This is a genomic window from Pseudomonas sp. KH_021 (assembly GCF_057838865.1).
Map to the genome: position 1 here is coordinate 3,306,799 of NZ_CM174477.1, position 115,094 is coordinate 3,421,892.

98 protein-coding genes and 10 pseudogenes (2 of these 108 only partly in view) are annotated in these 115,094 nt (G+C 59.1%); 58 read left to right on the forward strand and 50 right to left on the reverse strand.

Annotated elements, in window-relative coordinates:
* Positions 1-864, reverse strand: the 5' portion of a protein-coding gene (locus AC3IX4_RS15290; RefSeq protein WP_489256292.1) for a CynX/NimT family MFS transporter. 333 nt of this gene lie to the left of the window's left edge; the window shows 864 of its 1,197 coding nt (coding positions 1-864); it begins with the start codon at positions 862-864; its stop codon lies off the left edge, out of view.
* Between the two features lie 101 nt (positions 865-965).
* Here AC3IX4_RS15290 and AC3IX4_RS15295 point away from each other — a divergent pair, with 101 nt between their 5' ends.
* Positions 966-1,817 carry a LysR family transcriptional regulator gene (locus AC3IX4_RS15295; RefSeq protein WP_489256293.1) on the forward strand — a complete coding sequence of 284 codons (852 nt, stop codon included), beginning with the start codon at positions 966-968 and terminating at the stop codon, positions 1,815-1,817.
* Between the two features lie 17 nt (positions 1,818-1,834).
* Here the strand turns inward: AC3IX4_RS15295 and AC3IX4_RS15300 are convergent.
* Positions 1,835-2,695, reverse strand: a pseudogene (locus tag AC3IX4_RS15300) (DMT family transporter); the annotation flags it as partial.
* A 133-nt stretch (positions 2,696-2,828) separates the two neighbouring features.
* On the opposite strand from AC3IX4_RS15300, the gene AC3IX4_RS15305 reads away from it, so the two are divergent.
* The gene (locus tag AC3IX4_RS15305) at positions 2,829-3,266 is read left to right on the forward strand and encodes an Lrp/AsnC family transcriptional regulator (protein ID WP_489256294.1); all 438 of its coding nucleotides are present in this window, start codon (positions 2,829-2,831) and stop codon (positions 3,264-3,266) included.
* Between the two features lie 8 nt (positions 3,267-3,274).
* On the opposite strand, the gene AC3IX4_RS15310 is transcribed toward AC3IX4_RS15305, so the two are convergent.
* Entirely contained in the window at positions 3,275-3,469 is a 195-nt protein-coding gene (locus tag AC3IX4_RS15310) for a hypothetical protein (RefSeq protein ID WP_489256295.1), read from the reverse strand.
* Positions 3,470-3,622: 153 nt separating this feature from the next.
* Here AC3IX4_RS15310 and AC3IX4_RS15315 point away from each other — a divergent pair, with 153 nt between their 5' ends.
* Positions 3,623-4,258: a hypothetical protein gene (locus AC3IX4_RS15315; RefSeq protein ID WP_489256296.1), complete on the forward strand. Its 636-nt coding sequence runs from the start codon at positions 3,623-3,625 to the stop codon at positions 4,256-4,258.
* 27 nt (positions 4,259-4,285) lie between these two features.
* Complete coding sequence (locus AC3IX4_RS15320; protein WP_489256297.1) at positions 4,286-4,945, forward strand: helix-turn-helix transcriptional regulator; 660 nt, start codon at positions 4,286-4,288, stop codon at positions 4,943-4,945.
* On the opposite strand, the gene AC3IX4_RS15325 is transcribed toward AC3IX4_RS15320, so the two are convergent.
* The 4 genes from AC3IX4_RS15325 to AC3IX4_RS15340 form a co-directional block, all read right to left on the reverse strand.
* Positions 4,887-5,492: a LysE family translocator gene (locus AC3IX4_RS15325; protein WP_489256298.1), complete on the reverse strand. Its 606-nt coding sequence runs from the start codon at positions 5,490-5,492 to the stop codon at positions 4,887-4,889. The genes AC3IX4_RS15320 and AC3IX4_RS15325 overlap by 59 nt on opposite strands.
* A 105-nt stretch (positions 5,493-5,597) precedes the next feature.
* Positions 5,598-6,530, reverse strand: a complete 933-nt coding sequence (locus tag AC3IX4_RS15330; RefSeq protein ID WP_489261292.1) for a Ppx/GppA phosphatase family protein — start codon at positions 6,528-6,530, stop codon at positions 5,598-5,600.
* Positions 6,531-7,876: 1,346 nt separating this feature from the next.
* On the reverse strand, positions 7,877-8,827 hold the full coding sequence (locus tag AC3IX4_RS15335; RefSeq protein ID WP_489256299.1) for an alpha-E domain-containing protein: 951 nt from the start codon (positions 8,825-8,827) through the stop codon (positions 7,877-7,879).
* A gap of 3 nt (positions 8,828-8,830) precedes the next feature.
* The gene (locus AC3IX4_RS15340; RefSeq protein ID WP_489256300.1) at positions 8,831-10,240 is read right to left on the reverse strand and encodes a circularly permuted type 2 ATP-grasp protein; all 1,410 of its coding nucleotides are present in this window, start codon (positions 10,238-10,240) and stop codon (positions 8,831-8,833) included.
* Between the two features lie 384 nt (positions 10,241-10,624).
* Between AC3IX4_RS15340 and AC3IX4_RS15345 the strand changes: the two genes are divergently transcribed.
* From AC3IX4_RS15345 to AC3IX4_RS15355, 3 genes are all read left to right on the forward strand, one after another.
* Positions 10,625-12,247, forward strand: a complete 1,623-nt coding sequence (locus tag AC3IX4_RS15345; protein WP_489256301.1) for an NADP-dependent glyceraldehyde-3-phosphate dehydrogenase — start codon at positions 10,625-10,627, stop codon at positions 12,245-12,247.
* A gap of 145 nt (positions 12,248-12,392) precedes the next feature.
* Positions 12,393-12,860 (forward strand): VOC family protein, encoded by a 468-nt coding sequence (locus AC3IX4_RS15350; protein WP_489256302.1) that lies wholly within the window; start codon positions 12,393-12,395, stop codon positions 12,858-12,860.
* Between the two features lie 114 nt (positions 12,861-12,974).
* Complete coding sequence (locus AC3IX4_RS15355; protein WP_489256303.1) at positions 12,975-14,171, forward strand: DUF8534 domain-containing protein; 1,197 nt, start codon at positions 12,975-12,977, stop codon at positions 14,169-14,171.
* Positions 14,172-14,947: 776 nt separating this feature from the next.
* On the opposite strand, the gene AC3IX4_RS15360 is transcribed toward AC3IX4_RS15355, so the two are convergent.
* From AC3IX4_RS15360 to AC3IX4_RS15370, 3 genes are all read right to left on the reverse strand, one after another.
* Entirely contained in the window at positions 14,948-15,583 is a 636-nt protein-coding gene (locus AC3IX4_RS15360; RefSeq protein ID WP_489256304.1) for a hypothetical protein, read from the reverse strand.
* A 295-nt stretch (positions 15,584-15,878) separates the two neighbouring features.
* Positions 15,879-16,649: an AVAST type 3 anti-phage protein Avs3b gene (gene avs3b, locus AC3IX4_RS15365; protein ID WP_489256305.1), complete on the reverse strand. Its 771-nt coding sequence runs from the start codon at positions 16,647-16,649 to the stop codon at positions 15,879-15,881.
* Positions 16,576-18,291, reverse strand: a complete 1,716-nt coding sequence (locus AC3IX4_RS15370; RefSeq protein WP_489256306.1) for a hypothetical protein — start codon at positions 18,289-18,291, stop codon at positions 16,576-16,578. Before AC3IX4_RS15370 ends, avs3b begins: the two co-directional genes overlap by 74 nt.
* Before the next feature lie 165 nt (positions 18,292-18,456).
* On the opposite strand from AC3IX4_RS15370, the gene AC3IX4_RS15375 reads away from it, so the two are divergent.
* Positions 18,457-19,524 (forward strand): IS630 family transposase, encoded by a 1,068-nt coding sequence (locus AC3IX4_RS15375; protein ID WP_489256307.1) that lies wholly within the window; start codon positions 18,457-18,459, stop codon positions 19,522-19,524.
* On the opposite strand, the gene AC3IX4_RS15380 is transcribed toward AC3IX4_RS15375, so the two are convergent.
* The 3 genes and pseudogenes from AC3IX4_RS15380 to tnpC all read right to left on the reverse strand — a co-directional run.
* The gene (locus AC3IX4_RS15380) at positions 19,423-24,036 is read right to left on the reverse strand and encodes a P-loop NTPase family protein (RefSeq protein ID WP_489256308.1); all 4,614 of its coding nucleotides are present in this window, start codon (positions 24,034-24,036) and stop codon (positions 19,423-19,425) included. The two genes, AC3IX4_RS15375 and AC3IX4_RS15380, sit on opposite strands and share 102 nt — an antisense overlap.
* Positions 24,037-24,837: 801 nt before the next feature.
* Positions 24,838-25,041, reverse strand: a pseudogene (locus tag AC3IX4_RS15385) (transposase domain-containing protein); the annotation flags it as partial.
* A gap of 368 nt (positions 25,042-25,409) precedes the next feature.
* Positions 25,410-26,315, reverse strand: a pseudogene (tnpC, locus tag AC3IX4_RS15390) (IS66 family transposase); the annotation flags it as partial.
* A gap of 3 nt (positions 26,316-26,318) precedes the next feature.
* Here tnpC and AC3IX4_RS15395 point away from each other — a divergent pair.
* Both AC3IX4_RS15395 and AC3IX4_RS15400 read left to right on the forward strand, forming a co-directional pair.
* Positions 26,319-26,477, forward strand: a pseudogene (locus tag AC3IX4_RS15395) (MFS transporter); the annotation flags it as partial.
* A gap of 13 nt (positions 26,478-26,490) precedes the next feature.
* Positions 26,491-27,471, forward strand: coding sequence for a 2-hydroxyacid dehydrogenase (locus tag AC3IX4_RS15400; protein WP_489256309.1), 981 nt, complete (start codon positions 26,491-26,493; stop codon positions 27,469-27,471).
* Here AC3IX4_RS15400 and AC3IX4_RS15405 read toward each other — a convergent pair.
* Entirely contained in the window at positions 27,468-28,697 is a 1,230-nt protein-coding gene (locus AC3IX4_RS15405; RefSeq protein WP_489256310.1) for a pyridoxal phosphate-dependent aminotransferase, read from the reverse strand. The genes AC3IX4_RS15400 and AC3IX4_RS15405 overlap by 4 nt on opposite strands.
* Before the next feature lie 373 nt (positions 28,698-29,070).
* Between AC3IX4_RS15405 and AC3IX4_RS15410 the strand changes: the two genes are divergently transcribed.
* Entirely contained in the window at positions 29,071-29,325 is a 255-nt protein-coding gene (locus tag AC3IX4_RS15410) for a DUF1652 domain-containing protein (RefSeq protein WP_489256311.1), read from the forward strand.
* Between the two features lie 63 nt (positions 29,326-29,388).
* Here the strand turns inward: AC3IX4_RS15410 and AC3IX4_RS15415 are convergent, their stop codons facing one another.
* Positions 29,389-31,857 carry a UvrD-helicase domain-containing protein gene (locus AC3IX4_RS15415; protein ID WP_489256312.1) on the reverse strand — a complete coding sequence of 823 codons (2,469 nt, stop codon included), beginning with the start codon at positions 31,855-31,857 and terminating at the stop codon, positions 29,389-29,391.
* Positions 31,858-32,078: 221 nt separating this feature from the next.
* Between AC3IX4_RS15415 and AC3IX4_RS15420 the strand changes: the two genes are divergently transcribed.
* A complete protein-coding gene (locus tag AC3IX4_RS15420) occupies positions 32,079-32,777 on the forward strand; it encodes a pirin family protein (RefSeq protein WP_489256313.1) in 699 nt (232 codons plus the stop codon).
* Positions 32,778-32,798: 21 nt separating this feature from the next.
* Here AC3IX4_RS15420 and AC3IX4_RS15425 read toward each other — a convergent pair whose 3' ends face one another.
* The 3 genes from AC3IX4_RS15425 to selD form a co-directional block, all read right to left on the reverse strand.
* Positions 32,799-33,545, reverse strand: coding sequence for a phytanoyl-CoA dioxygenase family protein (locus AC3IX4_RS15425; protein WP_489261293.1), 747 nt, complete (start codon positions 33,543-33,545; stop codon positions 32,799-32,801).
* Positions 33,546-33,888: 343 nt separating this feature from the next.
* Entirely contained in the window at positions 33,889-34,992 is a 1,104-nt protein-coding gene (gene mnmH, locus AC3IX4_RS15430; protein ID WP_489256314.1) for a tRNA 2-selenouridine(34) synthase MnmH, read from the reverse strand.
* Complete coding sequence (selD, locus tag AC3IX4_RS15435; protein WP_489256315.1) at positions 34,992-36,026, reverse strand: selenide, water dikinase SelD; 1,035 nt, start codon at positions 36,024-36,026, stop codon at positions 34,992-34,994. Before selD ends, mnmH begins: the two co-directional genes overlap by 1 nt.
* Before the next feature lie 107 nt (positions 36,027-36,133).
* On the opposite strand from selD, the gene AC3IX4_RS15440 reads away from it, so the two are divergent.
* From AC3IX4_RS15440 to AC3IX4_RS15465, 6 genes are all read left to right on the forward strand, one after another.
* The gene (locus AC3IX4_RS15440; protein WP_489256316.1) at positions 36,134-36,985 is read left to right on the forward strand and encodes a putative selenate ABC transporter substrate-binding protein; all 852 of its coding nucleotides are present in this window, start codon (positions 36,134-36,136) and stop codon (positions 36,983-36,985) included.
* Positions 36,982-37,779 carry a phosphonate ABC transporter ATP-binding protein gene (locus AC3IX4_RS15445; protein WP_489256317.1) on the forward strand — a complete coding sequence of 266 codons (798 nt, stop codon included), beginning with the start codon at positions 36,982-36,984 and terminating at the stop codon, positions 37,777-37,779. Before AC3IX4_RS15440 ends, AC3IX4_RS15445 begins: the two co-directional genes overlap by 4 nt.
* Positions 37,773-38,600 (forward strand): PhnE/PtxC family ABC transporter permease, encoded by an 828-nt coding sequence (locus AC3IX4_RS15450; RefSeq protein ID WP_489256318.1) that lies wholly within the window; start codon positions 37,773-37,775, stop codon positions 38,598-38,600. Before AC3IX4_RS15445 ends, AC3IX4_RS15450 begins: the two co-directional genes overlap by 7 nt.
* On the forward strand, positions 38,597-39,364 hold the full coding sequence (gene phnE, locus AC3IX4_RS15455) for a phosphonate ABC transporter, permease protein PhnE (protein WP_489256319.1): 768 nt from the start codon (positions 38,597-38,599) through the stop codon (positions 39,362-39,364). Before AC3IX4_RS15450 ends, phnE begins: the two co-directional genes overlap by 4 nt.
* Positions 39,365-39,604: 240 nt before the next feature.
* On the forward strand, positions 39,605-41,926 hold the full coding sequence (locus AC3IX4_RS15460; RefSeq protein ID WP_489256320.1) for a heavy metal translocating P-type ATPase: 2,322 nt from the start codon (positions 39,605-39,607) through the stop codon (positions 41,924-41,926).
* Positions 41,927-42,125: 199 nt separating this feature from the next.
* Positions 42,126-42,572: a nuclear transport factor 2 family protein gene (locus tag AC3IX4_RS15465; RefSeq protein ID WP_489256321.1), complete on the forward strand. Its 447-nt coding sequence runs from the start codon at positions 42,126-42,128 to the stop codon at positions 42,570-42,572.
* On the opposite strand, the gene AC3IX4_RS15470 is transcribed toward AC3IX4_RS15465, so the two are convergent.
* Positions 42,569-44,407 carry a sigma 54-interacting transcriptional regulator gene (locus tag AC3IX4_RS15470; protein WP_489256322.1) on the reverse strand — a complete coding sequence of 613 codons (1,839 nt, stop codon included), beginning with the start codon at positions 44,405-44,407 and terminating at the stop codon, positions 42,569-42,571. The genes AC3IX4_RS15465 and AC3IX4_RS15470 overlap by 4 nt on opposite strands.
* Before the next feature lie 357 nt (positions 44,408-44,764).
* On the opposite strand from AC3IX4_RS15470, the gene pchA reads away from it, so the two are divergent.
* The 6 genes from pchA (at position 44,765) to AC3IX4_RS15500 (ending at position 50,945) form a co-directional block, all read left to right on the forward strand.
* Positions 44,765-46,240 (forward strand): 4-hydroxybenzaldehyde dehydrogenase, encoded by a 1,476-nt coding sequence (gene pchA / locus AC3IX4_RS15475; protein WP_489256323.1) that lies wholly within the window; start codon positions 44,765-44,767, stop codon positions 46,238-46,240.
* Between the two features lie 48 nt (positions 46,241-46,288).
* A complete protein-coding gene (locus AC3IX4_RS15480; protein WP_489256324.1) occupies positions 46,289-46,624 on the forward strand; it encodes a c-type cytochrome in 336 nt (111 codons plus the stop codon).
* A 10-nt stretch (positions 46,625-46,634) separates the two neighbouring features.
* Positions 46,635-47,327 carry a hypothetical protein gene (locus AC3IX4_RS15485; protein ID WP_489256325.1) on the forward strand — a complete coding sequence of 231 codons (693 nt, stop codon included), beginning with the start codon at positions 46,635-46,637 and terminating at the stop codon, positions 47,325-47,327.
* A 12-nt stretch (positions 47,328-47,339) separates the two neighbouring features.
* Positions 47,340-48,908 carry an FAD-binding oxidoreductase gene (locus AC3IX4_RS15490; protein WP_489256326.1) on the forward strand — a complete coding sequence of 523 codons (1,569 nt, stop codon included), beginning with the start codon at positions 47,340-47,342 and terminating at the stop codon, positions 48,906-48,908.
* Between the two features lie 60 nt (positions 48,909-48,968).
* Positions 48,969-49,337 (forward strand): c-type cytochrome, encoded by a 369-nt coding sequence (locus AC3IX4_RS15495; RefSeq protein ID WP_489256327.1) that lies wholly within the window; start codon positions 48,969-48,971, stop codon positions 49,335-49,337.
* Positions 49,338-50,045: 708 nt separating this feature from the next.
* Positions 50,046-50,945: a polysaccharide deacetylase family protein gene (locus tag AC3IX4_RS15500; RefSeq protein WP_489256328.1), complete on the forward strand. Its 900-nt coding sequence runs from the start codon at positions 50,046-50,048 to the stop codon at positions 50,943-50,945.
* 57 nt (positions 50,946-51,002) lie between these two features.
* Here the strand turns inward: AC3IX4_RS15500 and AC3IX4_RS15505 are convergent, their stop codons facing one another.
* Positions 51,003-51,488, reverse strand: a complete 486-nt coding sequence (locus tag AC3IX4_RS15505; protein WP_489256329.1) for a VOC family protein — start codon at positions 51,486-51,488, stop codon at positions 51,003-51,005.
* Positions 51,489-51,657: 169 nt separating this feature from the next.
* On the opposite strand from AC3IX4_RS15505, the gene AC3IX4_RS15510 reads away from it, so the two are divergent.
* From AC3IX4_RS15510 to AC3IX4_RS15555, 10 genes and pseudogenes are all read left to right on the forward strand, one after another.
* Positions 51,658-53,124, forward strand: coding sequence for an MBL fold metallo-hydrolase (locus AC3IX4_RS15510; protein WP_489256330.1), 1,467 nt, complete (start codon positions 51,658-51,660; stop codon positions 53,122-53,124).
* A gap of 23 nt (positions 53,125-53,147) precedes the next feature.
* Positions 53,148-54,527: a DUF1329 domain-containing protein gene (locus tag AC3IX4_RS15515; protein WP_489256331.1), complete on the forward strand. Its 1,380-nt coding sequence runs from the start codon at positions 53,148-53,150 to the stop codon at positions 54,525-54,527.
* Between the two features lie 116 nt (positions 54,528-54,643).
* Positions 54,644-56,227, forward strand: coding sequence for a hypothetical protein (locus tag AC3IX4_RS15520; protein WP_489256332.1), 1,584 nt, complete (start codon positions 54,644-54,646; stop codon positions 56,225-56,227).
* A gap of 105 nt (positions 56,228-56,332) precedes the next feature.
* A complete protein-coding gene (locus tag AC3IX4_RS15525; protein ID WP_489256333.1) occupies positions 56,333-57,709 on the forward strand; it encodes a pyridoxal-phosphate dependent enzyme in 1,377 nt (458 codons plus the stop codon).
* Positions 57,706-58,884 (forward strand): trans-sulfuration enzyme family protein, encoded by a 1,179-nt coding sequence (locus AC3IX4_RS15530; protein WP_489256334.1) that lies wholly within the window; start codon positions 57,706-57,708, stop codon positions 58,882-58,884. The genes AC3IX4_RS15525 and AC3IX4_RS15530 overlap by 4 nt, the downstream gene beginning before the upstream one ends.
* A 241-nt stretch (positions 58,885-59,125) precedes the next feature.
* The gene (locus tag AC3IX4_RS15535; RefSeq protein WP_489256335.1) at positions 59,126-59,611 is read left to right on the forward strand and encodes an Hcp family type VI secretion system effector; all 486 of its coding nucleotides are present in this window, start codon (positions 59,126-59,128) and stop codon (positions 59,609-59,611) included.
* A complete protein-coding gene (locus AC3IX4_RS15540; protein ID WP_489256336.1) occupies positions 59,608-61,077 on the forward strand; it encodes a hypothetical protein in 1,470 nt (489 codons plus the stop codon). Before AC3IX4_RS15535 ends, AC3IX4_RS15540 begins: the two co-directional genes overlap by 4 nt.
* A complete protein-coding gene (locus AC3IX4_RS15545; RefSeq protein WP_489256337.1) occupies positions 61,074-61,460 on the forward strand; it encodes a hypothetical protein in 387 nt (128 codons plus the stop codon). Before AC3IX4_RS15540 ends, AC3IX4_RS15545 begins: the two co-directional genes overlap by 4 nt.
* A gap of 25 nt (positions 61,461-61,485) precedes the next feature.
* Positions 61,486-61,872, forward strand: a complete 387-nt coding sequence (locus AC3IX4_RS15550) for a hypothetical protein (protein WP_489256338.1) — start codon at positions 61,486-61,488, stop codon at positions 61,870-61,872.
* Positions 61,873-61,927: 55 nt separating this feature from the next.
* A pseudogene (locus tag AC3IX4_RS15555) lies at positions 61,928-62,011 on the forward strand (PLP-dependent transferase); the annotation flags it as partial.
* Positions 62,012-62,284: 273 nt separating this feature from the next.
* Here the strand turns inward: AC3IX4_RS15555 and AC3IX4_RS15560 are convergent.
* Genes AC3IX4_RS15560 through AC3IX4_RS15615 form a run of 12 tightly spaced genes read right to left on the reverse strand, consistent with a single transcriptional unit; the run spans position 62,285 to position 73,002 of the window.
* Positions 62,285-62,959: a hypothetical protein gene (locus tag AC3IX4_RS15560; protein WP_489256339.1), complete on the reverse strand. Its 675-nt coding sequence runs from the start codon at positions 62,957-62,959 to the stop codon at positions 62,285-62,287.
* Positions 62,956-63,378, reverse strand: coding sequence for a type II secretion system protein GspM (gspM, locus tag AC3IX4_RS15565; protein WP_489256340.1), 423 nt, complete (start codon positions 63,376-63,378; stop codon positions 62,956-62,958). The genes AC3IX4_RS15560 and gspM overlap by 4 nt, the downstream gene beginning before the upstream one ends.
* Positions 63,378-64,478 carry a type II secretion system protein GspL gene (locus tag AC3IX4_RS15570; RefSeq protein WP_489256341.1) on the reverse strand — a complete coding sequence of 367 codons (1,101 nt, stop codon included), beginning with the start codon at positions 64,476-64,478 and terminating at the stop codon, positions 63,378-63,380. Before AC3IX4_RS15570 ends, gspM begins: the two co-directional genes overlap by 1 nt.
* Positions 64,475-65,065 (reverse strand): PulJ/GspJ family protein, encoded by a 591-nt coding sequence (locus AC3IX4_RS15575; protein WP_489256342.1) that lies wholly within the window; start codon positions 65,063-65,065, stop codon positions 64,475-64,477. Before AC3IX4_RS15575 ends, AC3IX4_RS15570 begins: the two co-directional genes overlap by 4 nt.
* The gene (locus AC3IX4_RS15580; RefSeq protein WP_489256343.1) at positions 65,062-65,427 is read right to left on the reverse strand and encodes a prepilin-type N-terminal cleavage/methylation domain-containing protein; all 366 of its coding nucleotides are present in this window, start codon (positions 65,425-65,427) and stop codon (positions 65,062-65,064) included. Before AC3IX4_RS15580 ends, AC3IX4_RS15575 begins: the two co-directional genes overlap by 4 nt.
* A complete protein-coding gene (gene gspH, locus AC3IX4_RS15585; RefSeq protein WP_489256344.1) occupies positions 65,424-65,876 on the reverse strand; it encodes a type II secretion system minor pseudopilin GspH in 453 nt (150 codons plus the stop codon). Before gspH ends, AC3IX4_RS15580 begins: the two co-directional genes overlap by 4 nt.
* A 2-nt stretch (positions 65,877-65,878) precedes the next feature.
* Complete coding sequence (gene gspG / locus AC3IX4_RS15590; RefSeq protein WP_489256345.1) at positions 65,879-66,310, reverse strand: type II secretion system major pseudopilin GspG; 432 nt, start codon at positions 66,308-66,310, stop codon at positions 65,879-65,881.
* Between the two features lie 13 nt (positions 66,311-66,323).
* Positions 66,324-67,526, reverse strand: coding sequence for a type II secretion system inner membrane protein GspF (gene gspF, locus AC3IX4_RS15595; RefSeq protein ID WP_489256346.1), 1,203 nt, complete (start codon positions 67,524-67,526; stop codon positions 66,324-66,326).
* Between the two features lie 6 nt (positions 67,527-67,532).
* Entirely contained in the window at positions 67,533-68,987 is a 1,455-nt protein-coding gene (locus AC3IX4_RS15600) for a GspE/PulE family protein (RefSeq protein WP_489261294.1), read from the reverse strand.
* Positions 68,987-70,903 (reverse strand): type II secretion system secretin GspD, encoded by a 1,917-nt coding sequence (gene gspD / locus AC3IX4_RS15605; protein WP_489261295.1) that lies wholly within the window; start codon positions 70,901-70,903, stop codon positions 68,987-68,989. Before gspD ends, AC3IX4_RS15600 begins: the two co-directional genes overlap by 1 nt.
* Before the next feature lie 45 nt (positions 70,904-70,948).
* The gene (locus AC3IX4_RS15610) at positions 70,949-71,365 is read right to left on the reverse strand and encodes a pilus assembly protein PilZ (protein ID WP_489256347.1); all 417 of its coding nucleotides are present in this window, start codon (positions 71,363-71,365) and stop codon (positions 70,949-70,951) included.
* Complete coding sequence (locus tag AC3IX4_RS15615; RefSeq protein ID WP_489256348.1) at positions 71,362-73,002, reverse strand: bifunctional UDP-sugar hydrolase/5'-nucleotidase; 1,641 nt, start codon at positions 73,000-73,002, stop codon at positions 71,362-71,364. The genes AC3IX4_RS15610 and AC3IX4_RS15615 overlap by 4 nt, the downstream gene beginning before the upstream one ends.
* A 203-nt stretch (positions 73,003-73,205) precedes the next feature.
* On the opposite strand from AC3IX4_RS15615, the gene AC3IX4_RS15620 reads away from it, so the two are divergent.
* From AC3IX4_RS15620 to AC3IX4_RS15635, 4 genes are all read left to right on the forward strand, one after another.
* Complete coding sequence (locus AC3IX4_RS15620; RefSeq protein WP_489256349.1) at positions 73,206-75,299, forward strand: PhoX family protein; 2,094 nt, start codon at positions 73,206-73,208, stop codon at positions 75,297-75,299.
* A 179-nt stretch (positions 75,300-75,478) separates the two neighbouring features.
* Positions 75,479-75,766, forward strand: coding sequence for a hypothetical protein (locus AC3IX4_RS15625; protein ID WP_489256350.1), 288 nt, complete (start codon positions 75,479-75,481; stop codon positions 75,764-75,766).
* Between the two features lie 105 nt (positions 75,767-75,871).
* Positions 75,872-76,927 carry a tetratricopeptide repeat protein gene (locus AC3IX4_RS15630; protein ID WP_489256351.1) on the forward strand — a complete coding sequence of 352 codons (1,056 nt, stop codon included), beginning with the start codon at positions 75,872-75,874 and terminating at the stop codon, positions 76,925-76,927.
* 131 nt (positions 76,928-77,058) lie between these two features.
* Positions 77,059-79,092 carry a hybrid sensor histidine kinase/response regulator gene (locus AC3IX4_RS15635; protein ID WP_489256352.1) on the forward strand — a complete coding sequence of 678 codons (2,034 nt, stop codon included), beginning with the start codon at positions 77,059-77,061 and terminating at the stop codon, positions 79,090-79,092.
* A gap of 5 nt (positions 79,093-79,097) precedes the next feature.
* On the opposite strand, the gene gspK is transcribed toward AC3IX4_RS15635, so the two are convergent.
* Positions 79,098-80,063: a type II secretion system minor pseudopilin GspK gene (gspK, locus tag AC3IX4_RS15640; RefSeq protein ID WP_489256353.1), complete on the reverse strand. Its 966-nt coding sequence runs from the start codon at positions 80,061-80,063 to the stop codon at positions 79,098-79,100.
* Positions 80,064-80,256: 193 nt separating this feature from the next.
* Between gspK and tatA the strand changes: the two genes are divergently transcribed.
* Entirely contained in the window at positions 80,257-80,496 is a 240-nt protein-coding gene (tatA, locus tag AC3IX4_RS15645; protein ID WP_489256354.1) for a twin-arginine translocase TatA/TatE family subunit, read from the forward strand.
* A 54-nt stretch (positions 80,497-80,550) separates the two neighbouring features.
* On the opposite strand, the gene AC3IX4_RS15650 is transcribed toward tatA, so the two are convergent.
* The gene (locus AC3IX4_RS15650) at positions 80,551-81,756 is read right to left on the reverse strand and encodes an NAD(P)/FAD-dependent oxidoreductase (protein ID WP_489256355.1); all 1,206 of its coding nucleotides are present in this window, start codon (positions 81,754-81,756) and stop codon (positions 80,551-80,553) included.
* A 319-nt stretch (positions 81,757-82,075) separates the two neighbouring features.
* On the opposite strand from AC3IX4_RS15650, the gene AC3IX4_RS15655 reads away from it, so the two are divergent.
* Entirely contained in the window at positions 82,076-82,591 is a 516-nt protein-coding gene (locus tag AC3IX4_RS15655) for an RrF2 family transcriptional regulator (protein WP_489256356.1), read from the forward strand.
* Positions 82,592-82,668: 77 nt separating this feature from the next.
* Positions 82,669-83,403, forward strand: a complete 735-nt coding sequence (locus tag AC3IX4_RS15660; protein WP_489256357.1) for a substrate-binding periplasmic protein — start codon at positions 82,669-82,671, stop codon at positions 83,401-83,403.
* Between the two features lie 5 nt (positions 83,404-83,408).
* Here the strand turns inward: AC3IX4_RS15660 and AC3IX4_RS15665 are convergent, their stop codons facing one another.
* Positions 83,409-84,764 carry an MATE family efflux transporter gene (locus AC3IX4_RS15665; RefSeq protein WP_489256358.1) on the reverse strand — a complete coding sequence of 452 codons (1,356 nt, stop codon included), beginning with the start codon at positions 84,762-84,764 and terminating at the stop codon, positions 83,409-83,411.
* A gap of 88 nt (positions 84,765-84,852) precedes the next feature.
* Here AC3IX4_RS15665 and AC3IX4_RS15670 point away from each other — a divergent pair, with 88 nt between their 5' ends.
* Together AC3IX4_RS15670 and AC3IX4_RS15675 are read left to right on the forward strand one after the other, a co-directional pair.
* On the forward strand, positions 84,853-85,224 hold the full coding sequence (locus AC3IX4_RS15670; RefSeq protein ID WP_489256359.1) for a hypothetical protein: 372 nt from the start codon (positions 84,853-84,855) through the stop codon (positions 85,222-85,224).
* Between the two features lie 3 nt (positions 85,225-85,227).
* Positions 85,228-85,413, forward strand: coding sequence for a DUF1289 domain-containing protein (locus tag AC3IX4_RS15675; protein WP_489256360.1), 186 nt, complete (start codon positions 85,228-85,230; stop codon positions 85,411-85,413).
* Between the two features lie 262 nt (positions 85,414-85,675).
* Here the strand turns inward: AC3IX4_RS15675 and AC3IX4_RS15680 are convergent.
* Positions 85,676-86,797 (reverse strand): annotated as a pseudogene (locus AC3IX4_RS15680) (polyamine ABC transporter substrate-binding protein).
* 55 nt (positions 86,798-86,852) lie between these two features.
* A complete protein-coding gene (locus AC3IX4_RS15685) occupies positions 86,853-88,157 on the reverse strand; it encodes an NAD(P)/FAD-dependent oxidoreductase (protein WP_489256361.1) in 1,305 nt (434 codons plus the stop codon).
* Positions 88,158-88,302: 145 nt separating this feature from the next.
* Here AC3IX4_RS15685 and AC3IX4_RS15690 point away from each other — a divergent pair, with 145 nt between their 5' ends.
* From AC3IX4_RS15690 to AC3IX4_RS15720, 7 genes and pseudogenes are all read left to right on the forward strand, one after another.
* Positions 88,303-89,199 carry a LysR substrate-binding domain-containing protein gene (locus tag AC3IX4_RS15690; RefSeq protein ID WP_489256362.1) on the forward strand — a complete coding sequence of 299 codons (897 nt, stop codon included), beginning with the start codon at positions 88,303-88,305 and terminating at the stop codon, positions 89,197-89,199.
* 364 nt (positions 89,200-89,563) lie between these two features.
* Positions 89,564-89,752 carry a hypothetical protein gene (locus tag AC3IX4_RS15695; protein WP_489256363.1) on the forward strand — a complete coding sequence of 63 codons (189 nt, stop codon included), beginning with the start codon at positions 89,564-89,566 and terminating at the stop codon, positions 89,750-89,752.
* Entirely contained in the window at positions 89,749-89,934 is a 186-nt protein-coding gene (locus AC3IX4_RS15700; RefSeq protein ID WP_489256364.1) for an AbrB/MazE/SpoVT family DNA-binding domain-containing protein, read from the forward strand. Before AC3IX4_RS15695 ends, AC3IX4_RS15700 begins: the two co-directional genes overlap by 4 nt.
* Before the next feature lie 17 nt (positions 89,935-89,951).
* Positions 89,952-90,173, forward strand: a pseudogene (locus tag AC3IX4_RS15705) (antitoxin Xre/MbcA/ParS toxin-binding domain-containing protein); the annotation flags it as partial.
* 14 nt (positions 90,174-90,187) lie between these two features.
* Positions 90,188-90,355: an RES family NAD+ phosphorylase gene (locus tag AC3IX4_RS15710; protein WP_489261296.1), complete on the forward strand. Its 168-nt coding sequence runs from the start codon at positions 90,188-90,190 to the stop codon at positions 90,353-90,355.
* A gap of 186 nt (positions 90,356-90,541) precedes the next feature.
* Positions 90,542-90,649, forward strand: a pseudogene (locus tag AC3IX4_RS15715) (hypothetical protein); the annotation flags it as partial.
* Between the two features lie 1,145 nt (positions 90,650-91,794).
* Positions 91,795-93,036: a cytidine/deoxycytidylate deaminase family protein gene (locus AC3IX4_RS15720; protein ID WP_489256365.1), complete on the forward strand. Its 1,242-nt coding sequence runs from the start codon at positions 91,795-91,797 to the stop codon at positions 93,034-93,036.
* Between the two features lie 223 nt (positions 93,037-93,259).
* Here the strand turns inward: AC3IX4_RS15720 and betI are convergent, their stop codons facing one another.
* The 5 genes from betI to AC3IX4_RS15745 form a co-directional block, all read right to left on the reverse strand.
* Positions 93,260-93,904: a transcriptional regulator BetI gene (gene betI / locus AC3IX4_RS15725; protein WP_489256366.1), complete on the reverse strand. Its 645-nt coding sequence runs from the start codon at positions 93,902-93,904 to the stop codon at positions 93,260-93,262.
* A gap of 28 nt (positions 93,905-93,932) precedes the next feature.
* The gene (locus AC3IX4_RS15730; RefSeq protein WP_489256367.1) at positions 93,933-94,910 is read right to left on the reverse strand and encodes a PAS domain S-box protein; all 978 of its coding nucleotides are present in this window, start codon (positions 94,908-94,910) and stop codon (positions 93,933-93,935) included.
* A 155-nt stretch (positions 94,911-95,065) separates the two neighbouring features.
* A complete protein-coding gene (locus AC3IX4_RS15735; protein WP_489256368.1) occupies positions 95,066-96,502 on the reverse strand; it encodes a purine-cytosine permease family protein in 1,437 nt (478 codons plus the stop codon).
* A gap of 64 nt (positions 96,503-96,566) precedes the next feature.
* Positions 96,567-97,751 carry an iron-containing alcohol dehydrogenase gene (locus AC3IX4_RS15740; RefSeq protein ID WP_489256369.1) on the reverse strand — a complete coding sequence of 395 codons (1,185 nt, stop codon included), beginning with the start codon at positions 97,749-97,751 and terminating at the stop codon, positions 96,567-96,569.
* A 10-nt stretch (positions 97,752-97,761) separates the two neighbouring features.
* Entirely contained in the window at positions 97,762-99,258 is a 1,497-nt protein-coding gene (locus AC3IX4_RS15745; RefSeq protein WP_489256370.1) for an aldehyde dehydrogenase, read from the reverse strand.
* Between the two features lie 423 nt (positions 99,259-99,681).
* Between AC3IX4_RS15745 and AC3IX4_RS15750 the strand changes: the two genes are divergently transcribed.
* From AC3IX4_RS15750 to AC3IX4_RS15775, 6 genes are all read left to right on the forward strand, one after another.
* Positions 99,682-100,812 carry a cupin domain-containing protein gene (locus AC3IX4_RS15750; protein ID WP_489256371.1) on the forward strand — a complete coding sequence of 377 codons (1,131 nt, stop codon included), beginning with the start codon at positions 99,682-99,684 and terminating at the stop codon, positions 100,810-100,812.
* A 21-nt stretch (positions 100,813-100,833) separates the two neighbouring features.
* Positions 100,834-101,745, forward strand: coding sequence for a fumarylacetoacetate hydrolase family protein (locus AC3IX4_RS15755; protein WP_489256372.1), 912 nt, complete (start codon positions 100,834-100,836; stop codon positions 101,743-101,745).
* Positions 101,746-101,756: 11 nt separating this feature from the next.
* The gene (locus tag AC3IX4_RS15760; RefSeq protein WP_489256373.1) at positions 101,757-102,791 is read left to right on the forward strand and encodes a carbon-nitrogen hydrolase family protein; all 1,035 of its coding nucleotides are present in this window, start codon (positions 101,757-101,759) and stop codon (positions 102,789-102,791) included.
* Positions 102,784-103,539, forward strand: a complete 756-nt coding sequence (locus AC3IX4_RS15765) for a maleate cis-trans isomerase family protein (protein WP_489256374.1) — start codon at positions 102,784-102,786, stop codon at positions 103,537-103,539. Before AC3IX4_RS15760 ends, AC3IX4_RS15765 begins: the two co-directional genes overlap by 8 nt.
* A gap of 70 nt (positions 103,540-103,609) precedes the next feature.
* Positions 103,610-104,374 (forward strand): GntR family transcriptional regulator, encoded by a 765-nt coding sequence (locus tag AC3IX4_RS15770; RefSeq protein WP_489256375.1) that lies wholly within the window; start codon positions 103,610-103,612, stop codon positions 104,372-104,374.
* Positions 104,371-104,988, forward strand: coding sequence for a flavin reductase family protein (locus AC3IX4_RS15775; RefSeq protein WP_489256376.1), 618 nt, complete (start codon positions 104,371-104,373; stop codon positions 104,986-104,988). Before AC3IX4_RS15770 ends, AC3IX4_RS15775 begins: the two co-directional genes overlap by 4 nt.
* 129 nt (positions 104,989-105,117) lie before the next feature.
* Here the strand turns inward: AC3IX4_RS15775 and AC3IX4_RS15780 are convergent.
* Together AC3IX4_RS15780 and AC3IX4_RS15785 are read right to left on the reverse strand one after the other, a co-directional pair.
* A pseudogene (locus tag AC3IX4_RS15780) lies at positions 105,118-105,294 on the reverse strand (salicylate 1-monooxygenase); the annotation flags it as partial.
* A 221-nt stretch (positions 105,295-105,515) separates the two neighbouring features.
* A pseudogene (locus AC3IX4_RS15785) lies at positions 105,516-105,740 on the reverse strand (salicylate 1-monooxygenase); the annotation flags it as partial.
* A 108-nt stretch (positions 105,741-105,848) separates the two neighbouring features.
* On the opposite strand from AC3IX4_RS15785, the gene AC3IX4_RS15790 reads away from it, so the two are divergent.
* The gene (locus AC3IX4_RS15790; RefSeq protein ID WP_489256377.1) at positions 105,849-106,751 is read left to right on the forward strand and encodes a LysR family transcriptional regulator; all 903 of its coding nucleotides are present in this window, start codon (positions 105,849-105,851) and stop codon (positions 106,749-106,751) included.
* Positions 106,752-106,804: 53 nt separating this feature from the next.
* Here AC3IX4_RS15790 and AC3IX4_RS15795 read toward each other — a convergent pair whose 3' ends face one another.
* From AC3IX4_RS15795 to AC3IX4_RS15815, 5 genes are all read right to left on the reverse strand, one after another.
* A complete protein-coding gene (locus AC3IX4_RS15795) occupies positions 106,805-108,085 on the reverse strand; it encodes an OprD family porin (RefSeq protein WP_489256378.1) in 1,281 nt (426 codons plus the stop codon).
* A gap of 126 nt (positions 108,086-108,211) precedes the next feature.
* Positions 108,212-109,549: an MFS transporter gene (locus tag AC3IX4_RS15800; protein WP_489256379.1), complete on the reverse strand. Its 1,338-nt coding sequence runs from the start codon at positions 109,547-109,549 to the stop codon at positions 108,212-108,214.
* Positions 109,550-109,621: 72 nt separating this feature from the next.
* Complete coding sequence (gene salA / locus AC3IX4_RS15805) at positions 109,622-110,908, reverse strand: salicylate 1-monooxygenase (protein ID WP_489256380.1); 1,287 nt, start codon at positions 110,906-110,908, stop codon at positions 109,622-109,624.
* Positions 110,909-111,124: 216 nt separating this feature from the next.
* Positions 111,125-112,336: an MFS transporter gene (locus AC3IX4_RS15810; RefSeq protein WP_489256381.1), complete on the reverse strand. Its 1,212-nt coding sequence runs from the start codon at positions 112,334-112,336 to the stop codon at positions 111,125-111,127.
* A 45-nt stretch (positions 112,337-112,381) separates the two neighbouring features.
* Positions 112,382-113,524 carry an alpha/beta hydrolase gene (locus tag AC3IX4_RS15815; RefSeq protein WP_489256382.1) on the reverse strand — a complete coding sequence of 381 codons (1,143 nt, stop codon included), beginning with the start codon at positions 113,522-113,524 and terminating at the stop codon, positions 112,382-112,384.
* Between the two features lie 96 nt (positions 113,525-113,620).
* Between AC3IX4_RS15815 and AC3IX4_RS15820 the strand changes: the two genes are divergently transcribed.
* Complete coding sequence (locus AC3IX4_RS15820; protein ID WP_489256383.1) at positions 113,621-114,514, forward strand: LysR family transcriptional regulator; 894 nt, start codon at positions 113,621-113,623, stop codon at positions 114,512-114,514.
* A gap of 142 nt (positions 114,515-114,656) precedes the next feature.
* On the opposite strand, the gene AC3IX4_RS15825 is transcribed toward AC3IX4_RS15820, so the two are convergent.
* Positions 114,657-115,094, reverse strand: partial view of a 2-hydroxyacid dehydrogenase gene (locus tag AC3IX4_RS15825; RefSeq protein ID WP_489256384.1) — the 3' end only. Its footprint extends 582 nt past the window's final position; 438 of the gene's 1,020 nt are visible here — the last part of the coding sequence; the start codon falls outside the window, past its right edge — the gene reads right to left on this strand; it ends in the stop codon at positions 114,657-114,659.

The following is a 115,094-nucleotide window of genomic DNA, read 5'->3' on the forward strand; positions in this document are numbered from 1 at the left end:
CAGACCACAATAGCCAATCACTTGGGCAAGCAGGCTCACCGTCAGCAGGCCTCGTCGGTCCACACAGCGCTGCGCCAGGGCCGGCATCGCCAACGCCGCCAGCACCTGGAAGATGGTCATGAAGGCCAACAACGAGCCGCTGCTCGTGACGCTCCAGCCCAACTGCACATAAAAGGCAGGTAACCAGGCCACCATGCTGGTGTAGCCGGCGTTGATCAGGCCGAAATACAGGGCCAGCAGCCAGGCCCTGCGCTGTCGATAAAAGCGCAGGCCCGCAACAGCTTGGCTATTGCCACTGCGTTTTTCGGCTATCACCATCCACAGCGGCAGTGCCAGAAGGGCCGGCACAAGCCAGATGCCCAGGCCAGGCTGCCAGTGCTGGAAATAATGGGCTGCCATTGGGCTCAACAAGGCTGCAAGGCCTCCGCCGCTCATCAAGGCCGCCGAATAGACGCCCATCGCCAAGGGTACGCGACTGGCGAAGCGACGCTTGATCACCGCCGGCAGCAGTGCCTGGATCAACGCCACACCGGCCCCTCCCAGCAGCGCCGTGCCCAGCAACACGCCGCTCTGACCAAAGCACCAGCGCAGCAGGCAAGCGGTAAAGATAAACACCAGCCCCAGCGCCACCCCACGCCTTTCCCCCAGGCAAGCTTCCACCCGCACGGCGGCCAAGGCCACGAGCCCCATGCACATCACCGGCAAGGTGGTCAGCAGTGCCGCACCCTGAAAGCCAAGGCCGGTGGCCTCGCGGATTTCGCCGAGCAACGGGCTGACGGAACTGAGGATCGGCCGCAGGTTAATACCAATCACCACCAGCAAAGCCCAGCCCAACCAGGCCGGAATAGGTTTGACGTTGTTCATGGGCTCCCGCCGATTGTGAAAATCGAATTATCGCCAGCCAGCAAAGTATTCAGAAATTAAATATAGTGATGCCTATCAGTGGCTCTGAGAATGATCCCGCCGTGTTCGACCACTCCCTGTTGCGAAGCTTTGTCACCGTCGTGGATTCCGGCGGTTTTACCCGCGCGGCCCAGCGGCTGCACCTGACTCAATCCACAGTCAGCCAGCAATTGCGTCGGCTGGAAGAAAGCCTGGGTTGCCAGCTACTGGACCGCAGCCAGCGCCAGGTCATGCCCACGGTCGAAGGCGAGCGGCTGCTGGGTTACGCCCGACGCATTCTGGCCCTGCACGAAGAAGCCGCCGAGAGCATCAGCCAGCAATCGGGTGTTGGTGTGTTGCGGTTGGGTTTGGCGGAAGATTTTGTCAGCGAGCGCGTGATGCCTCTGCTGGCCGAATTTGCTCGGGAGTATCCCTCGGTACGTCTGGAGGTCAGCAGCGGGCTCAGTACCCAACTGCACCGTCTTTACCAGGACGGTGAATTGGATCTGCTGCTGATCAAGCAGCGAGGCAGCAGCGATGACTGCGTCGCTTCCTGGCCCGAGCCGCTGGCCTGGGTGGACAGCCTCAAGCATCCAGCCATGGGCCGCACGCCCTTACCGCTGGTGGCTTTCCCGGCCGATGGGTTGTACCGCAACGAGATGCTCCACCATTTGGACGTGGGAGGCTGGCATTGGCGCATCGGCTATTCCAGCGCCAGTTTGGCCAGCGTGTGTGCAGCGGTGGCTGCGGGCCTGGGGGTCAGCTTGTTGCCATTGCGGGTATTGGGTGAAGGGCATCGGGTGCTGGGCCCAGAAAGCGGCTTGCCGGATATTCAAGGCATGCGCCTGGCCTTATACGCCCGCACTGGGCTGGGCGCTGCCGGGCATTTATTGCTGGGGCGCTTGCAGGCGTTGTGTGAACGCACCTCCAACTGATCAACGCTGCGCCACCACCAACCCTGCTGCATGCCGGCTGCCGCCACCAGAATCGCGGCCACCCCGAGCCACTGGAGCAGATCCAGCCGATGATCGAAGGCCAGCCAGTCAACGAAGATCGCTGCGATCGGGTAAATAAACGACAGCGCACCGGTCAAGGCGGTCGGCAACTTCTGGATGGCGCCATAGAGCAGCACATACATAAGGCCGGTATGCACCATCCCAAGCGTCAGCAGTGCCGCCCAACTCTGCGGCAGTTGTGGCAACGTCGAAAAATTCGCCCAGGGTGCCAGCAGCAAGACCCCGGTCGTGACCTGGATCAGCGCAATCAGATGCGGCGGCGTATCGCTCAGTCGCTTGATGATCAAGGCCGCGAAGGCATACAACAACGCCGCACCCAGCGCCAGGCTGATGCCCACCAGATAGTCATTGCCTGCAGCCCCTTGCTCACCATGGGCACTGACAATAGCGAGCATGCCGACAAAGGCCACGCTCAACCAGAACAGCTTCGGCGCAGTCAATTTTTCACCGAGAAACAGCGACGCCAATGCCACCAACAGAAAGGGCTGAACGTTGTAGACGGCCGTGCCGATCGCAATCGACGCACGGGAATAGGAGGCAAACAGCAATACCCAGTTGCCCACGATGGCCACGCCGCTGAGCACTGTCAGCCAAAAGCTTTTGCGGGTCAGAATGCCCGGTCGCAAGAAGCCCATCAGCGCGCAGATCACAAACAAAGTGATAGCCCCGAACAGGCAGCGCCAGAACACCACATCAAGTACGGCCTGCCCGGACACCAGCACAAACCAACCGATGGTTCCTGAAATCAACATGGCCGCGACCATTTCCAACGAACCGCGTTGCAATGAGGTCAGCATAATAAGCCTCCTTTTGTCAGGGCATCAGTATCCCAAGCCGAGTAGGCGCGGTTCCAGCGCTTGGCGCAGGCTAAACTGATCCTTGGCCTTTTTTATAAAGGCAGATTGGCAAAAGTACCGAGAGGGAATAAGGATGACCGATGAAATCGACCGAGTACTGATCAGCGCCTTGATGGAGGACGCCCGGCGTTCGCTCAAGGCGCTGGCGCAACTGAGCGGCCTGTCTTCTCCCAGTGTCGCCGAGCGCCTGCACAGGCTGGAGGAACGCGGTGTGTTGACCGGCTACACGGTAGAAGTCGATCCCAAATGTTTCGGTTATCAACTCCAGGCCATCGTCCGCATACGCCCCTTGCCGGGCAAGCTACAGGAAGTGGAGCGCCAGATCGTGGCCATTCCTGAGTTCACTGAGTGCGACAAGGTCACCGGCGACGATTGCTTTATTGCGCGCCTGCACGTGCGCTCAATGGAGCAGTTGGACGCCCTGCTCGACCGGCTCAACGGCTATGCCGAGACCAATACGGCGATCGTCAAGAAGAGCCCGGTCAAGCGCCGCTTGCCGCCGATGGCCTGATGTGGCGGTTATAGCGGATCGTCTCGATCAGGAAAATAGCGACAACTCTTGCGTTTGGCCATCTGCTCGGGCGACGGACGCTCATGGACAAATACCGGTGGGCGGTCGGAATAAATTTCCAGAAACCCCCACTTCAGGTCCGCTTCGGTCTGACCTGGCTTGGGCGGCTCGAACCACCAGACTTCTCGACTGATCAGTGCCATGGATTGACCTCTGGCCTCGGAATGACCGTTTCATCTGGGTAACTATAGCGACACGATGAACGGTGGGAGCAAAAACAGGCCAAGACCATTAATGGCATATTTTTATGCTTTAATTGTTCTTGTAAGCTCATCCACCTTATCGAGGAGACTTTCATGAACATCAAAACATTGGCACTGCTGGTGTTGGCACTGTCCTTCAGCCCCGCCTGGAGCCCTTCCCAGCAAGCCCTTGCCGCCACCCCCACGACCGACTCCGCAGCATTGACCACCCGCCTCGCTTTGCGCGACCTCTGGGTTGAGCATATCTTCTGGATCCGCACCTACGTCATTGCCAATCAGACCGGGCAACAGGCCCAGGCCGACAGCGCCGCCAAGCAAGTCGTGGCCAATGCCACCGCCATCGCCAACAGCCTTGCGCCGCTGTATGGCCAACCTGCGGCCGACCAATTGCTCACATTGCTTGCCGGGCATTGGGGTGCGGTCAAGCAATACAGCGATGCTACCGTTAGCCAGAACGCCAAGAACAAGGACGCCGCCGTCAAGGAGCTGACCAGCAACGCCAAGGCCATTGCAGCGTTCCTGTCCAAAGCCAACCCCAATTTGCCAGAGCAGGCGCTGGTCAACTTGCTGGCCGCCCATGGTGGGCATCACGTCGCGCAGATCGACGAGCTGGCGAAAAAAGACTACAACGCCGAAGCTCAGACATGGGCGGCCATGCGCACGCATATCCTGATGCTGGCCGATACCTTGACGGCGGCGCTGGTCAAACAGTTTCCCGACAAGTTCTAGAGTGTTTCCAAGGTAAGGAGTCATCCCATGCTTCAGGGTTTAGGTCGTACCCAACAAGACTTGTTGAGCGCACTGCTCTACCAGTCCGATGGCATGAGCATCGACGAACTGGCCAATCATCTGGCCGTCACCCGCACGGCCATCCGCCAGCACCTGGCAGCGCTGGAGCGCGACGGGCTGGTCGTGCGGGGCGAAACCCGGCCGACCGGCCGACGCCCGGAGCAGTTGTACCAACTGACCCCACAGGGCCGTGAGCTGTTTCCTCGGCAATATCAATTGCTGGCCAACCTGCTGATCGGGGAAGTGGCCGAACTGCTCGGCGAGCCTGGGTTGGTCGCGCTGATGCGCAGCCTGGGCAAAAAACTCGCGGCCGGGATGGCTAGCCAGGAATTGAACGAAACTCAGATTGCCGAACAGATGAACCAGGCAGGCTACGAAGCCGAGGTATTTTTTCGCTCAAGCGAACAAACCGAGATCGTCGCGCACAATTGCGTCTTCCACCATTTGGCCAAGGTGCACCCGCAAGTCTGTGAACTGGACCTGGCCCTGATAGGTGCCTTGGGGCATGGCGAGGTCGAGCACCTGGAATGCATGTTACGCGGCGGTCATGTGTGCCGATTCAAACTCATCAGGCAAAAAACAAGGGATACAGCGACAGCACCAGCAAGGTCGCCATCGACAGGTTGAACACCATCAACCAGCGGGGGTTCTGCAATACATTGCGCAGGGCACTGCCAAACCCGGCCCAGACGCACACCGCCGGCATGTTGATCACCGCGAAGACCACCGCAATGGTAATGACATTGAGCAAGTAACCTTGGGAGGGCGTGTAGGTCGTGATGGCACCCACGGCCATGACCCACGCCTTGGGGTTAACCCACTGAAACGCGGCAGCGCCCCAGAAACCCATTGGTTTGCGATTGCCAGCCATCTCTGTGGCCAGCGGGCCCGAGGTAGCAATCTTGTAGGCCAGGTAAAGCAGGTAAGCCGCGCCGATGTAGCGCAGCACTTCATAGGCCATTGGGAAGGTCTTGAACACCTCGCCCAAACCAAAGCCCACCGCCATCACCATCACCATGAATCCGACGCTGATACCCACCGCATGGGGGATGGTGCGACGAAAACCGAAGTTCACGCCCGACGCCAGCAACATGGTGTTGTTGGGCCCCGGTGTGATCGAAGACACGAACGCAAACAAGGCGAACGCCGAGAGCAGATTGATGGAGAGCGACATGATTTCATCCTGAACGAAGTGAATGCGACAGTCACGACATTATCGGAATAGAACCTGTTTGCTCCGGTACAGTTAAGAGAAATTGCAGGAGTACACCCAAACTGTTTAGTTATGTACCAATCCGTGCAACAGTCCTAGCCGCAACCCAGGCTCCGACGGCGTCATGCTGTCGATACCGAGGGTCTTGAAGGCGGCGAGCATGATTGCCAGTCCACCCGGCAACATGTTCAGCCGTTGGCTTTGCAAGCCCACCAGGCGCAAACGGTTGACGTTTTCCGCCGCCAACAGGCGCAGTACCAGGCGCAACAGCCCGGCATGGGTGATGCCGCTTTGCCCCGGATCGTTCAGACCATTGAGTTTGAGGATCTTGGCCAGCATGCGCACCGTTCCCGACGAACCCAGCGCTTGCTCCCAGCCTTGGGCACGGTAGCGCCCGGCGATTTGTTCGATATACCGGCACGCCACCCGCTCGGCCTCCTGCAGTGACAGGCTGCACACCCGTCCCCCGGCAAAGTAGCGTTTGCCAAAGGTGCCACTGCCAATGGGCAGGCTTTCGGTCAGCAGCGGATGATCGCCCTGCCCCACGATAAACTCAGTTGAGCCGCCACCAATGTCCACCACCAACCGCGTGGCTTGTTCGGATGGCATGGCATGGGCGATGCCTTTGTAGACCAGTTGAGCCTCTTGATGGCCGCTGATGACTTCAATAGGGAAACCCAGGCGCTGCTCCGCGCCGGCCAGAAACACACAGGCGTTATTAGCCTGGCGAACCGCACTGGTAGCCACCGCTCGGACCCTTCCTGCATGAAACCCGCGCAGGCGCTTGCCAAATCGCTCCAGCGCCTGCCAGCCACGCTCAAGCGCGAGGTGATCGAGTGCATCCCCTTCGAGCCCCTCGGCCAAGCGCACCGGCTCGCGCAACGTTTTGACCTCTTCGATGACCAGACGGCGATCTCGTTTGACCGGCTGGGCAATCATCATGCGAAAAGCGTTGGAGCCCAGATCAACGGCGGCAAACAGCGAGAGATCACCTTTCATGAATTTCATGAACAAGTCCTGTCGTGGGGGCCGGGGGCATTTCAGCGCGAGCCGCGAGGGAGAGTAGTCGAGAAAGGGTGCCATCATTTTGATGCCACTCGGATGTCAGCCCATGTGCAAGTCGACAAAAGCGTCGTTGATGGGGAATATCGGCGTTAATGACCGAGATGAAACGGTTCACCTATCGACATGTATTCCGTCGGAAGTCACGAAGCAGGCAACAGCGCAAAACCCCACGAGGTGTCCGCCTTGGTTGTTCCTTTGCTCTTGAGATCGAGCGCCGCCCGCGCGGCGCATCGCCGGCTAAAGCCGGCTCCCACATTGGTTGCAACGTGCCATGGCCTGTGAGAGTGGAGTTGTCAGCCACGTGCCCCCCACTCGAAACCAATAAAATCCAAAGCCGAACCACCAAGGCTAACAACCCCTACCCCACAGGCCATGGCACGTTGCAACAAATGTGGGAGCCGGCTTTAGCCGGCGAATGCGCCGCGCGGGCGGCGCTCGATCTAGGCAACAGCGCAAAACCCAAGCCAAGCGCCTGGAAGCCTTGATACGGCCTTCCTCCCTTCATTCTCAGGGTGAACCGCAGAGTGCCTGTCAACAGATCGCATGAGCCACACAAGGTGCCTGCCTTGGTTTTTTCTTTGTTCTTGAGATCGAGCGCCGCCCGCGCGGCGCATTCGCCGGCTAAAGCCGGCTCCCACATTGGTTGCAACGTGCCATGGCCTGTGAGAGTGGAGTTGTCAGCCACGTGCCCCCCACTCGAAACCAATAAAATCCAAAGCCGAACCACCAAGGCTAACAACCCCTACCCCACAGGCCATGGCACGTTGCAACAAATGTGGGAGCCGGCTTTAGCCGGCGAATGCGCCGCGCGGGCGGCGCTCGATCTAGGCAACAGCGCAAAACCCAAGCCAAGCGCCTGGAAGCCTTGACACGGCCTTCCTCCCTTCATTCTCAGGGTGAACCGCAGAGTGCCTGTCAACAGATCGCATGAGCCACACAAGGTGCCTGCCTTGGTTTTTTCTTTGCTCTTGACATCGAGCGCCGCCCGCGCGGCGCATCGCCGGCTAAAGCCGGCTCCCACATTGGTTGCAACGTGCCATGGCCTGTGAGAGTGGAGTTGTCAGCCACGCGCCCCACCCGAAACCACAAAAAATCCAAAGCCGAACCACCAAGGCTAACAACGCCGATCTCACAGAAAATGGCACGTTGCAACCAATGTGGGAGCCGGCTTTAGCCGGCGAATGCGCCGCGCGGGCGGCGCTCGATTTGGGCAACAGCGCAAAACCCAAGCCAAGCGCCTGGAAGCCTTGACACGGCCTTCCTCCCTTCATTCTCAGGCCTTACACCACCTCCAAATACGACTCATGCACCATCTGCCCCAACGCCCGCACCTGCTCAATCAGTTCGGTCAGCCACCCGTGCAGCCCCGCCCCCAGAATCTCGTCGATCCCGGTGTAGCGCAACCGGGCATTGAGTTCTGCCGCCAGCCGCTGGGCGCGGCGGCCAGTGGTGCTTGGCAGGTCGGCGAGGATTTGGTCCAGTTCCTCGACACAGGCATGCAGGGAGCGCGGTACATCGGCGCGCAGCAGCAGTAACTCGCACACCTGGCGAGCTGCCGGCGAATGCCGATACGTCTCGGTGTAAGCCTCGAACGACGACAAGGCCCGCAGCAAGGCACTCCACTGGTAGTAACCTCGGGCCGAATCGTCGCTGACTTCCTCGGACTCTTCACCGAACATTTCGTAGCGTGCATCCAACAAACGCAGCGTGTTGTCGGCGCGTTCGATAAAAGTGCCCAGGCGAATGAAGCTGTAGGCTTCGTTGCGCATGATGGTGCCGCTGGTGGCACCGCGGAACAAGTGCGAGCGCTCTTTCACCCACTCGCAGAAGCGGCTGATGCCATAGCGCCCCAGCCCTTGGCTTGCCAGGCTGCGCATCTCAAGCCAGGTGGCGTTGATGTTTTCCCACATGTCGGCGGTAATCCGCCCACGAACCGCGTGGGCGTTGGTTCGGGCAGCGCGCAGGCAGCTGTAGATGCTGCCAGGGTTGTGCTCATCCAGGACGAAAAAGTGCAGCATGCGCTCCACGTTCAACTCGCCGTGACGCTCGTGGTAGTCCTCCAGGGTGCCGGTAGACAACAGCGCCATGGCAAGCTCGGTGTGCCCTTCTCCGCGCCCGGCCTGGGGCATCAAGGACAACGAATAACTGACCTCCAACATCCGCGCCAGGTTCTCGGCGCGCTCAAGGTAACGGGACATCCAGTACAGATCGGCAGCAGTTCTAGAAAGCATGGTTCAGTCCTCTACCACCCAGGTGTCCTTGGTACCGCCGCCTTGCGACGAGTTCACCACCAGCGAGCCTTCACGCAGGGCAACGCGAGTCAGGCCACCGGGCACCAGGCGGGTTTCGCTGCCCGACAACACGAACGGGCGCAAGTCGATATGCCTGGGGGCAATCCCCTGCTCGACGAAGGTCGGGCACGTGGACAGGCACAGGGTCGGTTGGGCGATGTAGTCCTGCGGCCGGGCCTTGAGCCGGGCACGGAAGGTTTCAATCTCGGCGGCGCTGGCGGCAGGCCCTACCAGCATGCCGTAGCCACCGGAGCCCTGGGTTTCCTTGACCACCAGTTCTGGCAAGTGCGCCAGCACATGGGACAACTCTTCAGGTTTGCGGCATTGCCAGGTCGGCACGTTTTTCAGGATCGGCTCTTCATCGAGGTAGAAACGAATCATGTCGCCGACATAGGGATAGATCGACTTGTCGTCCGCCACACCCGTGCCGACGGCATTGGCCAGGATCACATGGCCTGCACGGTAGGCGCCCATCAGGTCGGGAACCCCGAGCATCGAATCAGGGTTGAAGAACTTCGGGTCGAGGTAGGCGTCGTCCAGGCGACGATAGATCACATCCACTGCCTGCGGGCCTGCGGTGGTGCGCATGTACACACGCTCATCGCGCACGAACAGGTCCGCGCCCTCGACCAGTTCCACGCCCATCTCGCGGGCCAGGAACGCGTGCTCGAAATAGGCACTGTTGAAGCGCCCCGGCGTGAGCACCACCACCGTTGGGTTATCCAGCACACAGGAACTTTTAAGCGTGTCGAGCAGTAAGTTGGGGTAGTGGTCGATAGGACGCACTCGCTGGGCGGCGAACAACTCCGGGAACAGGCGCATCATCATCTTGCGGTCTTCGAGCATGTAGCTCACGCCGCTGGGGGTGCGCAGGTTGTCTTCCAGGACGTAATAGCTGCCGTCCCCGTCGCGTACCAGGTCGACCCCGGCAATGTGCGAATAGATATTGCGATGCAGGCTCAGGCCCTGCATGACTTTCTGATAGCCCTCGTTGGCCAGCACCTGCTCGGCAGGCACGATACCTTCCTTGAGGATGCGCTGGTCATGGTAGATGTCCGCCAGAAACATGTTCAGCGCCTGCACCCGCTGGATGCAACCACGCTCCACGACTTCCCACTCGCTGGCCTTGATGCTGCGGGGAATGATGTCAAATGGAATCAACCGCTCGGTGCCCTGCGCATCACCGTAAAGCGTGAAGGTAATACCTGCCCGATGGAACAACAGGTCGGCCTCCCGCCGACGCTGTTCCAGCAATTCAACCGGCGTGCTCGCCAGCCAGCGTTCAAACGCCTGATAGTGCGCGCGACACTTACCGTTTGCCTCATACATCTCGTTGTAAAACGTACGGTCCATGCCGAATTCCCTGTTGCCCGAGACTTTGAACTGTCACAGCAAAGCCTGTGCCTGATCGGCTGGCAAGCGGAAAACAGCCGGCAACCAGAAAAAACCCTCTTCAACGCGCACCCTTATAGCGCCATCGGTCAAACCGAGGGCAAAAGCGCACTAAAAACAGGCGATTACGCCATTTGCGCGATCGCCGCTGATCGATCCCTTGGTGTAGGAGCCGGCTTTACCCGCGATGGGCTCACCGCGCATATCAGGCAAATCGCGTCGTGTTCATCGCGGCTAAAGCCTGCTCCTACCAGTCGCCTTGTCTTCCAGAGCGCTAGCCGAAATTGAAATTTTGCGTTACAAGAATACTAGCTGAAACGCTTCATCTAACTCCAAGAGGCCGTCATGTCCCAAGAAACGATTCTCAGCCAGCTGTTCCCTACCGCCGAACAAATCCCCGAGGCCTGGCGCCTGGAAGGCCCGATCGAACAACGCGAATACCTGGTCGATGGCCAACTGCTGAGTTGGCAAGGGCCGTTGCGATCGGTGCGCAGCCCTATTTGCCTGGCCAGCGCCGAGGGCGATCAAGCGGTGATTCTGGGCAGCACCCCGCAACTGGATGCGCAAACCGCCCTCACCGCCCTGGATGCCGCCGTACGCGCCTACGACAATGGCCAAGGCCTATGGCCGACCCTGCGAGTGGCCGAGCGGATTCGCCATGTGGAAACCTTCCTGGCCAAGATGCGCGAACAGCGCACCGCCGTGGTCAAGCTGCTGATGTGGGAAATCGGCAAGAATCTCAAGGATTCAGAAAAAGAGTTCGACCGCACCTGCGACTACATCGTCGATACCATCGAGGCACTCAAGACGCTGGACCGACGCTCCAGCCGCTTCGAACTGGAACAGGACACCCTCGGCCAGATTCGCCGCGTGCCGCTGGGTGTGACCCTGTGCATGGGCCCTTACAACTATCCGCTCAATGAAACCTTCACCACCTTGATCCCGGCGCTGATCATGGGCAATACCGTGGTGTTCAAGCCGGCCAAGTTCGGCGTGTTGTTGATTCGCCCGCTGCTGGAGGCCTTCCGAGACAGCTTCCCGGCCGGGGTGATCAACGTGATCTACGGCAGCGGCCGCGAAACCGTCAGCGCCCTGATGGCCAGCGGCAAGATCGACATCTTTGCCTTTATCGGTACCAACAAGGCCGCCAGCGACCTGAAAAAACTTCACCCGCGCCCTCACCGCCTGCGCGCGGCCCTGGGCCTGGATGCCAAGAACCCCGGCATCGTGCTACCTCAGGTAGACCTCGACAACGCCGTGAACGAGGCAGTCACCGGCGCCCTGTCGTTCAATGGTCAACGCTGCACGGCATTGAAGATCCTGTTTGTCCATGAAGACATTGCCGACAGCTTTATCAGCAAATTCAACGCGCGTCTGGCGACCCTCAAACCGGGCATGCCGTGGGACGGTGCCGCCCTGACGCCGCTACCGGAGCCTGGCAAGGTCGACTACCTCACCACGTTGGTGAGCGACGCCATTGCTCATGGCGCACAGGTGGTCAACCCCGGTGGTGGTCAGGTGCGCGAATCGTTTTTCTATCCGGCGGTGCTTTACCCGGTCAGCCCGGCGATGCGCGTCTACCATGAAGAGCAATTCGGCCCGGTGGTGCCGGTGGTGCCTTATCGCGACCTGCAGACGGTGATCGATTACGTGCTGGATTCGGATTTCGGCCAACAACTGAGTATTTTCGGCACCGACCCGACCGAAGTCGGGCGCCTGGTCGATACCTTCGCCAACCAGGTCGGGCGTATCAACCTCAACGCCCAGTGCCAGCGCGGCCCGGACACCTACCCCTTCAACGGTCGCAAAAACTCGGCCGAAGGCACCTTGTCGGTCCATGACGCCTTGCGGGTGTTCTCGATCCGCACCCTGGTCGCCACCAAATTCCAGGACAGCAACAAAACCCTGATCAGCGAAATCATTCGCAACCGAGCGTCGAGTTTCCTGACCACCGATTACATCTTTTGACGGGTACCGGAGTCTGATGTAGGAGTCGCTGGATCACCTGTGGGTCCGGCGAGCTTGCAATTGGCAAAATACTGTATAAACATACAGATTACTTGGCGAGTGTCTTCGCCAAGTGGCCAATCAACATCGAACGGAGGGAACTACCATGAGCGTCAAACCCATCCCGGAGGGCCAACACAGCATCACGGCCTACCTTGGCATCGCCAATGCCAGCGAAGCCATCGACTTCTACAAACGCGCCTTCAACGCCACCGAAATGTTTCGCCTCACCACCCCAGACGGCAAGATCGGCCACGCCGAGCTTCGTATCGGCGACTCTTCGATCATGCTCGGCGAGCCGTGTGATCAGAGCCCATTGCGCAGCTCGCAATCCCAGCAGCCGTCCATTGGCCTGCACCTGTACGTGACTGACGTCGATGCCCAGTTCAAGCAGGCCATTGATGCAGGGGGCATTCAGGTCAGCGAAGTCAAGGATCAGTTCTACGGCGACCGTAGCGGCACCTTGACAGACCCCTATGGCAACCTCTGGTTTGTCGCCACTCACAAAGAGGATCTGTCACCCGAGCAAATCAGGCAGCGTGCTGCCGAAATGTTCGGCGGCAAGGCTAGCTGACTGAATGCTGCTCACCGGCCTGTGCCGGTGAGCAGCCCGTGACGGCAGTCGATTTTTGCCTTACCTTGACCGCACTGCACACCTTTAGCGCAAGGGTCCCGGCCTGGATAGCCTATGAGAATCATCGAGAAAAATGGCACCCTGGTGCGCACCCTGACCCCTGCTGAAGAAGTACTGGCCCGCGGCTTTGCCAGCGGAACCCTGGAGGGTCACCGCCAACTGCAAGCCAACCAGTTGCTGATGAAGCTTCGCACCGAAGGCCACTGGCTGGCCTGCGATTGCCAGCCCCACGCGCTGCCGGTCATGAACGTCACGCTCAACAGCAACACCGGTACGGTGTTCCTCAAGAACAACCCAGACACCCCGGAGCATGCGCCAGACTGCCCGTTCATCAAGGACGAATATCACAGCGCGTCAGCGGCCGAACGTGAAGCACCGCCAGCCGCCTGGCTACCCCCGGACATGCCGTTGAAGTTGATCGGCGAGTTCCGCAAGACTGACAACCCCGAAGGCGAGCGCGGCCCCCTGACGCCCGCCCAGCGCCGCGACCAGCAACGCTTGTTGTCATTGCTGGTGACCTGGATCGAAGCCAGCGGCCTGAATGTCTATGCGACCCATTTGAAAAAGGATCTGACCCAGCAGTTCGCCGAACTGCGCAGCGTGGCCGCGCGCTACCCACTGGTCGACCGCGTGCCGGCCAGCAACTACCTTGAAACACGCATCGACATGAAGCACATGATGATGCTCAAGGCCCGCCTGCGCGAAACATCGCTGTTCGGCAACCATCGCCGCTATGGGCTATTGCTCGACTGCGTCAACGATGTCCGCGCGCGCAAGCTGTTCAATGATCGCAGCGAAGACGGCTTCGACTTCCAGGGCCATCACTTGCTCTGGGGAGGCGCCAGGGCGAGCGGCCCGCTGCTGGCCCTGGCGATCTACTCTCCGGCCACGGCGGGCAGCCACTTCTACGAAATGATCCATGTCGCCACCCTGCCCGTGCTGTCGCGAGGGCACCTGTTTCCGGTCTACCGCAACGAAGAGCGCGAACCGCTGAAGATGCTGGTGTCCCTGATCGACTGGATGGCCAGCAAAGGGGTCAAGGTCGTCATGCGCAGGCCCATGATCGGCGGCGATGAAATGGATGAGCTGGTGTTGAGCTCTGACTTGGACCGAGTTTTGTCGGTATCACTGGTGCAACAGCCACAAGGGCCAGAGCCGAGTTCTGACACCTTCAAACGTTTCGCAGACTTCAAGAGCCTGGAGACGTTCCGCAAATACGTGGCCGGGTTCTTCATGCGCGAGCGCGACTGACGGCTGCTAGCAACCGAAAGCTCAAGATAGATGCCATTGCCCACCGCGTACTTTTACTGGACAAAACTCTCCAACGTAGAGAAATCCTATCTGATCATGCAAATTTGATCGCTGAGTACAAAGTCACCATGGCGAACTGGAAGGCCGATGAGGAAGAACTCAAGATAAAACGTCAGAGCTTCCACAATCGGCTTGAGGAGCTCAGAAAATAAGCCCTAGCGGAAATCACCAAAGCTCGACAAGTGGAAACGGATGCGGCGACAGCTATGCCCAAGCGATCGCATGGGGTGATGTAAAGAGTGAAAGAGCAGCCAGTGCCGATGCGCAAAACGCTGGTAACAACCTCACAACAACTACGGAGCAGCATCGTCGTCAGCAATTGATTATCACCGCGCTGGAGTAAGAGCTCGTAACGGTCGATCAGCACATCACAGAGGCGCAAGAGGAATACAAGAAGATTGAAACGAAGACTTTGCATCTTGCACATGATACGCTCGAGGATAAATGGAACACCGCCGCAGAAGCGGCGCTAGACATTGGCGGCAAGTTGTATACTGCGACCAAACTGATCGGGCGAGATGCCGTAACTTTGATGAACCTCGACATCCCTGAGCACGGAGGAAATTCCGGCAGTTGGAACCAGCGTCACCTTGAAGATCGGTCCCACCAAACACAGCGCAGAGGATGTTCTCGCAAGCTAGCTACGTAGTACGATAAACGCTCCAAAAAAGCCGACCTCAGTCGGCTTTTTATGTATCCGGAGCAAGCTCGCCAGATTATTTGTCACAGACAAAAGTGAAATCCACCAACTTATAATTTGAAATCTGATTCAGCAACAGCTTGCAACCCTCATCCTTATAACTTACGCCTACAATATTCCCCGGGTACATTCTCCAACTTTTGTTATTAACAATAATCTCAGCATAATCATTCAATACAATATCGGTAACCGACACAACCACATCCAAACCAAAAATTTTCTTGGAGGTGCTTTTAGTCAGAGAGAACTCAGACGCCTCACTATAGAGGCTTGAGATAAAATCATTTTTCTGTTTAAGCTTTTCGCTTAGCTCAGAAAGCTGCTTTTTTAGCTCACCAACTTTTTTTTCATGAAACGACTTAATTGATTCGATTTCTGCTTCCTTTTGATGAAAATCGATTTTAACCTTTTCAAGATCTTCCTTGAGCTTCTTATTATCAAGAATAAAAATTATTTGACCATCCAAATGACTCGAAGCAGTTTCAATTCTTTTAATTGTTTCCGGCAACTTCCATTTCTCAGACCTTTCATATCCATCCACAACAGACGATAACTCTTCGATCCTATCATTGCGCACATTCCAAGTGGCTGCGACTACCGCCCCAACTAAGGCAAAGCCCCCGATGATTACTTGATTAAGACTGAACTGCACTGATTTTCCCTATAAACCTAACAGCTAAATACCAACCGTAGCAAAGCTCATTTTTTGTTCGGATCGACATGCTACGGCTCCCTCATTAAATTTTCTACCAGCAGCTTCTGGTATTTACCGCGCACCTCCAATCAACGAAAATTAGACGAGAGCAGCCTTTCATGATACGCATGACAATTACTTAGTGCACACATCAAAAAACAGGAAGCATTTGAGAACTTTCAAATTCAAAATACAATCCTGAGGTTATGTGTTAACTCTCAGCGATAGCCGTTAGTGAAATGTGCTAATAAATTCACGACTGCCCGCGGTCCACATCGGAATCGCCGATAGAGGGTGGCAACCCCTCCAGGCGGTCGTCTATATCGTTTACCAACATCGTCGCTTTAGCGAGAAACGACTCCAGCTTATTTTTTCGGTCAGTAAGGACGCTTCGCTGGTATGCGTTCGGGTCCGGCTCTTTCATCAGATCGCTCTGATCCTTGATGAAACGGATCACGCTGAATTCAAAGCTTTCGTCGATGCCCGCTTCCATGGCAAGCTCGACCCATTCCATTGACTTATCCAGCGCCGCGTCCGCCGCCAAGGTCAGGCAATAGTCGATGAGAACCTTCGAAATTTGATCGAAGGCGCTCGCCAACTCAACCCAATGCTGCGTTTCCTTGGCCTCACTGCACTCCATTTCCGGTGCGCGAGATGGTGAAAAGTATCGGGGGGACTGGCTTTCTGGATCGAGACTCGCTAAAGCCCTCAAAATCGGTTCGAATTCTTCGAATGGCCGCATGCCTCGTGGCAGTGCAAAGCGTTGAGCCCACAGAGCCAGAATCGCATCGCGAAGATGTGCTTGCTTAGCCACTCGATCTTCGCCCGTCGAGGCCTCTGCTTCCTGCATAAGCTCCGCAACATAATGCGCCATCCAGCGTCCGAGAGTATCTACGGAGTCGCCGAGCCCTAACTCGCCAACGAGCTTTTTCCCAAGGGCGATTACCGCTTCAGAGCGAGCGGATTGTTCCGTCACTTCTAACAATGAAGATTCTGGTGCTTGGTGGAATGTTTCGGAGCTCATCGTCGCCTCGTTTTTCATAATGTTGATGACGAGATCGTCGCTGAATTTCGACCTCGACAACCAAGTCCATGCCGATTGCCGTCAGGAAATTAACAACAAACTGGACGGAAGCTTCAAGCCTAAGCCCGTTCGACTGTTCGGTACTATCTTTTTCGGGAAAATACCCCCATGTTTCGGATTGAAGTATCGGCGTCGGACTTGAGGGAGATAGCCACATCCGGCGGTCGGAGTCTGTGAGTAAACGCATCATTTCGACAACGAAGGGAGCGGGCTCAGGTGCGGGGAAGCGTATATCACCAGCCCACCGATCACTTTCGTCGATGCCACCTTCGTTTGGCCGGTCGACGATCCACCCCTTCAACTGATAGGCCCCCTGATCAATCTGGAGATCGTCATCGAAATTGGGAATTCGAAAGTCGTGCGGATTATCTGTCGTCTGAAGTGCTCGAAGCAGCGATGCAGAGCGTTCGCGTGACACCAAAGCGGTGTGAACTAGAATCGACTCTTTTCTACTTGTGTCCAAGTCTGACCACCGCCCCCAAACGGTCATAAAACCTGCCTCAGGGTGCAGCGCTCGTTCGAAGTCGCTGATCGCAATCGAGCCCAACCACTCGGTTTTGTTGCAGTCGTCTCGCCAATCGGGGCGCTCCGTTGGTTGTGGATCGCGCCGATCTGCAAGCCACCGGCCGTCTGTGCGCGAAATGTCGTGACGTGTCATCCAGTCCGAGAACTTATCGTCTTCCCAATCGTTGGAGCTCTCGATCTGCGGCCTTGTCGCCAGTAGACGTCCGGCTGCTATCATCATTCCGTGGTACGAAAGGTAGAATCCATGGTCATCTACTCGTGGATAACTACCGTGGCTATGGTGTGTGCCTTCGTGTTGATAAAGGCGCAGCCTATTCCGTTCGTCTACGTCCCAACGATGTGGCCCCGCATAGCCAAGATCGCCGCGAATTGCCTTTAGCGTTTCCCGCTCCACATCGGACTGCGACATCCCAAAGCATCGGCCGAGCGGCGCCAGCCAATACGGACCGAAATCTATCCCAAAGAAGTACCGGTCGTTCTCTGGAAGCTCTTCTTCGTCAGGCACTCCTGTCTCATCGGAAACTCGTTCTTTCAATGAATCGCACTTTTCGGTGTCGAACTGTGAGGAATTGATGTCAACCAACCGTTGCCGAATGTCCGACGCTAGGGTAATGAGCCCTTGTGCGTCAAGCTTTAAGACGGCTCGAGCCGCGAATAAACGGATAATAATATGCGGCTGGTTCACGCTTGCGTGCGCCAGAAGATAATCCAAGTGCGGAACAAGCACAGGACCATGCTCTTGTGCCGCCCTTGCTGCCGAGATCAGCAGCCACTGTTGGGCGTGCAGACTATAAAAAGCGAACCGGACGTCTCCGAATGGCATCGTGGTATTGGCGGTCGCATGATTCACGAGTCCATCAATGATGCGTGTTCGCCTCATTGCACAAAGGGCAACTACGACGTGTGCGGCTTCCCATCGGGTTGCCGCCACCGGTGACGCCAGGCCCGCCCATATATATCCTGCAAGCGCATCTTCCACTGCTGCTGGCGGTGTGAGATGCGCCGTCCAGCGGCCGTCGCCATCGTTGTCTTCCAGAACAGTATTAAACAGATCCAACCCATATGTCAGGACTTCGAGCGCCTCATCGCTGGACAGCTTTACTGAAAGCAGACCGACGAGACTGAAGAGTCGATCTGGCCCTGCTAGTGTGCTGTCTGCGAAATAGCTTTTCTAATTTTTCACCTACACTTCAGGTGTCATTTCCCCCTTGGAGAGCTTCAGGTGAGCGCACTGGACATTACGCTTAGCTCCGAAGAAAAGGCCGAACTGAACCGGCGCGTTCGCTCCGCCACCATTCCCCAGCGTGAAGGTCGTAGAGCACGCATTGTGCTGCTTGCAGCACAGGGCGAAACACGGGAAGAGATTGCACGACTGACTGGGTTTTCTCTCCCGACAGTCACCAACTGGTGCCAACGCTTTCAGTTGCTCCGGCTCGACGGATTGATTGATAAACCAGGTCGTGGACGCAAGTCGTCGCTGCCTGCCGATACTGTCCGCCGCGTCTTGGAGCAGGTCACGAAACCTCGCATTGGCGAGTCGCGATGGAGCTGCAGGAGTATGGCGAGAGCGGTCGGGATTTCTTCGAGTACGGTCCATAAGTTATGGGCTGCCAATGACTTGAAGCCTCATCTGACTCGCACCTTCAAGCTCTCAAACGATCCGCAGTTCGAACAGAAATTCTGGGATGTTATCGGCCTTTACCTGGCCCCGCCGGACAAGGCATTGGTGCTGTGTTGCGACGAAAAAAGCCAGGTGCAGGCCTTGGAACGCACGCAGCCTGGATTGCCTCTGGGCATCGGCCACATCCAGACGAAATCACATGATTACACCCGCCACGGCACGGTTACATTATTCGCTGCGCTGGATTATCTGCAGGGAAAATTGATCAGCAGCATCGAACGTCAACACCGTCATCAAGAGTGGTTGTCCTTCCTCAAGAAGATCAACAAGCAGACCCCCAAGAATCTCCAGCTTCACCTGATCGTCGATAACTATGCGACGCACAAGCACGCCGCCGTGAAAACCTGGCTGGCGAAGCACCCGCGTTTCCATATGCACTTCACACCGACGTCCAGCTCTTGGATGAACATGGTCGAACGATTTTTCCGAGACATCACGGTGTATCTACGAGACGGTAGCTTTGCCTCGGTGCGCGAGTTGGAATCCTCGATAACAACGTTCATGGCACTAAGAAATGCTCAGCCGACCCGGTACGTTTGGAACGCGAAAGGCGAGGAGATTTTGAGCAAAATCCAACGAGCTCGCGAGGCACTTGAGGCCGTACCATAGGGATAAATTATTTCGAAGACAGCACACTAGTTCAGTGGACTCGCTGATCCCCGCCAAAATCACATCGCGCAATTCGTTTTCATCAACACCGGAAAGCTCGTACGCCAGCCTGAGTGGAATCACCTCGTAGTATCGGCTTCGCTTAATTTTCATGCAGAATCGGCGACAGAAACTTTTCAGCATGGTCCCGAGTGACGCTCGGATACCTAGACGGGCCCTCCATTGCGGTGGAAATGCTTCGAGGAAGCTCCGAAGATCATACAGCTCAAACTCGGCGGTGGCGCCGAACGCTACGACAAACTCGGCTTCTTTCCCGACCTGGACATACTCAATCGCTTTATGAAAAAACGCGTCCATGTAAAAAGGTGCATCGCCGGCTCTGAACCGCTGATGTGCAACGGATATGCCGACTGCGGTTGTCAGATCGCACCCGGCAAACACCTCGTCCCAATCCCGCGCCTCCTTGATTTCCGTCGTAGTTGAATCGCCCTGGGATGTGGGATTCCTGCCGAGCGTCGTTTCGTCCGGTTCACTGTCGGCTATACGTGCTTTCAGTCCCGGGAGTTCGAATCCGAATGAAGCAGCGATAGTCTCCAGTCTCTGCCACTTCTTTGCGCTTTGAACTTCGAGCGTCATGTAGCGATAGATGAGGTGAAGCGCAGTCGACTTGGCTTCTTTTCCGATACAGTGTGGAAGCGCCGCCTCGATCAGTTTGTCTTCATCCCACTCTGCTCGGAAGCCGACCAAGGGGAGAGTATCCAATGGGTTGATGCTCTCGCGTGCCAGTAGCGCCTCAACCGTTAGGGCCAACACCCGGCCGCCATTCCCAAACTGTCGATCGCGCCACCGGCTGATGATTGCGAGCGAGGAAGAGGGACAAAGCCCGGTCAGGGCTTCAATCGTTGCGCCCCATGCAAAATGCTTATCGCGTACAACATAATGCCAAGTGACCTCTGCACAACGTGCAAACTTGTAGGCAATTTCAGGCGACGACCGGTCAGACCTAGCTCCGCGCTCGGCCAGATCAATGAGTGCGTCCCAACGGGCTAGGTTTTCGTCACCGATCTTGCTTGAGACCTCTACGGCTTGATTGAAGTATGCTTCGGCCTCAGATCGGCTAATTGTCAGGATCGATCTTGCGATATCGATATAGCCTTTAGCCTTATTCTGCGCATCAGACCGCTCCTCCCGCAGCAACGAAAACGCAGTCTGCGCCAGCTCAAACGCCACATCTTCCGAACCGGTAGTTTGTGCGCAAAGGCGGCCCAGTCGGTTCAGAGTGGGCGTAAATAGTTGACGCTTCAGAGATTTCGACCATTCTAAAATCTCCTCTATCGCAGGCTTTTCTACACCGCCAGCCTCAAGAAGGATGTCGATCCATAAGTCGGCAACCTCGTTGGACGTATACGAATCTTCGCGATACCGAAAGCCTTCTGCCTTGTCAGATACAGCCCTTGCCTCCGCTATTGCTTGGGCTAACTGCGCTTTCGAAACTTGTCCAAGAAATGCTCGTGCCCACAAATTGAACCATGGAACCAATGCGCCAATGTCTTCCTTAAATTCTTTAGCTTCGCGTGATTCGCTGTGTCGATTGCCAGCTTCAATCTCTTTCCGCACTTCTAAGGTGGCAACATCGATCAGTTCTAATGTTACTCCAGTCAAGGCAGAACGTAGCGCGTAGGCCCGCATGTAGTGCGCGCGTATTCCGTTGTATTGGGATGAAAGGTTGCGAGGGGGTGTTGCTGGAAGATAGCGTTCGAGTAGAGCCTTCGCTGCAGTTACGTCGCAAAGGCCATGCCGGTACGCAGTCTCAACCATCGCAGTCACTGCGGACACGGCGGATTCACTCATGGGGTCCACATCATCAACCTTTATGCGCCGGTTGGATAGAAGTTTGAACCCTCGCACCACCGCTTCCTTCGGCAACAAGTAATGAAGATTTCTTGCCTCCACCACGATAGCAAGGATCAACGCTAGATCGTTGTCGGCAGCGACTGCCAGCTCCTCCAAATTGCGATAGCGCCCATGGTCCAGGAATCGACGGGCTAAAATCCTGCCTGCTTTATAGGAGAGTTCACGTGGACTCCACCTCCGAAGACTTTGAGCGGCGGCATTAGCCCCATGAATATTGAATATCGCCATAGCCATCACAGCGCGGTCCTCGTCAGAGACGGGTTCTTTGTCGCGCTCATCCGGCGTCAATTTACTCCAGTTCCGGAGCCATTCCTCCGCCATGCGAAGACGACTGCGAGCTTCGCCAATCAGTTCAGTGTGCCCCGACAGAACTGCTGCTTCATAGACATGATGAGAACCGACCCAGCCGGAATCAAAGATGCGGCGCGAGACGAGCTCTTGAACGCCATTGCTATCCATGAACTCTGCGGCTAGATCAGCATTGGCTTGCAAAAGTCTGCGTTGCCGGTCGTCGCCTGCACTTTCTCCTCCGGCCTTGAGGGCGAGCTTGGCAGCGTCTGTATACCGTTGGATGTGCAAGCTGGCCTTTAACGCGAACTGGAGACGCTGCAACTCAACATCTCGGCGCTCCACGGGACTCGTTTCAGGCAAGCCGTTGGATGTTAGCGCCAGCTCCACCAGTTCGGAAAACTGACCGGCCTCCAGCATGAGCTGCGGCAATGCCGCTGCTACATAGGTGCTGTTTGAACTTAGAACCTTCAATCGTGTTACAAAGCCCTTGATGCTCGTCGCGTCGGGTCGAAATCGATCGCGGAACCAAGTCTCGGCAGGTTCATCAAAAAACTGGATCGTGTCGCCATTGACGATGAGAGGACGCCCAAGATCTAGCGCGAAGCTTTTAATTGCTGATGGGCTCACACCAGACATCGCTGCTAGCACGGATATCGGTATCAGCGGACGAAGTGCGGCGAGACCCGCGCATATCAAATCAACTTGAGTGCGTTCGATTTGGCCCGCCGCATCGCGCAGTATTGCAATCGACCTTTCCAGAATAGCGCCAATCGCGCTTTCTACGGTCGCTGGGTTCGGCCCGAGGAGGCGGAGGATTTCGGGAAGTGGCGCCTTACTCGATAGTGCCAAGGCCTGCACACGCGGGTTGTGTGAACTGAGCCGGTGAAACTCATCTACGTCGCGCTCGTTCGCCTCCGGGTACCGTAGCCGCAGATGCGCAGCCGTCTCTTCGAGACTAAAGGCGTTCAATTCGAGTGTTAAGGTACCGGGCAGTGGATCCAGCATCGCTTGGCGGTGTGGGCGGCAAAGCGCAACGACACATACGCCCTCAGGCAGTTTCTCGCGCAGGAGATCGCGTACGAATGAACGCGGTTCACTAATTTCCTCCGCCGCCATCTGCGCATTGTCCGCAGCGTCCACAATGATGCAAAGCACTGCATTAGCGCTCCGCGCACGCAGCACAGAAACGCTTTGCGTGATGCGATGCATGAATGCACGCATATAGGCCGAAGCATCGGCGTTCATGGTAGGGATGAGGGGATGACAGAGAGCGAGAGTCGAAAGTTCGTTGGCGATTTGAACGAGGGCGGTACGGTGACGATGTCGGTATCCCGTCGCGCTCCGATATTGACCATTTCCAAAGCAGTCGTAGAGAATACTCACTGAACCTGCGGGCAGACTAAGGTGAATCCGTGTTGAGAAGATCGACTTTCCAACACCTGCATTCGCATGCACGATTACGGGTCTTCCGGCCATACCTACAATTGAGCCGACGAGCGCTGACTCCTGCTCACGGGGAACCGCTTCATCGATCCGATCAATCAAGCAAGGGGCGGGAAATAGATTACTCTCGTCAGTCTGAAGTGCACGAAGTACATCGATCTTGGTGATGGCCGGATTTGTAGCGCTTTCAGAAAGCGCTTTGCGCGTGACGAGTTCTTTCAGGCGTGTCGGTGCATCTATGTCAAGATCCGGCAAGTACCCGGACACATCATGCGAAAGGATATTTCGTAGGTTCCAGTAGTCGTCTTGGCGGCCTTCAAATCGGAGCATCGAACAGAACGACGCGAGCTCCCGACCGTCAAGAGAGGTAAAGCTTTTCAGCTTGGCGAGGTCAGTAGGATGACGGGACTCACGTTGCGCCGCCGCGTCTTCGACGGCTTCGACGAAATTGATATTAATCGGCCGGTTTGTGACAAACCAAAACTCAAGTTTTTCGTCCAGGTGAGCGGCCGGTAACGTCTTTCGAAGTGCTGTATAGCGCTTGGCGAATCCCAAGATTGTTTTTTTTAAACCGCTTGCTTGCCATACCTCCTCGACTTGCAAAGTCGAATGCTTCAGCTGCATGTACCGGACGAGCGTTGCCTTTTCGATTTCAGTGCTAGCGAAGTATTCCGCAATGTCTATGAGTTCTTCACCGGCCTCGATTGGCTCGGCAGTCTGAAGCTCATTTGTCGATGCACCTTCGATGGTGATGGCTACGAGCCCTGACTGCGGAGTCAATAATCGGAGCGCCCGGCGTGCCGCCCACAGGTAATGAAACTGGTCTCCATCGCGGCTTGCACGAACGAGCATGCTGTCGGACATTGAAATACTTCCTTAATTCAGTGCGTGCCACGTCTCTGCGGACGGCAATTTCGGGGCCTTTTATGGCCCACTCGATTTCGCCACATCTACCGCGTTCATAGCAACAGAGAAGTGCAATGCGCTTGCTTTTTTTGCAGGTCAACACCGCCTTTCAAGCTCTGCCGCCGCCATACCAGCTGATCATGTATAAGCTTTGGACTGTCCAATAGTGCGCTCGTTTTTCGTTTTTAAGGCCCCGCTACTCAGTCCAACACTCGGCGTTATCTTGGCCAGAATTGTCCTATTGCATTGGTGAGATACATTTCACCCGTTACATGAACTCCTCTCTTCCAACCCAGTGTAACCTATCCAAAAAAACCAAATATAATAAATAAAAAGTAAATACATTCAATAGGTTAAGTAAAGACGTTACACTTGCTACACATATTTTGAGAGGGGCTCTGATTCCACCCCGCTACCCAACTTCAGAATACGCCATCAGCGCCAGCACCACTTTTAGCAGCGCGAGCTTGACCAAGAGCTCGGTCATGACTGGAGCCCTGCAAAGTCATCTACCACATGGGGTCGGAAACCCGTGCGGCTGTGTTAGAGGAAAGGTTCACAGCTTAGTGAACAGGCACCTGGTGAACTGCTGTTCACCTGAGTATTTGCCCCATCGTATGGCCGGTAGCTGGGGACCCTGCGCAATTGGCATGAATACGGAGCGAAGAACCCGTGTTAGCGGCTGGATTTTTAAAGTTGGTTGACAGGTTGACGGTAACCGATCCACGAACTACACATACCTCAAGATAAGGCAGTCGTTTACCGTGGCATCTCTGGCGAGCAGTTCCATGGCAGCAAGGCTTCGTAATCCTCAACCGATTGTGCCTGCGGCAGTCTTTCCAGTACGTGGCGCAGCCACGTATAAGGCTCCTGGCCGTTGACCTTGGCAGTCTCGACCAAGCTGTAGATCTGCGCACTGGCGGTAGCGCCTTTGGGCGTATCACTGAACAGCCATGCTTTCTTATTATGCCAAGCTTGGCATAATAAGAATTATCCGCAGTCGGAAATTATGCTCAGTTCGCCCCAACCCGGTTTCGTGACCGCATAGTCCGCCTGCTTTCCGGGTCTCCTGGAGAGTTTCCGACACGCCATAATTTTCAGTGGTTTCCTTTAGATAGAGCCCCCTCTATATGAGCACACCAGGCCTGCGGATCAATACGTGGCGAGACTTTCTTGCCACTCGAAACCAAGCGCACGCGCTATCGTCCGATTGACGCCCTGCTGAATCTTTTGGAAGTCTCTGAAATTATGCAAAGTCGGCAGTGGCGGGAAGCCAGGCTGCGCTGCCACCGCCGCCGCATACCCGACATAATTTCCGACTGTGGATAATTACGCCCGATCACAAACGGCTTTATCGCGCGCTCCGCCGTGTTGTTGTCGATCGGTAAAAAACCGGCCTCTACGTAGCGCTCCAGCCGGCTCCAGTTATTAGCCAGATAGTTAACAGCCTTGCCCAGCACGCTTTGTGGCGTCACCTGCGACTGCGTTTTATCCAGCCAGCTTTTCAACTGCCCCAAGATCGGCAGGCTCTTCTCCTGACGACTTCTAAAACGCTGCTCATCACCAACGTCCTTGAGTTCGCGCTCGATGCCGTACAGCTTATTGATCATCGTCAGCGCGATATCGGCACGTCCGGTTTTTCCCTTGGGCTGCACTTTCTGCGCGTCGACAAACTTACGACGCGCATGAGCCATGCACGCCAACCGCTCAACACCGGGCTGCAACGCCAACGCGTTGTAACCCGCGTAATCGTCGGTCATCACGTAGCCGCGATAACTTTCCAGCAGGCGTAGAGGCACTTCCTGCGCACGGCTGGTGGTGTAGTCAAATAGCACAACTTTTCGATCCGGCGGCCCGCTGGCCTGCACCCACATCCACGATTGGCTGGTTGGGTCTCGATCCGGCTCTTTCAGTACCTGGACTCTTGTTTCATCGCAGTGGATGACCGGACTTTCCAATAATCGGTCGCGCATTAAATTCAGCAAAGGCTGGAAGTGTTCGCTGCACTGGATGACCCAGCGCGCCAGTGTTTGTCTTGGAATATCCACACCGTGTCGACTCAGCACGGTTTCGAAACGATGCAACGGCAGGCCATCGACGTACTTGGTGGTTAAGAGCATGGCCAATACGCTGGGGCTGGCCATGCTCTTTTCGATCATCTGAGCGGGTTTGTCTGCGGTGACCGGCGCGGCTTCACAACCACGGCAACCGTAAACTTTGCGTATGTGTTTGAGTACGCCCTGAACAGCACCACAGGCACTCCCGCTGCGTCCTTCCTGCTCATGAGCGGTGCCCTGTTGCTGTCCGCTGTGCTCACGCTGCTGCTGAGCCCAAGTGACAGCGACCGTCGCAAGGTACCCCTGACGCCCCGCCATCGCCCTTTGGCCGCTCATTCCTGACCCGAGACCTCACATGAAAAAGCACGTCGTCCTGTACAAGAAACTGTCACCCGCCCTGCTCGATCGCTTGAGCGAACATGCGCAGATCACCCACATCCCTGATGTGTCCGGTGATGGGATGGCCCGTCTGCGCGATGCCCTCCCTCGAGCGCACGGCCTGCTGGGGGCGAGCCTGAAGCTCGATGCCCAACTGCTCGATCTGGCGCCGCACCTGCAAGCGGTTGCCAGTGTGTCGGTAGGCGTCGACAACTATGACCTGGACTACCTGAACCAACGCTCAATCCTATTGAGCAACACCCCGGACGTGCTCACCCAGACCACCGCCGACACCGGCTTTGCGCTGATCCTGGGCACCGCCCGGCGCGTGGTGGAAATGGCCAACTTGGTACGCGCCGGGCAATGGACAGGCAATATTGGCCCCTTGCACTTTGGCACCGATGTGCATGGCAAAACCCTGGGGATCATCGGTATGGGCCGCATTGGCGAAGCCCTGGCCCAACGCGGCCACTTGGGCTTCGGCATGCCTGTGATCTACCACAGCCAAAGCCCCAAGCCTGCCGTGGACCAGCGTTTCAATGCCCGTCATGTCAGCCTGGATGAGTTGCTTGAGCAAGCCGATTTTGTCTGCCTGACCTTGCCTTTGACGGCCGCCACAGAGGGCATGATCGCTGCCCGGGAATTTGCCTTGATGAAGCCTTCGAGCATTTTCATCAATATTGCCCGCGGCAAGGTGATCGATGAAGCGGCGCTGATCGATGCGCTCAAGCGCGGGCAATTGCGCGCCGCCGGGCTGGACGTGTTCGAACGAGAGCCCTTGGCCCCTGACTCACCCCTGCTGCAACTGAATAATGTGCTGGCAACCCCTCATATCGGCTCAGCCACCCATGAGACACGAGAAGCGATGGCCTGTTGCGCCGTGGACAACTTGATCGAAGCCCTGGCGGGTCGGCGCCCGCCCAACCTGGTCAACCCCAAGGCATGGGCAGCACACTAGCCGACTTTTGAAATCACGGTTTGCCCTTGCAAGACTGCCAGGGCAATCCGTTCTTGCAGCACATCAGCCGCGCACTGGACGATTCGATGGCAGGCTTCGATCAAGCGCTCCTGATCAAGCACCAACCCCATGCGCAAGTGGCCGGCCGCGCTGGGGCCAAAGGCCTCGCCGGCCAGCACGGCGACGCCATAGTCATCCAGCAATCGGTCAGCAAAGGCCTGGGCATTCAGGCCAGTCTCACGCACATCGATCATGACGAACATTCCGCCATCGGGCCGATGTGCACGCACCCCCAGGCACCCGCTCAAGGCCGCACACACAAGGTCTCGACGCTGGCGATAGATATCCCGCATCTGCGCCACGGCCGGGCCTTGGGTATCCAGGGCGACCTTAACGGCGTGCTGGACAAAATCCGGCAAGCCGTAAAGCAACGCCATGGCCAGATTCGCCAGGTGATCCATCAATGCCGGTGGCCCAATCACCCAACCAATGCGCCATCCCGACATGGCATGCGACTTGGAAACGCTGTTGATGGTTGCAGTGCGCTGCGCCATGCCCGGCAAGCTGGCGGGGCTGATGTGCTGGCCTTCGTACAAGAGCTCGCTGTACACCTCATCGGAGATCAGCCATAAATCGTGCTCGATGCACAACAGGGCCAATTGCTCCCAGGTGGCACGCGAGAGGCAGGCGCCGGTCGGATTGTGCGGGCTGTTAATCAGCAGGGCACGGGTGCGCGGGGTAATCAAAGCGCCAACATCCGCAGGGTCGAGCCTGAAGCCGTTCTCAGGCGTTACCGCCACCGGAACCGCCTTGACTCCACAGGCGCCGAACACGCCTTCGTAAGTCACATACATAGGTTCGGCGACGATGATTTCATCGCCCGGGTCAAGCAGACAGTGCACCACTGCATACACCGCGCACTGAGCACCCGCTAGCACCAACACCTCGCTCGCATCGACCTTGCGCCCGCTTTGTTCACCATGGTGACGCGCGATGCTCTGGCGCAACGCAAGGTTGCCGCGCACTTCAGTGTAGTGAGTGTCGCCGGCGCGCAAGCTGTGCACGGCGGCTTCGACGATTGGGGAGGGGGTATCGAAATCTGGATCGCCGACTGACAGCAGGAAAATATCCCGGCCCTGTCGTTGCATGGCCTGGGCGCGATAGTGGATGTTCCAGGCTGTTGCGCCATCGCCGGCAATTCTTTGAGTGAGAGCGGAAAAACGCATGCGAGTCTCCTTGTCGACAATGCGCATTCGAGGGGTGCCACCCTACCATCGGATCCGTCCGGCACACATCGAATATCGGTCAAATCCGCGTCATATCTTTATAGCTGCATCGAGTACTTCTGCTGACTGGGAAGCTGCGTTTTCTTGAGATAAAAATCCCGCAGAAACGTTTATGCAAATTGAGGTTATCGCCAATCGTTCAAAGCGCTGCGCAAGCCCTTGGCCGGGAAGAAATATGATCGAGGTCATGCTATCGAGAATCAATGACCGAACGGTCATCAAAAAACTTCTAGGTGCGATGATGCAGTGCTATTTTTAGGATCCAGGTCAGAAACCTCTGGCTCCCTACCGTGCGGATAACAAGGTGGGTCTCATGAACAAACTGACGTTCCCCAATGCATGCCAGGTCATGCGTTGGCATTTTCATCCGCTGGGCTTTGAAGGCAACATGGATGCGCCCAGCAGCATGGTGGCCCGGCTATTCGACCGAGCGACCGGTATCACCCTGATCGCCATCGCAGGCATCCCCTGCGCAACGGTCATGAACGCGGCGGATGTGGAACGCATCATTGAAGCAATAGAAGCGGAAATGGAGGCCTTCAGGCCGCCGGATCTGCTATCCGCCTGACGCATGGCTGCAGGCCCTACCATTGGGGCCTGCTGTGCAGGCCATCGCGGCTGAAGCCTGCTCCTACCGGGCACGATCATCCTCAAAAAATACTTTCTCCCCGCTCACATGGGCTGAAGCCCGCGGCACTGGGGGGGCCTGCGCCGGCACCGGCTCGACGTGCCAATAACAATGGCGAACCGCGCGGGTGATTGCCACATAGGCCAGGCGCAACACTTCGTCCTTTTGAGCCGTGTCGAATGCCTCGGCATCGCCCTCGTGCCCCAAGCCAGCTTGACGATACACCTGATTCTTGTAAGGCGAATGGGTAACATGCTGGCAATCACCCAGCATGAAAACCGCATCGGCCTGCAAGCCCTTGGAGCTGTGGTAGGTGAGTTGCCGAAAACGCCGTTGCTCAGGGGCAAGCCCTGATTCGTGGTTGAGCAAAGGTTGTAAATGTTCGGCGATCGCAGCCCTGTCGCTGCTCTTGCGGTACAAAAGCATCACCGAGTCCCCACTGCGATAGTGCTCAAGCAGCGTCTGCGCCAAGCCCGCATCATCGCGATCAAACACCTTGACCGGTACCGGGTCATGGGCGGCCGGGCCATTTGCCTTGGCTTTCTTGCCACTGATAGCGGGCGCCGCTTTGACAATATGTTCAGCTGCATCAATCACATACTGATGACTTCTAAAGTTATCACTGAGCATGACGCGTGTGTTTGCGGGTGAAGCAAACTCCTTGGCGAACTCCATGAAATACTTCGGTGAGCTGCCGCGCCAACCGTAAATCGATTGCCAGTCATCGCCCACGCACATCAATGAGGAATGCCGTGCCACGCGCCCCACGCTCAGGTCCGGCCCACGTCGGCGAATCTCTCGCAGGCTGGCCCGCAACCACGAGACGATTTGCGGCGATACGTCCTGGAATTCATCGATCATCAGGTGCGACAAGGGCCTGAGCATGGGATCACTGACCTGCCGCAGATTCTGGGGCGATGATTCGCCGAACAACGCGAACATACGGTTATAGGTCATGATCGGCGGCGATTGATCAAGCAAATGGCTTTCAAACGCTTTCCAGAACAGGCTCAAGGCTTCGAAGAACTCGCGGTCGGTGTCATCACGGGGAAAGCTCATTTGCCCCACCGCGGTGCTGACGTCCAGCCCCAGGTTTTCGATAAAGGTGGCCGCGCCGACAAAACAGTCCAGCAACGGCGCGCTGCTGAGCTCGCCCTTGACCTTGTAATCGAAGCCGGGGCCTGCCACCGCATCAGCCGCCAAGGCCTGTATCAAGCGCTTGGCGCTTGAATAATTATCAATCCATATCAAAGGCTTACCGCAGAAAGCTTGAAACAGGGTGCGCTTTATTACCCACTCCGCCCAGACCGGTAATTTGGCGCCACTGCGTTTGAAGTCGGTGTTTTCGCTGGGGTCGAAGCCCAGCACCACCCAGGCATCCATCTGGGGTATATAGCCGTGACAATGGAAAGCGCTGCCGTTGATGTCGATGGTTTCACGGTTAGGTTCGATGCCCTTGATCGGCCAGCAGCCGGCACGAAACCAGAGGTCTTCGACCATGTCGCACAGTTCTTCGTCACGCGTGGCCGACAGTTGCGTCACCGCCACACGTTTCTGCACATCGGGATGGTCCCGCTCCAGAGGCTTGAGCTGCAGTGCATGGCGGCGCAAGGTGCCGATCAGCTCGCGAAATCGCTCGCTGCTGTGATGCAAATCGCGATAGCACGCATTCAATTGTTGGCGTTGCGCTTCGTTGATGCGCAAGTCGAATGGGTTGCTTTCACTGTTGGCCTCGCCCCCAGGGGCCTGGTTGCTGCCCAGGTTTTCGAACGCCTGCAACTGGCTGAAACCGGGTAGGCTGCGGACCATCGGCAGAATCCGCGAATGGAAGGTGCGGACCAGTTCAGTCGCCTGAGCCTTGTGAAGCTCAATTCCCCATAAATCAAAGACTTCCAAGAGCTTCTTGATAAAGTCTTTACGAGACTCGCGCGTGAAGGTCACCACCGTCATCGCCTCCAGCTCAAAGCCCAGGTAATGGTTCAGCAGCAGAATCCGCAACACCAGCGAGGTCGATTTGCCAGCACCGGCACCGGCAATGACGCAGGTAGAGGGCGTATCACTGAATATCAGCTTCCATTGCGCTGTGCTGGGCTGTGCATGGGCCGGCAGGCGCTGGGCGACATCAGCCTTAATGCGCTTCTTGAGCTCAGCGGTCATCGGCAACCGCCAATCATCGAACAGGTGGTCATCCACGCCCGGCACCCCATGACCGTCTGGGCGAGTATCGCGGATCACCAGCACCTGGCGCCCTTCCTCTATACCTTCGACCCGACCCAGCGCGTAGCCCTCTCGATGACCGTCGGCATGGCCATTGCGCTGCCCGACCACATGGCCTTGAAACCAGGAGTCGCGATGCTGGGCGCGCAGTCGGCTCAAGCCGCGACCCAGCAGGCGCGCGGTGAGGCGTTTGAACCAGGGCAATTGGGCGGGGGGTGTCAGGTCGATTGGCAGCTCGGGATGGGATTGCGGCACGCGGCCTCCAGCAATGACGGAAAACTGGTGTCCATGTTCGCTCCATTGCGTCAGGACTGCCAGCCAATTACAGGAAAATCAGGTCATTAGACGATCAATCGCATAATTTGCTCAACGTTTATTTATCCACTGATTCGATCGTTATCAGCGGGTTTATCCGCTTATTTTCGATAATAAATTGATGGATGATGGCGCTGTGACGAACTGAACTGGAGACCGCCATGCTGCAATTGCGTCCGTTTGCATCCCTCGGTGCGGCCAACCATGGCTGGCTGGATGCTCATCATCATTTTTCCTTTGCAAGCTACCACGACCCCAAGCGCATGCATTGGAGCAACCTGCGTGTCTGGAATGACGACGTGATCGCAGCGGGCACCGGCTTCCCGCAACACCCCCACCACGATATGGAAATCATCACTTACGTACGTGAAGGCGCGATTACCCACCAGGACAGCTTGGGTAACAAGGGCCGAACCGAGGCCGGTGATGTTCAGGTGATGAGCGCAGGCACCGGCATTGCCCACAGCGAATACAATCTGGAAGCCGGGCCGACCCGCATTTTCCAGATCTGGATCATTCCCGACGAAAGCGGCGCCGCGCCGTCGTGGGGCGCGCGCCCGTTTCCCAAGGGTGAGCGCGGTGAAGGCTTCGTGACCCTCGCCAGCGGCAAGGCCGGCGACGATCAGAGCCTGCGCATCCGCGCTGATGCGCGCTTGGTGGCGGCCACCCTGAAGGCAGGCGAGACGGCTGAATATCGATTGGATAAAGGCCGCCGGGCCTATCTGGTACCCGCCACCGGCATCATCGACATCAATGGCTTGCGTGCTGGCGCACGGGATGGGGTGGCGGTTGAGGAGGAGTCGCTGCTGCGCGTGACGGCGATCGAAGACAGCGAGATCGTCTTGGTGGATGTCGCCTGACGCAAAGCCTCACCCTCCCCGTCAGTCATATTCCGCTTCGTCATGATCCCCCAACAGCCGCCGCTGGCGCGCGGTGGCGGCTGCTATCACTGCCCGGTTGAATTGCCATTGCAAATAGGGCGAGAACTTTTGCGCCACCATGCGCCGACCGTAGTGCACCTGGAGCATATAGCGGCTGCGATGCGGATCCAGATTCGGGCTACCGCCATGCCACAGTTCACTGCGAAACATCAGGGCATCGCCAGCGTGGCAGTAGACCGGCTGGGCCGGCGTACCCCGCCATTGGCTCTCTCCCGCCAGCGGCGCGCGTCCAGAACGGTGGCTGCCAGGAACGACCCGGGTGGGTGCCAGCGCCTCGTCAATGTCGTCCAGGTACAGTTGCAGGGTGCAGATAGACAGGGGCAACTCGAAGGTCGGGTCATCGAGCAAGGCCTGGGGCAGTGCCATCGCCAAGTAATCGATGTGCAAGTCTGAGCCGATGAACCCTGGGTGACAGCGCCAGGCCGTTTGACCGATCACATGACAATCCTCGCCCAACACCGCTTCGGCCAGGGTAATGGCTGTGGGCAAGTCGAGGTAATCCAACCAGAATGGATCACGATTGAAGACACATTTGTAGTGATCGAGCACGCCCTGGTAATCCCAGTGCAGGGGGCGCAACGCATCGATGGCCTGACGCACCGCCTGGACCTGCGCAGGGCTGATCAGGGCCGGCAACAGGGTATAGCCATCGCGATGCAGGGCGTGGACCTGCTCAAGGGTGTTCATCATCGAGCCCTCATCAGATATAAGGCTGTCACTGCCTGCCCTTATTGCAATAGGCCATCGATGCATAGGTATCTACTCATCTTTTGGCGTACTGCTACGAATGTAGCCGCTGACGAGGTACGAGGCTGCGATCGGCAGCGAAGCGGCCGTAAAACCTGAGACCGTAATCCATCAGGCACACCGAAGGGCCTGAATTTACGACGGCTTCGCCGCCGATCGCAGCCTCGTACCTCGGCAGCGGCTACAAGAGCCGTGCTGCCCCAGAGTTGTGTAGATACCTATGGCCATCGATGACCAACATTCAAGAAGTGGCGTCACAGGTTGGCTTTTAAGCTAGCCAAGCTCAGCGCCGCGCCTTGCGCTGTTGCAAGTAGGCGACCACTTCAGCATGGTCGCCTGAAAACTCAAGACGAGACGCTTTGTGCTCGCGCTGGAAGGCATACATCGGGTCGTAGTACTCACGCAGCAACCCTTCGATCCAGCCACGGTGCAAATCCACCGCGCCACTCTGCGCCTGCTCTTCCAGCGCTTGCCGCATGATTGCCGCAAGGCGTGCATGGCGCTCGCCGCCCAGGCGCTTGAGGATGTTGTCCAGGCTTTGCAGCAGCCGTTCGGCGTAGCGGGCAAACCCCTGCTCTTCTCCGTCCACGGTGCGGTATTCGCTCGCCAACTGGATGATGTAGTCGTTGAGGATACGCTGCACTCGGTTCTCGAAACTGTCTTCCAGCCAGACCATCGGCAAATGCTGCATGGTCTGATAAAGCTCCAGGGGCACTGCACAGCTGCCAATCATCCGCCCTTCGTCTTCCAGCACGAATTGTTCGGTGCCCGCGGCGCGCTGCTTGAGGAGGTCGATGGCCAGGTTGTTTTCAAAAGAGATCTGCGCCGGCTGGCCGGTGGCACGCTTGCCAAAGCTGGAGCCCCGGTGATTGGCGTGGCCTTCCAGGTCCAGGCTGTTATCCAGCGCATGGATCACCTCTGTCTTGCCGGTGCCGGTCAGGCCACCCACCAGCACGAAATCGCATTGCTCCACGGCCTGCTGGGTGGTTTCCAGCAAGAACGTACGCAAGGCCTTGTAGCCGCCCACCACGCGCGGGTATTCGATGCCCGCCTCGGTTTTCAGCCACTGTTGAACGATCTGTGAACGCAGGCCACCACGAAAGCAATACAGGTAACCGGCCGGGTTGGCACGGGCAAACTCGGCCCAACCCTGGAGGCGCTCCTCTTTAGTGCGGCCGCTGACCAATTGATGGCCCAGTTCAATGGCGGCTTGCTGGCCCTGTTGTTTGTAGCAAGTCCCGACTCTTTCGCGTTCACTGTCGGTCATCAGCGGCAAGTTGACCGTGTGTGGAAAAGCGCCCTTTGCAAACTCGACAGGCGCACGGGCGTCCATCATCGGCCGGTCGTTCAGAAACAGTTCTCGGTAGTCTGCGGTATCGCCACGCATCACAGGACCTCGACCGCGTAACGCTGTCGCTCCACCAACTGGCCGATGGGTGACAGGTTCAGGCCCAATTCGCCGGCAAGCGCCAAAAACTCCGCCTCGCCTTCCGGCGCCACTGCCACCAATAGCCCACCGCTGGTTTGCGGGTCACAGAGCAAATGCTGTTGCGCCTCGCTGATCGGCGCGATCTTTTCGCCATAACTTTCAAAGTTGCGCAGGGTGCCACCGGGCACGCAGCCTTCGGCCAGGTAATAGTCCACCCCCGGCAGGCGCGGCACGCTGGCGTAGTCCAGCTGTGCGGTCAGGTTGGCCCCGTCGGCCATTTCGACCAGGTGGCCCAGCAGGCCGAAACCGGTGACATCGGTCATGGCCTGCACGCCGGCGAGCTTGCCGAAGCAGCTGCCGGGTTTGTTCAGGGTACACATCCAGTCCCGCGCCAGGCCGATGTCTTCGGCGCGCAGTTTGGACTTCTTCTCGGCGGTGGTCAGAATGCCAATGCCCAATGGCTTGGTCAGGTAGAGCCGGCACCCGGCGCTGGCCGTGTCGTTACGCTTCATATGGCGCTTCTCGACCACGCCGGTCACGGCCAGGCCGAAGATGGGTTCGGGCGCATCGATCGAATGCCCGCCGGCCAGCGGGATGCCCGCCGCGTCGCACACCGCACGGCCGCCACGAATCACCTCGCGAGCCACTTCCGGGCCCAGCAGGTTGACCGGCCAGCCGAGGATGGCAATGGCCATCAGCGGATCACCGCCCATGGCATAGATGTCGCTGATGGCGTTGGTGGCGGCGATGCGGCCGAAGTCGAATGGGTCATCAACGATGGGCATGAAGAAATCGGTCGTGGATACCACGCCGCGTTCGTCGTCCAGGGCATACACCGCTGCGTCGTCCCGCGAGGCGTTGCCCACCCAGAGTTTGGGGTCGAGGTTTTGTGCGCCGCTGCCGGCCAGGATCACCTCCAGCACCTTGGGAGAAATCTTGCAGCCACAGCCTGCGCCATGGCTGTATTGGGTCAAACGGATCGGCTCGCTCATCGTATACCTCGCATCACTGAGAACGCGGATTCTAACAAAGCTGGCCTTTCATCGGGGCGCTCCTATAATCGCCAGCAAATCGACCTGTTCAGTGATGGAGAATACTCATGCTCAAGCGAGCCCTGGTGCTTCTGGCAAGTGCTGCCTTGACCCTTTCGGCAAGCCTGGTTCAGGCTAGCGACGTGCTCAAGGTCAGCGCCATACCCGATGAGGCGCCGACTGAGTTGCTGCGCAAGTTCAAGCCGCTGGGCACCTACCTTGAGCAACAACTGGGCATGAAAGTGGAATTCGTGCCGGTGGCCGATTACCCAGCCGTGGTCGAGGCACTGGCCTCGGATCGCCTGGACATGGCCTGGCTCGGCGGTTTCACCTTCGTCCAGGCGCGCCTGAAAACCGGTAATGCCATCCCCCTGGTACAGCGTGAACAGGACGCCCAGTTCACCAGCAAATTCATTACCGCCGACCCTGGCGTCAAGTCGCTGGCTGACCTGAAGGGCAAGTCCTTCGCCTTCGGCTCGGTTTCTTCGACGTCCGGCAGCCTGATGCCGCGTTACTTCATGATCAAGGACGGCATCAAGCCAGAAACCTACTTCAGCCGTGTGGGGTATTCCGGCGCCCATGACGCCACGGTCGCCTGGGTCCAGGCCGGCAAGGTCGATGCCGGTGTACTCAACGCCAGTGTCTGGGAAAAGCTGGTCAAGGCCGGCAAGGTCGATACAGGCAAGGTCAAGGTGTTCGCCACCACCCCGACCTATTTCGACTACAACTGGACCGTACGCGGCACCCTGGACCCCGCCCTGGCCGAAAAAATCAAACAGGCCTTCCTGGCACTCGACCCCGCCAATCCCGCGCACAAAGAGATCCTAGACCTGCAGGCCGCCAGCCGCTTTATCGAGACTCGCCCGGAAAACTATAAAGGCATCGAAGAGGCAGCCCGGGCCGCCGAACTGTTGAAATGAGTCTTCAAGCCTCAAGCGCCACCTTGCAACACGTTAACGGCGTCCACGCCCTGCGCGGCGTGGACCTCACCATTGCCGCCGGCGAACGGGTGGCCATTATTGGCCCGTCCGGGGCCGGCAAATCGAGCTTGCTGGGCCTGCTGGCCAGTGCGGTAGCGCCCAGCGCTGGCCGTATCGAAGTATTGGGACAAGATCCGTGGCAAATGGGCGTCAGCGCCCGCCAAAGCCTTCGCGCGCGTATTGGCCTGGTGCATCAGGCGCCACCACTGCCCCCACGCCAGCGGGTGATCACTGCTGTGTTGGCCGGCAAGCTGGGCCAGTGGGGGCTATGGCGCAGCCTTTTGAACCTATTGCATCCGCTGGATATCCCGGGCGCCCGCGAAGTACTGGCGCGACTGGACCTGGCCGATAAGCTGTTCGTCCGTTGCCAGCAACTCTCCGGTGGCCAGTTGCAGCGCGTCGGTATCGCCCGCGCGTTGTACCAGGCCCCCGAAGTGCTGCTGCTGGACGAGCCGGTGTCCGCCATGGACCCGGTGCTGGCCGACCATACCTTAAGCGTTCTCGCCCGCCACGCCGAGGCAAGCGGCGTTACCCTGGTTGCCAGTTTGCACGCAGTGGAACTGGCGCTGGCGCACTTCCCTCGCATTGTCGGCATACGCGAGGGGCGCATCGTTTTTGACAAAGTGGCCAGTGAGGTCGATCAAAGCCTGCTCGATGCCCTTTATGCCAACGAACAACTGGTGCCGCCAGAACCCGTTGCCGTCACCCTGAACCTGCAGATTCCGCAATGCTGAGTGCTGACCGTCGCGACCCCGCCACCCTGCCCCGCCTGCTGCTGACCCTACTGGCCGTGGCGCTGCTGTGGCCGGGTATCCACCTTTCGGAACTCGACCTGAGCGTACTGGTGCAGTCCGACAGCCGAAGCGAGATAGGTCGCTTTGTAGCGGGCTTCTGGCCGTTGGCGCACTCACCGGAGTTCTTGCAACTGCTGTGGGACGCCAGCTTGCAAACCCTGGCCATCGCTACGGCAGGGATGGCCCTGGCCTTGCTGATTGCCATCCCAGCCAGCCTGTTCGCCAGCCGGGCCCTGTCGCTGTCGGCGGCCTCACGCGGCGGTCGACCGAGTGCGCTGGGCCAAGCGTTGCGCTGGCCGGTGCGCGGCCTGTTGATCTTCTTGCGCAGCGTGCCAGAAATCGTCTGGGCGCTGCTCTTTGTTCGCGCGGTCGGTCTGGGCGCCACGGCCGGTGTCTTGGCGATCGCGATCACCTATGCCGGTATGCTCGGCAAGGTCTATGCGGAAATCTTCGAGTCCATCGACCAACGCCCCATGCACGCCCTGCTGCTGAGCGGCAGTGGTCGACTACCGGCTTTCTTGTATGGCGTACTGCCCAATGCTGGCGCCGAACTGGTTTCCTACACCGTGTACCGCTGGGAGTGTGCGATCCGCGCCTCGGTGGTGATGGGCTTTGTCGGCGCCGGTGGCCTGGGCCAGCAAATTGATCTGTCGCTGCGCATGTTTGCCGGGGGCGAAGTCGCCAGCATGTTGCTGACGTTCGTGGTGTTGGTGTTGATGGCTGACCAACTCAGCCGCTTGCTGCGGACAAGACTGACATGAAGCGCCTGGTTAACCTGACCTTGATCGGCGCGATCATCGTGGCCGTGATCGCCTCCTTTGCCTATTTGGGCCTTGACCTGGCGGCCATCAGCGAGTCCTCCAACCTCAAGCAAATGGGCCAATACGCCGCCCGCTTCCTGCAGCCGGACTTGAGCCAGGCGCACCTGCTCGCCATCGCACGCGGCGCCCTGGAAACCCTGGCCATGTCCGCGTTGGGCACCCTGCTGGCGGCACTGGCCGGTATGCTCCTGGCACTGCCCGCCGCGGGGCATTTCGGCACGCTGCTGCAAGGCATCACCCGGCTGCTGCTCAACTGCCTGCGTGCGATTCCCGAACTGGTCTGGGCCGCGCTGATGGTGCTGGCGGCAGGGCTTGGCCCCAATGCCGGTACCCTTGCCCTGGCCTTGCACACCACGGGCGTGTTGGGCCGGCTGTTTGCCGAAGCACTGGAAAATACTCCCCCTGCCCCGGCCGAAGCCATTCGTCTGCAGGGCGGCAGCCAGATCGAGGCGTTCTGTTACGGCACCCTTCCCAACCTCTGGCCGCAAGTCTTGGCCTACACCCTCTACCGCTGGGAAAACAACATCCGTATGGCCAGCGTCTTGGGCTTTGTGGGCGCGGGCGGTCTGGGCCAGATGCTCTACGTCAGCCTGAGCCTGTTCCAGGAAGCCCAGGCCAGCACGGTGATCCTGGCCATGCTGGTGCTGGTGTTTGCCGTGGATGCGCTAAGCGGCTGGAGCCGACAGCGCTACATCCGAGCTTGACCCCTGTAGGAGCCGACCTTGGTCGCGATGGCATCACCGCGAATACCGGATAGTCCGCGGTGATGCCATCGCGATGGTCCGGCATTCCGGTAAACTCGGCTCCTACAACGCCCGGTGCAGGCTATTGAACCGGACGATGAGCATGACTTGCTGACGTATTGGGTCACCGAACAATCCGCTTGACCTTGTAGCCGCTACAGGGTGTTCACTCAGCGCATAACTTGCCAAGAGTGAGCATTGATGAAGAACTGCTGCGGCGACGAGCGAGGAAAGGAAAACCAGACGGGGACTCTGCGCCCCGCCTCCACCTTGTACACCCTGAGGGAGCCGTTGAAGCCTGCTCCCCATGCTCATGGGCATGGATGCTGCGCGCCTGCCAGCAATGTCACTTCCTCCCGCCAACCCTCGATCGACTTGAGTGCGTCTGCTCGCTTGAGCCGCTTTCGCATCAGCGATATGTGCTGCCCGTCCGAGCAAACCATGATCGAGGGCAAACTGGGCAAGATGCGCGGTGTTCATAAGTTCGAATTCAACACCCTGAATCGCACGCTGGGCGTGTGGCACGAGTTGCCGGACACCTTGGGCATTGAAGCGGCGGTGGCTACCCTGGGCATGCGCGCCGAACCGCTGAAAGTCGAACCCGCTATGGGCGACACCGCCCATGATGATCATGACCATCCCGTACCCGACAAAGGCGGCTGGTGGGTATTGGCACTGGCAGGGATAGCGGCCGCGGCGGCTGAAGTGTTGCATTTCACCAATGCCGCCCCGTCATGGGCGGTGGCCCTGGTGGCTCTGGTCTCTATTGCGCTCTGCGGCCCGACCACTTACAAGAAGGGCTGGGTCTCGATCAGGCACTTGAACCTGAACATTAATGCCTTGATGAGCATCGCAGTCACCGGCGCGGTGCTGATTGGCCAGTGGCCGGAAGCGGCCATGGTGATGTTTCTGTTTACCGTTGCCGAACTGATCGAAGCGCACTCGCTGGACCGGGCACGCAATGCCATCCAGGGGCTGATCAACCTGACCCCTGAACGGGCAACGGCTCGCCAGCCCGATGGCAGTTGGCTTGAGGTGGATGTCAAAACCCTCGCGTTGGGGGCACATGTGCGGGTACGCCCCGGCGAGCGTATCGGGCTGGATGGCGAGGTGGTCCTCGGTCAGTCCACTGTCAATCAGGCCCCGATCACAGGCGAAAGCTTGCCGGTCGACAAAGCGCAGGGCGATGCGGTCTATGCGGGCACCATCAATGAATCCGGTTCTTTCGAGTACCGCGTGACGGCACTGGCCGGTAATACCACGCTGGCGCGCATCATCCACGCGGTCGAAGAGGCCCAGGCTACCCGTGCACCTACCCAGCGCTTCGTCGATCAGTTCGCCAAGGTCTACACACCCGCCGTGGTCGTGTTCGCCCTGGCCATTGCGCTGGTAGCGCCGCTGACCCTGGGCGGGCTGTGGACCGACTGGATTTATCGGGCGCTGGTGCTGTTGGTGGTGGCCTGCCCTTGTGCGCTGGTAATCTCCACGCCGGTGTCGATTGTAAGCGGTTTGGCGGCAGCGGCGCGCAAAGGCATTCTGGTCAAGGGCGGCGTGTATTTGGAGATCGGCGCCAAACTGGACTTCATCGCCCTGGACAAGACCGGCACCCTGACCCATGGCAAACCGGTGCAAACCGATTATCTGCCCTTGGCACAAACGCAAGGCCTGGCCCCTCAACTGATCGCCGCAAGCCTTGGAGCGCGTTCCGATCACCCGGTCTCGCAGGCCATCGCCAAACAAACTTCCATCTTCAAATCCGTCGAGCATTTCGAGGCGCTGGCCGGCCGTGGCGTCAAGGGCAGTATCGAGGGGCAGGTCTATCACCTGGGCAATCAGCGCCTGGTGGAAGAGCTGGGCTTTGCCAGTGCACCGTTGGACCAAATGCTTCAGACATTGGAAAGCCAAGGTAAAACCGTTGTCGCCCTGATCTGCGACACCGGGGTTCTGGCGCTGTTCGCCGTGGCCGATACGCTCAAGGACACAAGCCAGTCCGCAATCCAAGCACTCCATGAGCTTGGCATCAAGACCTTGATGTTGAGCGGTGACAACCCACACACAGCCCAAGCCATTGCTCGTCAGGTTGGCATCGATCAAGCGCGTGGCAACCTGCTGCCCGACCACAAGTTGGCCGCCATTGGCGAACTGCAAGGCGCTGGCCATGTCGTGGGCATGGTCGGCGACGGCATCAACGACGCCCCGGCGCTGGCCAAGTCGCAGATCGGCTTTGCCATGGGCGCAGCCGGTACCGGGACAGCCATCGAAACGGCAGACGTTGCGTTGATGGACGATGACCTGCGTAAAATCCCGGCGTTCGTGCGGCTATCAAGGCAAACCGCCGCGATCCTCAAACAGAACATCGCCTTCGCGATTGGCGTTAAAGCAGTGTTTCTGGTGTTTACCCTGATGGGCATCGCGACCATGTGGATGGCGGTCTTCGCGGACGTTGGCGTCAGTGTGCTGGTCATCCTCAATGGCCTGCGGTTGCTGAACGCGCGCCGCGGTTTGCCTGGTGTATTGCGGTGACTGCATTCGCGGGCAAGCCTCGCTCCTACACAGGTCGGTAGGAGCAGGCTTTAGCCGCGATGAACGCGCTGCGGTTTGCCTGATGAATTGCGCAGCCCCCATCGCGGCTAAAGCCTGCTCCTACAGTCGTCCATCTGGACGATGCAGGACCGTGGCGTGCTTGTGAGGATGAGCCATTCTCTGTGAGCAAGGATCCGTGATGAGTACCAGCGCCGTCGAAATTGCCAACCTGCTGTACCTGTACGCCGAAAAAATGGATGACGGAGACTTCACAGGCGCCGCCGCCCTTTTCCAGCACGCACGCTTGCAGGTCAAAAACAGCGAACAAGGGCTGGATGCGGGGGCATTGCTACTGATCTGGCAGCAGCACATCAGAATCTACCCCTGCGGGACGCCGCGTACCAAACACGTCATCAGCAACCCGATCATCGAAATCGATGAGGCATCAGGCAAGGCTACGGTCCGTTCCTACTACACCGTCTTGCAGGCCACCGAGGAGCTCCCCTTGCAGCCCATTGCCGCGGGCCGCTACTGGGATGAGTTCGAGCGCGTGGACCAGCGCTGGCGCTTCAGCTTTCGCGATTACTCTCACCTTGAGATGGTGGGTGACTTGAGTCAGCACCTGCACGGCCTTGCCCTCGATTAACCGCCCTTGAGGCGATAACTGACCTGCGCACGGCTCATGCCGAGCATCTGCGCCGCCGCCGTGATGTTGCCCCCTGAACGTTCCATGGCCAGGTGCACCAGGCGCAGCTCGATCTCTTCCAGGGAGGTGCTCAAGACCCGTTGGCGACCGGACACAAAGTCCTGCAAACTCTCCAGCGTCGGCTCGCGTGGTGCGGCTTCTCTTGCTTGCTCGGCCGCAGGCGCCGAGGGCTTCTGCGCTTGCCCCTCGGTCGCCGCCAACCGGCCCTCAGGGGTCAAACCGACGGCCGTGGCCATCAACGGTGCGCCGGCCTCGGCCAGGTGCACGACATCAATCGCCTCGCCTTCCCCTGCGGCAATCACACCGCGCTCGATCAGGTTTTGCAGCTCGCGGATATTGCCCGGGAAGCGGTACGTCAGCAGCGCATTGACCAGCCGCGTGCTGAAACCGGCCAATTGACGGCCATGGCGCAGGCTGAATTTGCGCAGGAAATAGCTCATCAGCAGCGGGATGTCTTCGCGGCGCTCACGCAGCGGTGGCAGGTGAATGGGGAAGACATTCAGGCGGTAGAACAAGTCTTCCCGAAAGCGCCCCGCCTCGACTTCCCGGCGCAGGTCCAGGTTGGTCGCGGCGATCACCCTGACATCCACATGGATTGGCGCACTGCCGCCCACGCGCTCGATCTCGCCTTCCTGCAGGGCGCGCAGGATCTTGCTTTGCGCGCTGAGGCTCAAGGTCGCGATTTCGTCGAGGAACAAGGTGCCGCCGTCGGCCCGTTCGAATCGGCCGGGGCGAGAACGCTCGGCGCCGGTAAAGGCCCCCCGCTCCACGCCAAACAGCTCGGCCTCCACCAGGTTTTCCGGCAAGGTCGCGCAGTTCAGGGCAACCAACGGCTTTTGAGCACGCGCACTGGCCTGATGCAAGGTGCGGGCAAACAGCTCTTTACCCACGCCCGATTCGCCAGTCAGCAACACCGTGGCCTGGGTCGACGCCACGCGCTGCAGCAGTTGACTGGCCGCCACGAAGGCTGCGGATATGCCCACCAACGGTTTGCCATCGGCCGGTTCCTCAAGGTCAGCCACGAGGGTCTCGGTACCCGAGGCATAGGTGCTGTGGCTGAGAAAGTCGCCAGGGTCCAGATAGGCAAGATCCGCGTCGATATCGTCCCACTGATCGAATGGCTTGCCGACGATGCGACAAGCCTGATGGCCCATTGCGCGGCATTCCAGCTCGCGAAAAACCACCAATCGACCGAGCAATGACGAAGCATAGCCACTGGCATAGCCGATCTCCATCCAGCAAGCTGGCTCGCCACCCAGGCCATAGGCCGCGATGTGCTCATCGTCTTCGAGTGAGTTGTGCCAAAAAAACTCGGAATAGAAATGGCCGACACTGGAATCGATCTCGAATCGCACCACCTCGACATTGACCATGCCTTCGAGCATGTGCAGCCGAGGCCCGGCGCTGTATAGGCTGGCGTGATCACCTTCTGGCCACTGCTCGCTGACTTGCGCGGCATCGCGTGCCCCGGCCTGCCAGCCAATACGCGTCAGCAGCCCCCGCGCCTTGTCAAACCCCAACGCCTCGATCAGTTCCCGACGTATGGCGCCGAAGGCCGAACCTTGCAGCAACATCACGCGCTGGCCGCACAGCCAGATGCTGCCGTCCTGCGGCGCGAATGCCACGGTCTCGGCCAATTGCTCGGCCGAGGGCAGGCCACTGGCACCGAACTGGCTGGCCGGGTCGACGATCACGCGTTTCTGACGGCTCAGCATCTGCTTGAGAAACTCCTCATCAGCAGGGCGTCCGGGCTTGAGCGGGGGTGTACGAGTCATAAACAGTCAACAAGAGGCAGGTAGTAGCCTTTCAGTATGCCCAGACCTTTCAGGGGGTCAATCTTCGGTTCATTGGCCTGACGGCGCTGAGCTATAACTAATCCGATAATCGCCCAGACTCTATGCCTGTCGAGGTTTCTGCAGCCTGATGACTTCTCTGCATAAATTTCTGCGCACGGCGGCTTTGTTTTTTTCTGTAGCAAAATTTTTTCTCTTTGAAAATCAACATAAGCTTCTGTTTTTATTGGTTTTTATTTCTTATCAAAACATTGGCACGAAAGTTGTTTAAGGCATACCAGACACTTTCAAAACCAAGACAAGTGATGTGCTGTCGCCCCAAATAAGAGAGAGAAGTCCATGAACGCTAATCCCCTCGCCTATCAGAATCTTGACTTACAGCCGCTGGCCGGACAATGGCGTGCTGGCAGTACCGACCGTGTGCTGGAAGTCTTCGACCCGTTTACCCAAATCCGCTTACTTGAGATCCGCCAAGCCAATCGTCAGGACCTTGATGAGGCTTATCGCAAAGCGCGCGAAACCCAGGCCGGCTGGGCCGCCAAAGGGCCTGCCGAGCGCGCCAAGGTGATGCTTGCCGCCGTCAGGATCTTTGACGAGCGCCGTGAAGAAATCATCGATTGGATCATTCGCGAGTCTGGCAGTACCCGCATCAAGGCTCAGATCGAATGGGGCGCCGCGCGCGCCATTACGCTTGAGTCGGCCAGCCTGCCAAGCCGTGTGCATGGGCGCATCATGGCATCCAATGTCCCGGGCAAGGAAAGCCGCGTCTACCGCAAAGCCTTGGGTGTCATCGGTGTCATCAGCCCTTGGAACTTCCCGCTGCACTTGACCGCCCGCTCCCTGGCGCCCGCCCTGGCACTGGGCAACGCGGTGGTGGTCAAGCCGGCCAGTGATACCCCCGTCACCGGCGGCCTGCTGCTGGCGCGAATCTTTGAAGAAGCCGGCCTGCCCGCGGGCGTGCTCAGCGTGGTGGTCGGCTCCGGCGCGGAGATTGGCGATGCTTTCGTCGAACACCCCGTTCCAGCCTTCATTTCCTTCACCGGCTCCACTCAAGTGGGCCGCAATATCGGCCGCATCGCCAGTGGTGGCGAGCACCTCAAGCATGTCGCGCTGGAACTGGGTGGCAACAGCCCGTTCGTGGTCCTGGCCGATGCCGACGTCGAACTGGCCGTCAATGCCGCCGTGGTGGGCAAGTTTCTGCACCAAGGGCAGATCTGCATGGCGATCAACCGCATCATCGTCGAGCAACCGCTGCTTGAAGCCTTTACAGAACGCTTCGTCGAGCGCGTCAAGGCACTGCCTTATGGCGACCCGAGCAAGGCCGAGACCGTCGTTGGCCCGGTAATCAACAGCAAGCAACTGGCTGGCCTGCAAGAAAAAATCGCCATCGCCCAGGCCGAAGGCGCGCAAATGCTGGTCGGCGGGCAAGCCCAAGGCAACGTTCTGCCACCCCATGTGTTTGGCGCCGTGACCGCCGACATGGAAATCGCTCGCGAAGAAATCTTCGGCCCACTGGTCGGGATTCAGGCCGCCCGCGATGCCGAGCATGCCCTGGAACTGGCCAATGGCAGTGAATACGGGCTGTCCAGCGCGGTGTTCACCTCAAGCCTTGAGCGTGGTGTGCAATTCGCCCAGCGCATTCACGCAGGCATGACCCACGTCAACGACATCCCGGTCAACGATGAACCCAACGCGCCGTTCGGTGGCGAGAAAAACTCGGGGCTGGGTCGTTTCAACGGCGACTGGGCCATCGAAGAGTTCACCACCGACCACTGGATAACCTTGCAGCACGCGCCACGGCACTACCCGTTCTGAGCCCAGCCTTTGATGAACCCCATTACCAATAAGAAAATGGAGTACGAAATGTCCTCACTCCTCAACCGCCCAGCGGCGAAACGATCCTTGGCGGCTTGTATTGCCCTGCCATTGCTTGTGCTGGCTGGCCACGCCGCTGCCGATGGCGACGGCGTCTGGAAAGGCGGTGAAAACGTCTACGCAAAAGTCTGCGGCCACTGCCACGAACATCAGGTGGGCCCGCAGATTACCGGCCGCCAATTGCCGCCTGAGTACATCCACGCCATCGTGCGCAATGGTTTCAGGGCCATGCCCGCCTTCCCCGCCTCGTTCATCGACGACAACTCGCTGCAGCAAGTGGGCGAGTACATTTCCAAAAGCCCGGCCCCGGCGGCCAAGCCTTGAGGATCCAACCATGAACGTCGAACGTCGTACATTGCTCAAGGGCATGGCCCTGGGCGGCCTGGCGAGTGTTGCCATCGGCAGCTCGGGCCTGGCCATGGCCGATAGCGTATTGGGTACCCGGCCCCGCACGGCCCTGCCGACGTTGGCCCTGGTCAGCGGCGAAGTGGCCAAGTCGGCCTTTGTCGAAGGCATCAACGCCAGCCCTACGGCTCGGCAGGCCAAGGTACAACGCACCGACCTGGGCCTGGACTTTGTCCTGGGCCTGGAAAAGCGCCTGCGCAGTGGCCAGCCACAACGCATCATCGGCCTGGTCGACGATGCCAGTGCTGCCCTGATCCTGGACATTGCGCGCAGTGCCGGCGCACGCGTGCAGTGGGTTGGCCAGCATCACGCCACGGCCAACAGCTCACAACACCAGTTGCTCAGTTCCGAAGCCGCCAGCGGCTGCGCTGCGCAATTGGGCCTGAACCTGAACGCCTGCGGCACAGGCTTCAAGCTGCATGAGCAACGGCTGCAGGGGCGACCTGCACCGCTGCAGTTGTCGGCCGCCGCGCGCAGCAACGCAGGTTCTGAGCAATGGGCCGCCACCTTGGGCTACACCCTGGCCACCCTGGGCACCGCCGACCTTGGCCAGGCACCGCTGCTCGGTAGCCGTCCGTCGCCGATGACCGGTCATTTCGTTTCGTTTTCGATAGAGGCTTGAAGGAGCTGATCGATGTCTGACAATACCAACAACAAGCTGCTCCCACGTGGCGTCAACAGCGCCCACTTCGACCAAGCCATTGCCAAGTTCCGCGCGCTGCTGGGCGATGAAAACGTGCTGGTCAAGGATGATCAACTGGTCCCTTACACCAAGATAATGATGGCCGTGGACACCGCCGAGCACGTCCCGTCTGCCGCCGTGACCGCCACCACCGTCGAACAGGTGCAGGGCGTGGTGAAAATCTGCAACGAGCACAAGATCCCGGTGTGGACCATTTCCACCGGTCGCAACTTCGGCTACGGCTCGGCGGCACCTGGCCAACGCGGCCAGATCATTCTGGACCTGAAGAAGATGAACAAGATTCTTCATGTCGACCCCGAACTCTGCACGGCCCTGGTCGAACCGGGCGTGACCTACCAGCAGCTCTACGACTACCTGCAGGAAAACAACCTGCCCTTGATGCTGTCGTTTTCCGCGCCATCGGCCATCGCCGGGCCCTTGGGCAATACCATGGACCGTGGCGTCGGCTACACCCCTTATGGCGAGCACTTCTTGATGCAGTGCGGCATGGAAGTGGTGCTGGCCAGCGGCGACGTGTATCGCACCGGCATGGGTGGGGTTAAAGGCGACAACGCCTGGCAAGTATTCAAATGGGGCTATGGCCCGACCCTGGACGGCATGTTCACCCAGGCCAACTACGGCATCTGCACCAAGATGGGCTTCTGGCTGATGCCCAAGCCGCCGGTGTTCAAGCCGTTCGAGATCCGTTTCGACGAAGATTCGGACATTGCCGACATCGTCGAATTCATCCGCCCGCTGCGTATCGCCCAGGTCATCCCCAACTCGGTGGTGATCGCCGGCGTGTTGTGGGAAGCCGCGACCTGCAACGTCCGTCGCTCCGACTACACCACCGAGCCGGGCGCGACCTCCGACGCCATCCTCAAGCAGATCCAGAAAGACAAGGGTCTTGGCGCCTGGAACGTCTACGCCGCTCTGTACGGCACTAAAGAGCAGGTCGAGGTGAACTGGAACATCGTCACCGGCGCCCTCAAGCAACTGGGCAAGGGAAAGATCATCACCCAGGAAGAAGCCGGTGATACCCAGCCGTTCAAGTACCGTGCGCAGTTGATGTCGGGCGTGCCGAACTTGCAGGAGTTTGGCCTGTACAACTGGCGTGGCGGTGGTGGCTCGATGTGGTTCGCCCCGGTGAGCCAGGCCCGTGGCAGCGAGTGCGACAAGCAACAGGCGCTGGCCAAGAAAACCCTGAACAAGCACGGCCTGGACTATGTCGGCGAATTCATCGTCGGCTGGCGCGACATGCACCACGTGATCGACGTGCTTTACGACCGCTCAAACCCTGAAGAAACCAAGCGTGCCAACGCCTGTTTTGCTGAGCTGTTGGATGTGTTCGAGAAAGAAGGCTACGCCGTGTACCGCGTCAACACCGCCTTCCAGGAGCGTGTGGCGCAGAGCTACGGCCCGGTCAAGCGCAAGGTGGAACATGCCATCAAGCGTGCCTTGGACCCGAACAACATCCTGGCACCGGGCAAATCCGGTATCGACCTCGCCAACAACTTCTGAATGCTCTTGCCCACCCCGCCAGCCTTGTCTGGCGGGTTTTTATGACCGTTAGGAAACACCATGACTTACACCCAACTGCTCGCGGCCAGCGCCCTGCTGCTGACCGCTCCTTTTGCCCTGGCCCAAGGCGACGCTGCGCAAGGCAAAGCCTTGTTTACCGCCCAGTGCGGCTTTTGCCACAGCCCGGACGCGGGTAAAAACCTGATGGGGCCGAGCCTGCACCAGGTATTTGGTCGCACCAGCGGCCAGGCACCGGCGTTCAAATACACCCCGGCCCTGCAAGGCGCTAACCTTCAATGGAATGAAGCCAACCTGGACAAATGGTTGACCAGCCCGGCGACCATGCTGCCGGGGAACATGATGATGTTCCCTGGCCAGGCCGATCCGCAAAGCCGCCAGAACCTGATCGCCTACATCAAAACCTTGTAGGAGCGACGGGGGCGCCTAGCCTTTAGTCGCGATAGCATCACCGCGGTCTACGATGAACCGCGGTGATGCTATCGCAGCATAGGTATCTACACAATTCTGGGGCAGCGCGGCTCTTGTAGCCGCTGCCGAGGTACGAGGCTGCGATCGGCGGCGAAGCCGTCGTAAATTCAGGCCCTTCGGTGTGCCTGATGGATTACGGTCTCAGGTTTTACGGCCGCTTCGCTGCCGATCGCAGCCTCGTACCTCGTCAGCGGCTACATTCGTAGCAGTAGACGAGTTCAGCGAGGCCAGGTCCGGGGACGTAGTCCTCGCAAAGCCTGTACTCGCGGTGTATCTGAATACTGAAGTGCCAGGTTTTACGACTGCTGCGCAGCCGGACGTGGCCTCGTTCTACTCGTCCACTGCTACGAAATGCAGTACACCAAAAGATGTGTAGATACCTATGGCTATCGCAGCCAAGCAGGCTGTGTGAAAACTCAAAATTTGGTTGATTTAGGGGGTACTTGACCCCCTCCCGACTAGTCGATCGTCGCGTGTACGCGATTACAGGAGGTCGTTTTTTGAGTGGGTCGACTTTTGTCGGAGTTTTCACACAGCCTGCAAGGCTGGCTCCTACCCGGAGCGCACCGATCGGGACACCACCGGTCGTTTTGAGGAATAGAGGTTACAATCGCGCCTCTGTCTGTTTGATCGGACCTTGGTGTCTCTATGAAAGCGATGTTTACCCTTCTCTGCGTGCTGGCGATTGCAGCGAGCCTTGGCGGTTGTATCGGGCCGCCGATGGCCTTGACGCCACAAACCGCACAACGGCTGCAGGCGCAGCCGCCTATCCGCTTTTTGCTGACCTTTGACGACGGCCCCAGCGCCTCCTCGTTCTACAACCCCTCGAGTTCGGTGCTCGACGACCTGGCCGATAACCCTGTACAGCCGGGGATCAAGGCGGTCTTTTTTGTGCAGACCCGTGCACCCAGGGCCGGGGGTAGCGAGATTGGCAAGAAAATCATGCACCGCGAGCATGACGAAGGTCATATCCTGGGGTTTCACACAGCAACGCCCTGGCACACCAACCATCGCTCCCTAGACCCACAGGTACTGGAAGAATCACTCACCAACGGAACCGCCGACATTGCCGCGATCAGCGGAGCGCCACCGGTGCTGGTGCGTCCGCCCTTCTGGAATTACGACAAACGCACTTTTGCCGCCTATCAACGGCATGGCCTGCATGTGTTGTTGACCGACCTGAGTGCCAATGACGGCAAGGTCTGGGGTATCACCGCCAGCCCGCAACGGCGGGCCAACCTGCTCAAGCACTTGGCCGAACTGCGCGAGAAGATTGCCGCTGGGGAACAACCCGTGGTCGATGGGGTGATTCCGGTGGTAGTGACCTTCCACGACCTCAACCGCTACACCGCCCGGCATATGCAGGAGTACCTGCAGATCCTGATGGACTGTGCACGCCAGACCGGCGTGAAAACGGCGGACAAGCCGTTCTACGACGATCGAGTGCCGCTGCTGCGAGCCGCCATGGCGCGCACCGTGCAAGACACCTCCCAGCCCGTCCAATTGCCCGGGTTCTGGAATTGGTGGTGGGAAGGTAATACGCACTAGGTTTACCCAACCTTTACCGATCCCCAGCAAGGGCTGCTTCCGGCAGCCTTTGCTGGGTCAGCCTTTCAAAGCGGCCTCAATCGCAGCGATATCGATCTTTCCCATCTCCATCATTGCTTCGAACGCACGCTTGGCCTTGGCGGGATCAGGGTCGGCGATCGCAGTCGTCAGGACCCTTGGCGTGATTTGCCACGACAGCCCCCATTTATCCTTGCACCAGCCGCAGGCGCTTTCCTGGCCACCATTGTCGACAATGGCGTTCCACAAGCGGTCGGTTTCGGCTTGGTCGTCCGTCGCCACCTGAAACGAGAACGCTTCGTTGTGCTTGAATTCCGGGCCGCCGTTAAGCCCCAGGCAAGGGATGCCCATCACCGTGAACTCGACCGTCAAGACATCCCCCTGCTTGCCCGCGGGATAGTCACCGGGCGCGCGATAGACCGTGCCGACGGCACTGTCCGGGAATGTCTTGGCGTAGAAGGTTGCAGCCTCCAAGGCAGCGCCGTCGTACCAGAGGCAGATCGTGTTTTTGCTTTTGCTGGACATTTTGAGGTTCTCCAGAACAGGAAGTGAGAAGCAGTGTAGACAGCCTTTGCCCAGCGTTTGATCCCGCGATTTTCCCTACCATCTGCGTTAGTCCACCTGGACGATGTACAACCCCTCCAACTCGCCCACTTTGAGCACGTCCTTTATCCTCTGAAGGCTATTTTTGAACATGCATAACAATTATAAAAAAACGCTGTTATCGCTCTGCCTGACCTTCGCTTTCCAAGGCGCAAACGCCGACGCACCCACAACACCCGACCCAAAAGCCGTCGAGCGTTTTGAGCTGCGCAGCGAGCTGATGAAGCAATACCCCAATGTGCTCGACACCCTGCGCTCAAACCCGAACGCTGGCTTCGGTGGCGCGATGTCCCCAGCCATCGCCAACCACATGTACAGCCGCACTGATCAAGCGGCGATAGCCGATGCCCGGTCGATGCTCAAAGTCGAGCAACACGGCAAGGGCACTTGGCTGCTGCGCTTCCCCTTTGTGAACGTCGCGGTGTTCGAGACCTCCGAGGGCCTGGTGTTGGTCGATTCCGGCTATGCCCCGGCAGGCCCGGCACTGCTGGAGGCCCTGCGCAAGATCAGCGACAAGCCCGTCAATACCATCATCATTACTCACCACCACGCCGACCATGCCTTTGGCGCCTGGGCGCTGTTGGCTGCAGGTGAAAAGCCGCGCATCGTCGCCACCGACGCTTATCTTTCGGAACTGGCGATCGACACCCGCCTGGTCAACTTTTCGATCGTGCGCCTGAACAACCAAGACCCGCGCGATGTGCCAAGGCGAATGGAAGACACCATCCTGCCGACCGAAACGTTCAGCGGCCAAAAAACCCTGACCATTGGCGGTGAGGACTTCATCCTGACCCAGGCCCGCGGCGAGTCGGCCGATCAACTGTGGGTCAATGTGCCGACGCGCAAAGTGGTGGTGAGCGCCGATTATTGGCAGCCGTTCTTGCTCAATGCCGGCAATGGCAAACGGCGCCAGCGCCATGTCGCCGAGTGGGCACAGGCGTTGCGGGAGATGGCTGCGGCCAATCCAGCCCTGGTACTGCCGATGCACGGTGCAGCCATGACGTCGGCCAGTGATGCCCAAGACAAATTGCTGGCCTCCGCCGACATGCTCGATTCGGCGGTCAACCAGGTGGCCCGTGGGCTGAATGCCGACAAGCGTCCCGACGAGATTGTTGCCTCGGTCAAATTGCCCGAGCAGTTGCAGGGTCGCGCCGACATGGCCGAAACCTACAACCGCTTTCAGGACGTGGCCAAAATGGTCATCAAGGAAGACGGCGGTTGGTGGAATGGCGTGCCATCCGACTGGTCGCCGGCCCCCCTCTCGGCCCTTGGCAGCGAGATGGTGGAATTGAGCGGCGGGATCGACAAAGTCGTCGCTCGCATTCGCCTGTTGCAGGGCACGAACCCAGCCCTGGCCTGCAAGCTGGCGGACCTGGCGTACTTTGCAGCACCCGATAACAAGGAGGTTCTACAAGTGTCCCTGGATGCGTACGCCAAACGCATTATTCCAGGTGTCCCGACCCAGGAAGTCACGGTTTATCTAGAGCACATGCTCAGCCTCAAGCAGAAACTCAAGCACCTGGGTCAGCAACCCCTCCCTCAAACAGCTTCACGTTGATCTTCTATATGGGCAGGTTTTGAATGAACGTTAATAAAAATAAAATCGCGTTAGCCTTGTCTCTACTCACCGGCATGGCGGCCAGCGGTGGTACCTTTGCCAAAGTGTCTCCCGAGGAGGCCGAACAACTCGGCAAGAACCTCACGTGCATGGGCGCCGAGCGCGCCGGCAATGCCGACGGGAGCATTCCGGCCTTCACCGGCGAGTTCGTCGACCGTGTGCCGGGCTGGGATCATAAGCTCTACTCCGGTGAACAACCGGTGGACCCTTTCAAGGATGAGGCGCCGTTGCGGGTGCTGACCCAGAAGAACTACAAGGAACATGCCGAACACCTGACTGACGGCCAGAAAGTGTTGTTCGAGAAATACCCCAGCAGCTACAAGATGAATATCTATGCCGGCAAGCGCATCTTTGGCGTGCCCAAGTACGTGTGCGACCGTGTCAAAGTCAATGCCCTGAACGCGCAGCTTGAACACGACGGCATGGGCGTCAAGGGTCTGGGGCAAGTGCCTTTCCCGATTCCTAAAAGCGGCCTGGAACTGTTGTGGAACCACGCGCTGATTGCCGGCCCCTGGACTCAGGACGTTACCCGTTCGAACGCCTCGGTATTGCCCAACGGCAGCATCGGCTGGGGCAAGACCCGCCTGCGCGGCTTGAACCCGGCCAACAATCCCGATGCGCAAGCGGCAACGGAGGGCGTGCGGGCCTTCTCCTGGAACCTCACCATCCAGCCGCAACGCGAAGCCGGGGTCAATACCGTGGCCCAGGACTTCTACGACTGGAGCACCCAGGGCCGTAATGCCTGGAGCTACAACCCCGGCACCCGACGCGTCCGCCAACTGCCAGGGTTTGGCTTCGACCAACCGATGATCGGCACCAACGGCACCATGGTGATCGACGATGACCGCCTGTTCAACGGCTCGCCTGAGCGCTACGAGTGGAAGAACCTGGGCAAGAAAGAAATCTACATTCCGGTCAACGCCTTTCGCGTCAACAGCGGCCAGGTCAAGTACAGCGAGCTGCTGACACCGGTTCACCCCAACCCCGACTACCTGCGCTTTGAGCTGCGCCGGGTCTGGGTGCTGGAAGCGACGCTCAAGCCTGGCTATCGCCATGTCTACAGCAAACGGGTCATCTACCTGGACGAAGACACCTGGGCGGGCACCCTGGCGGACAACTTTGACGCCCGAGGCAAAATCTGGAAGCACGCGATGATGAACTACTTCCAGCATCCAGACGCGAAGTTGCCGATTTCGGGGGTACAGATTTTCTATGACCTCAACTCGCTGCAATACACCGCGTACGGGCTGACCAACGAAGAGCGCAAAGGCCCGATCATGAACAACCTCAAGCTCACAGCGGACATGTACACCCCGGATGCCCTGCGAGCTGAAGGCCGCTAAAACCCTGGTTGCCTGCGATGGCGTCCCTGAAGTCGCCTGTAGGAGCAGAGCTTGCTCGCGATGGCGTCCCAGAGATCGCCATCGCCGGCAAGCCGTGCTCCTACAAGGAACTGATCATGAAAAAGAGATGGATCCTGGCCGCCAGCACAGCGGCCATTTTTTTACTGCCCTTTGCACTGCTGCCCTTCGCCAATCACGAACGTACCGAAGCGGTGCCTATCCAGGGCCAATCCTCGGCAGCCGTGCAATGGGACAACAGCTTCAAGCCCGCACCGGTCCCCGGCACGATAGAAGCCCACCCCTATCTCGCGCCATCAGGGCAAGGCACCATGCACGGTGACGGATTCCAGTCCGACACCCACCCGGCCAGCGCGCCCATGGGGACCTCCATGGAAGTGCGCACACGCCAGGCCGGCAACTGGCTGCCACGCCAATGCGCGACCTATGTCTACCGCAGCGACGGCAAGATCATCTCGATGTGCGGCGGCCTGACCGGCTTTCGTCTGGTGCTGCTCGATCCAAACTCGCTGCAAATGTTGGCCTACTACGACCTGCCGCTGCGTCCCAGCTCCTTCCAGGCGCTGGTGCATCGCGACATGAGCCTGCAGATGAATGACTCTTCGGGCGGCGCCTACCTGTTTCTCGACAACAAGGATCGCATTGTCCTGGGCGACAGCCGCCAGATCATCCAGCGCATCGCCGTCAAGGAAGAAGCCGGTCAATGGCACTTTGCGCTTGAAAAACAATGGGACATGCGCCCTCACGTGCCCCACGACTGCCAGAACTACGACAACTGGTTCCCGTCTGGTGAGTGCGACATGATCACCACCGTGATGCCTGACGCCAAGGGGCAATACTGGTGGCTGACGCGCTACGGTCGTGTCGGCACGCTCAACCCCGAGACGGGGAACGTGCAACAGGTGCGCTTGGCGAATGAAGAAATCCAGAACGCCATCGCCATGGACAACCGCGCCGTCTACGTGCTGTCAGACCATGCCCAATACGCCTTTGCCGCCGATGAACACGGCATGCCCCAGCAACTGTGGCGCCAAGCCTATGACCGGGGCGACGAACGCAAGGTCGGCACCATCAACCAGGGCAGCGGGACCACCCCGACGCTGTTGGGCGAGCGCTACATCACCTTCGCCGACAACGCCAGCCCCAGGATCAATATCGTGGTGTTGCGCAGGGGCGAACTGCAAGCAGGTGAGCAGCGCGAAATCTGCCGCGTCCCGGTATTTACCGACAACCACAGCGCCACCGATAACTCAATGATCGGCTGGGGACGTTCGATCCTGCTGGAAAACAACTCCGGGTACAAAAGCGCCCACCTGCAAAAGGACTGGAGCGCCATCAGCGGGGGTGTCGTGCGGGTCGATGTCCGGGAAGACGAAAGCGGCTGCGATACGGTCTGGACGTCGCCGATCAAGGCACCCTCCTCGGTCGCCAAGCTGTCGACCGGCAACGGTATTGCCTATTACTACAACGTTGATAGCCACCCCGAGGGCACTCAGGACTGGTCAGTGGTTGGCCTGGATTTCAAGACCGGCAAACAGGTCCTGAAGATCCCGACCGGCCAAGGCAAGGCGTTCGACAACAACTGGAGCTCAATGTCGATCGGCCCGGACGGAGCGCTCTACATCGGCACTACCCGTGGTTTGATCCAGGTGCGCGGCTCGCAACACACCGCACTGCGTTAACGACCGGTTGGTCGGGCATGGTTGCGGCGGGGGCAATCCCCGCCTATGTTCCTAGCGAGGCATTGCCTGCACCTGCAGGCAAGACTGACCGCAGGGAGGTGACACATGCCCAACCACTCCAGTCCCGCCGTCCTGGCGCTCATTGGCAATACGCCAATGGTGCGCGTCAGCCGGTTTGATACCGGGTTGTGCACACTGTTTCTCAAGCTTGAATCACAGAACCCCGGTGGCTCGATCAAGGACCGCATTGGTCTGGCGATGATCGACACCGCCGAACGCGATGGCAGCCTGCGACCGGGCGGGACCATCGTCGAAGCCACCGCCGGCAACACCGGCCTGGGCCTGGCGCTGGTGGGCCGCGCCAAAGGCTACCGGGTGGTGCTGGTGGTACCCGACAAAATGTCCACCGAAAAGGTCTTGCACCTCAAGGCCATGGGCGCTGAAGTGCATATCACTCGCTCCGATGTCGGCAAGGGCCATCCCGACTACTACCAGGACTTTGCCGGACGACTGGCCGCCGAGATTCCCGGCGCATTCTTTGCCGATCAGTTCAATAACCCCGCCAACCCCTTGGCGCATGAATGCAGCACCGCCCCGGAAATATGGGCGCAAACCCAGCATGATCTCGATGCCATCGTCGTCGGCGTGGGCTCGGCCGGCACCCTGACGGGGCTGACCCGCTTCTTTCGTCGTGTACAGCCAAACCTGGTCATGGTGCTGGCCGACCCGATCGGCTCGGTGATGGCCGAATACAGCCGCAGCGGCACCCTCATCACACCCGGCTCCTGGGCCGTGGAAGGCATCGGCGAAGACTTCATCCCCTCGATTGCCGACCTCTCGAGCGTGCGCCATGCCTACTCGATCAGCGATGAAGAAAGCTTCGAGCATGCCCGCCAACTGCTGCGCGCCGAAGGCATTCCCGGCGGCTCTTCCACCGGCACCCTGCTGGCAGCAGCCCTGCGTTATTGCCGCGAACAAACCTCGCCAAAACGGGTGGTCAGCTTTGTCTGCGACACCGGTACCCGCTATCTGTCCAAGGTCTACAACGATCAGTGGATGATCGACCAGGGCTTGCTGCAGCGCAAGCAATACGGCGATCTGCGCGACTTGATCGCACGGCGCTTCGAGGATGGCCGGGTGATCAGCGTGGGCCCGGACGACACGCTGTTGACTGCCTTTCAGCGCATGCGCCTGGCTGACGTCTCGCAACTGCCGGTGCTGGTCGACGGACGCCGGTTGATCGGTGTGATCGACGAGTCGGATATCCTGCTGGGCATCCACGAAGACCCTGCCAACCTGCGTATGACGGTCGCCAGCGCCATGACTGGCACCCTGGAGACGCTTGCGCCGAGTGCCAGCCTTGCCGAACTGCGCTCCGAACTCGACCGTGGCCTGGTGGCGATTATCGCCGACGCCTCGGGCTTCCATGGCCTGATCACCCGCGTCGACCTGCTCAACCACCTGAGGAAATCCCTGCCATGAGCCAGCATGACGAGGCGGGCCCGCCACGGGCCTTTGCGACCCGAGTGATCCATGCAGGCCAATCACCGGACCCGTCCACCGGGGCGCTGATGCCGCCGATCTACGCCAATTCCACCTACATGCAACAAAGCCCCGGCGTACACAAGGGCCTGGACTACGGCCGCTCCCACAACCCCACGCGCTGGGCGCTGGAGCGCTGTGTGGCGGACCTGGAAGGCGGCACCCAGGCCTTCGCCTTTGCTTCCGGGCTGGCGGCGATTTCCTCGGTGTTGGAACTGCTCGATGCAGGGTCGCATATCATTTCCGGCAATGACCTTTATGGCGGGACCTTCAGGCTGTTCGAACGGGTTCGCCGACGCAGCGCAGGGCATCATTTCAGCTTTGTCGACCTGACCGACCTGCACGCCTTCGAACAGGCGATCCAGGAAGACACGCGCATGGTCTGCGTCGAAACGCCGAGCAATCCCTTGTTGAGCCTGGTCGACTTGTCTGCCGTGGCGCGCATCTGTCGCGAGCGAGGCATCCTTTGCGTAGCCGACAACACCTTCGCCAGCCCTTGGATACAGCGCCCGCTGGAGCTGGGCTTCGACATCGTGGTGCACTCGACCACCAAATACCTGAACGGCCATAGCGACGTGGTGGGCGGCATTGCGGTGGTCGGTCACAACGCCGAACTGGCCGAGCGCCTGGGCTTTTTGCAAAACGCAGTGGGCGCCATCGCCGGCCCCTTCGATGCCTTCCTGACCCTGCGCGGGGTGAAAACCCTGGTACTGCGCATGGAGCGACACTGCAGCAACGCGCTGGAACTGGCGACCTGGCTGGAGCGCCAACCGCAAGTGGCGCGGGTGTACTACCCCGGCCTGCCCTCCCACCCACAACACGCGCTGGCAAAGCGGCAGATGCGTAAGTTTGGCGGGATGATCTCCCTGGACTTGAACACAGACCTGGCCGGCGCCAAGCGCTTTCTGGAGGCGGTGCAGATATTCGCCCTGGCCGAAAGCCTGGGCGGCGTTGAAAGCCTGATCGAGCATCCGGCAATCATGACCCACGCCACTATCCCGGCACAAACCCGGGCAGCGCTGGGTATTGGCGATGCACTGGTGCGTTTGTCGGTAGGGGTCGAGGACGTCGAGGATTTGCGGGCTGATCTGGCCCAGGCGCTGGCGCGGATCTAGGCCGGTAGGAGCACGGCTTGCCGGCGATGAAGCCACCGCGGTGTTTCAGATATGGCCTCTCGCGAGCAAGCTCGGCTCCTACCCCTGATCGACATGGACCGTGGTTGACGGTGATCAAGACGCAGGACTGGGCCTGGAGGCCTAAGCGCGACATATTTTGAATATTTTTTCGGAACCGTCCTACAGCCTGCCCCGCCCCCTTCGCCATAGACTGCCGGCCTGAAAATAAGGAGTGGCACGTATGGCGAACCCCGGTTACATGACCATCACCGGTAAGACTCAAGGATTGATTTCAGCGGGTTGTTCAACCCCGGACTCCATCGGCAACAAGTATCAATCTGCCCACACCGACGAGATCATGGTGCTGGCTTACCACCACAACCTGGCGAATATTGGAAATATCAATAAGCCCACCCACAGCCCGATCATCATCACCAAAGGCATTGATAAATCATCTCCACTACTCGCTAAAGCACTCTCAAGCCGAGAGGAAATCAACTGCACAATTAATTTCTACCGCGTGTCTAGCTTCGGCATCCAGGAAAAATTCTATTCGGTGTCGATCACGGGTGGCGTCATTGCCGATCTCACACTGGAGATGCCTCATGCGGTATTGCACGGTGACGCCGAGCCTGAAGAACAGTTGGCGATCCGCTACCGTGACGTGTACTGGACCCACCACTTGGCAGGGACCACAGGCTACAGTGCGTGGGGTGAGGAGGGATGAATCCGAACCGTTATGACTATTGGGATGTCGAGAGTGCCGCTGGCAAGCTGATCGCACAGGCCCACACGATCAGTGCTCGCCATCTAGATTTCGGTATTGCGCGTGTACAGTTCAATCGGGAAGTCGCCTATTACGCCAAGCGTATTGCCGATGATGTGGCGCTGGGTCACAAGACCCCTTCACAAGCCATACAGGCCATACTGCACGAGCAGCGCGACCTCCTGAATCAGTCGCGAGTCCTAGCGCGCAACGGCCAGGACGCAATCCCTTATTCGGTCAAGCGCATCCCGCTGATGGGGCTCACCCGAGGCGTATTAAAACGCGACCCCGAGCGGCTGTTGCGCTTTGCTCACGCTCAAAACCTCAAGACAAACTCCAATACCGAGCCCACAAAGCTAGCCGCACCGCCGCCGTCCCCCGCCGAAAGCCTCAAGTTTTTCCCTCGTGAGCTTTGGCCTGCACCGATCGAAGAACACGCCCCGGGGTTCTATATCGTCCCCAAAAGCACGACGGCGGACCAATTAGAAGCTCAGTTGTTCACCTCGCCTAACCCCGCCGTCATCGCCAAGTTCAGGGCACTCAACCCGAATTTGGATCAGGTCAAAGCGGGGCAGATGATCGTGCTCAGCGACCCAAACAACCAGCGCTGTACGCATGAAGAAGCGAAATTGATGGCAGCCGCGGAGAAAGTGAATGCAACGCTTCAGGACCTGACACCTGAGGAGACTGATTTCATGACGCGTCACCACGACGAAATAGTGTCGTTCCTCACTCACGGCTCCGTCGCTATCGGCATCGCAGAGGCAATCTTTGCCAAGAACCTGGAAAGCGTGAAGGGCTCGCTACGCGACATTGAGGATTTGCACCAACGCACCTTCCAGCGTGATGGGCACTTGCGTTCACCTGAGTTTTTTGCCGAACGTAAGCGCTTGCTTGGTCAGCTCGATACCCACCTCACAGGCTTGACTAAAAAGAGCATCGGCTTTCCCGACCACCCAAACCTCAAGAGCGCCCTGGGGATTTCCAGCCGTAGCCTGGTACATCGTTGGAGCCAGGCCGGAGCGCCCGGTCAGATCCCCGGTTATGCCACGCATATAAACGGGGTGGCCAAGGCTGCCAAATACGTCAAGTACGGCGGCTGGCTAGGCACCGCAGTCGGTGGCGGCGCCTCATACATGAAAGTTCAAGACGTGTGTGCGGCTGGTGATGCCAAGGCTTGCGAGCGCGCGAAATTTACTGAAGGCGGCAGTTTCATTGGCGCAGTAGTTGGTGGGGCAGCAGTCGGCATAGGGCTAACAGGGGCTACAACGGGAGCTATTTGTGTAGGGTTAGGGGTGGCAACTGGTGGGGCTGGGCTGTTGGTGTGTGGTCTGGTAGTGGTAGGCGTCGGCGCTTTGGGTGCAGGTGCCGTAGGTTCACAGGTGGGTGAGTGGTCAGGCGATATCATTTATGAGGCTGTAAAATGAGCCTGAACACCGCTGACACAATATTTCTCAGTGTTGCGTTAATCGATTTTGGGGGAATTATTCTTTGGTTCGGGGTTGCGCTACATTTGGCTTATACCTGGATGGACGAGATGCTGGAGCGTCTGAAAAATTGCTCGGCGATCATGAGGCGGGCACCGCTCAGGTACGGAGGCCCCTGGGGTAAATTGCTGTTAGTGGGGGGTATCTCAGGGGTCGTTACATTCCCCGGCATCTATCTCAAACATGGTGGGGTCAGTATCGACGACTTAAAAAACTTCCCCGCGCCACTTAAACGAAAGCTCGCAGTGATGCAGTGGATCTTGTGGGGGCTTATTACTGTGATGATAGTGCTATTTATCTTCGGCAAACTCACTAGGGGGTAACTACTGCTTTTTACGAGGTCACTCAATGAGCGTTAGTACTGCTGACAAGGTTTTCCTCTGTGTCAGCTTATTTGGGTTTGGAGGCGTGTTCGTATTCCTTGGCATTGCATTGCACCTTGCCTACACCAAGCTCGATGCAATGTTAGATTATTTGAAAAATTGTCCCGCTGTTATGATCCGAGCCCCCTTAAAAAGCGGAGGCCCTTGCGGGAAATTGTTTGTACTGGGCGCGATAATAGGTGTAACCACTATACCTCGTCTCTACCTGCGCGACGGAGGGGCCAGCGCTGAGGATCTAAAGAACTTTCCTGCCGATCTTAAACGCAGGCTGATCGTATTGCACTGGGCCGGTGTTTTTTTCCTATCGGTATTATTGGGGCTTTCCGCACTCGACGCACTCGGCCTTTTCTAGCCCGCCATGTACAAGGTAGGCGAGTGGTCAGGCGATATCATTTATGAGGCTGTGAAATGCACTGGTGCGCTTGTCAGTGGGAGTCGAGGATGTCGAGGATTTGCGGGCTGATCTGGCCCAGGCGCTGGCGCGGATTTGAGCCGGTAGGAGCATGGCTTGCCGGCGATTGGGCCAACGCGGTGGGTCAGGACTGACGCCATCGCGAGCAAGCTCGGCTCCTACAGGCGATCGGCTCACCGCGACGTCCAGGCATGGCCCCTCCGTCGGTAGGAGCACGGCTTGCCGGCGATTGGGTCGACGCGGTGTCAGATATGGCCTCTCGCGAGCAAGCTCGGCTCCTACCCCTGATCGGCATGGGCCGCGGTTGACGGTAATCGAGGCGCAGGACTGGGGCCGTTTCACGGTCCCGACTTCACCACTGTATCCTGCGACTGAAACCCGATTCTCCCGCCTTCAACCAATGCGCCTGCAGCAACGGCGCCTGCAAGGTCGCATTCGACTCCAAAGTTCCCGACAGCTGTACACTTCGACTCGCCAGATCAGCCTTGAAGGTAATCGAATGCTGCTGCGCCCGTTCAAGCTGGCCTGCCAGCTGAACCTGGCCGTTCTCACACGTAAGACTCAAGCGCCCTGCCCCCAAGGGTATCGTCCATGGCGCCAGCAGCCCCAGGTTTCGCCCTACCAATTGCCCTTGAGCGGCGCGACATTGCAGACCGCTGCCTTGAAGCTGCACGCGGCCTTGCCACTCTCCATCCATCTGCCAGTCGGCCTGAACGGCTCGGCCATGGATGGTCGGTTGCAACTCGGCGCGCCAGTTCCATGGCAAGCCTCTCAAGGTCAATTGCCAATCCTGTTGCTGCAATCCCGCTCGCAAGCGTGCTTCGCCGGCCCACGGGCGAAGGCTCCAGGCCAGTTGATCCAGCTCACCCAGCGAAGCCATTTGCCCGTGCCAGAGTGTGCCGCTGATGCCTTGCGGCTGTGCCGCACCCAGCCAGGCAATGCGCTGCAGGTAAAAGGCCGCCGGTGCTTGTACCAGCAGGGTCAGGCCAAACACCAGCGCTGCCCATCCCGATAACCACAGGTTCACGGACGCACCGCCACGAGCAGGTTGAAGCTCAACCGCTGGCCCTGACGTTCGATCCGCCACTGCTGCACCACCGCGCCCTGCTCCTGCACGCCGCGCATCAGCTGTTGTATCGCCTGCGGTTGGTCCACTTCACCCTGCAGATGCCACTGGCCATCCACGGCCTCCAGGCGAGTCAGGACAATGTGCCGGGCAGAGGCCAGCGACTGCAGACGTTCGGCGCTCAGGCTCTGGGTGGGGCCGATGGCGCGGGCCTGCTGCGCCAGGTCACGCCATTGCCGCGCCTCTTGCCAGGCGTGGAATAGGGGGTTGGCAGCCAGGTAGGCCATCAAGAACAGCACCAGCGCCCAACCACCCAGCAACAATCGGCGGCGTGCGGGCGGCATTTCGCGTATCGACTGCAACCACGCCTGAACAGCCATCAGGGCGCCTCCCATTCAAAACTCAGCTCAAGGCCCGCATCACTGCGGGCGGTTTGCAAGCGAGCCCCGGCGTCTTCGGCCAGGGCTTGCCATTGCATCGCAGGCGGTATGCTGCCCGCACCGGCCAGGCTGATGTGCCAGCGCTTGCCGTTGTAGTCGCTGCTGGATAACTGCCACTGCGGTTCACCCTCAAGCCAAGTGTCGATGGCCTTTTCCAAGGCCCCGATCTGCTGCTGGCGTATCCGGGCATCCGCTTGTTCGCGCTGCATTCGCTGCAACAGGCGCCCGGCCTGCTGGGCAGTCGCCGCCGGCCCGGTCACGGCCATGACCTGGGCGCGGGCCAAGGCACTGGACTGCCAATCCTGCCAGACCCCCAATGTGCCCCACGTCAGCGCCAACCCCAGGCACAGGGCTGCCAGTCGCCAGTGGCCTCTGCTTAGCGGCAACGAGCGACGCATGGCAGGACGACCCAGCGCAAAGACGCTGGGCAGTGTGTTCAAGTCCACCGTCACCGCGGGCCAGGCCCCGGATTCGACCGGCCCTAAGCCGGTGCCAGTGGGTAAATCGCCAAGCGCCTTGGGCCAGACCAACCAGCGCCGACGTTCATCCCCAGCGCCAAGCTTGAGCACATGATCAGCCTCACGCTCCCAGGCCTGTACACCCTCCGCCAGCAGTTGTGGCTCGGCCCAGACACGGGTGATCCGCGCGCCTTGGGCCTCACAGTTACTGAGCCATTGCTGCAGTTGTTCACGCTGTACCACCAGCAATTGCAGGCGCTTATGCAGTTTGCCAAGGCAGCTCACTTGCAGCGTTCGGGGCGGTTGCAGAAGGTACTCTTCGAGTAACTGCGGCCACTCGAAAGGCTTTAGGCCAGGCGGTGCCGGCACGTCGAAATGGCTGCACGCAGTGGCTGGCAAAACCAGGGCGATGTCCAGCGTGAGACAGTGGGCCGGTGGCGGCCAGTCGCCTTGACCACCCTGGCCGGTAGCACGCCAATGCAGCCATTGCCAGTGGCCATCGGCGGCCGGTCGCAACAGTAGCCATTCAGGCATACGGCGGCCCGCCAGCCAGGCATTCATAGAGAAAGGTAAGGCGATCATGGTCGGCTGTCCGGCAAGGCAAAGGTGCATACATAGGGTTCGCCCTGGCGTTGAAACTCAAGGCGCACCCCCCGATTGGGTTGGGCTAGAACAGTGGAGGGAAAGGCCTGCCAGCGCTGGCCTTGATGAAAACTGAAGGCCAGGCGCTCGACGTTTGGCAATTGCAGCGCCAACGCCCAGCTCGGCACACCCGCCGCGTAGAGGTCTGCCGACTGCCATAGCTGCAACCGTTGCCCTGCGGGATCGAAGCCCAATCGCAAGCGCTGCAGACGGCTGGGGTTGTCGGCGCTTGGCCAGTGGCTGGCGGCCACCCATTCAAGCTGTCGGGTGCCCGGCTGCCAGTCCAGCCATTGCAGTGTGCGTGGCAGGCGCTGGTCGTACATTTGACGCAGGTTCAGAGCATCGAAATGCCGCTCCAGCGACAGGCAAAACTCCAGCACTTGCGGCCCGGCATCCAGCGCCTGCAAGCGCTCGCGCGTCTGCAGCCAGCCGTTGACCAAGGTGGCCAATAGCACACCCAGCACGGCGGTCAGGGCCAGGGCAACCAGCATTTCCAGCAAGGTCAGCCCTACTTGCCGAGATTTCATCGCTGCACCAAAAACAGCGTGTAATGACCGATCGGATCTAGCCCAGCCGCGTCGGCCGACAAGGCCAGCTCCCCGCGGCGTGTGCGCTCAACGCCGGTATTGCCCAGGGTCATGCGCCAGTGACAAATCTGCGGCCCCTGGCGCAACGTCCCCTCAACGTGCCGGGCCGTTGGCCAATAGCCTTCCACGCGAAAGCGGGTTTCCAGTTCCCGCGCGCACAGGCTGCCCAGGCGCTGCCCCTCCAGGCTGTGCTGCAGGGCAATGCGCTGGCGTAACAGTTGGCTGACCATCACCGCCATGAGCGCGGCAATGCTCAGGGCCACGGTGACTTCCAGCAGGGTAAATCCACGCTGACGCTTCATGGCGAACCTGCCATGTCCAGGCGCCCGTCACGCCCCCAGCGCCAGCGGGCCTGGCCGTCGGCCCAGTGCCAGGTGACCGTTGCAGGCTGCTGCAGGCCCCAGGGTGTGAACACCACCTGGGGCTTCGCACTGACGGGCCAATCGGGACGCAATTGCGCAGGCCAAAGGGTTTTGCTTGTCACATCAGCACGCCAGAAGGCTTGGGCGCCCTGCACTTGCAGGGACACAAACTCGGGCGCCGTGCCGTTCCAGCGCAGCCCCAGCACCCGCCCCTCATGCCGGGCACGGGCTGCCTGGGTCGCGCTTTCACTGGCCAGTGCTTGCAGCGCACGGCGCACCGGTGCCTGACCGCCCTCAAGCCAAGCCACGCTCAGGCTGCTCATCAGGCCGACAATCAGTAGCACCACCATCAGTTCAAGCAGGGTGAAGCCTTGGGCTGCGCGGCGCACGTTCAGAGGTTCCAGTTGCCAATATCGGCGTCGGTGCCCTCTCCGCCTTCGGCCCCGTCGCCACCGAGCGAGTAGATGTCGATACGACCGTGCTGGCCGGGTGAACGGTATTTGTAAGGCGAGCCCCAGGGGTCTTCGGGCAGGCGGCGGACATAGCCATCGGCGCGCCAGGCCTTGGGCAGCGGCGCCACGGCCGGTTTGCTGACCAGCGCTTGCAGGCCTTGTTCGGTGGTTGGATAGCGCAGGTTATCGAGGCGATACATGTCCAGCGACTGCTCAAGCGTGGACAGGTCGGCCAGCACCTTCTGCTTCATGGCCTTGTCTTGGCTGCCGAGGATGCTGGGAGCGATGACGGCGATCAGCAGGCCGATGATGAAGATCACCACCATGATTTCCATCAGGGTAAAGCCACGCTGGCGGGATAGACGAATCACGAGGAACTCCTTGTCAAAAAGTAAGGCCTTGGCTGAGCTGCATGATCGGCAGCAGCACGGCCAGGACGATAAACAGCACCACGGCGCCCATGACCAGAATCATCAGCGGTTCGAACAGTGCCATGGTCATTTCTACTTGCCGGGCAAAGCCGCGTTCCTGGTTGTCGGCGACGCGCTCAAGCATGTCCGGCAAGGTGCCACTGGCCTCGCCGCTGGCCACCATGTTCAGCAGCAGTGGCGGGAAGTGACCACTGGCACTCAAGGCGCGGTGCAGACTGACCCCGCCCTTGACCTGCTCGCGCGCCGCCTGCAAGGCCAGCAAAATCTGCCGGTTACCGACCGTGGCGGTGGCCACTTGCAAGGACTCGAGCAGCGGCACGCCACTGCCCACCAAAATGGCCAGGCTGCGCGACACCCGGGCGCTGTCTAGCACCTGCAACAACACGCCAATTTTCGGCAGGCGCAGCAGCCAGCCATCGCGACGCAAGCGCCAGACGGGCTTGCGCAGCAGAAACAGAGAGAGACCGACCCCCGCCACGGTCATGGCCAACAGCCAGGGGCCTGCGACCAACAGCCCATCGCTCAGCCCGATCAGCACTTGAGTGACCCACGGCAATGCCTGGCCACCGTGGGCGAATTGCTCGGTCAACTTGGGCACCACGAAAGTCATCAAGCCCACCACCACCGTGAGCGACACCAGCATCAACATCGTCGGGTAGATCAGCGCCGCGCGGGCCTTGTGGCGTTGGCGCTCGACTTGTTCCAGATGCTCGGCCAAGCGCTCCCAGACTGGCGCCAGGCGCCCGGACTTTTCCCCGGCCTCGACCAGCGCGCAGTACAACCCGGTAAACAGCCCACCCTGGCGACGCAGGCTTTCGGCAAGCGTATGGCCTTCCCCAATACTGGCGCGCACCGCCACCAGCAAGTTGCGAATGGCAGGTTCGGCCAGTTGCCGTTCCAGGGTCGCCAGCGCATCCACCAGTGCAATCCCGGCGCTGGCCAGGGTCGCCAGTTGGCGCGTCACTTCGCACAGTTGCGAATGGCTCAGGCGCTGGCGCCGAGGTACCCCTGCAGCGCCGTTCTGCAGTTCGAGCTCGCGGGTAAACAGCCCTTGCTCGCGCAGCAATTGGCGTGCGTGGCGCTCGCTTTCTGCTTGCAGGCTGGCACGGCAACGGCGACCCTCGGCGTCCAGGGCCAGGTAACGATAGGTTGGCATCAGTGATTACCCCGAGACGGCACGCAACACCTCGGCCAGGCTGGTTTCGCCACGTCGCAGCCGCTCCACCGCCATCTGCACCAGGCTTTGTCGCTGGTCGGCCAAGTAGACTTCCATGGCCACTTCGCTGGCGCCGTCGTAGAGCAAACTCACCAGCGTGTTATCCAGTTCGATGAACTCATAGAGCCCGATCCGGCCGTTGTAGCCACTGCCCTGGCAGACGCTGCACCCCTGGGGATGGAAGCTCTCGGCAAGCCCGGCCAGTTCTGGCCACAGAGCCTGTTCGGCGGCCAGCAAGGGCTTGGCGATGGCGCAGTGGCACAGCTTGCGGACCAAGCGCTGGGCCATCACGCCCTTGAGGCTGGAGGCAATCAGGAAGGGTTCCACGCCCATGTCGCGCAAGCGCGTAACGGCGCCCACGGCACTGTTGGTGTGCAGGGTCGACAGCACCAGGTGCCCGGTCAGGCTGGCCTGCACGGCAATCTGCGCGGTTTCCACGTCGCGGATTTCGCCGAGCATGATCACGTCCGGGTCCTGGCGCAGGATGGCGCGCAGGCTGCTGGCGAAGGTCAGGCCGGCACGCGGGTTGATGGCGGTCTGGCCGATGCCGGCGATGGCATATTCGACCGGGTCTTCGACGGTGAGGATGTTACGGCTGCCGTCGTTGAGCGAATTGAGGCTGGCGTACAGCGTGGTGGTTTTGCCGGAGCCGGTCGGCCCGGTGTTCAGCACAATCCCGTTGGGCCGGGCAAGGCAGGCTCGCAAGCGCTGCTCCACAGCCAGGGGCATGCCCAGGTTGCTCAGGTCCAGCAGGCTGGCCTGCTTGTCGAGCACCCGCATCACCACTCGTTCACCATGGATGCTCGGCAAGGTCGAGACCCGGATGTCCACCTCTCGCCCACCGGAGCGCAGGCCGATCCGACCGTCCTGGGGCTGGCGCTTTTCCGCGATATCCAGCCGCGCCATGACCTTGATCCGCGACACCAGCATGGCTGACAACGCCCGCGGCGGGCACAGCACTTCGCGCAGGTGGCCGTCGACCCGCAGGCGCACCGCCAGTCGGGTCTCGAAGGTTTCAATATGGATGTCCGAGGCGCGCAGCCGCAGCGCCTCGCCAAACAGCCCGTTGATCAGGCGGATCACCGGCGCTTCGTTGTCGCTTTCCAGCAAATCTTCGATTTTCGGCAGCTCACTGACCAGGCTGTCCAGGTCAACATGCTCGGCGATGCCTTCGATCAGAGCCGCGGTGGCGTCCTCGCCGGACTCGTACAACTGCCCCAGGCGCAGGTCGAAGTCAGCCACCGACAGCTGCTCGACGGCACAGGGCTGGCCGTGCACGCGCAACACTTCCTGCAGCTGGTTGAGGTCGGCCTCGGCGCGTAGCATCAGGCGCCACCCCTGTTCTTGCGGGATGATCGAAACACCGGCCTGACGCGCCAGCCGATAGGGCAGAAGATTGATCACCAGGTCAGCCCATCCATGCGCTCGCGGCTGGCCGGGAACAGGTCCAGCAGGCTCTTGTTAGTCGCAATGCCCGGCAAGTCCAGCGGCGTGCTCTGCTTGAGGTTGCGGTACTTGTCGTTGCTCAACTGCGCCAGGGTGGCCGCATCGCGAATGATTCGCGGGCGGATGAACACCATCAGGTTCTGTTTGACCTGGCTGTTGGTGGTGGAACGAAACAGCCCGCCCACCAGTGGCAGGTCGGCCAGAAAGGGCACACCCTGGCGGCTGGCGTTCTGCTCGTCGCCGATTAGCCCGCCGAGGACCACCAGGCCGTTGTCCTCGACCATGACCTTGGTCTTGATTTCGCGCTTGTTGGTGATCACGTCACTGGCCGAAGCGTTGTCGGCAATCGAGGACACTTCCTGGACGATGTCCAGGCGCACGGTATTGTCGATGTTGATCTGCGGCTTGATCCGCAGTTTGACCCCGACCTCTTTGCGCTCGATGGTCTGGTAGGGGTTGCTGTTGTTCTGGGTCACGGAGCCGGTGACAAAGGGCACTTCCTGGCCGACCAGGATCGAGGCTTCGGCGTTGTCCAGGGTCAACAGGGTTGGCGTGGACAACAGGTTAAAGCCGCTCTCGCTTTTCAGCGCATTAAGCAGCGCGACAAAGTTGAAGCCGCTGCCGATATGACCGACACCCGCGGTCACCCCTTGCATGCCCGACAGCAATGCACCGAGCGCGGTATCGTTTCCGGTGGCGGCCGCTGCGGCAATGCTGTTGATGCCCGAGTTGCCGAAGCTCACGCTGCCCACCGGCACGCCGCTGTTGCCGTCATTGAGAAACAGCCATTGCACGCCCAGCTCACGGGCGCGGTTTTCCGAGACTTCGGCAATGATCGCTTCGACCATGACCTGGGCGCGACGAATGTCCAGTTGCTCGATGATGCTGCGGTAGTTGGCCAGCTCGCTGTCGGGCCCGACCATGACCACCGCGTTGGTGGCCTCTTCGGATTCCAGCCGTATGGTAGAGCCCTCGGCCGACACCAGTGTCGCCCCGCCCTCTTCGGCCTTGCCGGTTTCAGTGGCGGGCGCGGCAACGTCCTGGCTTAGGCCGCGCAGCACCTTGACCACTTCCACGGCGCTGGCATGACGCAGGTAGATCACTTGGGTGTTGCTGCTGCGCACCAGGCTTTGCGGTGTATCGATCTTGCGCAGCAGCAGCTTTACCCGGTTGCGGGCGCTTTCGCTGCCGCGTACCAACAGGGCATTGCTGCGTGGGTCGGCGATCACTTGCACCCCGTCCACGCCTTGCTCGCGGGCCAACAGCCGGGTCAGCAATTGTGCGGTGTCGTTGGCACTGGCATTGACTAGGGCCAGCACTTCCATCGGCTCTTCGCTGACCTGATCCAATTGCGACAGCAAGCTGTCGATACGGTCCAGGTTGCTGCGCCAGTCGGTGATCACCAACAGGTTGGCGGCCGGGTACGGGGTAATCACGCCGACCCGTGGGTCAATCAAGGGCTTGAGGATATTGAGCATCTGCTCGTTGGCGGCATTGCGCACATTGAACACGCGGGTGGCCATACCGTCGCTGCTGTCGCTTTTGTTGCGATTGGCCGTTTCCACGGGCACAGGCTCAAGGCGCGCGGCCTGGTCAGGCACCACCTTGACCGTGCCATTGGGCAAGTCGACGGCGGCAAAGCCCTGGGCGCGCAACTGGGCCAGGAATATCCCGTAGATGTCTTCGCTGCCCAGCCGATCAACGCTGCGCACGGTGACTTTGCCGGTCACCCTGGGGTCGACAATAAAAGTGGTGCCGGTGATCTGCGAGACGCTGTCGATGAACTCGATCAGGTCGGTGTCGATGAAGTTGACTTCATACAAGAGCTTTTCTTCGCCGATGGCCTGGCCGATGTTCCAGGCAAACATCATCAAAAACAGCAGCGTATAGTGATTCAGCAGTTTCATCGGGTCAGTTCATCCTTGACGCTTCAGACCGTTCAGCGGTCGTTGCGGGGGCCACGGCAATCGCTCGCGCCGCCCCTTGTGATCGAAAATCAGGCCTTGTTCATTGATCGTTTCCAGCACAATGCCGGGCGCCAGGCGCTGGCCGCGGCGCATGGCACGTTGTTGCTGCTGGTAGCGCAGCACCACCACCGTCGCTTCGATCGGCGTGGCCTTGAGGCCCCCCACGTATTCCACTGCCAGGGTGGTCAGGGGCAGCACATCGCTGATCGGTTTTGCCTTCCAGTGCCGGGCCAGCAAGTCCGGCACCGGTGGCGGTGCGGGTGAAACGCTGGGCAGCGGTGCCGGTCCGTGCCACAGGGTCAGCACGCACTGGGCAGCAAGCCAGGCGGCCAAGGTGGTCAGCAACAGGCTGGTGACGCGGCTCAACTGAGCACACCGTGCGGATGCCAACCGGGATGCCCTTGCACATAACGCAGCTGCGGCAGGGGCACTTGTGCCAATTGCCAACCCGTGGGCTGTTCGCGAATAAAGGTTTCCAGGCGCTGCCAGAGCGGCTCGCCCGCCTGCGCATCAAGGCCCAGGGCGAACGTTCGGCATTGACCTGTCATGGGTTCCAGGCCAGTAATTCGGCGCCCGCCGGGGCTGTAGGCGACCTCCCAGGATTGCCCGAGCCAGCGCGGCAGATCCTGGCTGTTGTCCAGCAGCAAGGGTTCACCAAACAGTTGCTCGGCGGCGTTTTCCAGCACCCGGCCGACCTGATCGGCCGGCGCATCAAGCACCGCTGCCGGGTAGCTGCCGGTCAGGTTGATCAAATGTTCACGGGTGATGGTCGCACCGGCAGCCAAAGGGCTGTCGTAGCGCAGGCCCGGCAGCAATACGGCCGGTTGCCCTGCGTCAGCGAGTGCCTGATGAATCAGGCGATCCCAACTGCCGGCACGCACGTCGCGGCGCCACAGTGGCTCGGGCGCATGGCCCAGTGGCTCGTCAAGCCAGCCTGCATGGGCAGCGCGCTGCTGGGCAAGGGTTTGGCGGAACTGTTGCGCATGGCGCTGGCCAGCTTCGTCCAGGGCCTGGGCATAAGCCGGTTGAAACTGCGCGGTGAACTGCCACGTCCCCAGGCGTTGCTCGCAGCGAATACGAAAAGCACCGCTGGCACGCGAGCCCGCCAACAGCAGTGGCACGCGCTTGCCAGAGGCTTGCATCACCTCGATAGGCGCGGGCCACAGGTCCTGGCCACGGGCGCACAACAGAATGTCGAGGTCGCTGATGCGCTCGGCCAGCCAGAAGCCCGGACCGGTGCCGACATCCGCCAGCCCCACGACCAGGTCGGCCTGTTCGCGCGCTTGCTTGAACACCGGTTGCAACCGCTGGTGCCACTGGCTGAGGGTTGCGGCCTGATCTTTCGCATACGGATCGGTGATGCCCACCACTGCGATACGCACTCCGCCACGCTGGAACACACGGAAGCCTTCAGTACCCAATTGGCGAGCCTGATCGGCGGACAAGCCAGCGCCCAGCACCGGCTGTTTGAACTGCCGATAGAGACCCGCACATTGCCCAGGCCAGAGTTGACGCTCATCGCTACTGACCCGCACCTCGCTGCCCAGCAGCGCACTGCCCTGAACCCCGGAAAGACCACGGGTGAGGTAGGCCAAGCCACTGCCGTTCCAGCACTGGCCATTTTCAAGCGTCAGGCTATTATCCGCACCGGCCTGTTCGCGCCAGCGCTGCAGCATCGCCGCCAGCACGGCGTAGCCCCCGGTGGGCTGGTTGCTGGCCAAGGCGGCATCCAACAGGGGCGCAATCGAAGGGTTCAGCGGGAATTGCGCTCGGGCGCTGGCGCCTGTCAGCCAAGGCGCCTGACCCACCCGGGCGACTGGCCCCAGGCGCGTTCGTGGCACCACCGGCAAACCCGGCTGGCGGGCATCCAGGGTGTCGGCGACATATAACAGTTCAACGGCAGAATCGGCTGAGACGCCAGGTGCCTTGAGGGACGAGCAGGCCGTTATCAAGGGGGCCATCGCCGCCATCGCCATCAGGCCCATCACCTCTCGCCGTTTCATCTATGCGCCATCCAAAAATTGTTACGATTCAATGGCGCGCAGGTTACGAGCGAAAAATGACGGTTTAATGTCCTAATTTCTTTTTGCAATAAGTAACACTTTTCTAAGTACTTTAAACAAACCGTAAATGAATCATCACATTAGCTTTCTACAGTCACGGCTCTTTTTACCGTTAAGCCATTCCTAGAAGGACCTGAAACCTGATGAGCAGAGAAACTGGCAGCAACCGTGACCTGAACCCTGGTAACAACGAGCCCATGGACGTGGTGATCAACGGCTTTCTGAGCCGCCGCAGCATGATGAAGGGCAGCCTGGGCGCGGCCATCGCCATGATCGCCGGCACCGGCCTGACCGGCTGCTTTGACAGCAGCAGCGGCAGCGACGACCCGGCTGCAGCTCCGGCGCCAACGCCGACGCCGACACCTACCCCTAACCCGACGCCTGAACCTGAGCCGGCTCCGACCAAGATGACCCTGGCGTTCGATTCGATCCCGGGTTCGCGCACCGACGCCTGCACCCTTGCCGCCGGCTACACCGCATACGTTCTGGCGCCCTGGGGCACGCCGCTCAACAGCAAGGCCAACCCCTGGAAGGACGACGGCAGCAACACCTCCATTGATCAGGCCAACTCGATGGGCATGCACCACGACGGCATGCATTTCTTCCCGATCAATGGCAGCTCCGACGACGGCCTGATCGCGATCAACTTCGAATACATCGACCAGAAAGCCCTGCACCCCGCCGGCGCCACCAAGGACGCCAGCGGCAAACGCCCGGCTGAAGAAGTGCGCAAGGAAATCAACGCCCACGGCGCGGGTGTGGTGCGTGTGAGTAAGGTCAGCGGTCGCTGGCAGGTCGTCGACAACGACCCGCTCAACCAGCGCTTTACCACCGCCACCGTCATGGACATCGCAGGCCCGCTGCGTGGCACTGCCCATGTCAAAACCAAGTTCTCCCGCAACGGCACCCAGGCGCGCGGCACCAACAATAACTGCGGCAATGGCTACACCCCATGGGGCACGTACCTTACGTGCGAAGAAAACTGGCCGGGTGTGTTTGTCAACCGCGGCACCATCCCTGAAGACCAGCGCCGCATTGGCGTGGGTAAATCCAGCAGCTATGGCTGGGAAACCGCAGCGGGCGATGCCAGTGAGGTCAACGAAGAATTCTTGCGCTTCGACGTGACCCCAAGCGGTGCCAGCGCCGAAGACGACTATCGCAACGAAGCCAGCACCTACGGCTATATCGTCGAGATCGACCCCTACAACGCCACCCAGCGGGCGGTCAAGCGCACCGCCCTGGGGCGCTTTCGTCACGAAGGTTGCTGGCCGGGCAATGTCGAGGAAGGCAAGCCGGTGGTGTTCTACTGTGGCGACGACGCGCAGAACGAGTACCTGTACAAGTTTGTTTCCGCCGCGCTCTGGTCAGCCGCCGATGCCACTCCGTCCGACCGCCTGGCCACCGGCGCCAAGTACATGGACAACGGCACCCTGTACGTCGCCCGCTTTACGGCCGAAGGGGTCGGCCAGTGGCTGCCATTGACGGTCGACAGCGCCACCAGCGATGGCCGCACCCTGGGTTCAATCTACGGTGACCTGGCGACCATTATCATCAACACCCGTGGTGCTGCCGATGCGCTGGGTGCAACGCCGATGGACCGCCCGGAGTGGACCGCCGTCAACCCGCTCAACGGTGACGTGTACCTGACCCTGACCAACAACACCAGCCGCACCACGGCCAACGTTGCCAACCCGCGCATCAACAACAAGCATGGCCACATCATTCGTTGGCACGACAACGCGGACCAGACCTCTTTCTCCTGGGACATCTTCGTCTTCGGTGCCAACGCCAGCGGCACCCCGGACCTCAACCGCTCGGGCCTGACCGAACTGAACCAGTTCGCAAGCCCCGACGGCATGTCGTTCGACAGCCGCGGTGTGATGTGGATCCAGACCGACAACGGCGAGTCGACTATCACCAGCTACACCAACGACCAACTGCTGGCCGTCATCCCGACTCAACTGGTCAACGCCCAGGGCACCCAAGTACCGGTCAACGCCGAAAACCAGAGTAACCTGCGCCGTTTCTTCGTCGGCCCCAACGGTAGCGAAGTCACGGGGCTGGCCTTCACGCCCGACAACAAGAGCCTGTTTGTGAACATCCAGCACCCGAGTAACTGGCCTTACACCGATGTCGCCACCGACGTCACCCCGACCGGCACCACGGTGCGACCACGGGCGACGACCGTAGTGATCCAGCGCATCGACGGCACGGAGATTGCGATCAACCGCGTTTAACACCCAGTAGGAGCAGACCTTGGTCGCGATGGCATCGCCGCCGTTTTCAGGAAGACCGCGGTGATGCCATCGCGAGCAAGCTCTGCTCCTACAGCCTGTCATTTCTGACAGTATCGATTTCTCATCGGCTGTATGACGATATCCGGGCCTTATCACATTCGGCTCTCAAAGGACTCACCATGGATCTCATCAGCCTTGCACTTCAATTGGTCAGCGGTGTCGTTGGCGGTAATTTTGCCGGCTTCAGCAAACAAAACCTGGGCCCTGTCCTGAACTCCATCTTTGGTGGCGTGGGTGGGGTCATCGTCGGCCAATTGCTGGCGGCCTGGCTGGGTGAGCCTTCCGCGAACGCCACTGGCCCACTGGATATTTCCGCGATCCTCACCAGTATGCTGGGCGGCGGCGCGGGCGGTGCGCTGTTGTCGTGGCTGGCCAGCCGCATCGGTGCGAGATTTGCACCTAAGTAGACCCATTATCGTTGTAGTATTTTTCAGGCATGACTATGGGACGTTTGACTCCCAATGCTGTCTGACCGAAGCTGATCCCTTTGTCGCCGTGCTTCGGAACCGCACATGTCCAATGCTTCTCGCTACGCTGCCCTGGGATTCGCTCTGTTGATCGCACTGGGCCTGGGCAGCTTTTGGCGGAGCGACGATACACCCGCCCCCGTTCAGACGCCCAAGCACAGCTACAGCCATGCCCTGACCCAGGCCCGCAACGGCCAGCCTGGCGCGGCGCGGGTGTTGTACCAACAATTGGCCCGGCCGGACCTCACCCCGCAACAGCGCATCGCACTTTTGGCCCAGTTGCCCAACTACCCCAGCTCCCAGGCTCTGAAACTGGCAAGCACAGACCTTGCCAATGACTCGGCTGACGTCCGCCTGGCCGCCATCGACAGCCTGGTCGGGCTGGTGCCCAGCCCCCAGCGCAGCCTGCTGCTTGGGCCGTTGCTCGATGACCCGGAACAATCCATTCGCTTCGCTGCCACCCGTGCTCTGCTGGGCCTGAGCCCCGATGAGCTGGGCTTGTACTCCGCGCCACTGGACTCTGTTCTGGATGAGTACAAACAGGTGCTGCAAGAGCAAATTCAGAGCAGCACCACACAGCTGCAACTGGCGAAGCTGTATCTGCACGATGGCGACTTTCCAGCAGCCAGCCAGGCGTTGACGCTTGCCCTCAAGCTTGATCCGGGCAATTTTCCGGCCATCGCCGCGCAAGTCCAGCTCATGGACCGCCAAGGCCTGACCGACCAGGCGCGCCAGCTGTTAGCCGACCAACTGACCCGGCACCCCGACTCGGCCTTTCTGCAACATGAGCTGGGCTTATGGTTATTGCACCACGACCAGAGCGAATACGCCTTGCTCGCCTTCGCCAGGGCTCTGGAGCTGGCACCCGACAACAATGACTATCGCTACACCCTGGCCCAGACCCTGCACGATCTGGATCAGGTCGGCCCGGCGCAACAGCAATTGGAAGACATCCTTCGTCGCCAGCCGGCCAACCGCAAGGCGCGTGTGCTGTTGATCGAGTACTGGAAAGAAACCGGGCAACTGCAAAACGTGCAGATCCTGCAAGCCGAACTCGAACAACAAAACCCCGACGACCCTTCCCTCCAACAAGGCCTGTAATCCCGCGATTTATTCTTTGGAACCGCACTCTTCGCCCATGGTCAAGTGATAGAGAGTGGCGCTGCGCGCTTGCGCCTTCCGACGAGTACGCGCGTTGATGAAAAGCACGCCCTGTTTAAGGACGAGGACACATGAGCGAATTACGTCGCGCAACGGAACGCGCGGTCATTCTGGCGCCTCTGGGTCGTGACAGCCAGATCGCCACCCTACTGCTCAACGAGGCTGGCTTCGCAACCACGATTGCCAGCGACCTCGATGAACTGTGCTGCCTGTTACAGGACGGTGCCGGGATGGCCTTGATTGCCAACGAGGCACTGCAAGGTGTGGACTTGACCGCCTTGCATATCTATCTGAGCCAGCAGCCGGCCTGGTCAGACCTCCCTATTGTGCTACTGACCCAGCGCGATGCCCGGCCGGCGCAGCATGACGCCATCAGCCCGCAACTGGGCAACGTGTCTTTTCTAGAGCGCCCCTTCCATCCTGCGACCTTGCTGAGCCTGGTGACGTCTGCCATCCGCAGTCGTCGTCGACAGTATGAAGCCCGTGACCGCCTGCAAGACTTGAGTGAAAGCGAACAGCGCCTGCATAACGCCCTCGCCGCCGGGCGCCTGGGCACTTGGCAATTAAGCGTCGACGATCGGGTGCTTGAATGCTCGGCGTTGAGCAAGTCTCATTTTGGACGCACCGAACATGAGCCGTTCAGCTACTCGGACTGGCTCAATGGGGTTTACCCGCCCGACCAGCCGGCCATGCAACAGGCCCTGCAACACAGCCTGCAGTTCGGCACCGATTACATCGCTCAGTTTCGCAATGTCTGGCCCGACGGCTCGTTGAACTGGGTGGATTTGCGCGCCCGCGTGGTCAGCCGGTCGCAAGGGGGCGTCGTGACGCTGGTGGGTGTGTCCTCGGACATCACAGAGCGCAAGCAGGCCGAACAACAACTGCAGCGCTTGAATGAAAACCTCGAGCAGCAGATCGAAGAACGCACGGCGCAAATACGCCAGAAAGAGGACGCCCTGCGCCAGGCGCAAAAAATGGAAGCGGTCGGGCAGCTCACTGGCGGCATTGCCCACGACTTCAACAATATGCTCACGGGCATTATTGGCAGCCTGGAGCTGATGCGCAGGCGCCTGGCGCGAGGCCGGTTTGAGGACTTGGCCGGCCTGATTGATATGGGCGTGACGTCCGCCAACCGAGCGGCCGCCTTGACTCATCGCCTGCTGGCCTTTTCCCGGCGCCAGTCGCTGGATAGCCGCCCGGTGGAAATAAACCAACTGGTCAATTCCATGGCCGAACTGCTCCAGCGCAGCCTGAATGAGAGTGTGGAGCTGCAGTTGGCACTCAACGACAGCCTTTGGGTGGCCGAGGCCGACCCCAACCAACTGGAAAGCGCCCTGCTCAACCTGGTGATCAATGCCCGCGATGCCATGCCCAACGGTGGGCACCTGACCGTACGCACTGAAAACCGGCATCTGGACGAGCGTTTTAGCCGTACACAAGCGAACCTTGCGGCCGGTGACTACGTGTTGCTAAGCGTCAGCGACGACGGTTGCGGGATGCCGCAAAGCATCATCAACCGGGCGTTCGACCCCTTCTTCACGACCAAGCCCATCGGCCAGGGCACAGGCCTTGGGTTGTCGATGATCTATGGATTTGCCAAGCAGTCTCGTGGGCATGTGTCGATCCAGAGTCAGGTCGGCAAAGGCACCACCGTGAGCCTGTACTTACCGCGACAGTTGGACCCGCCACCGCTGGCGCAAATCCCCCACAAAAGCATCCCCGCACGGGCGCTGAACGGCGAGACCGTGTTGATTGTCGAGGACGACTCCGCCGTGCGCCTGCTGGTGTGCGAAGTCTTGAGTGAAATGGGCTACAGCTATCTGGAGTCCGCCAACGCCGACACGGCGATTCCGATCATCAATGGCAAGCAGCGAATTGACCTGTTGATCAGTGACGTGGGACTGCCGGGCATGAATGGCCGGCAATTGGCGGAGATCGCCCGGCAACTGCGGCCGGGGCTCAAGGTGTTGTTCATTACCGGTTATGCGGAATATGCGGCGGTACGCGGTGGGTTTCTGGACCCTGGCATGCAGATGATCACCAAGCCTTTTGCCTTTGAACTGTTGGCGGCCAAGGTGGCCGAGATGACTGATGCACCCCACTAACGGGGTTAAAACACCATCGGCTCACGGCTTCTGAACATGACCTGCTGGACCGGCACCACGCTGTGCCAATCCACTACCCCCCTGGCTTGCACCTGATGCTGACTGCGTAGCACACGCCCGTCCAGGTCGATTTCCAACACCACTAGAAAGTGGCCGCTGTTGAGCAGCAAGCCTTCGGTGATCCGATTGAACAGCGCATCATCCAAGGCACCCAACGCCTTGCGCAGATCGTCCGGGGTGCGATACCCAGCCTCAGGCCGGGCACTGATCAAGCGGGTCAACAGCGAACGCGACACCTCTCCTTCGTACATCGCCTCCAGCAACGGCAGCATGTCCATGCGCACTGTATTGGCGTTAAGGCGCCAGGACGCGGTTTCCGGCAATGCACAGAGTTGCGGGAAACGAAGTTGGCGACCGGGGTCGGCCGGCATCAGCAGATTGATTTCACTGATGTCGCTCATCATTTGGTTGGCGGCAAGGCGCGGTGGCAACAGGCGCAGGTATTGATTGCTCTCTGCGCCCATCAGGCGTGTGTCGTTGTCCCGGTCCAGCCAGTCGGCCAGGCGCTGGGCCAATTGTTCGGCCGCCATATCGCCCCCCAACAGGTACTGGAGTTGGCGCAGGGCACGTTCGTGGTCGGCGCCAATCAAGGCGTTGACGTTGAAACACCCGTGCAGGTCGCGAATACGTAGGCGGGCTGTGCCGCCCTCAAATCCATAAGGCAACTCGGCCCCGCGCAACGCCTGCCAGAACAACGGATTGAGGCGCCATTCACGGCTGCGCAGCGCCTGTTCGACAAACGCCAGGGCCGCGCTTTCGATAGCCCGGGCCTGTACCCGCTGCTTGAACAGTCGAGTGGCCTCCAATTGCTGGCGCCCCTGTTCGACGACCCAGGTAAGGCCACCCGCCAACAGGGCCAGTACTACCAGCACCATCAGCAGTGCCACACCTTGTTGCCTGAATTTGCCCATGCGTCCCGTATTCCATTGAGGGTGGCCACAGTCAACGCGATGGATGTTTCAAAACGGTGGCAAACAACCTGCAGGACATCAAAATGTCATCCCGTGGTCATGTATTGCGGTCAGCATAAGACCCGCAAATTCAATGAGTTGCCGCGTGAAGCGCAACTTGGGCAGGCACACGACCAATAGGGAAATAAGGCAAATGGGCTTAGGTGGAATCAGTATCTGGCAACTGGCAATCATTCTGGCGATCGCAATCGTCCTGTTCGGCACCAAGCGCTTGAAAAACATCGGTGCCGATGTGGGTGAGTCGATCAAGGGCTTTCGCAAAAGCATGAACACCGATGACGAAACACCCCCGCCAGCACAGGCCACGCAGGACAATGTGATTGATGCCCAGGCCCAGGTAACTGCCAAAGCAGCACCACGGCACTTTGAATAAACCGCCGCGAATAAACCGCCGCGATGCTTTCGGCCTCGGGCCACTGCGCGCTGTTTACGCCACAATCGGGATCAGCGGGTCCGCAGCCGCTAGCGCTGCCGTGCGATTCGCTGCCGGCGGGTAGATCCATACCGTATTGATCTGGGTCTTGATCTGCTTGCCTTGGTCTTTGACGAATTTCACCTGACGATCCCAGCCCTCGGTATAGACCGCACCCCAGGCGCCCAAGTCCAGGCAGGTGACATATTTGATCTGGCTGTAGGGAATCGGCTTGATCCCCAGAAGGTCAGCAGCCACATTGTTGCCTGCAGAGCGCCCCAGCGAAATCGCGTGCTGGCAGGTCATCAACGCAAAGTTGCCCTCATCGTCGGTCGCGGCGTACGCCACATCGCCGGTGGCATAGATCGCGTCCTGGCCAATCACTTTCAAGTTGCGATCCACATGCAAGCGACCAAAACGGTCGCGCTCGGCCGGAACCTGTTCGGTCAACGAACTGGCACGTACGCCCACGGTCCAGATCACGGTCCTGGCGTCGATGCGCTGTCCATCCGACAGGGTGACGCCATCGGCATCGACCGACACCACCGAGGCATTGACTCGCCATTGCACACCCAACTCGGCAGTGGCCTGCTCGATCACCGGGCGAATGTTGTCACCCAGCGCCGCGCCGACCTGCGCTCCCCGGTCAACAATAATGACATCGACCTTGGCGTGTGCGCCGAACATAGCGCGCAAGCGCGCTGGCATTTCCGTCGCGGTTTCAATACCGGTAAAGCCCCCTCCGCACACCACGACAGTGTTACGGGCCGCCGACTCCGGTTGATCGGCCAGCGTGTGGAGGTGTTGCTCCAGACGTGCGGCTTCTTCGATCTGGTCCACATCGAAAGCGAATTGGGCCACACCTGGCAAATTCGGCCGCCAGACCTTACTGCCCGTTGCCAGCACCAAGCGGTCATAAGCCAGTGTGCCCTCGATACCCTGTGCATCGGTGTATCCGACTCGCTGGCCTTCAACATCAATACGGTGTGCAGAGCCTTTGACGAACGTCACCCCAACCGCCTCGAATAACTCGCCCAGAGGTGCTTCCATCAGATGGGCCGCCGGCTCGTAGAAGCGCGGGCGAACACGCAGTTCAGCGATCGGCGCCAATACGGTCACCTCAAGATCGCTGCGGTCATGGATATCTGCCAGGCGCACTGCACTGAGCGCGCTCCACAAACCACCGAACCCCGCACCGATAATCAGAATCTGCTGTTTCATTTATTAGCTCCGTGATGGATGTCAAATGCCTGAGTGGAATCAATCCGGGCCACTGTCCCTGCCAATGAGGCCTGGAGATCAGCGCCAATAACTACGACTATATTGATCGTAGTTAAATCTCGCAAGCCTCTACCCGACCAGCGTGTCCGTGGAGCCTGGGGAAAAACCGGAAAAGTGCTCTAAAACAATGAAAATCGAGCTTTAAATAGCTCTTTAATGGCGACGAACGGTCTGTACGCTCAGATACCGCCGACCACAAACCTTGAATGAACCGGTTGAAATCGGTAGCCTTATGCGACTTGGTAAGTCGGAGTTATAAATGTCTCTTTATAGCGCAGGGGTTGAGTACGGCATTCACTGCCTACTCTTTCTGGTCGATGACCTGGGCGAAAGCCGCGAGGCCAGTGTGCGTGATCTGGCCGAGCTACAAGGCGTGCCGCAGGAATACTTGGCAAAAGTCTTCACCAAATTGGCGAAGGCCAAGCTGGTGGCGGCGACCGAAGGCGTGCGCGGGGGCTTCAAGCTGGCACGGCCATCGGATGAAATCACCGTGTTGGATATCGTCACGGCAATCGACGGGCGCAAGTCGATCTTCGATTGCCGCGAAATCCGCAGCCGCTGCGCACTGTTTGAAGGCTCCCCACCGGATTGGGCAATGGATGGGATCTGTGCGATCCACGCCACCATGATGACCGCGCAAAAACGTATGGAAGAGGCCTTGGCGCAGCAGACTATTCTGGACCTGGCCCGCCGTGTAGGGCGCAAGGCACCTCCGGCCTTCGGTGTTGAACTACACAGCTGGATAAGCGACCGACGTGATAACAAGACCACCTGAACAGCAGTGATGGCAATTGGCTGTGCATCGATTATGAAGGCGTACTAAGCTGTGCTTCCTAATGTCAGGAATGCGCCATGAAGCTGCTCGCCGTCTGCCTGCTGGCTGCCTGTTCGCTGGCAGCCAAGGCGGCAGACCTGCACATGCTCAGCGACCACCACCCGCCGCTGCACTTCATGCAAGGCGAGGAAATGGTCGGCTTTGGCGTGGATGTGGTACGCGAGCTGGCCGAACGCACGGGCGATACGGCGCATCTGGAACAACTGCCACTGCGCAGGGCATTGCGCGACGCCAGCATAGAGCCCGACACGGCGGTGTTCACCATCTTGCGCACCCCCGAGCGCGAGTCGCAGTACCAGTGGGTCGGCCCACTGATGGACATTGAAACCGCGTTGTATTCCGGTGTCGGCCCCGCCCCTTCCCTGCACACCCTGCAAGATGCCAAGGCCGCCGAGATGATCGTGTTGCCGCGCAAATGGTGGGCCTACCAATATCTGCAGGATCAGGGCTGGGGAAACCTCTACGGTGTCGATAGCCCCGAACAAATGATGCATCTACTGCGGCTGGGACGGACGTTGCTGGTGGTAGCCGACACTTCCAGCGCCAACCAGTGGGCTGAAGCAGCTGGCTTCAACCCTGGCGAGCTGCACTATCAAATGACGCTGTTGACTCAAAGCGGCTATATCGCTTTTTCACCCAACACCGATCCCTTGCTGATCAAGCGTTGGCAACAGGCATTGCATCAGATGGGCCGCGAGGGCCGGCTGCAACAGCTCAGGCAGCGTTGGAAAATCGACCGCCCAAGCCATTGATGGCTTCAGACCAACCGCTCGATTGGCCTGTGCCGCCACACGCTCCAGTAATAAGTGCTCTGCAACACCAGCATCGCGAGGTAGGTCACCGGGAATGCCATCCACACGCCTTCAAGCCCAAAATGGGCATTGAGCAGGTAGGCCGCCGGCAGTTCGACCGCGACAATGCACACAATCGAAATGCCGACCGGCACCAGTACCGTGCCAGTGGCGCGCATGATCCCGCCAATAATCGACTGGAATCCAAACACCAACATGCTCCACAGCATGATGTGCAACAAATGCTCGGCCTGGGCCCGAGCCGCAGGGTCGGTGATAAACAGCCCCAACAGCCAGTGCGACAGCAGATAACCGAGCAGCACCAAGGTGCCGGTCAACACGATATTGATCACAAGCCCCGTGCGCAGGATCGTCACCAATCGCTCCGAACGCCCGGCACCAATGGCCTGGGCACCGAGAATCGACGCGGTGATGGCAATCGACAGGGCTGGAAACTGCACGTAATTGACGATCTGAGTGACCGCGCCGTAAGCCGCCGTCGCTTGCGAGCCGTGACCATTGACCAGTGCCAGAATCACCAGCTCCGACAGAGAGATCACCACCATCTGCAGCCCCGTGGGCAGGCCGATGCGCAGGACCTTGCCGAGAATCTGCCGATCCAGTCGCATCGCCTTGAGCAGTGACCGATCCGGTGCCATGACGTGGTTCTGCCCGCGCAGGCGCAACGCCAGGAACGCCATGGCCAGCACGTTACTGGCAAGCCCGGCCACCGCCGCGCTTTGGATACCCATCGGCGGCAAGCCCAACCAGCCCTGGATCAGCGCCGGGGTGAGCAACAGGCCGACCACGGTGGAGACCATCAGCGCCAGCAGCGGCGAAAGCGTATCGCTGACCCCGCGCAACAGCTGGGTGAACAGCACGAACACCAGCAGGATCGGCATGAACAGCATCATCATCTGGGCATACGCCACTGCGTCATCGAGCACGTCCGGCGGCGTCCCCAGCCCTTGCAGCGCCGGTCGGGCAAAGAGGCTGCCAAGCACCGCTGCGAACAGACCAATCAAGGCGCCCAGGGTGAGCGTAGCGCCGGTAATCGCCTTGACGGTTGCAGGCTCCTTGGCCCCCCATGCCTGCCCGATCAATACCGACGCCCCCGCCCCCAGGCCAATGACCAGTGCAACAAAGAAAAACATGATCGGAAACATGCCCGACACCGAGGCCAGCGCCTGGGTACCGAGCAGTTGGCCGATATAAATACCGTTGAGGGTGCCGGACAGCGATTGCAGAAAATTGGACAGCACCATCGGTGCCAGAAACAGCAAGTAAATCTGCCAGAGGGGGCGTTGTAGGAGTTTCGGCATTTTGAACTCAGCTGATTCTTGTTGGCAGGCGGGGAGATTCTACGTGATAGGCGTATCATTGGCCGCTTCCATCGTTCAAGGACTTCCCATGCCATTAAACAAACGCGAACAGGCGCACATGGAGCGTCGCCTGGTTGCGACCCTGACCGAAGCGTGCGAAACGGCGAAGGCAGAATTGATCGGCTTTTGCTGGCTGACCCATGAGGTCGATTACGCGCAGTTTCCCTCAAGCCTGGTGGTGGTCTGGGTGTTTGACACCGAAGCCAACAAAAACGTCGCCATCAGCAATGGGCAAAACGTGCGCATGATCGAACTGACCGCCCGTGCCCTGATGGAGTCTGAGGTACTGCTCGACCCGGTGTCCGGGCATGTGCTTTTTGACAGCGAAGAACAATGCCTTCGCGCCAATGCCGGCAACTGGCCGCAGCGTTTGTCGCGCAAACGCCCTGGCCGAGGTTGATGCGTGGCCAAGGACATTGAAAATCCCTGCATTTCGCTGTGCCAACTCAGCGGCGACTTGTGCGTGAGCTGCGGACGCAGCAAAGAAGAGATCAAGAAATGGAAACGCATGAAGCGGCCAGAGAAAATGACCGCCGTGCAACGCGCCAATGAGCGGCTCAAGAGCTTGAAGAAAAAGAGCAAAGCTTGAGGAGCAGGCTTGCCTGAATGCCAGTCAGTTAATACTCACAACCAATGTGGGAGATTCTATGGTTATGGGCAAATCTCATTCTTGAGTGATTCTGTGGGAGCTGGCTTTGCCAGCGAATAAACGATAACGCGCAATATCTGGAAAACCGCGGTGTTTTCATTCGCTGTGGTCCGGCACTCCGGCAAAGCCAGCTCCCACATCAATCAAAAGCCCACATTATTTTGAAGCTTAACTGATCGGCATTAGGTCAATCCCGATTGGATTATTGCCCGCTGGTGACCTTGGTCCACAACCGTGTGGCCTGGCGCATGGTCTTCGGTTGCAAGGCCTTAAGCGGGAACAAGGTGCCCATGACCTCGGCAGGCGGGTACATCGTCGGGTCGTTGCGCAAGGCAGGGCTCACAAACACCGTCGCCGCACTGTTGCCATTGGGGTAGTGAATGGCATTGCTGATATCGGCTATCACTTTAGGCTCCAGCAAGTAGTTCATGTAGGCATAGCCGTTGTCCTGATTCGGCGCATTGCGGGGCATGACGACCATGTCGACGGCCAGTGTCGTGCCCTCTTTGGGAATCGAATAGCCAATCTCGATGCCGTTCTTCGCTTCATGGGCAGTGGTCGCCGCCTGGGCGATATCGCCGCTAAAACCGATAGCCACACAGATATTGCCGTTGGCCAGGTCACTGACGTACTTGGATTGATGGAAGTACTGGATATAGGGTTTGACGCGCAGCAGCGCAGCTTCTGCCTGACGGTAGTCATCCGGGCTTTCACTGTCGTGTTTCAAGCCCAGGTAGTTGAGCGTGATGGGCAGCATCTGCGTCGAGTTGTCGATAAACGCAACCCCGCACTGGCGCAGCTTCTCCATGTTCTTCGGGTCGAACAGCAGGTTCCAGCTCTGGGTGACATCGGTATTGCCAAAGATCGCCTTGATCTTCTCGACGTTGTAGCCGATGCCCACGGTGACTCACATGTACGGAAACCCGTACTCATTGCCAGGGTCATTGACCTCCAGCATTTTCATCATCTGCGGGTCCAGGTTTTTCCAGTTGGGCAATTTGCTCTTGTCCAGCTTCTGCAGGGCGCCGGCCTTGATCAACTGTCCCAGAAAGTGGTTGGAAGGGCTGACCACGTCGTAGCCGCTGCTGCCTGTGAACAGCTTGGCTTCCAGCATCTCGTTGCTGTCGATCAAGTCATAGGTCGTGCGGATACCCGTCTGTTGGGTGAAGTTGCTCAGGGTGTCGCTGGCGATGTAGCTGCTCCAGTTGGAGATACGCACCGTGTCAGTGGCGGGTTCGCCACCGCTTGTGGCGGCGTAGATAGCAACGGCAACACCACTGGTGGCGGCGCACAGGGTGATGGCAAGCTGTTTGAAAGTGATCATGGCGGTCTCGTTTTTATTGGCGTTATCAGCACGCAGAAAGGGAATGTGGGCTCACTCAAGACTCGGTTTTCGCACGCCGGGCCTCATAGCACAGCCGAACCGATGCACCGATATCGAAAAACGGCTTGGGCGGTATCCAACCGGGCTGCGCCTGGCTCAGTACTTGAGTCAACAGTGGCGACTGATCACCGCAGGCCATTTCGGCCAGCAAGCGCCCCCACAAGGTGCCCCGCGCAACGCCCGACCCATTGCAACCGGCCACCGTAAAGATGCCGGGTTCGACCTGGGCAAAACGCGGTTCGCCTGAGCGGGTGGCGCTCAAATGGCCGGTCCAGGTGAACTGCAAATGTTGCTCGGTGAACCACGGGAAGCGCCGTTGCAAGCCGCGCAAATGGGTCTGCCGGCGCACGCCCAAAGACGCCCCGTCCAGGTCCTTGTTGCGGTATTCCACGGTATTGCGCATCAGCAATCGGCGATCATTGGTCAGCCTCATCGTCGCGCCGCCCGGCCGGGTCGACAGCACCCCCCAAGGGACTGGGCTGCCCATTTGGCTGTATTCGTCATCGGTTAGAGGGCGGCTCAAGGAAGCGCTCAACTCCAGCGGGAACACAGACTGATTGCCCAGCCCCACGCGCGGCAGAAAAGGCCCTACACACACCAGCACCTTGCCCGACTCAACACTGCCTTGCATGGACACCGCCCGAAGATTGCCATTGGCCAGGCGCTCCAGCGCGTTGATATCCGTGTATTCGAACACTTGAACGTTAGCCGGCAAGGCCTCGCGCAAACCCTTGGCGTACTTCGCCGGCTGCAGCAAGGCGTTGCCACCTTTGCACCAGATGCCCGCCTGGTAGAAGTCGGTGCCCAGGCACTGCGCCAAGTCCTTGCCTTGAAGAAACCGGGCATCGGCGCCGACTTCCTGAAGCGTTTGCACACTCAGCTCAGCGTGCTGCATTTTTGCCGGATCATGAACGGCGAAAAAATAGCCGTCATCACGCCAGTCGCAGTCGATGCCCAGGCTGCTGATACGGCGGCGTACTTCCTCGTTGGCCGCGCAACTGATCGCGGTGCTCGCTCGAAAATAAGAATGTTGGCGCTCGCCGAGCATTTCTTCAGCACTGGGCTTTTCATGGGCAACGACAAAACCCGAGTTGCGCGCCGATGCGCCTTGCGCCGCACGTTGACGGTCGACCAACACGATTTTTGCCTGCGGGAACCGTTCGGCCAGTGTCAGCGCCGCCGACAGCCCGGTAAATCCACCGCCGATGATCAGCCAGTCAGCCCGTTGTACACCTTTGAGGCTGGGCGCTGCCTGCGCCTCGCCAGCTTGTGCGATCCAGCCACACACGTTCTCAGTCATTTCGCCACCTCAGCCAGCATTGGACGCTGCCGCCATGAACAATTAGCATGCTCACATGCTTCAAGTCGGCCGCCATGGCTAGAATTTATGAGCAATGCCGGCGTCAATCCAACGCTATTAACGCATCCAACCATTCGGTTTACGCATGGATAAAATATTCCGCCCGCCCTCGATGCACGCCCTTCAAGCACTGATTGAAGTCGCCGACTGTGGCAATTTCACCGAAGCGGCCGCGAACCTGTGCCTGACCCAGAGTGCGATCAGCCGCAAAATCCAGCAATTGGAAAGCCACTACGGTGTTGCCCTGGTGCTGCGCAACAGCCGAAGCGTCAAGTTAACCGCCGAGGGCCTGGACGTTCTCGACACTGCGCGCCGCCTGATGGCCGAACTTCAAGCCATCGAAACGCGCCTGGCGCCTCGGGACAGCCCGCTTCGTATTCGGATTCATGTGTCGTTGGCCGTGCGCTGGCTGCTGCCTCGCCTGACTGACTTCTACGCCCGCCACCCCGGCCTGAGCCTTTCGATTGAAACGGTAGCCACCGAGCAGGTCGACCCCTCGGGTGAGTGCGACGCCTGCATCCTTTACCTGCCCAAAGCACCCACCGATCAGGCCCACTACATACTTTTCGAAGAAGTGCTGATACCTGTCTGCGCACGCGACTCGGTAGATGGCAAAGCACCGCCCGCCTCGCTCTCGACGCTGGAACATTACCCGTTGATCCATGGCTCGACAGGCCACCTGGAATGGACCCACTGGCTACAGGCCATGGGAAAAGAGCCTTGGAAAAACGTCAAACACATCACTTTTAACCTCGACGAGCTGGCGCTCGACGCTGCTCGGCGCGGTCTGGGCGTGGCCATGACTGACCTGACACTGGCCCAGGAACTGATTCAGCGCGGCGACTTGATCATCCCATTCGGCCCGCCACTCAGCACCGGCGGTGTCTATACCTTGTGGCTGCAACCGAGCTGCGACCGGCATCCGGCGCGGCAAGCGGTGGTGGAGTGGTTTACTCAGCAATCGCAGAGTGCCGGCCTATAGCGGGATTCGCGAATAGCCCTACACGAACATCTCAGGATTCCGTTTCGCTGCTTCTGAAACGCTGTCGCCAGCAATCAGGCAAAAGAAATATCCTACGAAACCTGTCGCCAGCCATGACCTTGTCCCCGGGAAGCCCGATCCCTAGTCTTCTTTGGCCGCTGAATGTTCAGCGGTCGGGTGTGGAAACCCGGATCAATCTTCGCTCAAGACAACGGATTGCCCGCTTTTATGGCAACTGTGCGTGGGAGGACCTCAGTGTCCTGCCGGGTTTTTGCGTCGATGTTCCCGGTTTTCCACCCTGCGCACAGTTGCCACCCCATCATGTGGAAACGATCGGGGAGCAACCTCATCAGGACAAATCGACGTGACTAAATGCATTCCCGATCCACCCCTTGATTCCATCAAAACCCGCAGAACCCCCTTCGGCTCCTGCGACGCTCCACACGGCCCGCTGTTCGCCATCGTCGACGGCATCCCCGCCGAAGACGCCTTGATCCACGCCTCCTTGCACATCAGGCGATTCACTTGCCAGCCACTGTGCTCAAGCAAATGAGTATGGATAGCGCAGATGCTCCGTCGCTCGATGTATCTGCCGAGGCAATGACGCACAAACCGACGATAGCCAAATCGCATTACCGGCTGGCAGATCTGATTGCGCAATGTGATTTAAACGCGCCAGAACCAGCGGATCTTGCCGCCTGGAGTGCAATGCAGCCTGTAGGGCATGAAACGTGAAGCGAGCCAAATTCAAGAAGAACCTTGATTCGGTCGCATCCGAACGTCTAGATCGGATTGCCGCTGTCTGTCACTTGGCCGAAGAAGTCTTCGAAAGCAGGGAGTCAGCGGCAAGCTGGATGTCGAGGACGAATAAAGCCCTCGGCGGGAGCACGCCCATTATGCTCTGTGAAACAGAGATAGGAGCCAAGCAGGTTCGGCTTGTGCTTCAAGCTCTGGAATGGGGCGGTGTTGCCTGATGATGGCTTGGTGAATTGCAAAGGCCAAACGAGCTACCGAACTTTCGGGAATGGGCGCTGCCATCGAGGGAGGACGCTGGAACGACCAGGACGTTCCAGCTCTGTATCTGGGCCTGACACCCGCGATCTACTGCTTGGAAACGTTCGTGCACGCAGACGGTGAGCCGGATAAAAGTGGTTGAGGTTTACGACTTCATTTATGACCCTCGGATGTTTAGCAAGGCGAAGCTCTAGCCCTAAGCACAGCATCATCACCTGTTCGGTGCCCCGACAAGCTTTAACTCCAGCGCCTTTTATTTATCGATTGAATCCCCTACACAATCGGCCGTCATTGAAAGGTTCAAACCATGAACACGACCCTCCGTATTGCCCAACCTGCGTTGCTTGCAGCGCTGCTGCATAACTTCAGTACATTGCTGGCGTTGGCCAATGCGGGGCGATTGTTGCGGATTGAAGAGCCGTTGCCGGTTTTTTAGCGTGGTGTCATACCTGACACACCGCGGTGGCTTCATCGCCGGCAAGCCGTGCCCCTACCGGACGGTATTCCACCGGCCGAGGTAGGAGCCGAGCTTGCTCGCGAGGCGTCATACCTGACACACCGCGGTGGCTTCATCGCCGGCAAGCCGGGCTCCTACCGACCGGTATTCCACCGGCCAAGGTAGGAGCCGAGCTTGCTCGCGAGGCGTCATACCTGACACACCGCGGCGGCTTCATCGCCGGCAAGCCGGGCTCCTACCGACCGGTATTCCACCGGCCGAGGTAGGAGCCGAGCTTGCTCGCGAGGCGTCATACCTGACACACCGCGGCGGCTTCATCGCCGGCAAGCCGGGCTCCTACCGACCGGTATTCCACCGGCCAAGGTAGGAGCCGAGCTTGCTCGCGAGGCGTCATACCTGACACACCGCGGCGGCTTCATCGCCGGCAAGCCGGGCTCCTACCAACCGGTATTCCACCGGCCGAGGTAGGAGCCGAGCTTGCTCGCGAGGCGTCATACCTGACACACCGCGGTGGCTTCATCGCCGGCAAGCCGTGCTCCTACCGACCGGTATTCCACCGGCCGAGGTAGGAGCCGAGCTTGCTCGCGAGGCGTCATACCTGACACACCGCGGTGGCTTCATCGCCGGCAAGCCGGGCTCCTACCGACCGGTATTCCACCGGCCGAGGTAGGAGCCAAGCTTGCTCGCGAGGCGTCATACCTGGCCCACCGCGGTGGCTTCATCGCCGGCAAGCCGGGCTCCTACCGACCGGTATTCCACCGGCCGAGGTAGGAGCCGAGCTTGCTCGCGAGGCGTCATACCTGACACACCGCGGCGGCTTCATCGCCGGCAAGCCGGGCTCCTACCAACCGGTATTCCACCGGCCGAGGTAGGAGCCGAGCTTGCTCGCGAGGCGTCATACCTGACACACCGCGGTGGCTTCATCGCCGGCAAGCCGGGCTCCTACCGACCGGTATTCCACCGGCCGAGGTAGGAGCCGAGCTTGCTCGCGAGGCGTCATACCTGACACACCGCAGCTGGAGGAGTTCCGCACCGACCAACCACCTTGTAAAGACCCATCCCTGAACTATCGTTGCAAGCGCCAGAAATCTCTGGCGCACACAACAGCAGGGAGCTTGAACACCATGACCACAGTGAACAATGCACAGGAAGCCGTCGATACCGTTGCCAACCAAGCCATTCTCGCCGCCCTTCAGCAGACCTTTGCCGTTGGCGGGGCCATTATCAATAACGCTACAGGCGAGGTGATCGCGGCCTTGCACAACAATGTGCTGATGCCATTTCCCGGTAGCAGCACGCCCTACTTCCTCCCCCACGACCCGACCGCCCATGGCGAGCGCCAGTTGGTGGACTGGTATTTCGATAATGCCGAGCCGCTGAAGCTACCCCCGCCCAGTCAGTTGACCGTCGTCACCACCCTGGACCCTTGCGCCATGTGTGCAGGCTCGCTGCTGACCGCAGGTTTCAATGTGGCTGTCAGTGCGATCGATGATTACGCCGGTATCAACTACAACAGTGCGTTCACGTTCCCGACGTTGCCGCCAGCAGTGCGTCTGCAGGCGCAAAACAGCTGGGCGTATTATGCGGTCTCGGATCCGGTCGGCCGGCCTTATCAGGGTTCCCAAAGCCCAGTGTTCGGTGGCCAGAGCATTGATTCGGCAGCGTATTACCTCACCAGCTCGATCTTCTCCGCCAGCGTCAACACTGTGCGCGATGCGAGCAACAACAGTGGCCTTGAACCTTCGAAACTGCAGAACCCGGCCACGTTGCCAGGCAACAGCCCGGTGCGCCAGGCACTGACCAAGCTCAGCCCCTTCGCCCTGACGGTGCAGAGTGCCAACCCGCGCGACCCGGGCCCGGAGCTGGCTAAACCGCTGCTGGTGACCGCACAGCAGAGCGCCGTGTTCAACTCGGTGGCCTTGATCGACCCGTTCGGCAATCTGTTGGTGTGCTTGGGCGGCATGGAGAAGCTGTCGCCCATTCGCACGGCGTTCATGGAAACCACTCGCAACTATGCGGTGATGCGCTGGACCCTGATGAACGATCCCGACCCGGCCGTTCGGGCCGAGGCCGAGCAGTACCTGACGCATCCCAAGTACGGCACCTTTGTGTTTTTGTACGCACCAGACCCTTCCACCCCGCAGGCAGTGATGACCTTCGGTGCCTACGGCTCGACCATGGAAGGCCCGGTACCGCAAGGCTATCCGTCCAATCTGCAATATGTGCTGTTGCCCGGCAGTACCACGGCGCAGGCGTTGTCACAGCTGGCCCAAAACCTGCCGCCGTTCTATACCCAGAGTGTGCAGGTAGCGCCCGCCCAAGTCTTGAGCCAGGACTTGATCAATGCAGTGAAAAGCGGAGTGTAGGAGCAGGCTTTAGCCGCGATGATCGCACCGCGGATTGCCTGATTCACCGCGGGGTATTCATCGCAGCCAAGCAGGCTGTGTGAAAACTCCGACAAAAGTCGACCCACTCAAAAAACGACCTCCTGTAATCGCGTACACGCGACGATCGACTAGTCGGGAGGGGGTCAAGTACCCCCTAAATCAACCAAATTTTGAGTTTTCACACAGCCTGCAAGGCTCGCTCCTACTTCGCCGAAAGGGCTGTTTGCAAAAACATCTGCGCTGTCATCACGCAGCACTTCTCCGCCTTCTTGGCACTGAAAGCCTTATGGTCCAGCGCCCATTCCAGCCAAAAGCCGTCGATCAACGCGGTGATGGTCAGTGCCGCGGTCTTGGCATCGATCACAGCATCACGCTCGACGGCGATTTCTTTGAACACCGACTCCAGTTCCTTGCGGTAATCGCTGTAGAGCTTTTTATTCAGCGCACGCAGCTGATCGGACGATACCGCCGCGCCCCAGAAACCGAGCCAGGTCGTGAGGATGAACTCGTTGAAGATCTTGCCGCGAAAGGAGGAGCGGATGATTGCCAGCATCCGGTCCTCTGCTGAACCGCCTTTGGCTTCGATGAATTTGCGCGTTTCTTCACGTAGCTGGTTAGTCAGTTCCTGGTAGGTCGACAGCATCAATTCATCCTTGCCGGAAAAATGATGCCCGATCAAGCCAACAGAGATGCCCGCCTCCGCACAGATTCGCTCAATCGTGCTGCCGGCGTGGCCGAAACGGGTGATGCAGCGCATGGTCGCTTCGACAATGGCCTTGCGCCGTGCCTGTGGGTCGATACGGGTTCGGCGTTTCTTGATCTCAGGCAGGTTGGCGTCGCTGTTCATACGATTCTCGAAAGCAGATTAAAAGGCGTCAAAGGGCAGCCAAAACCAGCACAAGCTGTGACGGCTTGCCGGTTTCCTGGTCCTGATGCAGCTTGGCCTTGAGCGTCACGCCCTGGCTCTGCAGGTGGACGGTGCGCTGAAAGACGTCCTTGGGCTTGTCGAGGATTGCGGTCAACAGCGTTGTATCGCCGAACAATTCGTCCAGGCCAATGTTCGCCAATTGATCGATGTTGTAGCCGGTAAGCCGACTGAAGGCGTCATTGACCATTAGCCAACGCCCCTCAAGATCAAGGAAAGCCATGGCGTCATTGGCGAGTTCGAAGACGGTGCGCAACCGCTCCTCGCTCTGGCGAACCGACTCCTCGGCGATTTTGCGGGCGGTGGTGTCCATGCTGATGCCAATCATCTTCAGCGCCCTGCCCTCGTCATCGACCAAGGGCATGGCCCGCGATGAAATCCAGCGGGTTTCACCGTTCGGCGTGAGCATGCGAAAGTCGGTATCACAGGGTTTGCCGGTGCTGATCGACTGATCGAAAGCTGCCTGCAGGGCAGGCACTTCCTGAGGGGGAATATGGCGCCAGAAATCCTCGTTGCGCTTGACCTGCCAGCCGTAGACGCTTTCGACGTTGCTCGAATAGGTCACTTCATCGGTGAGCAGGTTCCATTCCCAGGTCACGATACGGGCATTTTCCTGGGCCAGCTTCATGCGCGCTTCGCTCTCCATGATCTGCGCCGTATGTTTTCGGCGCACATCGGTCATGGGAAGCGGTTCGGCGGTGGCCTGCTGCGCCTCTTGCTGAGCCTGCTCGCCATAACGCAACCAGATCCAGTTAACCTGTAGCAGGCTGGCCAGCTTTTTGAGCAGTTCAAAATCTATTTCGCCGCCGCGTGTCCATTTGTGCACCGCGGTACGGGACACGCCCAGGGTTTCTGCAACGCTCTGCAGCGTCAGCTTTCGAAGTTCCAGAAGCTCCTTGAGGCGAAACGCGAAACTGTCATCACTCATCTAACCGCCCAACAAACCGAAATGAGCGGCCAATTTAGCAATTTTTAAGGCACACAGCGCGCACAAATTCCGTGGGAGTGGCCCTTGGGGGTCGCTACGCGCGCCCATCGCGACCAGGGTCGCTCCCACAGACAGTTGTGCAGTGATGATGGAGGTTAGACGCCGTTTTCCAGCCCGCGGTCCAGCAGCGGGATTTGGGTCAGCTCAGTCTGGATATCCTGAGAGCGGCACAACCACCCATACACCAGTGCCGAGACAATCAACCCCACCAGCATGCTGATATCGGCACCGTCCAACAGACGTGCGACGTAGCCGGTGTAAATGCCGGTATTGGAGAACGGCAACATGGCGACAAAGCCTGCGAAGTAGGCACCGATGCCGCGCAGGTTCCATTTACCGTAGATACCGTTGGGCTTGAAGATCTCCTTGATCGAGAACTGGCCGTGACGAACCTTGTAGAAATCAACCAGATTGATCGCGGTCCAGGGCGTGAACAGATACAACAGGATCGCCAGGAAGTCGCCAAAGTCTTTGACGAAGTTATCCGATGCCGTCATCGCAATGAAAATGGCGGTGCCGCCCACGATCAGCATCGAGATGACACGCTTGAGCAGGGTCGAGGTCTGGCTCTTGATGGTGTCGGCAATGCTTAGCAAGGTGATCGAAGCGCCGTAGAAGTTTTGCGCCGCACTGGTGAGCAGGCTCAGCACCGCCAGAATCAACAGTATTTCACCGAAGCCGGTGAACAGCATGTTGCCCAGCATCACCAGCCCCTTGGCCAGGTTCTGCCCCGGGCTCAACGCGGCCGCCAGCGCACCAATCAGCATCATCCAGACACCACCGATCATGGCGCCCAGGTACGTCCACCAGAACGAAGAGCGCACACTGACATTGGGCGGCAGGTAGCGCGAATAATCCGATACATAGATCGCCCAGCTCAGTTGATAGGCCGCTGCCACAAAGAACTGCGCAAGGAAAGGCGTGGCCTTGAAGCCGGAGACCGTCATCTGCTCAGCCGGCAACTTGACGAAGATGAACAGCCCCACGGTGAACACCAACATCACCGCAATCAACACGAATGCCAGGGCTCGCTGCACCTTGTGAAAGGTGTTGTAGCCGGCAATGGCCATGATGATCGCCAACAATGAAAAGGCGATGGCCGAGCCGCTTTCAGGCGCATCGAACAGCTCATGCAATGTCTGCCCCACCAGCACTTGGTTGAAAGCGTTGTAGCCGACATAGGTGGCGATGGCGACCACATACACCAGCAGAGCCCCCAGATAGCCGAATTGCGGACGCGATTGAATCAGTTGCGGCAAGCCCATCTGGGGGCCTTGGGTGGAGTGTCCCGCCATGAACAGGGTGCCGAATGCGCAGCCCAGGAAGATCGCAATGGCCGACCAGAACAGATTGGCGCCCATGCCCACGCCGATGATGCCGACCGCCAGGGTGGTCAGGTGCGCTTCGCCGCAGAACCAGATCGGCCACAAGTGCCAGGCCTTGCCGTGGCGCTCGGCCAAGGGCACATAATCGATAGAACGGGTTTCAAGATTCATGCGCCCCTTGGACGCGTTGGCACTGGAAGATGACATGATCGTTGCACCTTTTTTTATTGGTATGGGCAGCACGCAAGCGTGACGTTATCGGGTGGGTGGATTAATCACGGGCATGGTCGATGGCTTGGGTGAGCAGCGCCTGCAACTGTTCGAGTGAACTGTCCCTGGGGTTGGTCGCGCGAGCAGGGTCGCCCATGGCCTTGCTGGCGATGGCAGCCACGTCTGAGTGCTGCACGCCCAACGCCGAAAGTGACTTGGGAATGTTCAGGCGATCAAGCAACTGGCAGATCGCGCTATAGAAGGTGTCGAACTCGGCGTCCGGCAGGTCCAGCGCCTGGGCCACCGGCTTGAGTCTCAGGCTGATCTCCTGTTGGTTAAAGCGCAACACCACCGGCAGGATGATGGCGTTGGTCAAACCATGATGGGTGTTGTACGTCGCACCGACCATGTGGCTGAGTGCGTGCACCAAACCCAACCCCTTGAGGAAGCCGACACCCGCCAGGCATGAACCGATCAGCATCTTGCCGCGTGCTTCAAGATTGCGGCCGTCGTTCACAGCGGTATCGATGGAGGTCCACAAAAGGCTCAGGCCCTGTAGGGCAGCGCCGTCGCTCAGCGGGTTGAAGCTTGGGACGAAATAAGCCTCCAGCGCGTGAATGATCGCATCGCAACCGGTCCATGCGGTCAAGTTGGCGGGCAGGCTTTGGGTCAGTTCAGGGTCGAGGATGACCGCCGACGGACGTGCATGCGGGTGCCAGACGCAGCCTTTGATGCCTCGACGGGTGTCGGTCAGCATGGCCGTGCTTTCGGTTTCTGCCCCCGTGCCAGCGGTGGTGGGGATGGTGATCACGGGCGGAAAATCAGCGGCGACAAAGCCTGTGGGCACCGGGTTGTCAAAGTCGAACGCCCACAGCGAGCAGCGCTGCTGGCGGGCGATCAATGCAACGGCCTTGCCGCCATCCAGGCCACTGCCGCCGCCCAGCGCAATGATGCCATCGGCCTCCCACTGGCGATACGCCTGGGCGCCGGCGACCACCGATGCGTCGGTGGGGTTGGGTTCGATGCCACCGAACAGGCCGCAGGCAAGTCCCGCGTCGTTCAGGGCCTGCTGCATCTGCGCAACGAACGGCAGGTTGACGCTGCCCTGGTCGGTAACGATAAACGGCCGGGCGATATTGAAGGTGCGGCAAAGCTCAAGCAGTTTGCTGCAAGCGCCTGGGCCGTATTCCATCGGCAATGGTACGGTCCAGGTTTGCGGGCTCAGGGCAGAAAGCGTGTTGTGCATGGGGCTGACCTCAACGGCAACGAATAATGGTGGATTTCAATTCGGTGTATTTGCTCAGCGCATGGGCCGAATTGTCCCGCCCGTTGCCTGACTCCTTGAAGCCACCAAACGGGAAGTTCATGTCCACCAATTCGTCGTAGCAGTTGACCCAGACGGTGCCGGCTCGCAGCTGGCGAGTAGCGCTGTGAAGGGTGGCAAGGTCGCTGGACCACACGGCGGCAGCCAGGCCATATTCAGTCTGGTTGGCGATGCCGATGGCTTCGTCCAGTGTGTCGAACGGGATGATGACCAGGACCGGGCCGAAGATTTCCTCATTGGCGATCCGGGCGCTCGCGTCATCTGCCAGGAAGATAGTCGGTTGCAGGTAAAAACCGCCCTCCTCCAACGCGACGGGCTCGCCGCCGCACAACAGTTGCGCTTGTTGCTTGCCCAGCTCGATATAGCCGCAGACACGCTCGAACTGAGCAGCGTCGATAATCGCGCCGGTGACGCTGGCGGGGTCCAGCGGATGGCCGGGGCGATAACCCTGTGCCGCTTCCAGCAATTGTTCAATCAACGCCTGGGCGATCGGCCGCTGCACCAGCAAACGCGACCCTGCGCTGCACACCTGCCCCATGTTGGCAAAGATGGCGGCTGCGGCCGAGCGGGCTGCCTGGGCGATATCCGGGCAGTCCGCCATGACGATGTTGGCCGACTTGCCGCCCAACTCCAGCCAGACGCGCTTGAGGTTCGAATCGGCCGCATTTTTGGCGATCTCGCGACCCACTTTGCCGGAGCCGGTAAACGCGATGCAGTCCACATCAGGGTGCAGGCTCAATGCCCTACCAGCTTCGCCGTCACCGGCAATGACGTTGAAAACGCCAGCGGGAATACCGGCTTGCAGTGCCAGGCCGGCGATGCGCAATGCGCTCAGTGGCGATTTTTCAGAAGGCTTGAGCACCACGCTATTGCCTGCGGCCAAGGCCGGTGCGAACTTCCAGGTGGCCATCAACAGCGGATAGTTCCAAGGCACCACAGCCGCGACCACACCCAGCGCCTGGTGGGTGACCGTGCCAAAGAACGCAGGATCGGTGGGCGGTACTTCGCCGTGAACCTTGTCGATCAGCTCGGCAAACCAGCGTAGGCAATAGACGCTGCCCGGCAAGTCGCCCGAGGTTGTGTCAGCGATAGGCTTGCCGCTGTCCAGGGATTCGAGCAGCGCCAGCTCCTCACTGTGCGCGTCGAGCAGGTCAGCCCACTGCAGCAGGATCGCCTTGCGTTCGCGGGGCGACTTTTCGGCCCACACGCCAGCATCGAACGCATGACGAGCAGCGCCAACCGCCAGATCGACCTCGGTGGCACCGCAACGGGCCACGGCCACCAGACGGCGACCATCAATCGGGCTGTGCGACCAGAAGGTGGCGTTATCGCAAGCATCGACGTAGGCACCGTCGATAAAGGCTCGCCCTTCGATGTGCAGGGTTTCACGTTTTCCAAGCCAATAGGCCCGGTCTTTGGACTGCGACACAGCACTACCTCATTTATTGTTTTCAGGCTGAGGCGATGCTAGCCATTACTGAAATTCTATTCAATAGAAAAATCGTCACTACTGAATTTTAATTCAATAAAAAGCCAACGGTAGCGGGCTTAACCTGCTGGCATCGAACGACACAAATCCTAGGTAGGAGCAGACTTTAGTCGCGATGGCATCACCGCGGTTCATCGTAAACCGCGGTGATGCCATCGCGGGCAAGCCCAGCTCCTACAGGGAATGTGTCGCTCGATGCTTTAACGGATGATTTTATAAAATATTTAACAATCATCTTACTTAAAATAAAAATACATGCGTATTTACGACACGATCATGCCCATCACCGACAATTTCAAACAAGGATATTGCCGAATACCGAAAAACTTTTTATAAAATATTCAATTCAGCACGGAGGTAGACATGTCTGACAATCGTCGTTTCGATACACACCGGGAATCCGTCGCCGGCAGGGCTGATGTAGAGGACACCCCAGAGCTCATCGCCTACTACGCAGAGCTCGAGCGCCTGAAGACAGGCGCACTGTGGACTGTCGCTAACAAAATCGAACCCTGGGCGCCGAAGTCCTCGTCCGTCCCAGTGATCTGGAAGTATGCAGACCTGCGCGAGCTTGTTCTGCGCTCGGTAGATCTCGTCACGCCGGAAAAGGCTGGGCGTAGAGTTATTTATCTGAACAACCCGGGCCGCCAGGACGTCTCTGCCGCAGTCGGTTGGCTGTATTCCGGTCTTCAGGTGATGCACCCTGGGGAATCAGCTTCCGCTCACGCACACTCGTCCTCAGCACTGCGCTTCATCATGGAAGGAGCCGGCGCGTACACCATCGTCGACGGCCACAAGATGACGCTGGGCGTGAATGATTTCGTGATCACGCCCAATGGCACCTGGCATGAACATGGGGTTGAAGCGGACGGCCAGACCTGTATCTGGCAAGACGGGCTGGATATTCCGTTGGTCAATGCGCTCGAGGCAGGCTTCTACGCAGTACATCCGGACCTGACGCAAAAAATTATTGCCCCGGTGGACGACTCAGTCGGTATCTGGGGAGCAGCAGGGATACGGCCATCCTTCGTGAAATGGGACAAACCGTATTCGCCTCTTTTCAAATACAGCTGGCAAGACACGTATCAGGCGCTGCTGACGTACGCAGAAAAAGTAGCTCCGGATCCGTTCGACTGTCACATCATGCAGTACACCAACCCCGCCACCGGTGGTCATGTCATGTCGACCATCGGCGCCAGCATGCAACGGCTCCTGCCAGGCTTCAAAGGCAAAGCCCATCAACACACGGGCAGTTTTGTCTACCACGTTGCCAAGGGTCGCGGTTATTCAATCATTGATGGCCAGCGCTTCGACTGGCAAGAGCGCGACATTTTCTGCGTGCCCTCCTGGGCTGTGCATGAGCATGTAAACAGTTCTGAAACAGACGACGCATGCCTCTTTTGCTTCAACGACCTGCCGACGATTGAAGCCCTCGGGTTGTACCGAGAAAAACCGTTCCAAGAGAATGATGGCTACCAACTGGCCCACCCATAAAACCTATAAAAGGAAGCTGATATGCGTCTCGTCACATTCCGCGCTGAAGTGAATGCCGCCTCTCGTTTGGGCGCACTTGTAGAAAATTATGTTGTTGACCTGAACAAGTTGGGCGGTGCTGCCGGTCAAGTTCTGCCTGACAACATGCTCGACTTCATCGATTTGGGCCCGGCGGCAATCCGCTCGACCACTCAGCTGCTGGCGTCCTATGAAGGTGTGTTCCCGGTAGGCACTGCCGTCCCGCTGGCAAACGTAAAAGTCCTTGCCCCGATCCCACGTCCGAAGAAAAACATCTTCGGCATCGGCCTGAACTATGTTGAGCACGTTGCTGAGTCCAGCCTGTCACTCGACACCTCCAGGGAACTGCCTAAAGAGCCCGTGATTTTCTCAAAGCCACCGACCACCGTCATTGGCCCAGGCGATGCAATCGAGCACAACGCGAAGATCACTCAGCAGCTGGACTGGGAAGTTGAGCTTGCCGTCATCATTGGCACGCGTGGCAAATCGGTCACTGAAGAACAAGCGCTGGACTACGTCTTTGGCTACAGCCTCATGGTGGACATGAGCGCCCGGGATTGCCGCCGCGCAGGTCAGTGGATCTACTCCAAGGGCCAAGACACCTACGCACCTTTTGGCCCGGTCATCGTGACGGCCGATGAGATCCCTGATCCACACAATCTTGACCTGAGCCTGAAAGTCAACGGCGTGGTCAAGCAATCCTCCAACACGCGTCACATGCTGTTCAAAGTACCGAAACTGATTGCTGACATTAGCGCTGGCATCACCCTTGAACCTGGCGACATTATCGCCACCGGTACCCCAGAGGGCGTCGGTGCGGGTCGAACGCCTCAGGAGTGGGTGTGGCCGGGCGACGTCATTGAAGCGCACGTGCAGTCCATCGGTTATCTGCGTAACCCTGTCGTCGCCGTCTAGGGAGTCAACCCATGTTGAATTTACCCACCTTCAAGTGCGCTGCTGTACAGGCATCACCGGTATTTTTGGACACCGATGCCACGATCGACAAAGCCTGTGCACTGATTGCTGAAGCCGCTGGGAACGGGGCAAAGCTTGTCGCGTTTCCAGAGGTGTTTGTTTCGGCGTATCCCTATTGGAGCTGGCTGGCCAACCCACTGGTTGGCAGCCCGTGGTTCGAGAAACTGTGCAAATCAGCCATCGAAATTCCGAGTGCCGAGTTCACCCGGCTTCAACAGGCAGCCAAAGCGAATGCGATCAATGTCGTGATTGGTCTGAATGAGCGCAGCCCCCACAGTATCGGAACGCTGTACAACACCGTCGCTACGATTTCCGATGAAGGCAAGCTTCTGGGTCGGCACCGAAAGCTCGTCCCTACTTGGGCAGAGAAGATGACATGGGCTAACGGCGATGCATCGAGCCTTCGTGTCCACAAGACCAGTGTAGGGCCGTTGGGCGCTTTGGCTTGCGGGGAAAACACCAACACGCTCGCTCGGTTCAGCCTGCTGGCCCAAGGCGAACTCATCCATGTTGCGTCCTATATATCACTGCCGGTCGCTCCAGCAGACTATGACATGGCCGAGGCCATCAAGCTGCGGGCAGCGGCTCACTCTTTTGAGGGCAAGCTGTTCACGGTCGTCTCATGCTCAACGATTTCTGAAGAGATCATTGAGGCCATGTCGCACATTTGCCCGAACGCACGAGAAACGCTCAGCCGAAAAAATAGCGCTTTCAGCGGCGTCATTGGCCCGGATGGCAGAGTCATCGGTGAGCCGTTGATCGACAGCGAAGGGATTGTTTACGCCGACATCGATTTATCGCGATGCATACAGCCGCGCCAGATGCACGACATCACCGGTGGGTATAACCGCTTCGACATTTTCGATCTGAGAGTTAACCGAAAGGCTCTGGTACCTGCCAGGTTCGACGAAACGCCAGAGCCCGACCTGGCTGGCGACGAGGGTTTTAATCTGCCTGCCGACAAGGAAAAAGCGACCTATGAATAAGCTTAACTACCGTATCGGGCAGATCGTTCCGTCGTCGAACACCACGATGGAAACTGAAATCCCGGCAATCCTTCGAGCCCGCGAAGCCATTGAGGCAGAGCGTTTTACCTTTCATTCCAGTCGCATGCGGATGAAGCATGTGACGAAAGAAGAGCTTGCCTTGATGGACAAGGACAGCGATCGATGTGCGCTTGAGTTGTCGGATGCACGTGTGGATGTCCTGGGATATGCGTGCCTGGTCGCCATCATGAGCATGGGAATTGGATATCACCGCATCGCTGAAAAGCGTCTTCAACAGCAGACCCTGGATAACGGTGGGCCAGCGCCCGTTGTCACGAGCGCAGGCGCGTTGGTTGACGGTTTGAAAGCGCTGAACGCCAAAAAGGTGTCGATACTGACCCCCTATATGAAACCCCTCACCCACCTGGTTATCCAGTATCTCGAAAGCGAGGGCATCGAGGTCGTTGATAGTATCTCGCTGGAGATATCCGACAATCTCGAAGTTGGACTTCAAGACCCCTACGCGCCTGCCGAAATCACCAAACGCCTGAACACCCATGGCATTGATGCAATCGTTGGCTCCGCCTGCGTACAAATGCCCTCCCTGCCCTCGATCCAATTGATTGAAGATCGGACGGGTATTCCAGTGATCTCGTCTGCTGTGGCGACCACCTACATGATGCTCAGACAGCTGGGCCTCAAAACCTGTGCTCCAGGCTACGGCTCACTCCTGTCTGGCCGATACTGAGGCTGCACGGCGGTGCGAGGAATTGTAAAATGTCGCCCACTCCGCGGTATTGTCAATTTAAGGGCACGCAATGAACCAAAACGATAATACCTCCAGGCTGTCTCTTCTCACCGCGGGTGACGACGCTGGCCAAGGTGAGAAGACCCTTGGCGTAAAGGCTCACACGATGATCAGAAACGACATCATCGCGGGCTTTTATAAACCTGGCCAAGCACTACGCCTGGAAGCATTGAAAGAACGCTACGGCATCAGTTTTTCACCTATCCGCGAAGCGTTAAACCGCCTTCAGGCTGAAAAGTTGGTGGTCGCCGCACCGTCCAAAGGCTTCAGAGTAAAACCCATTTCAATCACTGAGATGTGGGATGCGATCAACACTCGCGTGCTGATTGAATGTGAAGCGTTGCGTCTATCGATCGCCCGTCATGACAAACAATGGCAGATGGATGTCATGCAGGCCTATCACTCGCTCCGCCAGGCTCAACGTGAACGCAATAGCGCGGGCTGCCTGTCGACTGATTGCTATGAAATGCTGGAAACCCAGCATTGTGAATTTCATCGGACACTTATTTCTGCCTGCGAATCAGAGTGGCTGATGGGTTATGCCTCGCAGTTGTACAGCCATACAGAGCGCTATCGCCGACCCAGCCTGGCACAGATGAGGGGAGAGAGTGCGCGGGATATTGATGCCGAACACCTTGCACTCGTCGATGCAGCATTAGCAGGAGATGCTGAGTTGGCCTGTGAGTTACTCGCCAAGCACTATCGAGAAACGGGTTTTGGAATTCAAAAAATTCTGGAGCAACAAACAGAGGTCACCCAGGTGGTTTTGGAATGAATGGATACTATGCCTACCGCCCTGAAGAGGGCCACGGCCTTCTTCGAGACCCCTTGCCTTCGTTTGTTGGCCCTCGGCCGATAGGCTGGATTTCGACACGCAACAAAGAAGGCCAACTTAATCTGGCCCCCTATAGCTTCTTCAATATTTTTTCCTTCACGCCGCCGATTGTTGGGTTTTCCAGCATCGGCGTGAAAGACACGTTAAAAAACGTTCTGGAAACGGGTGTCTTTGTTTGCAACCTTGCAACAAAAGACCTGGTTGAGCACATAGAGGCTACCGGTGAGCGTTTGCCTTATGGCGTAGACGAGTTTGCTCATGCCGGCCTGGATTTTCTAATGTGCGATGAAACAGGTGCCCCCAGAGTGGCGAGCGCGCTCGTGGCGCTAGAGTGTCGACTCACTCAAAAACTTGAAATCCACGACCTTGGCCTTGAGCAAACCGATGCGTGCATGGTGTTTGGTCAAATCGTGCGGGTTCATATTGCCGATCGGCTGATCAAGAATGGCAAGCTGGATGACGCAAACCTCAACCAGGTGCTCCGCGGGGGCGGTGCAGGCACCTACGTTGAGGTTCCTCCGAGCAGCCATTTCAAGCTACCTGAGCGGGCCTGATGCAGGGTCAATTCAGCCCTCCCCTGCATGCCAAATCAAAGCATTAGGCGTGCACTTGCCCCCAGCAGAGGTTCGTTATCGGCCACCACCGGGTCACGTAGTTCGTAGAGTTCCCCAGCTTCCCAGGAAGATGCCATCGGCACCGATCAGCAGGTCGCAGCTGTACTCGCTACCATCGGTAAAAAACACACGCGGCTGTCCGGCAATCTGTTCTACACGTTCCGCACGCTTGCCGAATTGAGCGATACCCTCCGGCAACTGGCTGGCCAAAGCGTCGAGGAAGTCAGCGCGGTGCACTGATGACTGCATAGGTATCTACACATCTTTTGGCGTACTGCTACGAATGTAGCCGCTGACGAGGTACGAGGCTGCGATCGGCAGCGAAGCGGCCGTAAAACCTGAGACCGTAATCCATCAGGCACACCGAAGGGCCTGAGTTTACGACGGCTTCGCCGCCGATCGCAGCCTCGTACCTCGGCAGCGGCTACAAGAGCCGCGCTGCCCCAGAGTTGTGTAGATACCTATGCTGATGACTGCCCTACACCGTCGGCCACACTGGCGCCGAGGTAACCGGCATTTTCGCCGCGGCGCCATTCAAACCAGATGTCCTGCCAAGGATCAGGGGTGCGGTCGGCAATCTGTCGATAGGGCTCGGCAATGCCCAAACCGGCAATGGCGCGTACTGCATTGGCGCCAAAGGAGACACCCGCCCCGACCTCGCCAAAGGCGGGAGCCGACTCAAACAACTGAACCTTGGAACACGGCCGTATTGATAATCGCAGCAGTTACCGTACAAGCTATTACAGATGTGAATACTCCTGTCGGCCGACTGGCTGATGACTCAACGGTGCGAGGGCCTTATGGAGTTGCGTGATCTGGATTTGAACCTGCTGGTGGTGTTCAACCAACTGCTCATAGACCGGCGCGTGTCGACTGCCGCGGAAAATCTGGGCCTGACCCAGCCCGCCGTGAGCAATGCGCTCAAGCGGTTGCGCACTTCGCTGCAGGATGATCTGTTCGTGCGTACTTACCGAGGCATGGAACCCACGCCCTATGCGGCACAGCTGGCAAAGCCTGTTTCGTTGGCCATTCACACATTGCACGAAGCACTGAACCAGCAAAACAGCTTCGATCCGCATACGAGCGAACGTACGTTCACCATCGCAATGACCGATATCGGCGAGATCTACTTCACGCCCAGGCTGATGGATGCTCTAGCGCGACTGGCTCCCAAATGCCGGATCAGTACGGTACGCAATACCTCGGTAGCCCTGATCGAAGCGTTGCAAAACGGTACCGTTGACCTGGCCGTGGGGCTCCTGCCCCACCTTCAGGCCGGATTCTTTCAGCGCCGGCTGTTTCATCATCACTACGTGTGCCTGTGTCACAAGGACCACCCGGCCACTCGCGAACCGCTGACCCTGGAGCGGTTCTGCGCATACGGACATGTGCAAGTCATCTCCGCCGCCACCGGGCACGGAGAAGTGGATGCCCAGATGGCACGGGCAGGCGTTCAACGTGACATTCGCCTGGAAGTACCTCACTTCGTCGCAGTGGGTCACATCCTCCAGCGCACCAACTTGCTGGCCACCGTACCCCAGCGCTTCGCAGACACCTGCGTGGAGCCCTTCGATCTCGTCATCCTGCCCCTCCCAATGGACCTGCCGGAAATCGCAATCAATCTTTTCTGGCACGCCAAGTACCACAGGGATCCGGCAAACCGCTGGTTGCGACAACTCATGTTCGAGCTGTTCTCGGATTGACGTCCCATGAAGTGACGACGAGTATCAGGCGTCATCAGGGGTGAGCACAGACATCAGAACAGGGTCTGCGTATAGCTCAGGATCAGGCGGTTCTCGTCGATGTCCGTGCGATAGTTGGAGCGCGCTACGGCGTTACGCACCCTGACCGAAAAGTTCTTCAAAGGGCCGCTCTGTACGGTGTAGCCGATGTCCAGGTCGCGCTCCCAGTCCTTACCTTCAAAGCTTCCAGCGTCGACATTGTCGCCCTTGATGTAGCGCACGCCCCCGACCAAGCCAGGCATGCCTAGTGCTGCAAAGTCATAGTCGTAACGTACTTGCCAGGAACGCTCGTCAGCGGAAGCGAACTCGTAGGTAGGCACCTCGTTGCCCAGCGGGGAGACAGTAGCGAACACGCGAGGAAAACCCTGGTCCCCGTACATGCCTTGGTAGCCGACGTAGAACGTGTGCCCACCGCGTTTAGCGGAAATCAGCGCATAGAGAGCTTGGTTGTCGAGTTCGCCGACCAGCGCCTTTCCGTCGCCCGAAGAGTCGAAGTATCCAAGATTGGCACCCAGCGTCCACAAGCCGATGGCCTCGCTGTGTTTGAGGCCGAGGAACCGCTGATGATAGATATCTTCCAGCTGGCCATACCACGCGCTCACACTGGTGCGATTCAGGTTGAAGACATAGTCGCCGCCGGTGTAATTGAAGCGATCAGATGTGATCAGGCGCTGTCGGGCATCACGCCTGGGGGCGAAGCCGACGATGGCACCCATCTCTTCGTCGCCAGCCTCGCTGCGCAAGCTGATTGAGCGCAACTGACCCGCCTGCAGGGTCAGTCCGGATATCTCTGTGGAAGTCACCGAGACCCCCTCATAGGTGTTGGGCAGAAGGCGATTATCGGTGAGGCTCAGCACTGGCAGGTTGGGCTGTAGCTCACCGACCTTAAGCTCGGTTTTTGATGCTTTGACCTTTCCAGTCATGCCTGCACGACCGTAGTCATCAGGTGCCGTCTTGCCAAAGGCACCGGGCAGCAATCCAGTACCTGCACGGTCGGGACTGCTGTCGAGCTTGATGCCCAACAGGCCGATGGCATCAACGCCGAAGCTTACAAACCCAGGCGTGTAGCCAGATTTGTAGTTGAGTATGAAGCCCTGGGCCCACTCCTCTGCCCTGGATTGTTTGCTGGGGCCGACGATGTCGGAGAAGTCCCGGCTGAAGTAGTAGTTGCGGGCGGTCAGGGTAGCGGTTGAGTCGCCCAGCAAGCCACTTTCGCCAGCTTCGGTGGTCAGCGAAATGGCCATGGCAATAGTGGTGGCCAGAGCAAGGCGCGCGGGTTGCAGATGCTTGTTCATAGTGTTCTCTTATTTTTGTTTTGTATCAGCGTCGGCACGCCAATGTGCAACTGACTGCCACATAACGAGGGTGTGACTGAGTACTGCCCTGCTATAAAACGGCAGGGCGCAGAGGGGCGCTGCCAGTTATTCGGGCAGAGACGCCATGTCGGCACGTACCGGCTGGGCCGGCCGCTGCCAGAGGAAGATAAGGATGGCCAGGGCACCGACGACTCCCGGCGCGGCAAACGCCAGGAAGCAGGCCTGGAGTGGCAGCTGCGCCGCGTGCATTGCGCCGCCCAGAAGTGGGCCTATGATCGCGCCAATGCGACCGATGCCCATCGCCCAGCCAAGCCCGGTAGAGCGGATGTGCGCAGGGTAGTACTGAACCGTGCAGGCGTTGGCCAGGATCTGGGTACCGATGGTGCTGGCACCTGCGATCCCGATCAGCAGGTAGAGCACCGGCAGTGGAGACTTGAGAGCCAGCAGGCTGAGGGAAAGTGCCCCAATAGCGAAGAAAGCCAGCAGCACCCGCCCAAGGCCTATACGGTCACCCAGCCAACCACCGCCAATGGCGCCAAAAATTGCACCGAAGTTCAGCACCAGCAGGAATGCCAGGCTGGAATTGAGGCCATAGCCAGCGGCGTTCATCAACTTGGGCAGCCAGGAGCTCAGCGCATAAACCATCAACAGACAACAGAAGAACGCCAGCCAAAGCATCAGGGTTTTCAGTAGCCGACCGTCCTGGAACAGCTGACGAATCGACGCTTGCCCAGCCTGACCGTGGGCAAGGTTCAACTGGTCACCGGGTTGTGGGTTGTAATCGGGTGCGGCACGGCACAGCAGCCTCTTGGCCTGTTCGTGCTTGCCCTGGCGGATAAGAAAGTTGATCGACTCCGGTAACCGCCGCACGAGCAGTGGCATGACTAGCAGAGGGACTACCGCGACGAAGAACACCGCCTGCCAGCCCCATTTCGGCATCAGCAGCATTCCCAGTCCGGCAGAAAGCATCCCGCCCACTGAATAACCACTGAACATGATAGCGACCAGGGTGCTGCGCACCTTCTTCGGCGCGTATTCGTTCATCAGTGCGACAACGTTAGGCATCACCCCGCCGATGCCAAGGCCGGCAATGAAGCGGCACACAGCGAACTCTTCCGGATTGCGCGCGAAGCCATTGAGCACGGTGAAGCCACTAAAAAGCATCACGCAGGTCATGATGGTCTTGCGTCGCCCAATGCGATCCGACAGAGGCCCGAAGAATAAGGCCCCCAGCATCATGCCCAGCAACGCACAGCTGCCGAGCATTCCGGCCTGCAGCGCTGACAAGCCCCAGTCCTTCATCAGCGCGGGTAGCACCACGCCATAGATGACCAGGTCATAGCCGTCGAAAATGATGATGAGTGCGCACCAGAACAGTACGCGTGCGTGAAAGGTATTTAAACGGGCCCCGTCAAGCAGGGCGGGAACATTGATGGCTCGCATGGCATGGCTCTTCTAGTCATTGTTATCGAGCCGGAGACTCCGGCTGGGCAGGCTCCGGTCTGGAAGCCTTACTCAGGCGCAATTGCTCAGGGCGTCCCAACCCAAACGTATCCGGGCGTCGGCCACATCGGCATCCAAATCGTGATTCCAGAGCCAGTCGAAGCGGCTTGCCAGCGTCGCGCCTAGCGCTTTTTCATTGTCACCAACGGACAGATCGCGCAGCTCGTACAGCTCACCGGCTTCCCGGGAGGTGCGCTGCACACGGCACGCACGGGGGCGACGCAAGGCGTCGTAAGCCGCCAGCACGCCGACGAGCGTGTCCGTGTTGAGCTGCGGATCACTCAGCAAACGGGCCAGGAAATAGGCGTCTTCCAGCCCCTGCCCTGCCCCGGCGCCCTGGTGCGGCAACGTGGCGTGGGCGGCGTCCCCGATCAGTGCGACACGACCATGGACATAGCCGGGCAGCTCGGCGAGGTCATGCAAGGCCCAAACGGTTGGCGCCGGAATGCATTCCAGCAGGACACGTGCAGCGTCGCCCCAGCCAGAGAAGGCGTCGAGCATTTCGCCCTGACTGGCTTCGCGAACCCAGGGCACGTCGCTTGGCCAGACGGGGTCCGGCCGGCCACGGTCAGAGACGAAGGCCACAACATTGATAATACGGCCCTGCTTGACCGGGAAGGTCAGAATGTGGCCGTCCAGCCCTAGATACATTTGCGGCACATTCACGAGGTGTTCGTCGACACCGGCAGCGCAATAGGCCTCGCGCAGGCGATTGCTATCGATCAGGCCGCGATAGGCGCAGGTGCCGCTGAAGCGCGGCGCGACAGGAGCAGCGCCGATCCCTTCCAGCACATGACCACGCAGGGCAGACTTGATGCCATCGGCACCGATCAGCAGATCACAGCAGTAGTCGGTACCATCGGTGAAAACGACTCGGGCTTGATGGTCAGATTGCTCGACTTTTTCAGCGCGCTTCCTGAATTGTGCGACGCCCTTGGGCAGACGCGAAGCCAGGGCATTAAGAAAGTCCGCCCGATGCACCGAAGACTGACCCACACCCGGTGCCACACTGGCACCCAGGTAACCGGCATCCGCGGCCCGGCGCCACTCGAACCACACGTCCTGCCAGGGCTCGGGCGTGCGGTCAGCAATTTCCAGATAAGGCTCGCCGAGGCCGAGACCGGCGATGGCCCGCACAGCATTGGCACCAAAGGACACGCCCGCGCCCACTTCACCGAAGGCCGGGGCGGATTCGAAAAGCTGAACGTCGAGATGAGAATGACGGCAGAGATCAAGGGCCAAGGCGACGCCGGAAATGCCGCCACCAATGATGCCAATACGCAAGGCAGGCTTGTTCATGTTCGTACCCACGGTGTTGTTGTTTTTGGAGTGGGTAGATCATGTCCAACGAATGAGTATTGATAAATGCAGCCACTCCAATACACATAATCACCAACCTGAATATTGGTGTTAGCCAGTGAGCGCTGGCATACGTGTTGGCCAATAGCGACGTTGGATCAAATCCGATCTGACACATTGCGGACAGTTGCCAGCCTTACTCAAATCTGCCTTCTATTAATCCTGTTTTCGCGATGTGAAAAAGGCCGTCACTGCGGCGAGTATCAACAAGATAGAGCTTGCGAGAAATGTCATGCGGTAGCCGCTCCCGTCGAACAGCAGTCCGCCGAGGGTAGAGCCCAGCGCAATGGATAGCTGAATGACTGCCACCATCAGGCCGCCACCGGCTTCAGCATCCTTGGGCAACGCCTTGGCCAACCACGACCACCACCCCACAGGTGCCGCCGCCGCGATCAGGCCCCACAGCCCCAGCAATACGAAAGCTGCCACGACTCCGCCGCCAAGGACGATCAAGGAAAGTGCAATGGCGGCCATCAAGAGTGGAACGCAGACCAGGACGCGGTACATGCCGGTTTTCAGGAAAGTGCCGATCAGAATGGTCCCGACAAAACCCGCCACGCCGATGACCAGCAGGATCATCGACAACATGGAGACATCTACACCAGTGACGGTCTCCAGGAACGGGCGCAGATAGGTGAACAATACAAACTGCCCCATGAAGAAAGTGCCCACACTCAACATGCCGAAACTGACCAATGGGCTCTTGAACAATCGAAAGACATTGCCAGCACCCGCTTTGCGCGGCGCCGCCGTCATGGCTGGCAGGCTGATCCACTGCCAGATCAACGCGATGATCGCTACCGGAATCAGGCAGAAAAAAGCACCCCGCCAACCGATGACACTCCCCAGATAGCTTCCCAGTGGTGCGGCCACTACGGTTGCCAAAGCATTGCCGCCGTTGAAGATTGCCAAAGCCTTGGGCACGCTATGGGACGGTACCAAGCGCATGGCCATTGCCGCCGACATCGACCAGAACCCGCCGATCACCACGCCGATCAGCGCACGGCCAATCATGTACACCGTATAGTTTGGCGCTAGACCGACCACCAGCCCCGACGCGCACATAATCCCTGTCAGTAGAAGCAACAGCGTCTTGCGGTCCATTGAGCCCGCAAGCCTAGAAATCGAAAGGCTTGTCAGCACCGCGAAAGCGCCGGAGATGGCGATCCCATACCCGGCCAGTCCTTCACTGATTTGCAGATCCGATGCAATCGGCGTGAGCAAACTGACAGGCATGAACTCCGAAGCGATCAGCGCGAATACGCACAGTGTCATCGCAAAGATGCCACTCCAGTAAGCCGGCAGTTCCCCAGTCTCCTGCGTGCCGAGGGCATTACCTGCCGGGGTGTCGAATACTTGAGCCGTCATTCAAAAACCTCTCTTCAAACAGTTGTTGGCTGAAGCACTGGCCTTTTAGCCAACCACCGTCAGGTGCCGGGTAAAAAAGGCAGTGAGTTTTGTCCAGGGAATCAAGTTCACGCGGTCGTACAGATCTACGTGACCAGCGCCGGGAACCCAGGCCAGTTCCTTAGGTTCGGCGGCGCGTTGGTAGGCGTCCTCGCTGAACGCCCTGGAGTGCGCCTGATCGCCAGCGATGAACAGCAGCGGACGCGGGGAAATCGTCTCGATATCGTTGAATGGATAGAAATTCACGAACCTGACTTCACTGGTCAAAGCGCGGTTTTGCGTCAGTTCCAACGTTCTGCCATGAGGGATATGGATACCGCGTGGCGTGCGATAGAAGTCCCAAAACTCGCGAGTTACCGGGTCGGTTTCCTTGCCAGGCTGCGCAGGCAGATAGTTCAGAAATTGCATTGTTCCGGTAGAAAACTCGTCGTAGCGTTGCCCGGCGGCTTTGGCGAGCATGGCCTGGCGTTGCTCGACAGTCACTGAGCGCCCCAGACCATGACGGGTAACGGCGCCCATGTCGTACATGCTGACGGTGGCCACGGCTTTCAAACGCAGATCCATCTTGGCCGCACTGATGGCAAAGCCACCGCTGCCACAGATACCCAGTACGCCGATACGGTTGCGATCGATAAAGTCCCGCATGCCAAGGTAGTCAACGGCGGCACTGAAAGCGTCGGCATACATTTCGGGCGCGACCTGGTTACGAGGTAGGCCCTCACTCTCTCCCCAGAATGGCAAGTCAATCGCCAGCGTGATGAAGCCTTGTTCCGCCAGCTTTTGTGCGTAGAGCATGGAGCTTTGCTCTTTGACTGCTCCCATGGGATGACCGACGATAATCGCCGGCGCTTTAACGTTTCGAGCCAGATTTTTGGGCGTAACAAGATTGCCCACAATCTGAAGATTGTATGAGTTCTTGAAAGTCACCTTTTGCACTGTGACCTTGTCGCTTTTATAAAAATTGTCGGCACCTTCCGGCGGGTTGACAGCGTTTTTCGAGTCAGCCGCAAAGGCTGAGCCGCCTGCGATCGAAAGGACGCCCAGAGCCGCAATGCTGACGCCCGCAGCCTTTACGAATTCGCGCCGATCAAGCCCAGGAGGGGTCAAGGCTTCTGTAGCTACAAGAGTTGCAGGTGTCTCGCTCATCATCAGTACTCCGTTCCAGATAGGTGACAGAGCTTGACGGATTCGAGATACCCTGATTAGTAGGTGTAATCTTCATGTAGCTTTGAGAAAAACTCAGCAATGGCCAATACCAAAGTCAACGATCTCCAAGCTTTTCTGGCAGTGGCGCGCGATCAAAGCTTTACCAAAGCCGCCGCCAAACTGGGCATTACGCCTTCTGCGCTGAGTCATACGATCCGGGCACTTGAACAAAGACTTGGGATTCGTCTGCTGGCCCGCACGACACGCAATGTGTCGCCGACAGAGGCGGGAGAAAGATTGATGCGCTCGATCGCCCCGCTTTTTGATCAGATCGCTGTTGAGCTTGAAGCCTTGAGCGAATTACGGGACAAGCCCAGTGGCACGATTCGTATTTCCTGCACTGACGATCAGATTGAGTTGTGCATTCGGCCGATGCTCGCAGGCTTCTTGAAGAATTACCCGGATATCACACTGGAGTTCTACGTCGACTATGGATTCACCAACGTGGTCGAGGAACGCTTCGATGCCGGTATTCGCATGGGCGAATCGATCAGCAAGGACATGATTGCGGTTCGCATAGGACCGGATTGGCGGTTGGCGGTGGTGGGATCTCCGGCGTATTTCGAACGCAAACCGGCACCCGCGACGCCCCATGATTTGACTGCCCATGACTGCGTCAATATTCGACACAGGCCATCAGGGGCGATTTACGCCTGGGAGTTTGAACGAGATGGCCAGGCGTTTGCGGTCAAGGCAGATGGGCAACTCGTTTTCAACAGCATCATGCATGTTCTCAATGCCGCCGTTGATGGCGTTGGTCTGGCCTACGTACCAGAGGAATTGGTCGCACCGTATCTGGCCGACGGCCGACTCAAAGAAGTCCTGGCCGACTGGTGTCCTGAGTTTCAGGGCTACCATTTGTATTACCCCAACAGACGCCAGGCGTCTCCCGCCTTTTCTGCATTGGTGGAGGCGCTGAAATATAGAAGCTGAGCGTTCTATATTTCAGCGCGGCAACGTCTGCTATTGGTTGTGGATTTCTGCCCTTCACGACAGGCAGAAAACGGCCACAAGCAGTCAGTCAGAGCGGCCGCGACAAGGTTGAACCTCATTGCAAGGTCTGCCGGTAGCAGCGCTAGTTTACTGGAGTTAATACAGGTTCCCCCGCGAAATGAGTTGTCAAGTTATCGAAAGTCAGATCCAGCATTGCCTGAACTGTCGCATGAGTAGAACTGGCCATATGCGGTGTCAGCACCACGTTGGGCAACGCTAGCAATGCCTGCGAAACGTGCGGCTCATCGCAAAACACATCGAGCCCCGCCGCGAGAATCTTGCGGTCGCGCAAGGCCTCGACAAGGGCATCTTCGTCGACGATGGAGCCGCGCGCGATATTGATCAATAAACCGCAGTGGCCAAGCTCTGCCAGCACGGCCGCGTTGATCATGCCGTGAGTGTCGGAGCCACCGCTCGCGCACACCACCAGATAATCGACACTCGCCGCCAGTGCTTGTACATCGTTGCACCAGCGATAGGGCACATCAGCCTTTGGCGTGCGCCCCGTATACGCAATGCT

What these genes read in the sequence shown, in the direction of transcription:
- AC3IX4_RS15440 (WP_489256316.1), top strand. Translation starts at nt 36,134, where the DNA reads ATGCTCAAGCGAGCCCTGGTGCTTCTGGCAAGTGCTGCCTTGACCCTT.
- AC3IX4_RS15575 (WP_489256342.1), bottom strand. Translation starts at nt 65,065, where the DNA reads ATGAAATCTCGGCAAGTAGGGCTGACCTTGCTGGAAATGCTGGTTGCC.
- gspK (WP_489256353.1), bottom strand. Translation starts at nt 80,063, where the DNA reads ATGGGCAAATTCAGGCAACAAGGTGTGGCACTGCTGATGGTGCTGGTA.
- AC3IX4_RS15490 (WP_489256326.1), top strand. Translation starts at nt 47,340, where the DNA reads ATGTCTGACAATACCAACAACAAGCTGCTCCCACGTGGCGTCAACAGC.
- AC3IX4_RS15345 (WP_489256301.1), top strand. Translation starts at nt 10,625, where the DNA reads ATGTCCCAAGAAACGATTCTCAGCCAGCTGTTCCCTACCGCCGAACAA.
- AC3IX4_RS15450 (WP_489256318.1), top strand. Translation starts at nt 37,773, where the DNA reads ATGCTGAGTGCTGACCGTCGCGACCCCGCCACCCTGCCCCGCCTGCTG.
- AC3IX4_RS15660 (WP_489256357.1), top strand. Translation starts at nt 82,669, where the DNA reads ATGAAGCTGCTCGCCGTCTGCCTGCTGGCTGCCTGTTCGCTGGCAGCC.
- AC3IX4_RS15425 (WP_489261293.1), bottom strand. Translation starts at nt 33,545, where the DNA reads ATGAACACCCTTGAGCAGGTCCACGCCCTGCATCGCGATGGCTATACC.
- phnE (WP_489256319.1), top strand. Translation starts at nt 38,597, where the DNA reads ATGAAGCGCCTGGTTAACCTGACCTTGATCGGCGCGATCATCGTGGCC.
- tatA (WP_489256354.1), top strand. Translation starts at nt 80,257, where the DNA reads ATGGGCTTAGGTGGAATCAGTATCTGGCAACTGGCAATCATTCTGGCG.
- AC3IX4_RS15310 (WP_489256295.1), bottom strand. Translation starts at nt 3,469, where the DNA reads ATGGCACTGATCAGTCGAGAAGTCTGGTGGTTCGAGCCGCCCAAGCCA.
- AC3IX4_RS15510 (WP_489256330.1), top strand. Translation starts at nt 51,658, where the DNA reads ATGCATAACAATTATAAAAAAACGCTGTTATCGCTCTGCCTGACCTTC.
- AC3IX4_RS15720 (WP_489256365.1), top strand. Translation starts at nt 91,795, where the DNA reads ATGACCACAGTGAACAATGCACAGGAAGCCGTCGATACCGTTGCCAAC.
- AC3IX4_RS15420 (WP_489256313.1), top strand. Translation starts at nt 32,079, where the DNA reads ATGCTGCAATTGCGTCCGTTTGCATCCCTCGGTGCGGCCAACCATGGC.
- AC3IX4_RS15350 (WP_489256302.1), top strand. Translation starts at nt 12,393, where the DNA reads ATGAGCGTCAAACCCATCCCGGAGGGCCAACACAGCATCACGGCCTAC.
- AC3IX4_RS15315 (WP_489256296.1), top strand. Translation starts at nt 3,623, where the DNA reads ATGAACATCAAAACATTGGCACTGCTGGTGTTGGCACTGTCCTTCAGC.
- AC3IX4_RS15630 (WP_489256351.1), top strand. Translation starts at nt 75,872, where the DNA reads ATGTCCAATGCTTCTCGCTACGCTGCCCTGGGATTCGCTCTGTTGATC.
- AC3IX4_RS15380 (WP_489256308.1), bottom strand. Translation starts at nt 24,036, where the DNA reads ATGTCCGACAGCATGCTCGTTCGTGCAAGCCGCGATGGAGACCAGTTT.
- AC3IX4_RS15545 (WP_489256337.1), top strand. Translation starts at nt 61,074, where the DNA reads ATGAGCCTGAACACCGCTGACACAATATTTCTCAGTGTTGCGTTAATC.
- AC3IX4_RS15690 (WP_489256362.1), top strand. Translation starts at nt 88,303, where the DNA reads ATGGATAAAATATTCCGCCCGCCCTCGATGCACGCCCTTCAAGCACTG.
- AC3IX4_RS15685 (WP_489256361.1), bottom strand. Translation starts at nt 88,157, where the DNA reads ATGACTGAGAACGTGTGTGGCTGGATCGCACAAGCTGGCGAGGCGCAG.
- AC3IX4_RS15770 (WP_489256375.1), top strand. Translation starts at nt 103,610, where the DNA reads ATGAACCAAAACGATAATACCTCCAGGCTGTCTCTTCTCACCGCGGGT.
- AC3IX4_RS15800 (WP_489256379.1), bottom strand. Translation starts at nt 109,549, where the DNA reads ATGCGAGCCATCAATGTTCCCGCCCTGCTTGACGGGGCCCGTTTAAAT.
- AC3IX4_RS15625 (WP_489256350.1), top strand. Translation starts at nt 75,479, where the DNA reads ATGGATCTCATCAGCCTTGCACTTCAATTGGTCAGCGGTGTCGTTGGC.
- AC3IX4_RS15570 (WP_489256341.1), bottom strand. Translation starts at nt 64,478, where the DNA reads ATGATCGCCTTACCTTTCTCTATGAATGCCTGGCTGGCGGGCCGCCGT.
- AC3IX4_RS15740 (WP_489256369.1), bottom strand. Translation starts at nt 97,751, where the DNA reads ATGCACAACACGCTTTCTGCCCTGAGCCCGCAAACCTGGACCGTACCA.
- AC3IX4_RS15795 (WP_489256378.1), bottom strand. Translation starts at nt 108,085, where the DNA reads ATGAACAAGCATCTGCAACCCGCGCGCCTTGCTCTGGCCACCACTATT.
- AC3IX4_RS15550 (WP_489256338.1), top strand. Translation starts at nt 61,486, where the DNA reads ATGAGCGTTAGTACTGCTGACAAGGTTTTCCTCTGTGTCAGCTTATTT.
- AC3IX4_RS15815 (WP_489256382.1), bottom strand. Translation starts at nt 113,524, where the DNA reads ATGATGAGCGAGACACCTGCAACTCTTGTAGCTACAGAAGCCTTGACC.
- AC3IX4_RS15325 (WP_489256298.1), bottom strand. Translation starts at nt 5,492, where the DNA reads ATGTCGCTCTCCATCAATCTGCTCTCGGCGTTCGCCTTGTTTGCGTTC.
- betI (WP_489256366.1), bottom strand. Translation starts at nt 93,904, where the DNA reads ATGAACAGCGACGCCAACCTGCCTGAGATCAAGAAACGCCGAACCCGT.
- AC3IX4_RS15700 (WP_489256364.1), top strand. Translation starts at nt 89,749, where the DNA reads ATGAGTATGGATAGCGCAGATGCTCCGTCGCTCGATGTATCTGCCGAG.
- AC3IX4_RS15525 (WP_489256333.1), top strand. Translation starts at nt 56,333, where the DNA reads ATGCCCAACCACTCCAGTCCCGCCGTCCTGGCGCTCATTGGCAATACG.
- AC3IX4_RS15335 (WP_489256299.1), bottom strand. Translation starts at nt 8,827, where the DNA reads ATGCTTTCTAGAACTGCTGCCGATCTGTACTGGATGTCCCGTTACCTT.
- AC3IX4_RS15465 (WP_489256321.1), top strand. Translation starts at nt 42,126, where the DNA reads ATGAGTACCAGCGCCGTCGAAATTGCCAACCTGCTGTACCTGTACGCC.
- AC3IX4_RS15320 (WP_489256297.1), top strand. Translation starts at nt 4,286, where the DNA reads ATGCTTCAGGGTTTAGGTCGTACCCAACAAGACTTGTTGAGCGCACTG.
- AC3IX4_RS15530 (WP_489256334.1), top strand. Translation starts at nt 57,706, where the DNA reads ATGAGCCAGCATGACGAGGCGGGCCCGCCACGGGCCTTTGCGACCCGA.
- AC3IX4_RS15755 (WP_489256372.1), top strand. Translation starts at nt 100,834, where the DNA reads ATGCGTCTCGTCACATTCCGCGCTGAAGTGAATGCCGCCTCTCGTTTG.
- AC3IX4_RS15305 (WP_489256294.1), top strand. Translation starts at nt 2,829, where the DNA reads ATGACCGATGAAATCGACCGAGTACTGATCAGCGCCTTGATGGAGGAC.
- gspF (WP_489256346.1), bottom strand. Translation starts at nt 67,526, where the DNA reads ATGCCAACCTATCGTTACCTGGCCCTGGACGCCGAGGGTCGCCGTTGC.
- AC3IX4_RS15615 (WP_489256348.1), bottom strand. Translation starts at nt 73,002, where the DNA reads ATGAAACGGCGAGAGGTGATGGGCCTGATGGCGATGGCGGCGATGGCC.
- AC3IX4_RS15340 (WP_489256300.1), bottom strand. Translation starts at nt 10,240, where the DNA reads ATGGACCGTACGTTTTACAACGAGATGTATGAGGCAAACGGTAAGTGT.
- AC3IX4_RS15445 (WP_489256317.1), top strand. Translation starts at nt 36,982, where the DNA reads ATGAGTCTTCAAGCCTCAAGCGCCACCTTGCAACACGTTAACGGCGTC.
- AC3IX4_RS15400 (WP_489256309.1), top strand. Translation starts at nt 26,491, where the DNA reads ATGAAAAAGCACGTCGTCCTGTACAAGAAACTGTCACCCGCCCTGCTC.
- AC3IX4_RS15820 (WP_489256383.1), top strand. Translation starts at nt 113,621, where the DNA reads ATGGCCAATACCAAAGTCAACGATCTCCAAGCTTTTCTGGCAGTGGCG.
- gspD (WP_489261295.1), bottom strand. Translation starts at nt 70,903, where the DNA reads ATGATGTTTGCCTGGAACATCGGCCAGGCCATCGGCGAAGAAAAGCTC.
- AC3IX4_RS15765 (WP_489256374.1), top strand. Translation starts at nt 102,784, where the DNA reads ATGAATAAGCTTAACTACCGTATCGGGCAGATCGTTCCGTCGTCGAAC.
- AC3IX4_RS15735 (WP_489256368.1), bottom strand. Translation starts at nt 96,502, where the DNA reads ATGTCATCTTCCAGTGCCAACGCGTCCAAGGGGCGCATGAATCTTGAA.
- AC3IX4_RS15750 (WP_489256371.1), top strand. Translation starts at nt 99,682, where the DNA reads ATGTCTGACAATCGTCGTTTCGATACACACCGGGAATCCGTCGCCGGC.
- AC3IX4_RS15480 (WP_489256324.1), top strand. Translation starts at nt 46,289, where the DNA reads ATGTCCTCACTCCTCAACCGCCCAGCGGCGAAACGATCCTTGGCGGCT.
- pchA (WP_489256323.1), top strand. Translation starts at nt 44,765, where the DNA reads ATGAACGCTAATCCCCTCGCCTATCAGAATCTTGACTTACAGCCGCTG.
- gspM (WP_489256340.1), bottom strand. Translation starts at nt 63,378, where the DNA reads ATGGCTGTTCAGGCGTGGTTGCAGTCGATACGCGAAATGCCGCCCGCA.
- avs3b (WP_489256305.1), bottom strand. Translation starts at nt 16,649, where the DNA reads ATGAGCTCCGAAACATTCCACCAAGCACCAGAATCTTCATTGTTAGAA.
- AC3IX4_RS15540 (WP_489256336.1), top strand. Translation starts at nt 59,608, where the DNA reads ATGAATCCGAACCGTTATGACTATTGGGATGTCGAGAGTGCCGCTGGC.
- selD (WP_489256315.1), bottom strand. Translation starts at nt 36,026, where the DNA reads ATGAGCGAGCCGATCCGTTTGACCCAATACAGCCATGGCGCAGGCTGT.
- AC3IX4_RS15665 (WP_489256358.1), bottom strand. Translation starts at nt 84,764, where the DNA reads ATGCCGAAACTCCTACAACGCCCCCTCTGGCAGATTTACTTGCTGTTT.
- AC3IX4_RS15635 (WP_489256352.1), top strand. Translation starts at nt 77,059, where the DNA reads ATGAGCGAATTACGTCGCGCAACGGAACGCGCGGTCATTCTGGCGCCT.
- AC3IX4_RS15620 (WP_489256349.1), top strand. Translation starts at nt 73,206, where the DNA reads ATGAGCAGAGAAACTGGCAGCAACCGTGACCTGAACCCTGGTAACAAC.
- AC3IX4_RS15520 (WP_489256332.1), top strand. Translation starts at nt 54,644, where the DNA reads ATGAAAAAGAGATGGATCCTGGCCGCCAGCACAGCGGCCATTTTTTTA.
- AC3IX4_RS15790 (WP_489256377.1), top strand. Translation starts at nt 105,849, where the DNA reads ATGGAGTTGCGTGATCTGGATTTGAACCTGCTGGTGGTGTTCAACCAA.
- AC3IX4_RS15410 (WP_489256311.1), top strand. Translation starts at nt 29,071, where the DNA reads ATGAACAAACTGACGTTCCCCAATGCATGCCAGGTCATGCGTTGGCAT.
- AC3IX4_RS15650 (WP_489256355.1), bottom strand. Translation starts at nt 81,756, where the DNA reads ATGAAACAGCAGATTCTGATTATCGGTGCGGGGTTCGGTGGTTTGTGG.
- AC3IX4_RS15505 (WP_489256329.1), bottom strand. Translation starts at nt 51,488, where the DNA reads ATGTCCAGCAAAAGCAAAAACACGATCTGCCTCTGGTACGACGGCGCT.
- AC3IX4_RS15495 (WP_489256327.1), top strand. Translation starts at nt 48,969, where the DNA reads ATGACTTACACCCAACTGCTCGCGGCCAGCGCCCTGCTGCTGACCGCT.
- AC3IX4_RS15405 (WP_489256310.1), bottom strand. Translation starts at nt 28,697, where the DNA reads ATGCGTTTTTCCGCTCTCACTCAAAGAATTGCCGGCGATGGCGCAACA.
- AC3IX4_RS15760 (WP_489256373.1), top strand. Translation starts at nt 101,757, where the DNA reads ATGTTGAATTTACCCACCTTCAAGTGCGCTGCTGTACAGGCATCACCG.
- AC3IX4_RS15470 (WP_489256322.1), bottom strand. Translation starts at nt 44,407, where the DNA reads ATGACTCGTACACCCCCGCTCAAGCCCGGACGCCCTGCTGATGAGGAG.
- AC3IX4_RS15670 (WP_489256359.1), top strand. Translation starts at nt 84,853, where the DNA reads ATGCCATTAAACAAACGCGAACAGGCGCACATGGAGCGTCGCCTGGTT.
- AC3IX4_RS15810 (WP_489256381.1), bottom strand. Translation starts at nt 112,336, where the DNA reads ATGACGGCTCAAGTATTCGACACCCCGGCAGGTAATGCCCTCGGCACG.
- AC3IX4_RS15500 (WP_489256328.1), top strand. Translation starts at nt 50,046, where the DNA reads ATGAAAGCGATGTTTACCCTTCTCTGCGTGCTGGCGATTGCAGCGAGC.
- AC3IX4_RS15355 (WP_489256303.1), top strand. Translation starts at nt 12,975, where the DNA reads ATGAGAATCATCGAGAAAAATGGCACCCTGGTGCGCACCCTGACCCCT.
- AC3IX4_RS15580 (WP_489256343.1), bottom strand. Translation starts at nt 65,427, where the DNA reads ATGAAGCGTCAGCGTGGATTTACCCTGCTGGAAGTCACCGTGGCCCTG.
- AC3IX4_RS15515 (WP_489256331.1), top strand. Translation starts at nt 53,148, where the DNA reads ATGAACGTTAATAAAAATAAAATCGCGTTAGCCTTGTCTCTACTCACC.
- AC3IX4_RS15535 (WP_489256335.1), top strand. Translation starts at nt 59,126, where the DNA reads ATGGCGAACCCCGGTTACATGACCATCACCGGTAAGACTCAAGGATTG.
- AC3IX4_RS15775 (WP_489256376.1), top strand. Translation starts at nt 104,371, where the DNA reads ATGAATGGATACTATGCCTACCGCCCTGAAGAGGGCCACGGCCTTCTT.
- AC3IX4_RS15730 (WP_489256367.1), bottom strand. Translation starts at nt 94,910, where the DNA reads ATGAGTGATGACAGTTTCGCGTTTCGCCTCAAGGAGCTTCTGGAACTT.
- salA (WP_489256380.1), bottom strand. Translation starts at nt 110,908, where the DNA reads ATGAACAAGCCTGCCTTGCGTATTGGCATCATTGGTGGCGGCATTTCC.
- mnmH (WP_489256314.1), bottom strand. Translation starts at nt 34,992, where the DNA reads ATGCGTGGCGATACCGCAGACTACCGAGAACTGTTTCTGAACGACCGG.
- AC3IX4_RS15460 (WP_489256320.1), top strand. Translation starts at nt 39,605, where the DNA reads ATGAAGAACTGCTGCGGCGACGAGCGAGGAAAGGAAAACCAGACGGGG.
- AC3IX4_RS15655 (WP_489256356.1), top strand. Translation starts at nt 82,076, where the DNA reads ATGTCTCTTTATAGCGCAGGGGTTGAGTACGGCATTCACTGCCTACTC.
- AC3IX4_RS15330 (WP_489261292.1), bottom strand. Translation starts at nt 6,530, where the DNA reads ATGAAAGGTGATCTCTCGCTGTTTGCCGCCGTTGATCTGGGCTCCAAC.
- AC3IX4_RS15485 (WP_489256325.1), top strand. Translation starts at nt 46,635, where the DNA reads ATGAACGTCGAACGTCGTACATTGCTCAAGGGCATGGCCCTGGGCGGC.